At 56.6% G+C, this 115343-nt stretch carries 90 protein-coding genes, 1 tRNA gene and 1 pseudogene (2 of these 92 only partly in view); 55 read left to right on the top strand and 37 right to left on the bottom strand.

Going from position 1 to position 115343, the window contains the following annotated elements:
* From AC0V6N_RS11695 to AC0V6N_RS11665, 7 genes and pseudogenes are all read right to left on the bottom strand, one after another.
* Nucleotides 1–397, bottom strand: a pseudogene (locus AC0V6N_RS11695) (SulP family inorganic anion transporter); its annotated part reaches 722 nt to the left of the window's first position; the annotation flags it as partial.
* Between the two features lie 93 nt (nucleotides 398–490).
* Entirely contained in the window at nucleotides 491–928 is a 438-nt protein-coding gene (locus tag AC0V6N_RS11690; RefSeq protein WP_486171722.1) for a DUF6691 family protein, read from the bottom strand.
* 2 nt (nucleotides 929–930) lie between these two features.
* A complete protein-coding gene (locus tag AC0V6N_RS11685) occupies nucleotides 931–1371 on the bottom strand; it encodes a YeeE/YedE family protein (protein ID WP_486171721.1) in 441 nt (146 codons plus the stop codon).
* A gap of 12 nt (nucleotides 1372–1383) precedes the next feature.
* Nucleotides 1384–2277, bottom strand: coding sequence for an MBL fold metallo-hydrolase (locus AC0V6N_RS11680; protein ID WP_486172481.1), 894 nt, complete (start codon nucleotides 2275–2277; stop codon nucleotides 1384–1386).
* Nucleotides 2278–2324: 47 nt separating this feature from the next.
* Nucleotides 2325–3548, bottom strand: a complete 1224-nt coding sequence (locus AC0V6N_RS11675) for a L,D-transpeptidase family protein (protein ID WP_486171720.1) — start codon at nucleotides 3546–3548, stop codon at nucleotides 2325–2327.
* Nucleotides 3545–4555, bottom strand: a complete 1011-nt coding sequence (locus AC0V6N_RS11670) for a zinc-dependent alcohol dehydrogenase family protein (protein WP_486172480.1) — start codon at nucleotides 4553–4555, stop codon at nucleotides 3545–3547. The genes AC0V6N_RS11675 and AC0V6N_RS11670 overlap by 4 nt, the downstream gene beginning before the upstream one ends.
* A 2-nt stretch (nucleotides 4556–4557) precedes the next feature.
* On the bottom strand, nucleotides 4558–5133 hold the full coding sequence (locus AC0V6N_RS11665) for an NAD(P)H-dependent oxidoreductase (protein ID WP_486171719.1): 576 nt from the start codon (nucleotides 5131–5133) through the stop codon (nucleotides 4558–4560).
* Between the two features lie 101 nt (nucleotides 5134–5234).
* Between AC0V6N_RS11665 and AC0V6N_RS11660 the strand changes: the two genes are divergently transcribed.
* Nucleotides 5235–6398, top strand: a complete 1164-nt coding sequence (locus tag AC0V6N_RS11660) for a PAS domain-containing sensor histidine kinase (RefSeq protein WP_486171718.1) — start codon at nucleotides 5235–5237, stop codon at nucleotides 6396–6398.
* Nucleotides 6388–7053 (top strand): response regulator transcription factor, encoded by a 666-nt coding sequence (locus AC0V6N_RS11655; protein ID WP_486171717.1) that lies wholly within the window; start codon nucleotides 6388–6390, stop codon nucleotides 7051–7053. Before AC0V6N_RS11660 ends, AC0V6N_RS11655 begins: the two co-directional genes overlap by 11 nt.
* Here the strand turns inward: AC0V6N_RS11655 and AC0V6N_RS11650 are convergent, their stop codons facing one another.
* Nucleotides 7054–7416, bottom strand: coding sequence for a hypothetical protein (locus AC0V6N_RS11650; RefSeq protein ID WP_486171716.1), 363 nt, complete (start codon nucleotides 7414–7416; stop codon nucleotides 7054–7056). It lies immediately after the preceding gene.
* A gap of 218 nt (nucleotides 7417–7634) precedes the next feature.
* On the opposite strand from AC0V6N_RS11650, the gene AC0V6N_RS11645 reads away from it, so the two are divergent.
* Together AC0V6N_RS11645 and AC0V6N_RS11640 are read left to right on the top strand one after the other, a co-directional pair.
* Complete coding sequence (locus tag AC0V6N_RS11645) at nucleotides 7635–7895, top strand: hypothetical protein (RefSeq protein WP_486171715.1); 261 nt, start codon at nucleotides 7635–7637, stop codon at nucleotides 7893–7895.
* Between the two features lie 24 nt (nucleotides 7896–7919).
* Nucleotides 7920–9281 carry an MBL fold metallo-hydrolase RNA specificity domain-containing protein gene (locus AC0V6N_RS11640; protein ID WP_486171714.1) on the top strand — a complete coding sequence of 454 codons (1362 nt, stop codon included), beginning with the start codon at nucleotides 7920–7922 and terminating at the stop codon, nucleotides 9279–9281.
* A 3-nt stretch (nucleotides 9282–9284) separates the two neighbouring features.
* On the opposite strand, the gene AC0V6N_RS11635 is transcribed toward AC0V6N_RS11640, so the two are convergent.
* Nucleotides 9285–9452, bottom strand: a complete 168-nt coding sequence (locus tag AC0V6N_RS11635; RefSeq protein WP_486171713.1) for a hypothetical protein — start codon at nucleotides 9450–9452, stop codon at nucleotides 9285–9287.
* A gap of 33 nt (nucleotides 9453–9485) precedes the next feature.
* Nucleotides 9486–9929 (bottom strand): baeRF12 domain-containing protein, encoded by a 444-nt coding sequence (locus AC0V6N_RS11630; RefSeq protein WP_486171712.1) that lies wholly within the window; start codon nucleotides 9927–9929, stop codon nucleotides 9486–9488.
* Nucleotides 9930–10127: 198 nt separating this feature from the next.
* Between AC0V6N_RS11630 and AC0V6N_RS11625 the strand changes: the two genes are divergently transcribed.
* The 3 genes from AC0V6N_RS11625 (at nucleotide 10128) to AC0V6N_RS11615 (ending at nucleotide 12594) form a co-directional block, all read left to right on the top strand.
* A complete protein-coding gene (locus AC0V6N_RS11625; RefSeq protein ID WP_486171711.1) occupies nucleotides 10128–10925 on the top strand; it encodes a SpoIIAA family protein in 798 nt (265 codons plus the stop codon).
* Between the two features lie 13 nt (nucleotides 10926–10938).
* Entirely contained in the window at nucleotides 10939–11217 is a 279-nt protein-coding gene (locus AC0V6N_RS11620) for a DDE-type integrase/transposase/recombinase (RefSeq protein WP_486171710.1), read from the top strand.
* Nucleotides 11218–11694: 477 nt separating this feature from the next.
* Nucleotides 11695–12594, top strand: coding sequence for an MBL fold metallo-hydrolase (locus AC0V6N_RS11615; protein WP_486171709.1), 900 nt, complete (start codon nucleotides 11695–11697; stop codon nucleotides 12592–12594).
* Between the two features lie 433 nt (nucleotides 12595–13027).
* Here AC0V6N_RS11615 and AC0V6N_RS11610 read toward each other — a convergent pair whose 3' ends face one another.
* A complete protein-coding gene (locus tag AC0V6N_RS11610; RefSeq protein WP_486172479.1) occupies nucleotides 13028–13672 on the bottom strand; it encodes a queuosine precursor transporter in 645 nt (214 codons plus the stop codon).
* A 171-nt stretch (nucleotides 13673–13843) separates the two neighbouring features.
* On the opposite strand from AC0V6N_RS11610, the gene AC0V6N_RS11605 reads away from it, so the two are divergent.
* The 3 genes from AC0V6N_RS11605 to AC0V6N_RS11595 all read left to right on the top strand — a co-directional run bounded on the left by AC0V6N_RS11605 (nucleotide 13844) and on the right by AC0V6N_RS11595 (nucleotide 19883).
* The gene (locus AC0V6N_RS11605; RefSeq protein ID WP_486171708.1) at nucleotides 13844–15154 is read left to right on the top strand and encodes a NupC/NupG family nucleoside CNT transporter; all 1311 of its coding nucleotides are present in this window, start codon (nucleotides 13844–13846) and stop codon (nucleotides 15152–15154) included.
* Between the two features lie 55 nt (nucleotides 15155–15209).
* Nucleotides 15210–16142, top strand: a complete 933-nt coding sequence (locus tag AC0V6N_RS11600; protein ID WP_486171707.1) for an isopenicillin N synthase family dioxygenase — start codon at nucleotides 15210–15212, stop codon at nucleotides 16140–16142.
* A gap of 315 nt (nucleotides 16143–16457) precedes the next feature.
* On the top strand, nucleotides 16458–19883 hold the full coding sequence (locus AC0V6N_RS11595) for a TonB-dependent receptor (RefSeq protein ID WP_486171706.1): 3426 nt from the start codon (nucleotides 16458–16460) through the stop codon (nucleotides 19881–19883).
* Nucleotides 19884–19989: 106 nt separating this feature from the next.
* Here the strand turns inward: AC0V6N_RS11595 and AC0V6N_RS11590 are convergent, their stop codons facing one another.
* A complete protein-coding gene (locus AC0V6N_RS11590) occupies nucleotides 19990–23064 on the bottom strand; it encodes an ATP-binding protein (protein WP_486171705.1) in 3075 nt (1024 codons plus the stop codon).
* A gap of 95 nt (nucleotides 23065–23159) precedes the next feature.
* On the opposite strand from AC0V6N_RS11590, the gene AC0V6N_RS11585 reads away from it, so the two are divergent.
* The 3 genes from AC0V6N_RS11585 (at nucleotide 23160) to AC0V6N_RS11575 (ending at nucleotide 25807) form a co-directional block, all read left to right on the top strand.
* Nucleotides 23160–23888: a hypothetical protein gene (locus AC0V6N_RS11585; protein WP_486171704.1), complete on the top strand. Its 729-nt coding sequence runs from the start codon at nucleotides 23160–23162 to the stop codon at nucleotides 23886–23888.
* A 66-nt stretch (nucleotides 23889–23954) separates the two neighbouring features.
* Complete coding sequence (locus tag AC0V6N_RS11580) at nucleotides 23955–25001, top strand: mannose-1-phosphate guanylyltransferase (RefSeq protein ID WP_486171703.1); 1047 nt, start codon at nucleotides 23955–23957, stop codon at nucleotides 24999–25001.
* Nucleotides 24998–25807, top strand: a complete 810-nt coding sequence (locus tag AC0V6N_RS11575) for a class I mannose-6-phosphate isomerase (RefSeq protein ID WP_486171702.1) — start codon at nucleotides 24998–25000, stop codon at nucleotides 25805–25807. Before AC0V6N_RS11580 ends, AC0V6N_RS11575 begins: the two co-directional genes overlap by 4 nt.
* On the opposite strand, the gene AC0V6N_RS11570 is transcribed toward AC0V6N_RS11575, so the two are convergent.
* The 4 genes from AC0V6N_RS11570 to AC0V6N_RS11555 form a co-directional block, all read right to left on the bottom strand.
* Nucleotides 25791–28406: an HWE histidine kinase domain-containing protein gene (locus AC0V6N_RS11570; RefSeq protein WP_486171701.1), complete on the bottom strand. Its 2616-nt coding sequence runs from the start codon at nucleotides 28404–28406 to the stop codon at nucleotides 25791–25793. The two genes, AC0V6N_RS11575 and AC0V6N_RS11570, sit on opposite strands and share 17 nt — an antisense overlap.
* A gap of 307 nt (nucleotides 28407–28713) precedes the next feature.
* Entirely contained in the window at nucleotides 28714–29004 is a 291-nt protein-coding gene (locus tag AC0V6N_RS11565) for a polyhydroxyalkanoic acid system family protein (protein WP_486171700.1), read from the bottom strand.
* A gap of 18 nt (nucleotides 29005–29022) precedes the next feature.
* Nucleotides 29023–29847, bottom strand: a complete 825-nt coding sequence (locus AC0V6N_RS11560) for a hypothetical protein (protein ID WP_486171699.1) — start codon at nucleotides 29845–29847, stop codon at nucleotides 29023–29025.
* A 13-nt stretch (nucleotides 29848–29860) separates the two neighbouring features.
* A complete protein-coding gene (locus tag AC0V6N_RS11555) occupies nucleotides 29861–31081 on the bottom strand; it encodes a toxic anion resistance protein (RefSeq protein ID WP_486171698.1) in 1221 nt (406 codons plus the stop codon).
* Nucleotides 31082–31264: 183 nt separating this feature from the next.
* Here AC0V6N_RS11555 and AC0V6N_RS11550 point away from each other — a divergent pair, with 183 nt between their 5' ends.
* Nucleotides 31265–32875, top strand: coding sequence for a DUF389 domain-containing protein (locus AC0V6N_RS11550; protein ID WP_486171697.1), 1611 nt, complete (start codon nucleotides 31265–31267; stop codon nucleotides 32873–32875).
* On the opposite strand, the gene AC0V6N_RS11545 is transcribed toward AC0V6N_RS11550, so the two are convergent.
* On the bottom strand, nucleotides 32872–34629 hold the full coding sequence (locus AC0V6N_RS11545; RefSeq protein ID WP_486171696.1) for a fatty acyl-AMP ligase: 1758 nt from the start codon (nucleotides 34627–34629) through the stop codon (nucleotides 32872–32874). The two genes, AC0V6N_RS11550 and AC0V6N_RS11545, sit on opposite strands and share 4 nt — an antisense overlap.
* Before the next feature lie 252 nt (nucleotides 34630–34881).
* Here AC0V6N_RS11545 and AC0V6N_RS11540 point away from each other — a divergent pair, with 252 nt between their 5' ends.
* From AC0V6N_RS11540 to AC0V6N_RS11525, 4 genes are all read left to right on the top strand, one after another.
* Nucleotides 34882–35469: a regulatory protein RecX gene (locus tag AC0V6N_RS11540; protein WP_486171695.1), complete on the top strand. Its 588-nt coding sequence runs from the start codon at nucleotides 34882–34884 to the stop codon at nucleotides 35467–35469.
* Nucleotides 35460–35981 (top strand): DUF192 domain-containing protein, encoded by a 522-nt coding sequence (locus AC0V6N_RS11535; protein WP_486171694.1) that lies wholly within the window; start codon nucleotides 35460–35462, stop codon nucleotides 35979–35981. Before AC0V6N_RS11540 ends, AC0V6N_RS11535 begins: the two co-directional genes overlap by 10 nt.
* A gap of 63 nt (nucleotides 35982–36044) precedes the next feature.
* The gene (locus tag AC0V6N_RS11530; protein WP_486171693.1) at nucleotides 36045–36464 is read left to right on the top strand and encodes an NADH:ubiquinone oxidoreductase subunit NDUFA12; all 420 of its coding nucleotides are present in this window, start codon (nucleotides 36045–36047) and stop codon (nucleotides 36462–36464) included.
* A gap of 15 nt (nucleotides 36465–36479) precedes the next feature.
* Nucleotides 36480–36992, top strand: coding sequence for a DUF2155 domain-containing protein (locus AC0V6N_RS11525; protein WP_486171692.1), 513 nt, complete (start codon nucleotides 36480–36482; stop codon nucleotides 36990–36992).
* Here AC0V6N_RS11525 and aat read toward each other — a convergent pair.
* Nucleotides 36944–37654 (bottom strand): leucyl/phenylalanyl-tRNA--protein transferase, encoded by a 711-nt coding sequence (gene aat, locus AC0V6N_RS11520; RefSeq protein WP_486171691.1) that lies wholly within the window; start codon nucleotides 37652–37654, stop codon nucleotides 36944–36946. The genes AC0V6N_RS11525 and aat overlap by 49 nt on opposite strands.
* A gap of 168 nt (nucleotides 37655–37822) precedes the next feature.
* Here aat and AC0V6N_RS11515 point away from each other — a divergent pair.
* Nucleotides 37823–37898, top strand: a tRNA-Trp gene (locus AC0V6N_RS11515).
* A gap of 28 nt (nucleotides 37899–37926) precedes the next feature.
* Here the strand turns inward: AC0V6N_RS11515 and AC0V6N_RS11510 are convergent.
* Nucleotides 37927–38544 carry a TetR/AcrR family transcriptional regulator gene (locus AC0V6N_RS11510; RefSeq protein WP_486171690.1) on the bottom strand — a complete coding sequence of 206 codons (618 nt, stop codon included), beginning with the start codon at nucleotides 38542–38544 and terminating at the stop codon, nucleotides 37927–37929.
* Nucleotides 38545–38648: 104 nt separating this feature from the next.
* Between AC0V6N_RS11510 and AC0V6N_RS11505 the strand changes: the two genes are divergently transcribed.
* The 7 genes from AC0V6N_RS11505 to AC0V6N_RS11475 all read left to right on the top strand — a co-directional run bounded on the left by AC0V6N_RS11505 (nucleotide 38649) and on the right by AC0V6N_RS11475 (nucleotide 45246).
* Nucleotides 38649–39635 (top strand): 3-oxoacyl-[acyl-carrier-protein] synthase III C-terminal domain-containing protein, encoded by a 987-nt coding sequence (locus AC0V6N_RS11505; RefSeq protein ID WP_486171689.1) that lies wholly within the window; start codon nucleotides 38649–38651, stop codon nucleotides 39633–39635.
* Entirely contained in the window at nucleotides 39632–40645 is a 1014-nt protein-coding gene (locus AC0V6N_RS11500) for an NAD-dependent epimerase/dehydratase family protein (RefSeq protein ID WP_486171688.1), read from the top strand. Before AC0V6N_RS11505 ends, AC0V6N_RS11500 begins: the two co-directional genes overlap by 4 nt.
* Entirely contained in the window at nucleotides 40642–41490 is an 849-nt protein-coding gene (locus tag AC0V6N_RS11495) for an MBL fold metallo-hydrolase (RefSeq protein ID WP_486171687.1), read from the top strand. The genes AC0V6N_RS11500 and AC0V6N_RS11495 overlap by 4 nt, the downstream gene beginning before the upstream one ends.
* Nucleotides 41477–42712 (top strand): hypothetical protein, encoded by a 1236-nt coding sequence (locus AC0V6N_RS11490; protein ID WP_486171686.1) that lies wholly within the window; start codon nucleotides 41477–41479, stop codon nucleotides 42710–42712. Before AC0V6N_RS11495 ends, AC0V6N_RS11490 begins: the two co-directional genes overlap by 14 nt.
* Nucleotides 42705–43856 (top strand): ATP-grasp domain-containing protein, encoded by a 1152-nt coding sequence (locus tag AC0V6N_RS11485; protein WP_486171685.1) that lies wholly within the window; start codon nucleotides 42705–42707, stop codon nucleotides 43854–43856. Before AC0V6N_RS11490 ends, AC0V6N_RS11485 begins: the two co-directional genes overlap by 8 nt.
* On the top strand, nucleotides 43856–44869 hold the full coding sequence (locus AC0V6N_RS11480) for a Rieske 2Fe-2S domain-containing protein (RefSeq protein ID WP_486171684.1): 1014 nt from the start codon (nucleotides 43856–43858) through the stop codon (nucleotides 44867–44869). The genes AC0V6N_RS11485 and AC0V6N_RS11480 overlap by 1 nt, the downstream gene beginning before the upstream one ends.
* 233 nt (nucleotides 44870–45102) lie before the next feature.
* Complete coding sequence (locus AC0V6N_RS11475; protein WP_486171683.1) at nucleotides 45103–45246, top strand: hypothetical protein; 144 nt, start codon at nucleotides 45103–45105, stop codon at nucleotides 45244–45246.
* Nucleotides 45247–45572: 326 nt separating this feature from the next.
* Here AC0V6N_RS11475 and AC0V6N_RS11470 read toward each other — a convergent pair whose 3' ends face one another.
* On the bottom strand, nucleotides 45573–47111 hold the full coding sequence (locus AC0V6N_RS11470) for an alanine/glycine:cation symporter family protein (protein ID WP_486171682.1): 1539 nt from the start codon (nucleotides 47109–47111) through the stop codon (nucleotides 45573–45575).
* Nucleotides 47112–47429: 318 nt separating this feature from the next.
* Here AC0V6N_RS11470 and secE point away from each other — a divergent pair, with 318 nt between their 5' ends.
* The 5 genes from secE (at nucleotide 47430) to AC0V6N_RS11445 (ending at nucleotide 50634) form a co-directional block, all read left to right on the top strand.
* Nucleotides 47430–47654 (top strand): preprotein translocase subunit SecE, encoded by a 225-nt coding sequence (gene secE, locus AC0V6N_RS11465; protein WP_486171681.1) that lies wholly within the window; start codon nucleotides 47430–47432, stop codon nucleotides 47652–47654.
* 23 nt (nucleotides 47655–47677) lie between these two features.
* The gene (nusG, locus tag AC0V6N_RS11460) at nucleotides 47678–48214 is read left to right on the top strand and encodes a transcription termination/antitermination protein NusG (protein WP_486171680.1); all 537 of its coding nucleotides are present in this window, start codon (nucleotides 47678–47680) and stop codon (nucleotides 48212–48214) included.
* Between the two features lie 994 nt (nucleotides 48215–49208).
* Nucleotides 49209–49466 (top strand): hypothetical protein, encoded by a 258-nt coding sequence (locus AC0V6N_RS11455; protein ID WP_486171679.1) that lies wholly within the window; start codon nucleotides 49209–49211, stop codon nucleotides 49464–49466.
* A gap of 48 nt (nucleotides 49467–49514) precedes the next feature.
* Nucleotides 49515–49700: a hypothetical protein gene (locus AC0V6N_RS11450; RefSeq protein WP_486171678.1), complete on the top strand. Its 186-nt coding sequence runs from the start codon at nucleotides 49515–49517 to the stop codon at nucleotides 49698–49700.
* 46 nt (nucleotides 49701–49746) lie between these two features.
* On the top strand, nucleotides 49747–50634 hold the full coding sequence (locus AC0V6N_RS11445) for a phytanoyl-CoA dioxygenase family protein (protein WP_486171677.1): 888 nt from the start codon (nucleotides 49747–49749) through the stop codon (nucleotides 50632–50634).
* A 3-nt stretch (nucleotides 50635–50637) separates the two neighbouring features.
* Here AC0V6N_RS11445 and AC0V6N_RS11440 read toward each other — a convergent pair whose 3' ends face one another.
* From AC0V6N_RS11440 to AC0V6N_RS11430, 3 genes are all read right to left on the bottom strand, one after another.
* A complete protein-coding gene (locus AC0V6N_RS11440) occupies nucleotides 50638–52653 on the bottom strand; it encodes a hypothetical protein (RefSeq protein WP_486171676.1) in 2016 nt (671 codons plus the stop codon).
* 218 nt (nucleotides 52654–52871) lie between these two features.
* Complete coding sequence (locus AC0V6N_RS11435; protein WP_486171675.1) at nucleotides 52872–53723, bottom strand: hypothetical protein; 852 nt, start codon at nucleotides 53721–53723, stop codon at nucleotides 52872–52874.
* On the bottom strand, nucleotides 53720–54196 hold the full coding sequence (locus AC0V6N_RS11430; RefSeq protein ID WP_486171674.1) for an ABA4-like family protein: 477 nt from the start codon (nucleotides 54194–54196) through the stop codon (nucleotides 53720–53722). The genes AC0V6N_RS11435 and AC0V6N_RS11430 overlap by 4 nt, the downstream gene beginning before the upstream one ends.
* A 435-nt stretch (nucleotides 54197–54631) precedes the next feature.
* On the opposite strand from AC0V6N_RS11430, the gene rplK reads away from it, so the two are divergent.
* The 3 genes from rplK to AC0V6N_RS11415 all read left to right on the top strand — a co-directional run bounded on the left by rplK (nucleotide 54632) and on the right by AC0V6N_RS11415 (nucleotide 56242).
* On the top strand, nucleotides 54632–55063 hold the full coding sequence (gene rplK, locus AC0V6N_RS11425) for a 50S ribosomal protein L11 (RefSeq protein WP_486171673.1): 432 nt from the start codon (nucleotides 54632–54634) through the stop codon (nucleotides 55061–55063).
* 4 nt (nucleotides 55064–55067) lie between these two features.
* Complete coding sequence (gene rplA, locus AC0V6N_RS11420; RefSeq protein ID WP_486171672.1) at nucleotides 55068–55760, top strand: 50S ribosomal protein L1; 693 nt, start codon at nucleotides 55068–55070, stop codon at nucleotides 55758–55760.
* A gap of 137 nt (nucleotides 55761–55897) precedes the next feature.
* Entirely contained in the window at nucleotides 55898–56242 is a 345-nt protein-coding gene (locus AC0V6N_RS11415) for a hypothetical protein (RefSeq protein WP_486171671.1), read from the top strand.
* A gap of 2 nt (nucleotides 56243–56244) precedes the next feature.
* On the opposite strand, the gene AC0V6N_RS11410 is transcribed toward AC0V6N_RS11415, so the two are convergent.
* Both AC0V6N_RS11410 and AC0V6N_RS11405 read right to left on the bottom strand, forming a co-directional pair.
* Nucleotides 56245–57006: a competence/damage-inducible protein A gene (locus tag AC0V6N_RS11410; protein WP_486171670.1), complete on the bottom strand. Its 762-nt coding sequence runs from the start codon at nucleotides 57004–57006 to the stop codon at nucleotides 56245–56247.
* A gap of 39 nt (nucleotides 57007–57045) precedes the next feature.
* The gene (locus AC0V6N_RS11405; protein ID WP_486171669.1) at nucleotides 57046–58569 is read right to left on the bottom strand and encodes a flavin-containing monooxygenase; all 1524 of its coding nucleotides are present in this window, start codon (nucleotides 58567–58569) and stop codon (nucleotides 57046–57048) included.
* Between the two features lie 115 nt (nucleotides 58570–58684).
* Here AC0V6N_RS11405 and AC0V6N_RS11400 point away from each other — a divergent pair, with 115 nt between their 5' ends.
* Nucleotides 58685–60724, top strand: coding sequence for a TonB-dependent receptor plug domain-containing protein (locus tag AC0V6N_RS11400; protein WP_486171668.1), 2040 nt, complete (start codon nucleotides 58685–58687; stop codon nucleotides 60722–60724).
* A 214-nt stretch (nucleotides 60725–60938) separates the two neighbouring features.
* Nucleotides 60939–63497 (top strand): TonB-dependent receptor, encoded by a 2559-nt coding sequence (locus AC0V6N_RS11395; RefSeq protein ID WP_486171667.1) that lies wholly within the window; start codon nucleotides 60939–60941, stop codon nucleotides 63495–63497.
* Nucleotides 63498–63570: 73 nt separating this feature from the next.
* On the opposite strand, the gene AC0V6N_RS11390 is transcribed toward AC0V6N_RS11395, so the two are convergent.
* Nucleotides 63571–64734, bottom strand: coding sequence for an acyl-CoA dehydrogenase family protein (locus tag AC0V6N_RS11390; protein ID WP_486171666.1), 1164 nt, complete (start codon nucleotides 64732–64734; stop codon nucleotides 63571–63573).
* Nucleotides 64735–64803: 69 nt separating this feature from the next.
* Nucleotides 64804–65610, bottom strand: coding sequence for a crotonase/enoyl-CoA hydratase family protein (locus tag AC0V6N_RS11385; RefSeq protein ID WP_486171665.1), 807 nt, complete (start codon nucleotides 65608–65610; stop codon nucleotides 64804–64806).
* Between the two features lie 71 nt (nucleotides 65611–65681).
* Here AC0V6N_RS11385 and AC0V6N_RS11380 point away from each other — a divergent pair, with 71 nt between their 5' ends.
* The 4 genes from AC0V6N_RS11380 (at nucleotide 65682) to AC0V6N_RS11365 (ending at nucleotide 70253) form a co-directional block, all read left to right on the top strand.
* The gene (locus AC0V6N_RS11380) at nucleotides 65682–66950 is read left to right on the top strand and encodes an acetyl-CoA C-acetyltransferase (RefSeq protein ID WP_486171664.1); all 1269 of its coding nucleotides are present in this window, start codon (nucleotides 65682–65684) and stop codon (nucleotides 66948–66950) included.
* A gap of 1 nt (nucleotide 66951) precedes the next feature.
* A complete protein-coding gene (locus AC0V6N_RS11375) occupies nucleotides 66952–68475 on the top strand; it encodes an acetyl-CoA acetyltransferase (protein ID WP_486171663.1) in 1524 nt (507 codons plus the stop codon).
* A 96-nt stretch (nucleotides 68476–68571) separates the two neighbouring features.
* Entirely contained in the window at nucleotides 68572–69687 is a 1116-nt protein-coding gene (gene hppD, locus AC0V6N_RS11370) for a 4-hydroxyphenylpyruvate dioxygenase (RefSeq protein WP_486171662.1), read from the top strand.
* Nucleotides 69684–70253: a VOC family protein gene (locus AC0V6N_RS11365; protein WP_486171661.1), complete on the top strand. Its 570-nt coding sequence runs from the start codon at nucleotides 69684–69686 to the stop codon at nucleotides 70251–70253. Before hppD ends, AC0V6N_RS11365 begins: the two co-directional genes overlap by 4 nt.
* 80 nt (nucleotides 70254–70333) lie before the next feature.
* On the opposite strand, the gene AC0V6N_RS11360 is transcribed toward AC0V6N_RS11365, so the two are convergent.
* The gene (locus AC0V6N_RS11360; RefSeq protein ID WP_486171660.1) at nucleotides 70334–73627 is read right to left on the bottom strand and encodes a TonB-dependent receptor domain-containing protein; all 3294 of its coding nucleotides are present in this window, start codon (nucleotides 73625–73627) and stop codon (nucleotides 70334–70336) included.
* A gap of 249 nt (nucleotides 73628–73876) precedes the next feature.
* Here AC0V6N_RS11360 and AC0V6N_RS11355 point away from each other — a divergent pair, with 249 nt between their 5' ends.
* The 3 genes from AC0V6N_RS11355 to AC0V6N_RS11345 all read left to right on the top strand — a co-directional run bounded on the left by AC0V6N_RS11355 (nucleotide 73877) and on the right by AC0V6N_RS11345 (nucleotide 80941).
* Nucleotides 73877–76519 (top strand): M14 family metallopeptidase, encoded by a 2643-nt coding sequence (locus AC0V6N_RS11355; protein WP_486171659.1) that lies wholly within the window; start codon nucleotides 73877–73879, stop codon nucleotides 76517–76519.
* A 223-nt stretch (nucleotides 76520–76742) separates the two neighbouring features.
* The gene (locus tag AC0V6N_RS11350) at nucleotides 76743–80558 is read left to right on the top strand and encodes a CheR family methyltransferase (protein ID WP_486171658.1); all 3816 of its coding nucleotides are present in this window, start codon (nucleotides 76743–76745) and stop codon (nucleotides 80556–80558) included.
* Nucleotides 80555–80941 (top strand): response regulator, encoded by a 387-nt coding sequence (locus AC0V6N_RS11345; RefSeq protein ID WP_486171657.1) that lies wholly within the window; start codon nucleotides 80555–80557, stop codon nucleotides 80939–80941. The genes AC0V6N_RS11350 and AC0V6N_RS11345 overlap by 4 nt, the downstream gene beginning before the upstream one ends.
* Here the strand turns inward: AC0V6N_RS11345 and AC0V6N_RS11340 are convergent.
* Nucleotides 80938–83028 carry an alpha-glucosidase gene (locus tag AC0V6N_RS11340; RefSeq protein ID WP_486171656.1) on the bottom strand — a complete coding sequence of 697 codons (2091 nt, stop codon included), beginning with the start codon at nucleotides 83026–83028 and terminating at the stop codon, nucleotides 80938–80940. The genes AC0V6N_RS11345 and AC0V6N_RS11340 overlap by 4 nt on opposite strands.
* A 44-nt stretch (nucleotides 83029–83072) precedes the next feature.
* On the bottom strand, nucleotides 83073–85157 hold the full coding sequence (locus AC0V6N_RS11335) for a glycoside hydrolase family 97 protein (RefSeq protein WP_486171655.1): 2085 nt from the start codon (nucleotides 85155–85157) through the stop codon (nucleotides 83073–83075).
* 162 nt (nucleotides 85158–85319) lie between these two features.
* Between AC0V6N_RS11335 and AC0V6N_RS11330 the strand changes: the two genes are divergently transcribed.
* Complete coding sequence (locus AC0V6N_RS11330; RefSeq protein WP_486171654.1) at nucleotides 85320–86999, top strand: CRTAC1 family protein; 1680 nt, start codon at nucleotides 85320–85322, stop codon at nucleotides 86997–86999.
* 9 nt (nucleotides 87000–87008) lie between these two features.
* Here the strand turns inward: AC0V6N_RS11330 and AC0V6N_RS11325 are convergent, their stop codons facing one another.
* The gene (locus tag AC0V6N_RS11325; RefSeq protein WP_486171653.1) at nucleotides 87009–88388 is read right to left on the bottom strand and encodes an alpha-amylase family glycosyl hydrolase; all 1380 of its coding nucleotides are present in this window, start codon (nucleotides 88386–88388) and stop codon (nucleotides 87009–87011) included.
* Complete coding sequence (locus AC0V6N_RS11320) at nucleotides 88385–89992, bottom strand: MFS transporter (RefSeq protein ID WP_486171652.1); 1608 nt, start codon at nucleotides 89990–89992, stop codon at nucleotides 88385–88387. Before AC0V6N_RS11320 ends, AC0V6N_RS11325 begins: the two co-directional genes overlap by 4 nt.
* Nucleotides 89993–90356: 364 nt before the next feature.
* Between AC0V6N_RS11320 and AC0V6N_RS11315 the strand changes: the two genes are divergently transcribed.
* From AC0V6N_RS11315 to AC0V6N_RS11300, 4 genes are read left to right on the top strand one after another with little or no spacing between them, the layout of a single operon-like run.
* A complete protein-coding gene (locus AC0V6N_RS11315; protein ID WP_486172478.1) occupies nucleotides 90357–92153 on the top strand; it encodes an alpha-amylase family glycosyl hydrolase in 1797 nt (598 codons plus the stop codon).
* Nucleotides 92150–93829: an alpha-glucosidase gene (locus tag AC0V6N_RS11310; RefSeq protein WP_486171651.1), complete on the top strand. Its 1680-nt coding sequence runs from the start codon at nucleotides 92150–92152 to the stop codon at nucleotides 93827–93829. Before AC0V6N_RS11315 ends, AC0V6N_RS11310 begins: the two co-directional genes overlap by 4 nt.
* A 7-nt stretch (nucleotides 93830–93836) precedes the next feature.
* On the top strand, nucleotides 93837–94865 hold the full coding sequence (locus AC0V6N_RS11305) for a substrate-binding domain-containing protein (RefSeq protein ID WP_486171650.1): 1029 nt from the start codon (nucleotides 93837–93839) through the stop codon (nucleotides 94863–94865).
* 1 nt (nucleotide 94866) lies between these two features.
* Nucleotides 94867–96387 (top strand): tryptophan halogenase family protein, encoded by a 1521-nt coding sequence (locus AC0V6N_RS11300; RefSeq protein ID WP_486172477.1) that lies wholly within the window; start codon nucleotides 94867–94869, stop codon nucleotides 96385–96387.
* Between the two features lie 97 nt (nucleotides 96388–96484).
* Here the strand turns inward: AC0V6N_RS11300 and AC0V6N_RS11295 are convergent, their stop codons facing one another.
* Nucleotides 96485–99262 (bottom strand): TonB-dependent receptor, encoded by a 2778-nt coding sequence (locus AC0V6N_RS11295; protein ID WP_486171649.1) that lies wholly within the window; start codon nucleotides 99260–99262, stop codon nucleotides 96485–96487.
* A gap of 394 nt (nucleotides 99263–99656) precedes the next feature.
* Between AC0V6N_RS11295 and AC0V6N_RS11290 the strand changes: the two genes are divergently transcribed.
* From AC0V6N_RS11290 to AC0V6N_RS11280, 3 genes are read left to right on the top strand one after another with little or no spacing between them, the layout of a single operon-like run.
* A complete protein-coding gene (locus tag AC0V6N_RS11290) occupies nucleotides 99657–100361 on the top strand; it encodes a DUF6445 family protein (protein WP_486171648.1) in 705 nt (234 codons plus the stop codon).
* 7 nt (nucleotides 100362–100368) lie between these two features.
* Nucleotides 100369–101877: a tryptophan halogenase family protein gene (locus AC0V6N_RS11285; protein ID WP_486171647.1), complete on the top strand. Its 1509-nt coding sequence runs from the start codon at nucleotides 100369–100371 to the stop codon at nucleotides 101875–101877.
* A 24-nt stretch (nucleotides 101878–101901) separates the two neighbouring features.
* Entirely contained in the window at nucleotides 101902–103194 is a 1293-nt protein-coding gene (locus tag AC0V6N_RS11280) for a serine hydrolase domain-containing protein (protein WP_486171646.1), read from the top strand.
* Between the two features lie 12 nt (nucleotides 103195–103206).
* On the opposite strand, the gene AC0V6N_RS11275 is transcribed toward AC0V6N_RS11280, so the two are convergent.
* From AC0V6N_RS11275 to AC0V6N_RS11265, 3 genes are read right to left on the bottom strand one after another with little or no spacing between them, the layout of a single operon-like run.
* Nucleotides 103207–104481: an ABC transporter permease gene (locus AC0V6N_RS11275; RefSeq protein WP_486171645.1), complete on the bottom strand. Its 1275-nt coding sequence runs from the start codon at nucleotides 104479–104481 to the stop codon at nucleotides 103207–103209.
* Nucleotides 104478–105263, bottom strand: coding sequence for an ABC transporter ATP-binding protein (locus tag AC0V6N_RS11270; RefSeq protein WP_486171644.1), 786 nt, complete (start codon nucleotides 105261–105263; stop codon nucleotides 104478–104480). The genes AC0V6N_RS11275 and AC0V6N_RS11270 overlap by 4 nt, the downstream gene beginning before the upstream one ends.
* On the bottom strand, nucleotides 105263–106492 hold the full coding sequence (locus tag AC0V6N_RS11265) for an efflux RND transporter periplasmic adaptor subunit (protein WP_486171643.1): 1230 nt from the start codon (nucleotides 106490–106492) through the stop codon (nucleotides 105263–105265). The genes AC0V6N_RS11270 and AC0V6N_RS11265 overlap by 1 nt, the downstream gene beginning before the upstream one ends.
* Before the next feature lie 441 nt (nucleotides 106493–106933).
* Here AC0V6N_RS11265 and AC0V6N_RS11260 point away from each other — a divergent pair, with 441 nt between their 5' ends.
* From AC0V6N_RS11260 to AC0V6N_RS11250, 3 genes are all read left to right on the top strand, one after another.
* Nucleotides 106934–108130, top strand: a complete 1197-nt coding sequence (locus AC0V6N_RS11260) for an FAD-dependent monooxygenase (RefSeq protein ID WP_486171642.1) — start codon at nucleotides 106934–106936, stop codon at nucleotides 108128–108130.
* Entirely contained in the window at nucleotides 108127–108813 is a 687-nt protein-coding gene (locus AC0V6N_RS11255; protein WP_486171641.1) for a hypothetical protein, read from the top strand. Before AC0V6N_RS11260 ends, AC0V6N_RS11255 begins: the two co-directional genes overlap by 4 nt.
* Nucleotides 108814–109172: 359 nt before the next feature.
* Nucleotides 109173–109895, top strand: coding sequence for a hypothetical protein (locus AC0V6N_RS11250; protein WP_486171640.1), 723 nt, complete (start codon nucleotides 109173–109175; stop codon nucleotides 109893–109895).
* Nucleotides 109896–109923: 28 nt separating this feature from the next.
* On the opposite strand, the gene AC0V6N_RS11245 is transcribed toward AC0V6N_RS11250, so the two are convergent.
* On the bottom strand, nucleotides 109924–110646 hold the full coding sequence (locus AC0V6N_RS11245) for an IS6 family transposase (RefSeq protein ID WP_486171639.1): 723 nt from the start codon (nucleotides 110644–110646) through the stop codon (nucleotides 109924–109926).
* A gap of 501 nt (nucleotides 110647–111147) precedes the next feature.
* Between AC0V6N_RS11245 and AC0V6N_RS11240 the strand changes: the two genes are divergently transcribed.
* Nucleotides 111148–115343: the 5' end (the start) of an Ig-like domain-containing protein gene (locus tag AC0V6N_RS11240; RefSeq protein WP_486171638.1), read on the top strand. It continues 9664 nt past the right edge of the window; 4196 of the gene's 13860 nt are visible here — the first part of the coding sequence; its start codon is at nucleotides 111148–111150; its stop codon lies off the right edge, out of view.

Below are 115343 nucleotides of genomic sequence, written 5' to 3'. Positions count from 1 at the left end.
TTCCAAGGATGTGACGAAGCTAACTCATCGCGATCAGAATACCGCTTGCCGTAATGAATCCGGAGATCACCGGATGAGAAAGAAGGTTCGCAAGGAAGCCAGCTCGAACAAAGCCGAAAATCGCGAGCATGATCCCTGACAACATGGCAAGCACTATGGCCGCTTCGAGATATTCTGCTGACCCCGGTGCAGCAACGCTACCTGCCGCAGAAGCGGTCATGAGCGAGATCACGGCCACCGGGCCAACCGCTAGTGTCCGGCTAGTCCCTAGCAACGCATACACAACCAACGGCAAGATCGAGGCATACAGGCCAACAACCGGAGGAAGGCCCGCGAGAAGAGCATAGGCTAAGCTTTGTGGGATAAGCATGATCGTGACGATCACCGCCGCCATCATATCGTCACTTAGCGCGCTGCGATCGTATCGCCGCCCCCAATCGAGTATCGGGAGATACCGGGCCAGTCGAGAAGGTTGAGTCATCCCTAGCAGTCAGGCAGCGGCCCGCCGGGTATCGAGAAGCTCGTTCGACACCCGGTGCAGCCACATTCCCGCTAGCATGGCCAGAACGAAAAGAACGGGCTGCCATTGGCCGAGCACTAGTCCTGCAATCGCCGGACCAGGGCAATACCCCACGAGCCCCCAGCCTGCGCCAAATAGTGTCGCACCATAGATCAGTTGCCGATCTATAATGCGGTTCTCAGGGATGAAAAAACGCCTGTCCAGCAACGGTTGGTGCATCCGGTTCGATATAATATAGGCAATGCTCGCTGGGATAATCGCGCCGCCCATAACAAACGCCAAAGTTGGATCCCATGCACCGAATATGTCGAGGAACGCGATTACGCGTGCCGGGTTCACCATGTCCGACAATGCCAGCCCGGCGCCGAAAAGAACCCCTGTGAAAAGCGCAATTGCAGTCTGTCTCATCGTTAGCCTCCCACAATCATTGAACTGGTGACTGCAACAACAAGAAAAGCGGTAAGCATGAATGCAATAGTCGCGGCAAGGGAGCGAGGGGAAAGGCGCGAGACACCGCAAACGCCGTGTCCACTCGTGCAGCCATTGCCCATGCGCGTACCGAACCCGACAAGCAGCCCAGCAACGATGATCAACGGGATCGAGTTTGTCACCGCGACGTCCGGGGTTCGGATCCACATTGCAACGACAATCGCTCCGATTGGCAGGCCAAGGACGAATGCAAGAGCCTGACCGCGCGATATACCGGTATCGGCTATGCCTGTGGCGCGGGCAACCATTCCGCTGATTCCAGCAATGCGCCCTGAGAAAACGAGCAACAGGGCTGCAGCGAGGCCAATGAGCAATCCTCCGGCCAGAGCGATCAAGGGATTGATTGGGTCAGGAGCAAGCATCTTTGATTTCCCTTAAAGAGTATTGAGCGGCAGCTTCAGATAGCGCGTGCCGTTCTTCTCGGGTTCAGGCCAGTTGCCCGCGCGCATATTGATCTGGATCGAAGGAAGGATCAGCTTCGGCATGCCTAGAGTTGCATCACGCGCGGTCCGCATCGCAACGAAGTCTTCTTGTGTGACCCCGTGATGCGCGTGAATGTTCTCTGCGATCTGCGCGCCTATGGTCGTCTCCCAAACGAAGTCCTCACGACCCGGCGCTTTGTAATCGTGGCACAGAAATACGCGCGATTGCTCAGGCAAAGACATCAATCGTCGGATTGATTGGAAAAGCATTCGTGCATCACCGCCTGGGAAATCAGCCCGTGCGGTGCCGTAGTCAGGCATGAACATTGTATCACCAACGAAGACTGCATCGCCGATGACATAAGCCATGTCCGCCGGCGTGTGTCCGGGGACATGCAGTGCGAGGATGCTCAGCTCTCCAAGCGGGAGCTCTTCCCCATCTTTAAGCAACCTATCAAATTGCGAACCATCGCGGGCGAAAGCATGGCCTTCATTGAAGACCTTCCCGAATACTTCCTGCACAGTGACGATTTCTTGTCCGATCACTATCTCGCCTGATAGCTTTTGCTTAAGATAAGGCGCCGCGGATAAGTGATCAGCATGGGCATGCGTCTCGAGAATGAAATCCACCTCAAGTTCAGCATATGTGGCGTAGGCGATCATTTCATCCGCAAATTCAGTAGAAGTTCGCCCTGACGCCTGATCGAAATCGAGCACAGGATCGATAACCGCCGCTCGCTTTGTCACCGGATCATGGACAAAGTAAGACGCGGTGAAAGTCGGTTCGTGAAAGAAACCGCGCACGATGGGAGTAGTGCTTTCGCCGTCCAGCGTCTGTTCAATCATTCCAATGGCGATCTGTGTCGCGACGTCAGATTTGGTCATCTCCATTCTCAACTCTTCGCGATGTCCTCTGATTGATACCGGCAAGCGGGGTCGACAGGATTTTCATATGCTGCGCTCAAGAACGCAAGTCCATTGGCGATTTCTGCCTGTGAAACAGTCACCTGCACCGGATCGCGACGATACACGTCTTCTAGGAAGCCTACACCTCCACCCAACGATGGCTCAACCGTGAAATAAGTTACATAGAGGGGAATTCTCTTTGACAGCGAGACTGTCTGTGTGTGTCCTGTAGCAACCTCTGCCTCGACGCGGCCCAAACTCCAATCATCTTTCGAAAGGAGCGTGGCTAAAAAGGAAAGGGCTCTGTCCACTCGTACACAGCCATGGCTGAAGAAACGGCGGTCTTCGGCGAACAATTCCCGCCTTGCGGTATCGTGCAAGAAGACACTGTAAGGGTTGGGCATCACCAATTTCATCCGACCCAATGCGTTGGTGTCGCCCGGCATCTGGCGATAGCGCCCATTCTGATAGACATAGCCGCGAGCGCGCGCGGCTGACGGGTTGCGTCTTACAAAGCTGGCGATCCCCTCCGCCGCTATACTTGATGGGATTTCCCACCATGGGTTCAGAACGGCTCCGCTTACTTGTGTCGTAAAGACTGGCGTCTTCGTCACTGGCTTTCCTACTATTACTCGCCAGCGGCCCATTACACGGCCCTCATCCCACAGCGTGAGTCGCTGAGAAGCGATGTTGACGAGAAGATAGCGTTCACCGAGGGACTGCGGCATCCAACGCCATCGCGCGAGATTGGCTTGAATTATTTTCCGACGATCAGGATCGGTTTCATGAGAGAGTGCCTCAACCAGGCTGGCATAATGTGGGTGCTGGGGACGCACGGACCGCAGGTAGAGATCAAGCTGATTGGCCTCCAGCGCATCAGCCAGCCCTGCGCGCAAATCTGCATCACTAGTCTGATCGGATATGTGCCACCAAGAAGGCCGTGCCGGTCCACAACATCTCCCGCGCCATGCTCGTATGAGAGTTAGGGCAGACTTATCGGCAATCGGCGCTAGCGCGTCGAGATCACCGGCATCGATGGCAAGTCGTAATTCGCGCGCCTCCGCTGCAGGCAAGTCTAAGCCTTCTGCAGGTGCACGCTCAATCCAATGCAGCAGATTGCCAGCTTTCGCAGTTGACCACGAACTCTCCGCTCTCGCAGGGCTAGAAAACGCCAATAGCACCGCAAAACAAATGAGCGCAGCACGGATCATGGAATGAGCACCGCTGCGCCCTTTACTGAGCCTTCACGTAGTCGTCCGAGCGCTTTGTTCGCATCCTTTAGCGCAAATGTTTCGATCTGAGTTTGAACAGGATAAGCTGCAATTGCGGTAAAGAAGCTTTCGCCATCTGCGCGAGTCAAATTTGCCACGGAACGAATCTGCCGCTCTCCCCACAACAGCTCGTAGGGAAAAGCGGGAATGTCGCTCATGTGGATACCTGCGCATACCACTACTCCTCCCTTGCGTATGCCAGCCAAGGCTTGTGGAATGAGCTCGCCAGCAGGCGCAAAGATTATCGCAGCGTCCAGTTCAAACGGTGGCAGCATATCGGAGCTACCTGCCCAAACACAGCCCATTTGACGTGCAAACTGCTGGCACTCCTCATCACCTGGCCGGGTGAACGCTGCAATTTTGCAACCAAGTCCTGAGGCAAGTTGGGCAAGAATGTGAGCTGATGCTCCAAAGCCATAAAAGCCGATCCGCGTAGCATCGCCGCACATCGCGAACGCGCGGTATCCAATGAGGCCAGCGCAGAGCAAAGGCGCCGCATGAGCATCATCAATGTTTGGCGGAATTGCAAAGCAGAAGTCTGCCCTTGCTAAGGCATGCGAGGCGTACCCGCCGTCAATTGTGAAGCCAGTGAAGACTGGATTGTCGCACAAATTCTCCGAGCGCCCAACGCAATAGGGGCACTGGCCGCATGTGCTACCAAGCCACGGAGCACCGACCCGATCTCCCAACTTGAAACGCGTTACCGTTTCACCCTTCGCGACAACACGCCCAACCACCTCGTGGCCTGGGACTATCGGTAATTTGGCATGTATATCGCCATCGACGATGTGGAGATCGGTCCGACAAACTCCGCAAGCGTCGACTTCGATCAGGATCTCATCGCCTGACGGCTTAGGCAAAGGCCCATCCACCATCTCAAGAGGCTGGCCCACCTCTGAAAGCTGCATCGCCTGCATGAACTGTGCGGTAACACTTCGGGAAAGCATGTTCACTGTCCCCGCCACCCCATCGTCTCCACACGCTTCAGCCATTTCTTGCGATAGCCGGGCCAGCTATCCACCCGTCCGATGATGTTGGTATGAACAGGCTTAATGCCGACAAAATGGAGGATGTGGCGCTTCAGGCTTTTCACGCTGTGTGAGAAGAAGAAATAGCGATAGATCGGAGCCGGTGTGCTCATAGTGACGATTACCCGAGCTGATTTGCCGGTTAGCAGCTTTCGCCACTTGGCTTGCGCAGTGATCTCGACTGCGAAGCCTGGACGAAAAACCTGCTCAAAGAATGCCTTCAGTAGCGCTGGAACATCGCCCATCCAGAGTGGGTAAAAGATGACCAAGTGATCGGCCCACGCGATGTCTTGCTGAGCCTTTGCAATATCCTCTTCAGGCTCAAGCTCATTCCACACGCGCGGCTCGCGGAGCATTGCGATGTCCAACTCAGCTATGTTTATCCGCCTGACCTCATGGAGCTCTTCAGCGCCTTGCTGATAGGCATCCGCAAGAGCGTGTATGTAGTGCTGAGGCTCACCACTAGGGTGGCCATCGATGATGGTGATCCGTTTCATGAGGCTCAAATGCCCTAAAGCCAGACTCGCCTAATATAGGTAAATATCCTAAGATCAGCAGATTGGACGAGTTCGGTAGCGCGTCCATGCAAGGGAATATTGTGATAGAATCCGAACTAGCCCGAGCAACTCCAAAGTCGTTTTTGTCACGGCTCAGCCCTGAGGAGTTGCACGCGCTGATCGACACTGCACCCGATGCGATCGTGATCTCGGACAATCATGGGTCAATCCTGTCTTTCAGCAAGGGTGCCCAAGACATTTTCGGTTATTCTGAGGCTGAGGTGCTTGGCGAGAACGTCAGCATTTTGATGCCTTCACCTGATCGTGATGGGCATAGTCGCTACATGCACAACTATGCCGAGACTGGTAAAGCAAAAATCATCGGGATTGGCCGCGTGACAACTGCTCGGCATCGCGATGGAAGCACCTTTCCAATTAAGCTGGCAATCGGTGACCTGGCGACTGACGGCAAGAGAGGGTTTGTTGCTTTCATCCGAGATTTGACCGAGACGAAGGCGTCAGAGCGAGAATTGCATACGCTGCAAAGCGAGCTTGCTCATGTCTCTCGAATTTCATCGATGGGTTCGCTTGCGACGTCACTAGCGCATGAACTCAATCAACCACTGACCGTGGTGGCCAACTATGCACATTCTGCCCGTGATCTGCTTTCAGACCCATCGGACGAAAACATTGAACTAGTCCGCGAAGCATTGAATGAGTGTGCGTCCGCGGCGCTACATGCGGGTCAGATTGTTCATCGATTGCGGGATTTCATAAAGCACGGCGAAACGGAGCGCCAATTGGCGAGCCTCGGTCGGATCATTCAGGAGGCATCGGCCCTCGCGCTTATGAATGGCGATGGCAAAGGCGTTGACTTTGAGACGGAACTGGACCCGACAGCGGATCAGGTGATCGTTGATCCGGTCCAAGTCCAGCAGGTTGTGCTCAACCTGATCCGCAACGCGCTCGAAGCAATGCTGGAGTCTCGTCACAAACAGTTGAAGGTCATCACCAAACGCAACGATAATGGGTTTGTACAGATTTCGGTGCTCGACAGCGGACCAGGCCTCGACCAGAAAATTGCGGAACGTTTGTTTCACCCGTTCAACAGCTCAAAAACAGGCGGAATGGGCCTTGGCTTGTCGATTTGTCATTCGATTGTTCAATCGCATGACGGCAAGATTTGGGCCGAGCCATCGGATCTAGGCGGCACAGCATTCCATTTCTCAATTCCGCTAGCGGAGGCAGAAGACAATGGCGAGTAAATACCCGGTCTATCTCGTAGACGACGATGACAGCGTGCGTCGTTCGGTCGGTTTCATGCTCAAGACGTCGGACTTCACTGTGCAATCCTACGAGACTGGGACCCACTTCCTCAAAGAAGCTGGAATTCTCGATCCCGGTTGCGCGCTGCTTGATATCCAAATGCCTGAAATCGACGGCTTGGAAGTTCAGGCTGAGCTACGAGAACGCGGCATCGCATTTCCTGTTGTGGTGATGACGGGCCATGGTGATGTCGATATTGCGGTCCGAGCTATGAAGGGAGGAGCGGTTGACTTTATTGAGAAACCGTTCGCGAAAGAAACTCTACTCGAGGCGATTGGTGAAGCGTTCGATCAGCTTGATCGATCAGGCCAAAAGAGCAAACGGCGCGAGGAAGCCGAATTGCTCGTCAATGGTCTGACGCCGCGAGAGCACGACGTTTTGGTCGGACTCACCAAAGGCCACCCAAACAAAACGATTGGATACGACCTCGACATCAGCCCACGCACAGTGGAGATACACCGCGCAAATGCGATGAAGAAGCTCGATGTCTACAGTCTTTCTGACCTGCTGCGCATCGCTTTTGCAGCCGGTGTCGGTGACGAACCCGAAGCACTAGATCCTGCCATTGACACCACACGGGGTCGAGCAACTTGATCAATCGGATCTTATGTCGGCGATTGCAAACGGGATCCTACCGTGCGCGCTATCGGTGATCGGGATCACAGCACCAGTTAGAAAAGCGCAATGCTCAAAAGTAGCAATCGCTTTGCTCTGATCGCTCCCTAAGGATGGCACCAACATCCATGCCAAGCCACTTCTGGCCACAAAGCCAGACAGATCATGTTCACTGGCCCAATGTCTGCGCATGGTTGAGCGCCGCCCATCACGAGCATGCACATCGGGATCGATAAAGCCATCCGGCTTCAACGGTAGGCGCAATAAATAGCTGCGCACCGCTGAGCCCATTGGAAAACTAGCGGTAGGTCCGTGTTCGAGCCTGATGAGTTTCCAAGGCATGCAATTCCTCCGCTCGCCCCCTTTTGATACTCAGAGCAGCATCCAAACGACGCGAAAGTTTTCAGGCTTTGAGGCGATTGTCCCTCCGTAATCATCCTTAGACCGCAATCTTGTTAGTCCAACACTCCGCTTCGCTTCTTGACTACGGACATTTCCGGATAAGATGCTGATCGCTTGTGCGCGATAGTCACTGCATTCGTGAAACTTGGGAAACGAACATGGCGCTCAATCAAAAAAGCAAATCTGCCTCATTCTGGGCGACAACTCTCATACTGCTGATCATAGTCGGTGCATTCGTGCTCTTTAGAGACGTGATTTTCGATACCGAGCAAGCAACACAACCACCCCAGCCATCTACTGCCGAATGGACCCCCGCGCCTGACGGTGGAGTGCCGGTAGATTTGCCCGAAACTCCTGTTCGGGCTGTTCCAGTTGAAGAAGCACCATCTGGCGAAGCAGCCGAGCCTGATCCGGAGTAGCCAACAAAAATTTGCAGACTCTTTATGGTCAAACTCACTTTCTTGGGTGCAGCTGATACCGTCACCGGATCAAAGTTCCTTATTGAGACTAGGCATTGCAAGGTGCTCGTCGATTGCGGTTTGTTTCAGGGCTACAAGGTCTTGCGCTCCCGCAATCGCAATCCTCTGCCCGTAGATCCTGCGACGATTGATGCGGTTGTTCTGACGCACGCTCATCTAGACCATTCCGGCTATCTTCCGCTGCTTGTGAAGAACGGCTTTCGAGGAAAGGTGATCTGCACCGCCGGAACACGAGCTTTGTGTGGTTTGCTGCTACCAGACAGCGGTTATCTGCTCGAAGCTGATGCGCGTTATGCCAACCGCCGCGGGTACAGTAAGCACAATCCTGCTTTGCCACTCTACACCAGGGCTGATGCAGTCGCATCCTTGAAGCAGTTTTCGACTGCGCCTTTTGGTGAACGGATCGACACTGCGAGCGATTGTTCAATCAAATTCCGATATGCTGGACATATTCTAGGTGCCGCAATCGTCGATATGATCGTAGACAGGAGGCGGATCGTGATCTCAGGCGATTTGGGCCGATATGATGATCCGCTTATGTTCGATCCCGAACCAATTTCAGAGGCGGACTACCTATTAGTGGAATCGACTTACGGAGATCGATTGCACCCTGAACTCGACCCTCAAGATGAGCTTGAAAGCATCTTGGCACGGACTTTGAGGCGTGGTGGCAGCGTGATCATCCCCTCATTTGCCGTAGGACGCGCGCAAGCTCTCTTGTTCCACATCAATGCAGTTCGCGAGCGCGGCAACCTACCTGATACGCCGGTCTATCTCGATAGCCCGATGGCGTGCAGCGCGACTGATCTGTTTTGCAACCACGCCTCCGATCACAGACTAAGCGCAGCGCAGTGCCGCGATGCTTGGGATGACGTGTTCTACACTCGCGATGTCGAACATTCGAAGCGGCTTGACACAGAGCCCGGCTCCAAAATCATCATTTCAGCAAGCGGCATGGTCACCGGTGGACGCATTCTTCATCGGTTGAAACGCTACGCACCCGATCCCAAGAGCAGCATTGTGATTGCCGGTTATCAGGCTGGTGGCACGAGAGGTGCCGCTCTTCTGAACGGCGAGGAAACTCTCAAGATTCACGGAGACCATGTGCCTGTGAGAGCCGAAGTGGTCTCATTGAATATGCTCTCCGCCCATGCTGACAGAGACGACCTGCTGCGCTGGCTCAAAGGATTCAAAAAACCGCCAAAGCAATGCTTCGTCGTGCACGGGGAAGCTGAAGCGGCTGACCGTTTCCGTTTCAGGATCGCTGAACAGCTGGGATGGAAGGTGCGCGTGCCTGAGCACAATGAAACTGTGAACTTGGAATAGAATTCATTCCGGCATGGGAAACTCATCTGGCGATACATCCGGCTCGTAAATATCCGGCGCAAGCGGTTCGGTTTCTGGTGGGTATGGTGGCTTCGGCTCGGGCTCACGCATGGGCCGTTCGGGCGGCGAATTGGGCTCAATACGGTCCGGCTTTGGTGACTGTGTGGCCATCTTTGTCTCCAATGATCTTGAAGGAAGTCGGCGTTAGGGATCAACTGAACTGATGATTGAAACGATCTTCTCGGCGGAATGATTGACCACGTCTTTATCAATCTCAGCGCGAATCGAAGGCTTCAGCTTCGCAGGGCAGCATTTCCGAAACTCGCCCAACACTGCTGGCGCGGCCAGAAGGATCACGTCGTGATCATGCTCCCGCTGCATTTTGTCCAAAAGCTGCGAAGCCTCACGTACAAAATCCCTTTCAGCTTGGTCGTGCAGATCAGTCTCAGCCATCGCACTGCGGCGTGGCGAGCCGCTTGAAAACGAGCGACCAGGCCGGTCAGTGCCTTGGTCGCTAGATCGCGGATTGGTCGCTTCGCGTGAGATGATGGGCTGAAGAATAGGTCTTTGCGTATCCCCAGCGTTTCTAAAAAGATGCGCTTTTCGACCATCCATGGCCATAACCAGCGTGCCGGTCGCGATTTTCATTCCTTGTTTCCTCTATTTTGGTTTGCTGGACCGGAATAGCTCTGTGCTGAGGGCATCTCACTAAGGAAACCCCCTAGGGTCATAAGACAAAGGGGCACGGCGTTCTCGCGCTCTGCTTACCTACGGACCTTTCCGTAAATTGCGGCGCTGCGCACCCGGATAACATGCCGATCAGTACGTGACATTTAGGAGGTCCAGATGATCGAGTTTCTCTCAAAAACACCCGGCGTCGTAGCTTGCCGTTTGAGTCGGACGATTGAGCCCAAGGACACAGACCAGCTTACGCATGAGCTGGAGTTGGCGTTCGAGAATGATGGAAAAATCAACCTCTATTATGAACTCGATGAAGACATCGAAATGTCAGCTCAAGCTATCATTCACGGCTTGCGTAATGCGCTCGACATCTTTGCCAGACGTGATCAATTGGGACGCATCGCTATCGTAACCGACGACGCACTAATGCGCGCGCTCTCTAGAGCTGAAAGCGCCCTTCTCCCCAACATAAGTTACGAGCTCTTCGATCAGGATAAACGCTACCTTGCTAGAGAATGGATCGAAGGCACTTCGCCGCTCCCAAAAGGGCAGACGGTCGAGATACTTGAGACAGACTGCGACGACATCGTGGGCTTTACTGTGGATGGCAAGATCGCGGCTGAGGAGCTCCACGCGATTTCTGCCGAACTAAACAAGAGGCACAAAGCAAACCCACCAAAGGGCATGATCCTTATCCTTCGTAACTATGCCGGATTTGAACCATCGGGCGCCTTCAATATGGACTACATCCGCATGAAGTTGGCGATGCTCGGCGACCTCCAAAAGTACGCTGTGGTTGGAGCACCTCAGTGGATGGAAAAGTGGATCATCACGCTTCAGCCTTTGATCAAAATGGAGATCCGGACCTTCGATCTGGGCAATGAGAATGCTGCTTGGACTTGGCTTGGCGCTGAACCTATGGAGAAGCACCCGATCATGAAGTCATGCTCTGTAAGCTCTTGATGGCATCAAGAGCATGCAAGGCTACAGTCGGAGGCGTTACCATCTCGATGCGATATTTGTGAAAGTCGACGAGGAGATGCAAAGCCTGTGGAACGCTGTTTATTTCAAAGGCAAAGTTCTTGAAAGCTACGTTGCTAAAGAACGAGATAATGCAGCCACTTTGAAATTCTTCAAGCAGAAGTTTGAAGGGTATAACAGTCCGACTTACGTGATCGCAGGAGGACTGTGCGCATTGACCGCTGCTCCAGAAATTTGCTCATTGGGAGCCACCGAGAGACAAGCCGGCGGCTAAAGATCGAGCATAAACCCGCGCTTGTCGTTACGAAGGTGAAAGCGGATGATGCGGCGCTTTCTCTGGATAGAGTGGCTTCAAACAGTCGCCTCAGTTCGCACCAGACTGCCTCCACCGCCACTTCACACTGATATTATTGGTATTTTCTAGTGCTGCACTCCGGTTCCCATAACTGCTCCCCGATAGCCTTGCCGCTTAAGGGGCCAACGGCAGCTGTTGAGGGCAAGAGTGATAATCTCAATGTCCGCAACTGGGTCGGAAGCGGAATGACCACCTTTTGGTTTGAGGCGGTTGCAAGCTGACATTCCGCAATCGGCCCAGTTCAAGCCACTGCCTTATGACCGATTGTGGGGATGATAGCGGACACATAGATCGATTGCGCGAGAGGGAAATCAAGCGATCCAGTGACCAGCATAGAGGGATAGAAAACGGCCCCGCACGTTTCTAAGGCACACTCCCAACCAAGGAGACTCGGAAATGTCAAAGATCGCTCTACTGCTGACGCTGTTCGCCGCCGCTATCACGCCTTCGCACGCTCTGGCTCAATCTTTCAGCATAGAGCGCTTTGCTCAGGACGGCGCTGGCTCGGTCAACACCTGGATACTAGAGAGCGAAAATGAGGTCGTCGTAATCGATACGCAAAGATCCCTCTCGGCCGGAGTCGCGGCCGTCGAGCAGGTAAAGGCGATTGGAAAGCCAGTTGCTGCGATACTTCTCACCCACCCACACCCAGATCATTTCGGCGGGCTGGCCTCGTTCATTGCTGCTTTTCCTGAAGTGCCTGTCTACGCATCCTCCAAAACCGCTGAAATAATGAGGACCGACGGGAACGGCTTTATTGCGATGACGAAACAAGTGCTGGGCGGCGATGCCCCAGATCAGCAACTGCTACCAACCCGCCTCTTTAATGACGGAGACATTCTAACCTTTGGCACTATCAAGCTGAAGGCCGAAAACATCGGGCAAGGCGAAGCGGATTCCATGACTGTATTCTATTCGCTTCAGGAAAACGCGTTGTTCGCTGGAGATATCGTAGACAACGAGATGACGCCATTCCTGCTTGAGGGACACACTGCCAAATGGCTCGAGCAATTGGAGAAGGTCAAAGGCGCGTATGACGTTACAAATCCGCTCGTTTATCCCGGCCACGGCGAGCAAGCGACAATGGCTTTGTTCGACAAACAGATCGGGATGCTGCGGTGGCTGAGGTCGCGGATCGGCTCTTTGGCGCAAAATGGGTTTTCTGAGGAAGAATCTACCCAGATCGCAGCAGAGTATGAACGAAGGTATCCCAATCATCCGCCGGTCGCAGCGATCCCAGGCCTAGCCACATTGAACGTGCAAGCCGTCGCTGAAGAGCTTGCCAGCGCCCAGTGAGCCCCGCCTGTTTCAACATCGCGAGTTCGGCGCTGTTATTGGACCGCAAACTGAACGGCAACCTTGAGTGTGCCAAGCACTTGATCCGGACAGTCGGCAGGCGGCCCACTTTGAGCCACCAACTAACGTCCGACTTTGGGGGTGGAAGCGGACCTAACCCTATGGCGCTAAAGCCCTATGCAAGTTAGAGCATTTGCCAATCGCTACTTCTTTGCCGCAATGCGCAGATTGTAGTGTTGCAGAAACTCGGTTTTCCCAAATGGCACAGCTTTCTGCGTTAACCTCTTAACACACTTCGCTTTCGCGTTAGACTGCAAGAACACCTCAGCGGGCGCGGAATTCCCTGTAAATTCCTTGCATAACAGGGAATCCAATAGCTGAGACTGGTTAGAGATGGACTGCGCCATTCACCACCTTTTTCGTTTTGCTAGTTTCAACCAGCCGCTTTGCGGTTGTCGAGGGCTTGTGCGGCTTTCACACCTAGTGTGATCAGGAATGGTACGAGCACGATGCTGAGGAACACTTTGGCGAGGACTTGGCCGATTAGCAGGTTGGTGATGTCAAACTCACCGTAAAAGGCGAGCGTGATGAAAATCACCGAATCCACCGCTTGGCTGAGCGCTGAGGCAATCGCACCGCGCACCATTAGACCCCATGTGGTTGCCTCTCCGCTGCCGCGCAGTTTGGAAAAGATCCAGACGTTTAGCAGCAGCGAGGTGATGTAAGCTGCCGGGCCTGCCATCAATATGCGCGGGGTCTGGCCAAGCACGGTCTCAAACGCAGCCAAATCGGCGCTGCGGAACTCCAGCATTTCCGGCGATGCGGGCAAGGATAGAACTAGGTAAATCAGCGCTGCGGATAGGGCTAGCGGCAGAAAACCCACCCAGATCAGCCGATTGGCGAGCTTTTGCCCGTAGAGCTGAGCAATTGTGCTGGTGATCACGACGAGCAGCAGGAACGGAAAAATTCCCGCCTCAACAGCGAGCGGTGTTGGCCATAGCTGAACCTGCTTAAACGCGACGAAGCCAGCCAGAACTGTCATCCCGCCATATAGGATGATGTACACAAACAGGCCCATTGGCGCGTTATAGGCGGCCTCTGCATGTGGGCCCGTGATCTCGGATGCTGTCTCAGCTTTGGCTTGTGTGTCGCTCATGATTTGGGGGGGTAAGCGAGGCGTTTGCAAAAGGGAAGGTGGATGGCCTGCGCTGTCTACGGTTGCCTTCGCCCGCGCAAAATGCCACGCCCTATGCCCACGGGATCACACAGAATCAGGGGCGCTGCTTTCATCGCGGCGAGGACGACCATCACAGCCATTCTATACAGCCTTCTAGGGATCATCTGCATCCTAGGCATCGCCTTCCTGCTCTCTTCGGGTAAGCGGAACATCAATTTCAGAGTGGTCGGAGCCGCCTTTGCATTGCAGGCGTTGATGGCGTTGTTGGTTCTTCGCACACCCTTTGGCGCGACCGTGATCCAATATCTTTCCAACGGCGTGATCGCGCTGCTCGACTATTCGGTGGCAGGGATTGAAACGCTGTTTGGCCCAATGGACGGCAATCCGTTCGCAAACACATTCCTGATTGCGGCTCTGCCTGTGATTGTGTTCTTCGCTGCGCTTGTCGCGATCCTATATCACCTTGGTATTATGCAGCGGCTGGTGCGCTGGGTGGGCGGCGCGATTGGCTGGATTACAGGGATCAGCAAGGTTGAGGCGCTGGGAAGCGCTGCCAATATCTTTGTCGGCCAATCCGAAAGCCCGCTGGTAGTGCGCCCCTATCTGGCGGCGCTTCCACCGTCGCGACTGTTCACCTTGATGTGCGTTGGCATGGCAGGGGTCGCGGGGACCATCCTTGCAGCCTATGCCTCTTTCCTCGGCAGTGATGCTGTGCCTTATCTGCTTGCCGCAGCATTCATGTCCGCACCCGGCGGCATCCTGATGGCAAAGATCATCATGCCGGACGATCCCGAAGAAGCGGCGGCGCATGACAAGCTGCTTGAAGAAGTTACCGTTTCGGAAACGTTCGAAGAAGGCGAAAAGCCCGCCAACATTATCGAAGCTGCAGCCCAAGGCACGCAGACGGGTGTGAAGCTGGCAGTGGCCGTTGGCGCGATGGTGATGGTGTTTGTCGCGCTGGTAGCGCTGGCCAATGGAATATTGGGCGGGATCGGCGGATGGTTCGGTTATCCCGAAATCTCTTTCCAGCAGATGCTCGGCTATCTGTTTGCGCCCGTCATGTTCCTGATCGGCATCTCTGATTGGGACCAAGCGCAAATTGCTGGCGGATTGTTTGGGACCAAGATTGTCCTCAATGAATTTGTCGCCTTTATCGAACTGGGTGCGGTCGAAGGACTGACTGAGCGCAGCCGGGCGATTGTGACCTTTGCGCTGTGCGGTTTTGCCAATTTCTCTTCCATCGCGATCCAGATGGCGGTGACAGGTGGCCTCGCTCCTAATCAGCGTCCGGTTATTGCGCGGCTTGGGCTGAAGGCGCTGGCAGCAGGCAGTCTTGCGAACCTGATGAGTGCTGCTTTGGCGAGCCTTTTCCTGCCACTGTAATTCTTGCTGCAATACCTGCTGGAATAGCGCGCCTTGGCGTATTAGATGGTGGCATATGACACAGATTGACATTGCCTCCGTTTCGCTTGCCAGACCGCTTGAAGAGATCGCCGATGAGCTGGGCCGCAGCTTTGCCGAATATGGCTTTGCTGTGGTGCGTGATCACGGCATTCCGCAAGAATTGATCGATCAGGCAGAGGCCGCTTCAAAAGAATTCTTTGCCCTGCCTGACGAGGCCAAGCGCGCTTATAAGATCGAAGGCGGCGGCGGTGCGCGCGGATATACGCCGTTCGGGACAGAGAAGGCCAAGGACGCCGATATCTTTGACCTCAAAGAGTTTTGGCATGTCGGGCGCGGCCTCGATCCTAGCCACGAGCTAGCAGAGTTTATGGGGCCCAATATCTGGCCTGATGAGGTCGAACAGTTTGAGCCTGTCTTTACGCAGCTCTACTCCGCCTTTGAGACAGCCGGTGCGCGCGTTTTGGAAGCGATTGCGCTGCATCTGGGACTGGAGCGGACATTCTTTGCGCCAACGGTCGAAGATGGCAACTCGGTGATGCGGCTACTGCATTACCCGCCGCTTGGGTCTGATGCACCCGACGGGGCAATTCGCGCTGCCGCCCATGGCGACATCAACACGATCACGCTGTTGCTCGGCGCAGAGGAAGCGGGGCTGGAGCTGCTCACCAAATCGGGCGAGTGGCACGCGGTGGAAGCGCAGGAAGGCGCGCTGGTTATCAATGTTGGCGATATGTTGGAGCGGCTGACAGCTGGGCAGCTTGTTTCGACCACGCACCGGGTGGTGAACCCGTCCGGCCCAGCAAAACTGCGCTCTCGCTATTCGATGCCGTTCTTCCTGCATTTCCGCCCGGACTATCTGATTGAGCCGCTGGAGAATTGTGTCGCCAATACGGGCAGTGACCCGCAGCCCGCGATCACCGCGCATGACTTCCTGATGCAGCGTTTGCGTGAGATCAATTTAGCTTAGCTCGCATTATTCCCGAGTCGATTCTCTGACCCGGAAAAACGCCAAATTCGGTTCGTCTCTGCAAAATACCGCTTTATCACAGCGCGTATTTCAGACAGTCAGAATTCGCGTGGTCGTTGCGCTTGAGCAACACACCCTATGAGAGGCCCGGATTCCCTAGCGTTTGCTTGTGGATAAAGGCGCCAGATTTGGCCCGCGATCAATCGCCATCGCTTCGTGTCACACAACCGTCACAAAACAGTCGCTTTTGTGCAGCGCAGCGCTTTTAGGGGAGCGCGCATCGCTAACCCTCCAATGTGATCAGGGGCACCTCTCATGAAGATCAAATACCTTTTAGCAGCGAGCGTCGTCAGTCTCTCTGCTGCAGCAACTATTGCGACCCCAGCGGCCGCACAGCAGATTACGTCTGGCGTTGAAGGCCAGGTAACCGACGCTGATGGCAATGCGCTGTCAGGCGCGATGGTCTCCATCGTCGACACGCGGACCAACCAGACGAACGAAGCCACCACCGATGCCAGCGGTAACTTCCGTGTTCAGTCGCTCCCACCAGGCGGCCCATACACTGTTACTGTGACCGCAGACGGTTTCGAAGGTCAGACGGTTGAAGACGTCTTTACCAACATCTCAGGCAACACCGGTTTCACCTTTGCTCTGGCATCCAGCAGCACAGGGAACACCATTGTTGTCACCGGCGCCCGCGCCCGCGTAACGCAGGTTGCTGTTGGCCCAGGTGCTGCATTCGGCACCGAAACACTCGAAGCGTTCCCATCGATCACTCGCGACATTCGCGACATCATCCGCATCGACCCACGCGTAAGCCTTGAGCAGAACAACGACGTTGATCGTATCTCTTGCTTGGGCGGTAACGACCGTACGAACACCTTCACGGTTGACGGTATCGTTCAGTCAGACGTGTTCGGCTTGAACGGGACGCCTTTTGCCGCGCGTAACTCGCTCCCGCTTCCATTCGACGTGGTCGATCAGATCTCTGTCGAGTTTGCACCGTTCGACGTTGAGTACTCGGAATTCACCGGCTGTCTCGTCAACGTTGTTACCGAAGCTGGTACCAACAAGTTCAGCGGTTCTGCTTTCATCACATACTTTGATGATGGCCTGTTCGCTAACGAGATTGATGGTGCACCGCTCAATGCCAGCGAAGAAAAGCGCTGGGGCGTAACACTGTCTGGCCCGATCATCCCTGATCGCCTGTTCTTCTCCTTCGGATACGAAGAAGCTGACCTGAGCCAGGGCAATAACTTTGGCCCAGCTGGCGGCGGTTTCACTAACGAAGCAAACTTTGCGACAGTGGACCAACTGAACGAATTCGCTGAAATCGCTAACCGCGTTTACGGTCAGGATATTGGCGGCTACCCGACGACGCTTGCCGAAGGTAACGTGCGTTACTTCGGTCGTCTTGACGCGATCATCAACGATGACCACCGTCTCGAAGCGACTTATCAGCGTCTCGAAGAAACCAATATCGAGCCTGACTTTGGTGGTGGTGAAATCGGCGGCTTCAACTCGTTTGAAGACGAGGGCACCATCTCTGACTACTACTCAGTGCGACTGTATTCTGACTGGAGCGACACGATCTCTACTGAGCTTCGTGTGAGCCGCGCCGAAGTGGGCGACGTTCAGGGCCCAGTTGGCTTTGGCGAAGCGCAATCGGCTAACCCAACCCCGCGTCTTGTTGTTGGTGTGACGCCGGTTGACGGTCAGACCACGGAAAATGGTCGTCTTGCAACAGGCCCCGGCATCTTCCGCTCAGCCAACCAGCTCGACACTCGCATCGACCAAGCTCGTTTCCAAATGAACGTGGATGCTGGCAACGGTCACTTCCTCAAATTTGGTGCGGAAGTGAACGATCTGGAAGTGTTCAACCTGTTCGCCATCAACGCGACTGGTACATTGTTCTTCCAAAACCTCGCTGATTTCGAAGAAGGCCTGCTTGCGCAGGGCGGCTTCTCGAGCGTCTTTACCGATGCTGACGATCTTGTCGGCGGTGCGGTTGGCGGAGCAACCATTGCTTCTGCTGCTGGTGGCGACATCAACAATGCAGCGGCACGTTTTGGCCGTCAGATCTACTCATTCTACGCTCAGGACGAGTGGGATGCGACTGACCAGCTTTCAGTAAATGCCGGTGTTCGCGTTCAGCTTTATGACGGTGATGCACCACGTGCGAACCCGAACTTCGTTGCTCGCTATGGCTTCAACAACGCCAATTCGTTCGCTCGGATTGACCCAGTTGTGCTGCCGCGTTTCTCAGCCACGTACAACTTTGACAATGAAGGGTTCTTCTCAGACACCCAAGTCACTGGTGGTGTGGGTATCTTCTCGGGCGGTGACCCGGTTGTGTACTTCTCCAACGCGTTTTCGAACAACGGTTTCTCCAGCGCGAATGGCGACACCTTCGATTGCGCTGCTGCGGACCTGACGACCGACGCGGCCACTGGCCAGATTGACGTTGTAACGGGCGGTCAGTTCACTGGCATTCCGCAATGTGCGGTTGCCGCTGGTGTATCCTCCGCTGAGCAAGGTCTGGCTGACGTTCAGTCAACCGATCCTGACCTCAACGTTCCAACCGTGACCCGTGCAAACCTTGGTCTGCGCACCACATTTGGTCCAGAAACAGGCTTCTTCAGCAACTGGAACTTGCAGCTCGATTACATCTATTCGCGCTTCAACAACCCGCTGAACTTCGTTGACCTGTCACAGGCACCAAACATCGATGCAGGCCTCACAGGCTTCACCGTCGATGGTCGTCCGATCTACGCTGCAGTTGATGCAACGCAGACCGGTTGTGACGCGACGCTCACCAATCAGGGTGGCACGCCGCCGGCTTACACCGGTCTGACGTCTGACTGCTTTGGTACGCGCCGTGATGACAACATCCAGCTGACCAATGGCCGTTCATCGGACTCGCACTCGATCTCAGCAGTGATTTCGAAGCGTTTCCAAAGCGGTCTGTTCACGCAGGGCGGTTCAACCAACGTAACCTTCGGTTACGCCTTCACCGACTCCAACAACGCACGTAACAACCAGTCTTCGACAGCGACATCTTCGTTCGATGCGACGGCTGCGTTTGATCGTCAGGATCCGGCTGTATCAACGGCTACCACTGAAACCCGCCACAACTTCACCGCGGCGGTCAACTTCCGTGAGCAGTTCATCGATGGCTACGACACAAGCTTCGGCTTCTTCTTCCGTGCTCGTGAAGGTCGTCCTTACAGCTTGACCTTTGATGGTGGCGGCGTCTTCGCTGACAGCGCATCGGGTAACGACAACGCTTTGCTCTATGTTCCGTCAGGCTTGACCGATCCAAACGTTTCACCACTCTCGGATCCAGATGCGGTTCAAAACGTCATCGACTATGTTGGTGCGTCGGGCTGTGGCTTCACCCCTGGTGAATCGATCCGTCGCAACACCTGTCGCAATGACTGGCATGTCGATCTCGACCTGCGTTTCAGCCAAGAGCTTCCATTCCTTGGTAGCCTGACTGGCGTTGCGGATGACCGTATCGAAGTCTTCGCTGACTTTGCGAACTTCCTGAACCTGATCGACTCCGGTGCAAACATCCTGCGTTCACGCGGCGGTTTCAACGGTCTGGTTGATGTGGCTGACGGCGGTGTTGACGATGAAGGTCGTTACATCATCAGCGGCTTCAACCCTGATGATCAGAACTTCATCGCGATCAGCCCATCTGCATGGCGGATCCAGATCGGTGCTCGTTACGAATTCTAATTCGTAGCCTATCCGATAGGATAAAGATTAAGCGGCGGAGCCTTACAGGTTCCGCCGCTTTTCTTTTGCGCGGAATACTTTGCGATGCCGATCCTTGAAGAATGCCTTAGCTCGCCTGCGCCAACGCTTCGGCGGGATCATCGGCAACGCTCAGCAGTTCAAAGGCGAGCGCTTCTCGCACTTTGCCAGGTAGATCGTCTCGCAATGAGCGTTCGAAAGCAGCGGCCTGATCGCCGAGCTCGGGCTCATCAAAAATTGCGGCAGTTCCAGCTAGCTTATGGATGATCCGCGCGAGTTCCTCAAAATCCGCATTGCTCGTATCATCCGCCCCTAATTCCCCGCTTTCGAGCGCTTCGCGAACAGCCTCAATCGCCTCGCTACGCCGTTGATTCCAGCGGCGCAGCAAGGATGGCGAGTGTTTTGGAAAGGCGCTTTGTGCCGAATTTCGCCCGAGCGAGTTTGCCAGAACGTTGCGCTGCGTATGTGCGGCTTCACCTGTGTCTTCGGCTTCGATAATGCGCGTGGGCAGCCAGCGCTGCAGCGCTCTGGCCAGATCGGAGAAGTCGATCGGCTTTGACAAATGGGCCTGCATGCCAGCGGCGCGCGCCGCGTTAATGTCTGATGGAAAGGCGTTCGCGGTGAGCGCGATGATCGGCATCACATCGGGACCAATCCCTTCCTTTCGAATGGCGCGTGCCGCGTCATAGCCATCGCAACCGGGCATCTGGATATCCATCAGAACCAAATCATAGGGATCATCGCGCATGATGCTTTCCATCACCATAGCAATGGCTTCATGCCCATCATGGGCAACGGCGACTGTCTGGCCACATCGCTCCAACATTTCGACCGCCAGGACCCGGTTTACGTCATGATCTTCCGCGAGAAGGATGCGGGCTGAGATGGGCAGATAGTCTGAATGGTCGGGCGCATCGTTGGATTCGGCCGTGTCAGAGATGGGAAGAAGCGGACCACCATGCGCGCCAAAGTCCAATTCCCCTTCGGATTCGCTCGGTTGATCGGATCCGATGACTTCGGCGGGCAGTTTGAGTCTGAAGGTTGAGCCTGTGCCAAGAATGCTCTCTGCATCAATGCTTCCTCCCAGCAAATCGGCCAGTTGGCGGCTGATTGACAGACCCAGCCCCGTTCCACCAAAACGCCGCGCAGTATCGCTTTCCGCTTGAGTGAACGGCGTAAAAACATGCTCCAATGCCCCAGGCGAAATACCGATCCCGGTGTCTTCGACGTGTAGGCTAAAGACGCCATCTTGCAGGTCACAAATGACGTTCACTTCGCCATCTTCGGTAAATTTGACTGCATTCCCGATCAAATTGAGTGCGATCTGACGCAGACGCAGAGCGTCTGTCATCACAATCGGGTGGGCAGCGGTCTGATCGCACATATCGCAATAGGTGGAGCACCCTTGCGACGTGCTGCATGGGATATGAAAGTTGAGTTCCAGCCCCTTCTTTTCTGCCAACGGGCGATGCAGCATCACGCATTCATTGATCGTCGCAAATAGATCAACGGGGCTTTCATCGATTGAGATTTGACCTGCTTCGATCTTGGACAGATCAAGAATATCATTGAGCAACAGCATCATGGAGCGGCCCGACTGCACGATCATGTCGACATGGCGGCGATTTTCATCCGTCAAATCGCCCTGCAGCATCAATTCAGCAAAACCCAAAACACCGTTCATGGGAGTGCGGATTTCGTGGCTCATATTGGCTAGGAATTCTGTTTTTGCTTGGGCTGCATCCTCAGCCTTGCAGCGCGCTCTAGTCAAAAGCAGCTCAAGCTCGACCCGTTCTGTCACATCGCGAGCTGACAGAACCAGTCCGCTGCGCTCGCCTGTCTCTGGGTTGTAGGCGATGGCCGCATCTGCTTCGATGAAAACGGGGGTACCATCTGCCGCATCCAGCATGCGTTGATAGGTCAGGCGTTCCTTTTCGTTCTCTCCGTTCAGCAATCGGTCTAGCATATCGGCCAAGTGGTCTTGCCCTTGCCGGCGCGCCATCCCGACAATCGAAGTGCCCACAATGTCATCTGGCTGATGGCCCAAAATGTCACAAACTGATGGAGAGGCGTAGGTGCACACGCCATGATCATCGACCTTTAGAACGGCATCGGTCACATTCTCTGTGAGTAGCGCAAGCTGTTGGCGCCCGGCGATCAGTTCGTCAGTCATGCGCTCACGCCCGGCCAGAATGGCCGCGATTGGCAGACCTGTGAGGAAATTGGCAGCGATGAAGGCTTGCAGCAAGAATACTTGCGAAGAGCCCAATACACTTGCCGCCGCAATCGGACCCATTTGCGTGAGTGTCATGATGCTGGCCAAAACCGCCATCGCTGGCACGTAAAGCGCGGTCCCAAGCCCTCCGACCCTGAACGCCATGAGCAAAGTGATCGGCGGGATCAGGAATAAGAGCGGATATTGATCTTGGGCAAAGACTGCCGCGACTGTCGACAGGCCAGCAATTGTCAGGATCGTCCATTCCGCTAGTTTGCCGATGGCCGGCTTGTGGCGTTTGCGCAACGCATCCAGTGCCAGCAGGAAGGTGGGAACGACCAGGATCATTCCCATCGAGTGGGCAAAAAACCATGTGATTGCGCGCTCGGACCCATTCTCACCGGCCAGGATTGTCGAGCCAGCGACCACAAATGACGAGCATATCGGCCCGACAAGACCGCCTGCGAAAAGGAACTGCCCCAGATCTTTGACATCGGACATGTCGAGCAAGCCGCTACAACTGCGCCTTACCAGACAAGTGACGATTGCGACTTCGATCAAATTGCCAATCGTTAGAATGCCGAGAAATATACCCGTGTGCCCGGCATGGAAATTCGCAGCGATTAGCGCGGCAGCAAAACCGATATAGAGCGGCACCTCATTGCTGACTCTGACCCGCAGCATAATCAGGGTCGCTGCAGCCGCGGGCAGCCATACGCTGGCGAGAGCGGAGCCAAAGCGCGAAAGCTCGATACACAGCCAGCCCAACGTGAACAGCAGCGCGCTTGCGCAAATCCCGGCCACAATGCTGGATGCATCGATTGGTCCCAATCGGATAGCATCGCTCAGGGTGGTCACACGCCCTAGTGATGCGGCGGACTTGGAAAGCAGGGTTGATGTTGGCGCACTTTCGGGCCTAGCGTGCGGCGTTTCAATTGTACGGCCCATCAGGCATACCTCGGGTGTCGTTGTGATGGCGCTGTCGATTGGTCCGGCATCGCCAATTAATGAAGCTTCGAAGCCGCAAACATGACACGGGAGTAATGAGCATCTCCAAATCGCGTTATCAGGGAAAACCGAAGGGTGTGCGCTGGGGCTTGGTCCTTGGCCTCGTTATCTTTCACGTGGTCGCGCTGTACGGATTGTCGCGGCTGCTCGCGCCTGAATTCACCGCTTCGGTGGAACGCGAAGTTGTGTCGGTGTTTACGGTCATTGTGACTACGCCAGAGGAAGAAGCGCCCGAAACTCCGCCCGAACCTGACGAAGGCGCAGCTGGCGCGCCGGGGGAAGAGGCGGTTCCCCAGCCTGTAACCGCTCCTCCGGCAAGGGTTGAGACAAGACCCACGCCGCTCCCGCGCGCTTCCTCAACAGGAGAAGCCAATCGCTCCGGTGCGCGCGAGGCAGGCGATGGAACCGGCAATGAAGGAGAGGGCGAAGGCACAGGCAGCGGCAATCGCGGCAGCGGGCAGGGCAATGGCGTTGCGGTGCGGCCCAGTGTCCGCTCTGGCAGCTTGGATGCCCGGCGCGATTTTCCGGTGCCAGATGGAGGACGCGCAGCGCGATTTGGCACATCTGTGACCGTTGTTTTCACTGTTACGACGGATGGCAGAGCGCGCAATTGCTCGGTCGCAAACAGCACAGCAGATGCGGCCAGTACGGCTCTCGTTTGCGGGTTGGTAACAGAGAAAATCCGCTTTAATCCAGCGGTCACCCGATCTGGAGAACCGGTAGAGGCGCGCTATGGATATCGCGTCGATTTTCGCGAGCGGTAGAGTGCCTAGAGTGAAAAATCCCCCAGATTCACAGAGTTTACACGCAGTGGATGGTAAGTAGACGCAATGTCGAGCGCTCCCCTCATACATCCGGTGATCCTTTGCGGTGGCAGCGGTACGCGGCTTTGGCCGCTTAGTCGCAAGTCCCTACCCAAACCGTTCTTGCCGCTGATCGGTGAGACGACCCTGTTTGAACAGGCTGTAGGCCGCGTGGCGGGCGATGATGACTTTGCTGACCCCATCATCGTCGCTGGTCCGGTTCACACCGATCTGATTGAGACGCAAATGCATGGCGCATCGCATCGCCTGATTATCGAGCCTGCGGCCAAGAATACTGCGCCTGCTATCGCTCTCGCCGCGGCTCTGATCGCTCCCGAAGATATCATGCTTGTATGTCCGAGCGATCACCACATCGCGGATGGTGATGCATTTCGTGAAAGCGCCAAGGCGGCCGCGCAATTGGCGGCGCAAGAATACCTTGTTTCCTTTGGTATCGCAGCAGAGCGGCCTGATACTGGGTACGGCTATCTCAAACGTGGCGCCGCGCTGCCCGGCGGATTTGAAATCGCGCAGTTCGTCGAAAAGCCCGATCTCGCGACAGCTGAGCGTTACCTTGCCAGCGGTGATTACAGCTGGAACGGCGGCATTTTTGCGTTTCGCGCAGGCAAATTGCTCGACGAACTTGGCGCGCATCGCCCCGCCATGGCTGAGGCTGTACAGAAGGCTGCGTCCCAAGGCCGCGAAGAAGGCATGCGGTTTCACCCAGCAAAGGATATTTTTGCGGCAATCGAGGGAGATTCGATTGACTATGCGGTGATGGAAAACACTGCGCGCGCGGCCATGGTGCCTGCGGATATGGGCTGGTCCGATATCGGCAATTGGCCAGCATTGCGCGATGCCCTGACAAGCGGCGCGGATGAGAATGGCAATGTCACCAAAGGCACGGCAGACCTCAAGGATTGCGCCAATGTGCTGGTGAGTGCTGGCGGGATGCGGGTGTCCGCAGTGGGGCTTGAGAATGTAAGCATCATCGTCACCGATGGCGAAGTTTTAGTGACCAGCGATATCGGCGCGCAAAGGGTTGGCAAGCTTCCCGGTGCGCAAAATCAATGAGCGATAAAGCGCGTCTGTTGCCCACTAAGATGGTGGAGAAGGTCTGGGGGCGTGAAAAACTTCCCGAACCCTTCGCAGCGCCTGCCAATACGCGCATTGGTGAGATTTGGTTCGAGCCGCCGCCCGAATTGCCTGAAATCCTCGTCAAATATCTCTTCACCAGTGAAAAACTGTCGGTTCAAGTGCACCCATCCGATGAGAGCGCATTGCCGGGCGAAGATGGCAAGCAGGAATGCTGGCTGGTGTTGGATGCTGAGCCGGGCGCACGTCTCGCAATCGGTTTTCGCGAAGAGTTGACCAAAGAGCAGGTGAAGGCCGCAGCGCTTGATGGGAGTATCGAGGAGCGGCTTAACTGGCACGAGGTTGCACCGGGCGATGTCTATTTCCTGCCGCCTGGAACAGTGCATGCAATTGGCCCCGGTCTTTCGCTCGTCGAAATCCAGCAGAACAGCGACACGACCTTTCGACTGTACGATTATGGCCGCCCTCGTGAGCTTCATCTGGAGCGTGCTTTGGCGGTATTGGACAGAGGACCTTACGCAGCAGAACATCGAAGCACAGTGACAGAGCGCGGTTCTCACTTGATTGCGACTGAGCATTTCCGGCTGGATCGGATTGAACGTGAACCCGATTCTGACACAATCGCCGCTTTCTATGGGCCGTTGCTCGCGCTTCCTTTATCGGGGTCGATCCGGGGGTTGGATGGATCTTGCGTCGCTCAAGCTGGTGATTGCCTCTTCGCAGAGCAGATCGACGCGCTCGACTTTTCGAAAGCGGGCGTGACGCTGCTCACGCGTCCTCAATAGCGGAATTGCCGATCGAATTGGATTGCGCAGCGCTCGTCAGCAGCGGGCTGATATCATCGCGCCCATATGGTTTGCAGATCAGCGCATCAGCGCCAAGGCTGCTATACTCATCTTCGACATCGGAATATCCGGTCGCGATGATGAACCGCGTTCCAAGCTTGGTGAGAGCGCGCGCCACCGGCACACAATTTTCCTGGCCCAGATTGTAGTCGAGTATCGCAAAATCAGGCCGACGTTCCTCTATCGCTTTGAGCGCCCCGGAAACGCTGCTCGCCACGCGGACTGAGGAGACGCCAAGCCGTTTCAAATTCTGCTCAGTATCAAGCGCGATTAGCATACTGTCTTCCAAGATAAGCACATGATCGGGCACTGGTTTTGATGCAGGATGAGCATAGTTGCCGCGCAGAATGTCGGATGCGCTGCCAGATTCACTGGTTGGCGGGTTCTTGTCTCCATGCCAGTGCCCGACAGAATTGGCGTTTGCATCTGAAGGGACAAGCGGGGCCACCAGGTTGGCGGGAATGACGAAATCCGCCTGTAATCCGCTCTCTTCAAAGCGCATTTGCGCTTTGCCGCCCAGCTCGAATGGAATGGACCTTTCGATGATGGTCGATCCAAAACCACGCTGCGTGGGCGCGTTGACCTTTGGTCCGCCGCTTTCGCGCCACGCAATCGTCAGATCGCCGCTATCGCTGCGCGCGACTTTCACCAATACCTCACCGCTATTGTCACAAAGCGAGCCGTATTTGGCGGCATTGGTGACCAGTTCATGCACCACTAAGGCGAGCGCTGTGTAGCCTTCGGGCTTGATCAGAAATTCGTCCCCATCATAGGTGAAGCAATTGCCCCTGTGGCTGACGTAGGCGGCGATCTCAGTCTCAAACAAAGCGGATAGCGGGGCAGGCGACCAGTTTTCGCGGGTAATATTGTCATGCGCGCTGGCCAACGCAGAAATGCGCCCGCCGATCAGTTTGGCAAAGGTGGAAACGCTCAGCGCATCGTCCTGAGATTGCGAGACAAGGCTACGGATCAGATTGAGGATATTGCGCACGCGGTGATTGAGCTCTGCAATCAACAATTCCTGCTGTTCTTGCGAACGTTTGCGCTGACGGGTGATCTCATCACTCATCCGCAGGGCCGCCTCAAGCAGGGTTGCCCGGAGGGTTTCTGCAACAGCAATATCGTCTTCGGACCATCTAGCGCTTGGGCCATCTTTCCAAAAACCAGCAGCTTTTGGCACTGCGCGTAAAGGCTTATTCTCCCAGATTTCGGAGCTGACCAGCGGACGACGCCACAGCACCAGATAATCGCCGGGATCACGCGAGATTGGTAAGACCAGTGCGCCAGCTGCAATTTCTGCAAAGCGCACGGCATCGAGCGAAATTTCGGTCAGGTCATCGCTTGCCCAAGCGGCTCCATCGGCCTTTTGTGCAAGGTCCGGCAGAACCTCCATGAAGTCTGATGCGTTCGGGGCGGAGCCAACCGCGTTGTATTCTCCGTTCAGCAGGATCGAGAGGCCGCTATGCTCAATCGAACCGCTCAAGATGTCGCGAATGATCGGGAGCGAGTTTGCAAGCGAGCTGCCGCCAGCAAGGCGAACCATCAATTGTTCGTGCAACGCGCGGCTACGCAAATTGAGAGTGTGCGATCGTTGGGTCAGCGTGCGGTCGAGCATGACTGAGAACATCTGGCTAAACAGCTCTGCCGCGCCGCGCTGCGAATAAGGCAGAATGCGCGGTTCGTGGTGATAGCAGGCAATCATACCCCAGGGCCGATTGTCGCGCGTGATGGCGAGGCACAGGCTCGCTCGCAGCCCCATCTGCCGCAAATGCTGGATCTGGCTCAATTGTGGTGATCGCAAGTTTGATAGCGACAGCACCAAGGGCAATTGCGGAGCTTCTTGCGCACACTCCAAGGGCACAGGACGGGCCTTTGCATCAGCGATGAATCGAATCCTATTGCGCTGTAAAAACCCACCGGCGTGTTCTGCGGGTTGCTGGCGCAGACCCAAATGCGGCGCCAGATCGACATGATGGCTTTCTGCTACCACTTCGCTGTTGGCACCTGTGAAGAATTTGTACACCAATGCGCGGTCATAACCGAATTGATCGCGCACGATCCGCGCTGCCTCCTCACAAAGCACGCCTGCATTATCGATCATGGCGAGATGCGCGAGGCCGGCGTTCAGATCGACGGCGGTTGTTGCGGCGATGTCGCTGGACTGCGGTTCGATCTCTAGAATGATCACCTTGTCCGACCGGTGAATTGTGCAATCGAACAGGCCATTGCCTGATACCAATTGCAGCCCACCAATTCGCCCTTTCGCGTCAGCTCCGTTGTGGGCCTTTAGAGCGGCGTACAGAGAACCAATGGCATTCTTATCGAACAAGTTGCTCAGAGGATCGCCGGGCGAAGGAGGGGTGTCCAGTCCCAGAATATGCGCGCAATTTTGCGACAGATGCGTGATCGTCCAGTCTGACGTTACCGCGATGAGCGCGCCAAAGTTCTGTATTTGGCTGGGTGGTAGAGTGCACTCAGACTGAGAATTTGAAGCTTGCTGGGATTGATGGGGCTGCGGTGTGTGCGGTGGAGTGGCCATGGATCAACACCGCGTCTGTGCAGCGCCGCAATGGGCGGGCGGTGCTAGGCTGTACGGGCGGCTCTGACTGGCGTGCGCATTTGTAGGTTGCATGTGCGTGGCGATCCCATTGTGTGCTCCCAAGATAGAGGGCACTCCAGATGCGAGAGGTCATCGCCGACCTTTCGTTGGAGAAGGGGGATCGCCGGCGCTGAGTCTCGCTTCTGCCGCCGATTATGATGGGTTGGTGGGTTAGCGATCAATTACGCAAGAGCGCGTAGAGGTGTGCATCGCGCCGAGGCAAACCGCCGAAGCGGATGCATCTGCGTCAGCTCTTTTCGAGCAATTTCCCGCCATGTTTGCGTACAGCGCGTTCCAATGTGCCGCGCAAGAACCCCAGCATTGGCGGCAGGTCCATTTCGATCATGACAAAGTCTTCGCCGACATCAATGCCGCCATTGATGCGCTGCCCTGCCGCAGTGATGACCAGGTCCATGCGGTCTTCATTGGGCCATGTGTTTTGGACATCGGCCATTCCGGGGGGGAAGTAATTGGCGATCTCGTGCCCGTGCTTGTGCATCCGCGCGCGCACTTCTTCTTTGCCAAGATCGTGGGGCATGGAGACGCGCATATTGGTTTAGCGACCTTGCTTTGCTGGCGTGGCGGACAGATCAGGCAGAGGTACGCCTGTATCAGGCATGCCGGTTAGGTCTTCGATCAAATCATCTCCGCCGTAACGATAGTCGAGATAACGCGATTTGACCGCCAGATCGTCCAGCGCCCCTTCGGCCAAGCGGCGGGTAACACGGTCAATCTCAGCCGATAGCTTGGTGAGGCTGGTGGTTAGCCGCTCATCAGCGGTGCCGCCCGCATGCTCTTCCGTGCGCAGATGAGCTGGCACTTTGAGGTAGTTCTCAATCGTCTCTGGAATGTATTCGCCCACAAGCTCGCGCATTTCGCCCATCGCAGAATGCGCCGGATCAAGTGTTTCGAGCTGCACACCGAGCGCATCCAGCTTCACGCCCATCTGGTCGACAATCGCTGCGGCCTCATCAGGCAGAGCGCCGCGTTTTGCTTCGAGCCACAATTCCAACCGGGCTACCATTTGCTGCGGATTGCCTTGGCCAAGCTCGGTGCGCTTGGGCGGTTTTGGCGAAGGCCATAGACCAAAGGCGGCGACCGCTGCGGCCAATGCCATCGCGGTCATCACGACGCCCCAAAAACCAATGCCGTTGAGGATAAAGCCCGCAATGCTCATCGTCATCAGGATTGCGACAATGGCCACGCCCAGCAACATTCCGCGTTTGAGCAATTGCTTAAGCTTTGCCTCTGCGCTTGCTTTGCCAATGGAGGCATTCTTGCCTGCCAAACGGTGGCGACCGCCTGTCTGATTGTCGGCCACCAGACGCCTGCTTTCGGCAAGCGTGCGATCTGTATCCTGGCTGAGGTTGCTGGGGTTCATCCGCTAAATCCTATTAGCGATCCAGCGCCAGCAACGACGTTTCCGAAGAGACTTTGGCCTCGGCCTGCGCCTGACCTTCAGCCCGCGCAATATAGCCCTTCGATTTCTCGACTTCTTCGGACAGGACACCGACCGTGGTCTTCATGCTTTCCAAGGCGCGTACCTTAAAGTCGTCGACCTCATCCATTGTGTCATAGATGTTCTGGAAGGCGCGTTGCAGCGTTTCGAGCGGGATCGTTGAGGCGGCGGCCTGCTCATGGATTTGCCCCGTTTGCTCGCGCAGCAGAGTGCTGGTGGAATCGATGATGTCGCTGGTGGTCTGGTTAAGCGATGTGATCTGTTGCAGCACGAGGCGCTGATTGGTCATCGCCTGCGCCACAGTTACCGCCGTACGCAGCGCGCCAACGGTTGTGGTGGAAGCACGATCAACGCCTTTGACCAGTTCAACATTGTTCTTCTTGACCAGATCAAGCGCAAGATATCCCTGCACCGACACAGCCATTTGCGTGAGCAGATCCTGCGTGCGCTGGCGGACATAGAACAGAGCGCTTTCGCGCAAAGCCTTGGCCTTTTCAGGATCGCTTGCATCGAGTTCGAGCGCCTTTGCCTCAAGCTTTGCATCCAGCGTTTTGGCGATATGGATCATCTGCTCCAGCTCGCCCATTGCTTCCCACAGCTTTTGCCGCTCGGTGTCGATCGCAGCGTTATCGAGGTGCAGTTCCTTCTTGCCACCTTCCAGCCGCTCAAGGATCGCTTGAATATGCCCCTGCGCAGAGGTGTAGCCGTCAAAGTAGTTTTTGAGCTTATTACCAAACGGGATGATGCCAAACAGCTTGCGCGGCTCCAGCAGCTTGCCCTTGCGGCCCGGGTCCAGGTCTTCGACCGTGCGGCGCAATTCGGCCAAGTCGCTGCCAACGCTGCTGTCAGCATCCATTGCCCGCACGGGGCGATCAAGGAACCGGTTGGAATGCGCAGCAGCGGCGCGAATTTGTTCCTGTCCCATGCGCGTAATCTGATCGACCTTCTCGCCAAAGGCAGGCGAGTTTGCATCGGTCGAGACGAGATCGGTCACAAAGGCATCAACCTTGGTATCAAGGGTGCTCTTCTGCTCGTCAGAAACCGGCACCAGCCCAGCGGCTTTTTCAGCGGCGACCACTGGCACGGGATCGGGCGGGGTCAGCTCAAAATCTGTCGCGGTCTTTGTGGCTGTGGCGTTCTTACTTTCGGTGCTCATGCGGTTGTCATTGCTCCCTGATCCGCGCGTGACTGTCTTGACTACTGTATTAGTGATCTAAAACACGCCTTTCAAGAGTGCCCGTTTCAACGCGCTTCGTCCATGCTTTTGAGGTTCGCGCTGCTCATTGATGCTTTTGTTTGCTGGCGATTGCCCCTAAACTTCTGAGAAAGAGGGGACATTGTGACTAACTCAGGCGAAAATCAGGCTCCGGAGGCGTCGCCTACCAAGGGCAAGGGCGAAGGGTCGTCAGAGCAGCCTGTTGTTTTTGGCAAAGTTGACAGCGCTGGTGAGGCTGTGGCGGCTGCCACCCAAAGCCATTTTGGCTTCAAACGCGTGCTCGCGACCCTGCGCGGTTGGTGGCGTGATGAGGTTGTGGGTACGGTGGAACAGGCCGCCGTGATCGAAAAACGCCGGGCCGAATGCGATTTGTCCGAACGCTATTTGTTCATGACCGCGATGAGCGCAGGTATTGCTGTCCTCGGCCTGCTGCTGTCCTCGCCTGCTGTGGTCATCGGCGCGATGTTGCTCTCGCCACTGATGGACCCGATTATGGGGCTTGGGTTTGCGCTGGCGATTGGCGATTACCAATGGCTCAAGAAATCCGCGCGCAGCCTGTTTTGGGGCACAGTGATGGCCGTGGGGCTAACCGCTGCACTGGTCTATCTCTCACCGATCCAGACCATCACGCCGGAAATTGCTGCACGCACACAGCCCAACCTATTCGACCTGTTTGTAGCGCTCTTCTCCGCGCTCGCTGGCGCCTATGCGATGATCCGTGGGCGTGAGGGGACGATTGTGGGCGTGGCAATTGCGACCGCCTTGATGCCTCCGCTCGCCACTGTGGGCTTTGGCCTTGCGACGTGGAATTGGACGGTCTTTTCAGGGGCGCTGCTGCTCTACATCACCAACCTTATCACCATCGCGCTGACCGCTTTGGCGATGGCGCGCCTTTACGGTTTTGAATCCTCACTAAGTGCTCGCAACAGCCTGTTCCAGAATATTGCGGTGGCGACGGTTTTCGTGGCGCTCGCAGTGCCTCTTGCCCTTTCGCTTCAACAAATCGCCTTTCAGACAAATTCGCAGCGCATCGTTCGCGCCGAGATCGCCGACAAGTTCGATAACGAATCCCGCGTCGATGGGCTGGACATTGTGTTCAACACAAACCCGATGACGGTGAACGCGACCATTTGGACCCCTCGTCCAAAACCCGACGTCGAGGTTGAGATTGAGCGTGCGCTTGAACGCCGGTTGGGGCGGCCTGTGGAGTTATCGCTATTGCAATATCAGGTGGCAACAGGTGCGAGCGCGGCGGAGCAGGCGCAACTGACTGCTGCGCGTGCCAATGAAGAAGCAGTGGCGCAAGAACGGGCCGAGGCGCTAGCGACCCGGCTTGCCTTGGTTGCAGGCGTTTCAGAGGATGACGTAACTGTTGATCGCACGCGCCGCCGTGCGACCGTTCGCGCTGAGCAATTGGATGGCGCTACGCTGGCCGCCTACCGCGCGCTGGAAATGCGGATTAGTGCGACAGAGCCGGATTGGACGATTGAGCTGCTCCCGCCCGTTGGTGAACTGCCGCAGAGCATTCCTTTTGGCGAGGATGGCCCGACTCCTGAAGGCGCGCAGGCGCTTGCAGTGATCGAGTGGGCAGCGGCGCGCGTGGACTTGCCCATCGCGCTGGTCGGCCCCCAAGAGCAAGCGACGCAAGCAGCCGGATTGCTGGCTCAACGTGGGCTTGAGCTAGAGGTGCGCTCAGCCGCCGGGCCATTGCGCGCTGAATGGGGTGGGAATTAGGCCGCCAGTTCCAGCGGAACTATTTCGCCTGACAGATAGAGCTTCTTCGCCTTCGCGCGGCTGAGCTTTCCTGAGCTCGTGCGCGGCAATGTGCGCGGCGGGACCAGTTCAACTACGCAGCTCATCCCAGTGACTGAGCGAACCTTGTCAGCGATCTGCTCGCGCAGTTTGACGCGCTCAACTGGATCGGAAACCCGGCAGTGGACCAAAACGGCAGGTGCTTCCTCGCCATTGTCGGTCTCAACTGAGAAAGCGGCGATATCGCCGTGGTTGAAGCCGGGCAGCTGCTCAACAGCCCATTCGATATCTTGCGGCCAATGGTTCTTACCATTGATGATGATCATGTCTTTCGCGCGGCCGACAATGAACAGATAGCCGTCGGCGGTGTAGCCCATGTCGCCAGTATCGAGCCAATTGCCCTTGGACGGGTCGTCCGTACTTGGGACGAGGCAGTCCTGCGTCGCCTCTTCATTGCGGAAATAGGAATGCATGACAGACGGGCCACGGCACCAAACTTTGCCGATTTGGTGGTCCTCGCGCGCTTCGCCGGTTTCGCCAGCAATTAGCACTTCCATATCAGGCAGCGCTTTGCCGCAATTGACGATTGCGCGGTAGCGGGCCGGACGCGAGATATCGCGCGGCGTGCCAGACAAGCGCTCTTCCTCAACCAGCTCAACCCTGATCCCTTCGCCCGGCGGCATGACGGTGACGGCCAGAACGGCTTCGGCTAAGCCATAGGACGGGGTGAAAGCGCTCGCTTTGAAGCCAGCTTCGGCAAAGGCATTTACAAAGCTTTGCATCACGTCAGGGCGGATCATGTCCGCGCCATTGCCAGCGATGCGCCAGCGTGAGAGGTCAAAGCGTTCCGCAACGTTGGACTGGCTGGAGATGCGGCGCGCGCAAATGTCATAGCCAAAGGTCGGCGAATAAGAGAGCGTGTTGCCCGGATTACGGCTGATCACGTCAAGCCATGCCAGCGGACGGCGCGCAAAGGCGTCAGGCTTCAGATAATCGCCAGACACTTGATTGGCGATCAGCGAGAGGAAGCACCCGACAAGCCCCATATCGTGATACCACGGCAGCCAGCTGACACAGCGATCATTCTCGCCTAGATGCATGCTGGTGGAATGGCCATAAAGGTTGTGCAACAGGGCTTTGTGCGTGACCGCGACCCCGGTGGGGAATCGGGTCGAGCCGCTGGAATATTGCAAATAGCAAATGTCCTCAGGCGATGCCTCTGGCAGATCTCCAATGGGCGCAGGACGCTTGGCAAAATCCTGCCAGCTTTCCGCATCACAACCCTGACGCGCAGCGGCGGCGCTTGCCATGTCAGCGATTTCCTCTGGGAAAATCAGAATGGCCGGGTCTGAGCTTTTCAGCTGAACGGCGAGCTGGTCAATATAATTGTCTTTGCCGCCAAACGTGGTGGGCAATGGCAGCGGCACTGGCCAAGCGCCCGCATAGATGCATCCGCAGAAAAGGGCGGCAAATTCGGCGCAAGTCTCAGCGATCAGAGCGACGCGGTCTTCGCGTTTGATCCCGGCGGCGATCAGGCGATGCGCCATCTCGATCCCGTCTTCGCGCATTTCGGAATAGGGATAGACCCGCTCCAAATTGCCGCGCATGTCGTGAAAGTTCAGCCCCTTCGCACTGCGAGCGGCGTAGTCAATCGCATCGTTGAAAGTCTCGAACTGCGCACGGATGCGCGGTAGGTCGCAATCGTTCGGCGTCGGCTTCAAGTCGGCGTCGGTCATTGTATCAGCGATTACCCGTCAGTTGCTGTGCGCTTATGCGCGATGTATCATGTCCCCCAGCCAGTTTGAACATACATCCATTCCGGCCCATTTTTTCCCATTTGATAAGGACTGTGGCACGAATAAGGCGAAATGGTTTCACGGGAAAGCAAATTGTCATCGCATTGTCGCGAAAATGCCAGCGGTGAACCTGAAGGCGAAAGGGGTGCAAGCTCCGGAAAACGTGTGAAAAAGCCCAAGAAGCGGCGACCTTTGGATGAGACTTCACTGCGCGATCTAGCGCTTTCCTATGTTGCGCGGTTTTCCACCACTGGTGCCAAGTTGGAGCAATATCTCGCGCGCAAAATTCGCGAGCGTGGGGTCGTCGAAGACGCCGATGGAAGGCTGCGCGAGCTGGATGTTCCGGGGTTAGTGAGTGATTTCGTCACGCGCGGCTACGTCGATGATGATGCCTATGCAAAGGCCAAATCGCGCGATTTAACCGCGCGCGGATACGGCGCAAAGCGGGTCGAGCAGGCCTTATGGGCAGCGGGCGTCGAAGAACCAGTGCGCGAGGACAATGCCCCTAGCGAAGCTGCAAGCAGGCGTGCTGCCATCATGTTGGCCAAAAAACGCCGCTTTGGCCCCTTTGCTATTGCCGCGGAAGAGGGTGAGGAAAGCGCCGATATGCTGGTCCAGCGCCGCAAAATTCGCGAAAAACAGGTTGCTGCAATGCTGCGGGCAGGGCACTCATTTGAGCACGTGCGGTTCATCATGGATGCAGACCGAGTGGACGATATCGAACAATGGCTGATTGAGGCCGAAGATGACGAATGTGAGGAGGATGGCAAGTGGCTGTGAATTCGGGATTTAAGGTTCTGACCGGACTGGTTGCCGCTGGACTTGCCGCGTGTTCACCAGCAGGCGCATCGCAAGATGCCCCTTCGTCCACTACGCCAACACAGGCGGAGCAAGCGCAAGTTGATCCCGATTCCGGCCTCACCTTGATCGATGTCACCATTGTGAGCGGACAAACACGCCACTCCTTTGTCACCGAACTTGCAGATAGCGACGAAGCGCAAGCGCGCGGCATGATGTTCCGCACCGAAATGGGCGATTTCGAAGGGATGCTGTTCCCCTCCTACGTGCCCCAGCAGCGCAGTTTCTGGATGAAAAATACCGCTGTGCCGCTCGATATCATCTTTATCGGCCCAGACATGCGCATCACCAATATCGAGGCGGGCGTGCCCTATTCGCTCGACAGTGTGGTGTCTGCTGGACCCTCTATAGCGGTGTTTGAGATTCTGGCCGGTCGATCTGAAGCGCTTGGCATTGCGCCGGGCGATGTGGTTGAATTCACACTACCCGAGTAATCAGTGGGATCGGTGATGATCCTTCTTGGACTCGGCTTAGAATTGAGCTAACCGCGCAGGCCTATGGGAATCTTTGGCAAAATCTTCACTTGGTGGGACGGCGGAACGCTGGGCACGCATTGGTGGGCCATGCGCACGGGCGGCGAACATGTCGGCACCGATGCGCAAGGCAACAAGTATTACCGCAAGAAGGCGAAGGACGGAGTGAACACCGGTTCTTACACGCAAGCGGAAAAGCGCTGGGTTATCTATGACGGTGCCAATGACGCAAGCCGCGTGCCAAGCGAATGGCACGGCTGGTTGCACGGTGCCTTCGCTGATGTGCCCGAAAGCGAATTGCCACCTGCGAAGATTTGGGAAGCTGATTACACCCCCAACGCAACCGGCACAGCCAAGGCCTATCGCCCGCAAGGTGCGTTGGAACGTGGTGGCAAACGCGCCGCTGCCGTTGGTGACTATGAAGCCTGGTCGCCTGAGGGCTGAACCAGCATTAAGCCCATGCGCGTAACTGCCGTCCTCATCCCTGCTTTTTTGATGCTGTTCTTGGCTGCATGCGGCGATGATGTGCCAGAAGCCGAGGACGAGAGCGCACAGGTCGCCTCAGACGAGGCTGCTGAAGCTGCAAGCGATGGTGACGCGGGCGAAGGCGCCGCCGAAACAATCAGAATGGATGAAACTGGCGCTACGCCAATGGCAGAACGGGTTGCCACAATCGGCCTGCTCAACAAGCGCAACAATGTCAGCAAAGATTTCGAGATTGCGCCGGGCGAAAGCGTCGAAGATGGTCCGGTTATTCTAACCTTGGCTGCGTGCGAGCAAACACGCCCATTCGAATTCCCGCAGGAAACCGGCGCTTTTGTGCAGGTCGATGTGCTGGAACGCGGTGACAGCAATCACACCCGCGTTTTTTCAGGCTGGTTGTTTAAGGAAAACCCCAGCCTCAATGTCGTTGAGCATCCGGTCTATGATGTCTGGGTCAAAGACTGCGCGATGAGTTTCCCCGGAGACTGATTGAACGCCTTTGCCGCCATGTAAATCTCGTCAAAAGCATCCGTGAACGATTTATCAGCTTGCCCGCGCGCTCTCGAAACCAGCCTCAAATAGTCTTTCTGCGGCATTTCGACCGCGCCCATACTTGCCAAGTGATCGGTCATAAACTGACAATCGAGCAGTTGGAAACCGGCAGATCGCAACATGGATACCAACCAGCATAAGGCGACTTTGCTGGCATTATCGGCATGGCTGAACATACTTTCACCGCAGAACACTTGGTCGAAAGATACACCGTAGAGCCCGCCGACAAGCAATGACTGCCCTTGCTCCTCCACCCAACACTCCACCGAATGCGCATGGCCTGCGCGGTGCAGGTCGAGGTAGCTTGCAACAATTCGTTCGCTAATCCAGCTTTCAGGATGGCCAGGGCGCGGCGCAGAGCATGCGCGAATGACGCGTTCAAAATTCTGATTGAGTGTGACGCTGAAGCGATCAGAGCGCAGCACTTTGCGTAAGGATTTGGAGACATGCAGGCCATCAAGCGGAATGATTGCCCGGTCACGCGGCTCGACCCAAAAAATATCCGCATCCTCACGCGTATCCGCCATCGGAAAAATACCGCTGCGATACGCCAGCAAGAGCGTGTCGATCGGTATTGGGCTGCGCAAAGGTGAGTGCATAGGAGGCGTCTTATCATTTGCCCCGCGCGAGAATAGGCACAATGCGACAGGCGGACCGCAAAGTGGCGCCAAAGTGGAGGATTCCTCGTTCGGCTTGGCTTGGACGCGAGGCGTTTCAAAGATCAGCTTGCCTAATGCCAACCCTTTCGATAGATCGCGCCATCGCGTAGGGGCGTAGCTCAGTTGGTAGAGCGTCGGTCTCCAAAACCGAAGGTCCAGAGTTCGAGTCTCTGTGCCCCTGCCATTTCCTCGAAATTTCGGTGTTTCGTATCCTAGCGTGCCGCGCCAAGCGCCGCGTGGCTCGTCATGATTTCGAGCACTCGGGAAAGCGCCTGGTCAGCCGGGTCTTCCTCCCGCATCAACGCGTAACTGCCTGTGAGCCACAAGGCGCAGTGACCGTGGACAGTCGCGATCAAAGAACGCACCAACCGGCGCGCCTGATCGCTATCACCAAGGCCAAGCGTTGAACTGACTTCGCGGTCAACAATTCCGGTGAGCGATTCGCGCGCCAATTCGTCTTCGCGCGGGATTTCAATCGATCGATCGATCCGGTGATCGTAAATCGCCATCCAAGCATTGCGATTGGTGTCTGCAAACTCGAAGTATGCGCGCACTAGCGCTTCGATACGGTCAGCGGGCTCAGCCGATGCCTTTGCCAGCGCGCTTTCCAGCCATGCGGCCCATTGGCGGAATGTCAGGCTGTTGATCGCAATCAAATAGCCATCCAGCCCGCCAAACACGTTGTAAATCGTTCCAACCGTGTAGCCCGCGCGCCGCGCAGCTTCTCTTCCGGAAAACTTTGCGAAGCCGCGTTCAGCCATCAATTCGTGCCCGCGCGCAATCAGCAATTCGCGCAGCTCTTTTGCAGAATGGTCTGACCGTCTTCCCATAGACTTGGTCAATAATCCAATAATTGAACATTGTCTATTTATTAATTGAACACCGCTCAATTATGTGTGATTGTGTAAGCGAATCGAATGGAGAGACACTTGTGTTGAGCGGATTCAAAATTGCAGGACATGGCGCGTATCGACCGCGCAGTGTCTTCACATCGCGTGAAATGGATGAACAGCATGGCCATGCGCCAGGCTGGACTGAAAGCGAGTTTGGCATTGCTGCGCGCCACGTGGCAGGTGAGCGCGAGACGACTTCGCATATGGCAGCTGAGGCGGCGAAAGTAGCGCTCGCGCAGGCCGGATGGGCAAGCGACAGTCTTGATGTGATCATTGGTGGATGCGGAGTGATGGAGCAGCCCATTCCGTCCACCAGCGCATTGGTGCAGGACAAGCTAGGTCTGGGCCAATCAGGCATCCCCTGCTTTGACGTAAACCAAACCTGCCTGTCCTTTATCGCAGCGTTGGACGTTGCAGCCATGGGCATCGCAGCGGGCCGTTGGAAGCGAGCGCTGGTATTCGCAAGCGACATTGCCACCGCTGGCCTTAACCCGGAAGTGCCCAAGACCCGCTCAATCTTCGGTGATGGAGCAGCGGCGATCGTGATTGAAGCGGCTAGCGAAAGCGGCATCCTGAGCATGGCAAGCGTCACATTTGGAGTGCATAACAGCCTTGCTCAATTGCGTTCCGGCGGCACGAAACTGCGCGTGAGCGAAGGCTATGATGCGCTGGTTGAAGGGTCATACTTCGAAATGGACGCGTTCGGCATTTTCAAAGCGGCAGCCAAGGCTCTGCCTGACGTGATCGAGCGCGCCTTAGCCGATGCCAGCGTAACCAAAGATGAGCTCGCTTGCATCATCTGTCACCAGGCCAGCGCGCCCGGTGTTGAACATGTGCGGCGCTTGTTCGCGCCTGCGAGTGAGCGTGTGCTCAACATATTCGAAACCCACGGCAACCAGATCGCGGCTTCGATCCCAACCGTGCTCAGCCACGCGCTCCAAACAGGCGCTGCAAAGCCCGGAGATACGGTGATGCTGCTGGGCACCGCTGCGGGTATCAGCGCGAGCGCAATGGTGGTGCGTATATGAGCGGGCGGCGCATCCTTTTGACCGGAGCAACCGGAGGGCTGGGTCTGCACGTCGCGCGCGAGCTGATCCGGCGCGGTCACCGCGTGCGCGCGACGGGGCGTAACGAGGGGGCTGGCGACAAGCTCACCGTGATGGGTGCAGAGTTTGTGCCCTGCGACCTTGAAGCGTCCTCTGTAGATATTGTCGCTCTGGTGAGTGAGTGCGACAGTATCGTTCACGCCGCCGCGCTTTCGGCAAGCTGGGGACCGCGCGCCGCATTTGAAAGCGCCAATGTCGCGGTCACGCAGCGACTGCTCGACGCCGCCGATGTCGCAGGTGTCTCGCGCTTTGTCTTCATCTCCTCCCCGTCGATCTTCGCTAGTTTCGAAGACCAGATCGGTATTGGCGGGCATGCTCTGCCAACAGACCCGCCGCTCAATCACTATGCGCGCACTAAGCTTGCAGCGGAGCGCATGGTGTTGGCCGCAAGCATTGATGGACGTCTAGCCTGCTGCGCAATCCGCCCGCGCGCTTTGGTGGGGGAGGGCGATCAGGTGATCCTGCCAAAGCTCGCAGAACTTGCACGCAGACTCCGCATTCCTCTGCCGCGTGGTGGACAGGCATTGATCGAGCTGACCGATTTGCGCGATGCCGCATGGGCGATTTGCGAGGCGGAAGAGCGGGCTGAAGTGATCAATGGAAGCGCGATCAACATTTCCGGTGGTAATCCTTTGCCTGTCCGCGATGTGGCACAAAGCCTGGCAAAATGCTTGGGTGAGAAGCCGCAATTGGTCTCTCCGCCTATGCCATTGTTGCGCGCGCTGGCTGCGACGCTCGAAAAGGCAGCGCAGGCTATGGGCCGCAAAGAGGAACCGCTATTGACCCGCTATACTCTGGCGACCTTGGCCTATTCGCAAAGTTTTGATCAGGAGCCTTCCAATCGTTTGTTGGACTACCACCCACGCTTTGACGCGCTTGCCACTCTGTTGCACCACGCATCGCAGTTAAAAGCGAAAGGTGAGAGCGCATGACCCGCGTTGGTTTCCGATGGTTAGAGCGCGGCTCCACGCGGCACCCTGAGATAATGACGCTGTCTGGTGGCAGTGTGTGCGCGGTCGACTTCCCTGCTTTAGTGGGTGTGATCGAGCATCCGAGGCGCGGGCTGTTCCTGTTTGATACCGGCTATGACCCCGCCTTCACTGAGGCCACAGACCCGTTTCCAGAGCGGCTCTATCGCTGGACGACTCCGGTTGAGATTGGTGCGCAGCTCGAATGGGAAGCATGGCTCGCCGCGCATGACATTGACGAGAGCGCGATTGCGGGCACGATCATCTCCCACTTTCACGGCGACCACGTCGCAGGGATGCGCCACTTGGCGGACAAGCCGGTCTATTGTGCGCGCGCAGGCTTAGCCGCGCTTAGAAAACCGGGCCGATTTGGGCGCGTGCGGCAAGGTCTGCTTGGGTCGCTCGTGCCGGAAAGCATTGATGCGAAGGCGCATTTCTTTGAAGACGCTACCGAATGCGCATTGCCAACCGGCTTTGCCCCGTTTGATAGCGGACGCGATATTCTGGGTGATGGCAGTCTAATTGCGGTGGAATTGCCGGGGCATTGTCCGGGGCATTGGGGGTTGGCCTTTACGACTGAGGGTGATCAACCGGTCTTGCTGGCCGCCGATGCCGTGTGGTCCGGCCGCGCGATTGCAGAGCGCCGTCCACCGCCGCGCATTACGACCGCGCTTTTAGGCGAAACGCGCAACTATCGCGCCACGCTTGACCGGTTGCACGCAGCGTCCGCCAACAATAGCGAGCTGGCGATCCTGCCTTCGCACTGCGCAAAGAGTGCGTGCGCGTTTAGAGGCGATGATGCGGACTGATCTCGTCCTTGCATCTTGGTGGCGCACGCGCCGCGCTATGCGTCTGTCTGCCGAAAGGTTGGGCCACAAGCGCGCAAAGCTATGGTCGCGGCTGCAACCCTGGATCGCGCGTACGCCTGCGCTTGCGGCCTATTACGGGCAGCGTCTTGGGGACTTCCCGATCATTGAGCAGGCGCAATTGCGCGCTGATTATGGCGCGTGGAATGCCTGCGGGCACAGCGATACGCAATTGCGCCAGCTTGCCGAACGAACTGAGGCTGGGAAGGGCGAAGAGGGTGATCTGACAGCGGGTTGGTCAACCGGCACCAGCCAGGCAAATCGGGGTTTGTTTCTGGCCAATGGGGCGGAGCGTGCAGACTATATCGGGCAAAGCCTCGCGCGGTTCTTGCCAGCGCGCGCATTGCTGAAAAAGCAACGGATTGCGCTACACTTGCGAGCGAGCAATGCGCTTTACAGCGATGTGAGCGCAGGCCGCTTTTGCTTTACCCATATCCCGTTGGAGCAGGCTGAGCGCGACGTAGCACGCCAGCTCACAGAATTTGCGCCCACGATCCTGATCGCGCCACCACACCGGCTATTGTCGTTGGCGAAATCGGGGCTTCGCCTGCCTAGCTTGCGCCACTTGTTCAACGGCAGTGAGCCGATCAGCGCGGCTGAAACCGACTATCTCACATCCGCTTTTGGTCTGCGCCCTCGCTCCATCTATCAGGCGACCGAGGGGTTCCTTGCCGCCGAATGCCATCATGGGCGCTTGCATCTCAATGAGCATGCGATTGAGTTTGAGCTGGAACCGGTGACGGGCACACAAGGCTTTCGCCCAATTATCACTGATCTTCGCCGCAAGAGCCAGCCGATCGTACGGCTGCGCGGTGATGACTTTCTTGAGCTTGATCAAGGTTCATGCCCATGCGGTTATGGCGGACGAGCAATCCTTCCACCCCAAGGTCGGGTGAGCGATATTTGGCGCTTTGGAACACGCTTCATTACCCCGCGCGAGGTCGTGTCTGCGGTCGAAGGCGGGGAAGTGGATCTGGGCGAGTGGCAGGCAATCGCCAATCGGCAAGGTGTCACTTTGCGTATAGCTCCCGATAGCCCTGACGATTTGGCAAATGAGGCAGCTGAAAATCTGCGACAACTGGTCCAGCGTCCTGTGTCCATCACGCGCGATCACCTCGGATGGGACGGGCCCAAACGGCGCAAAGTGGTTTGGGCCGATGGCTAAGTCTGTGCTCATCACCGGGGCTCGTGCGGCGGCCGCGCTTGATCTTGCGCGCGATTTTGTGGCGGCTGGTTGGAATGTCCATCTGGCTGACAGCACCCGCGTGCGCATGGCACGCTGGTCTTCGCTCGGCCTCACGCACCATCTCTACCCATCACCGCGCCATGAAGGCCCCGCGTTCCAGCAAAGTATCGCAAAATTGGTCGAAACACATGCGATTGACCTGATTGTGCCGGTTTGTGAGGAGGTGTTTCACCTCGCTGCACCCGCGCTTCAGCCAGCCATCGGTGCGCTGCTATTTGCGCCGCCTCTCGGCACCCTGGCGCAGTTGCATGACAAGCTGGCCTTTGCCGGGGACGCACGCGATTGGGGGCTGAGCGTGCCTGAAAGCCATGCGATTGAGAGCGCGCAGGACGTGGAACGTTTTGCTGCAAGCAGCGCGGATTGGGTGTTCAAACCACGCCAAGGCCGCTTTGGTGAACAGACGCTTGTGGCACCGGACGAAAGGCGGGCGCGTGCGGTACCTGCGACGGGCTGGATGGCGCAACGCCGTGTTTGTGGCCAAGAGGCGTGTTTTCACGTGATCGCACATCGCGGAAAGCTGGTCGGTTTTGCGAGCTACACATCGCACTGGCGTATGCGAGGCGGTGCGTGTTTTGCCTTTGAGCCGCTTGATAAAACGCACCATGAGCGGTTGCGCGATGTGGCAAAGCAGCTGGTGCAAAGCGCAAATCTCCACGGCCAGTTTGGGTTCGACGTCATCTTTGATGGAGGTGGTGAACCATACCTGCTCGAATGCAATCCACGCGCTACAAGTGGGGTCCATCTGCTGGTGGGCGAGGGGCGCGTCGCAAGCGCGATTGATGCAGGTGTGGCGCTGAGTGATCGTCCAGCACCAAGCGCCTATCTAGGGCCCGCGATGGTCGTGTTTGGCTTGCCACAAGCGCTTGCCACAGGCCGGTTGCGAGAATGGAGGGCGTGCTTTCGCGCAGGCCGCGATGTGATCGGGCGCAAAGGAGATCGATGGCCGATTATGGGCGCTTTACGCGATGCAGGCATGTTTGCCCTCAAAGGGCTACGGCGCAATACTTCGACCAGCGCCGCGACGACTTACGACATTGAATGGAACGGTGAGGAGCTCGCCTGATGGCTTTCCCAAAAGCAGTAACTGACGCCTGGCATATGGTTGCGCTGTCCCGCGACGTGAAGCGCGGCAATGTGCGCAAGGTGACGCTTTGCAACACGCCTATCGCACTCTTCCGCAGTGAAGCTGGACTGGGCGCGCTGGTCGATCGCTGCCCGCATCGCAACTATCCTTTGTCCGAGGGGCGCGTGCATAAGGGAGCGCTTGAATGCCCCTATCACGGCTGGCGTTTCGGAGCAGATGGCGCTTGTGAAGCGGTGCCGGGTTGCCTCACTGAAACACGCGATGATCCCAAGCTGCGCGCTGGTGCGGTTCGCGTGTTCGAAGCGCATGGCGCGATCTTTGTTACTTTGTCGGACAACGCATTGGCTAAGCCCGATCTCCCGCCCGATTTTGGCAATCCTGGTCTTGATCATTTCTGGTGGCAGCAGGGCACGTGGCAGGGCCGCGCCTTTGACGCGATAGAGAATGTGATGGACCCGTTTCACACCAACCATCTGCATCACGGCTTTATCCGCCGCCGCGACAAGCGCCTGCCTGTAGACCTCATAGTGAACACTCACGATGACGGGATTGCGATGACGATTGAGCAGACCCAGCCCGATCTGGGCCTGATGTCGCGCTTTTTGGAGCGGGATCGCACGCGCAGTGTCTCTCGCTATCATGTGCCTGCCACTGTTCAGGCGCGTTGGGAGGGGGAGACGCAGCTCACCTTGTGCGTCACCGCGATCTTTACTCCTGCGACCGATGGCACCTTCACCCCGTTTGCGCGCTTTTCAACGCCTAAAGGATTGGCGCCCGGTTGGTTGAAGCAAGCCGCGATCCGCCTGTTCCTCGCCCCCGTGGTCGCGCAGGATCGCAAAGCTTTGGCAAAGCAGCACGGCGTGATGACCCATTTTGGCCACCCGCAATTCACGTCAGGTCCCGGCGATATCTTGGGGGCTCGCTTGCACCAATTGTGGCAGGGACAGGCTCTGCGCGATCAGGCGCATGAGGTTTTCCAAGCGGAGCTGTAAAGATCGCGCGCGCGATCTACCGGCGGGTTGGCGCTCACAATATTGTCATTTTCCTACAATGAGGGCGCTCGCTAAGCCGCTCGTCCTTGTCATCGCTTGCGTGTCCGGTGTTCACGTTTTTAGACGTTTAGATGAACATTGGCTAACTGTCCCGCTCAGCTTTGTGCCAGTCGAGGCGTGCAAGATAGCGGTCAAGTTGAGCGAGGCATCTCGCACAGACGAAGGAGGCAAATATGAGCATTTACCGATCCTCTCGGCCCGATCCTTGGGTCAGTCCGCGCCAGCCGCTTGATCCTGCGATCCGCGCGCTAGCCCACGGCCCAATCCGCCCGATGCACGAACCCACTTGGCTGGAGCGTCTGTTTGGTCGCGGGTGAGACCATGCGTATTTGCGCGTAGGCCGCGACTAAGCTGAGATCAAAGGCGTTTGAGTGACATTGCCGCGCATGACATTTCGGCACCGCTCTTCGACCCAATTGCCAGCTAGTTCGCGCCCTCTCACGCCCGCCCAAAGGTCGGCGCAGAAGGGAGGGGTTGATGCGACGCTGCGCCGTATCAAACATGGCGCAATCAGGCCTATGGAGGAGCCGGGCCTGATCGAACGGCTACTACGCAGACGCTAGTGAACTTTCCCAAAACCAAAGGGCGCGCCCAGCTGAATGCTAAGCGCGCCCTTTTTGCGATTTGGATCGAGCTGAGTCGATCAGTATTCGTTGGGTTCTTCCGGTGTGTCCGCATGATGGTCAGGCCCTGCGTCTTTCATGCCCTGAGCCAGTTTGAACACCACGCCTGAAAGCAGCAGCAAAGCGACCAAGTTTGGGAGCGCCATTGCCGCGTTGGAGATATCGCCCAAACGCCAGACCAATGTCAGATCAAGGGTCGAACCAAGATAGATCACCACGCACCAAAGGACGCGCCAAATCATGTGCAGGATCTTCTCACCACCGCGCGTTGAGCCAGGGATGCGATCATAGATGAAGGTGATCGCGCGTTCGCCATAATAGCTCCACGTCAGCAGCGTGGTGAATACGAACAGGATCAGCGCGGTCGATGCGATCAGGGTACCGAGTGGGATCGAAGCAATCTCAACCGGGAAAGCGGCTGCAAATGCGCCGCTGGTCATTGCAAACCCTTCAAGGTCGCTTTCCCAAGCATGCGACACTGCAGCGCCATCAGCGGTGAAGTTGCCCTGCACGGTCAGGATTACAAGCGCCGTCATGGTGCAGATGACGATTGTGTCGATGAAGCAGCCCAGCATCGCCATGCGGCCTTGCTGTTCGGGATCGTTGGTTTGAGCCACAGCGTGCGCGATTGGGGTCGAGCCCTGTCCGCTCTCGTTAGAGAACAGCCCGCGCGCAACACCTGCGCGGATCGCCAGCGCGATCATTGCACCGGTGAACCCGCCTGCTGCTGCATCAAATCCAAATGCCCCGCGGAAAATCAGAGCAAAGGTCGCAGGGATGTCCTGAATGTTCAGGATCAAAGCGATGATCGCCATGACGATATAGGCGGCCGCCATGAAGGGGATGACCTTCTCAGCCACGCCGCCGATTGATTTGATACCGCCGATGATCACGACGAAAACGGCGACCGCAACGATCAATCCGCCGAGCCATTCCTCGATGCCAAACAGCTCATTCAGGCCATCTGCCACCGCGTTGGCTTGGATCGAGTTGCCTGTGACCATCGCTGAAAACAGTGTGCCCAAGCAAAAGATGATCGCGAGCCACGTAAATTTCGGCCCCAGCCCCATCATGATGTAGCTCATCGGACCGCCGCGATAGACCCCGTCAGAGGTTTTCTCACGATACCGGATCGCTAACGAACCTTCGGCAAAGGCCAATGCCATGCCAATGAGCGCGGTGATCCACATCCAGAAGATTGCACCCGGCCCGCCCAGCGCAATCGCCGTGGCAACGCCGGCCAGGTTACCCGTTCCCACTTGCCCGGAAAGCGCGGTTGAGAGCGCGGCAAAGGGAGAGATTTCCCCGTCACCTTCGCTTTTGCGGCCTTTGAACAGCCCTGCAAAGGCGCTGCCCAATTGGCGAATGGGGTAAAATCTGAGGCCGAACATGATGTACAGACCTGCGCCAAGCAGGATGATGACCATTGGCGGGATCGGGTTGCCAGCGATTGACAGCCACGACAGCGTTTCGCCGTTCCATGTGCCCCCCCATATGAAATCGGAGACATTGGTCACGTGATCGATCAGGCTCATCGACCCGGTATCTGCTGCTGCCATGTGTGTGAAGTTCCCTCAAAAGCTTTGCGTGAACGGTGCGCCCTTGCTTTTTCCCCGTGCAAGGTTCGCCGCTCTTTGATGGGGCGCTACGCTAAAGCGCTGCGGGGCCGATGGCTAGAGGGTAATGTGCCAAGTCTGTAATGTGATTGAGGCAAGAGACACGCTTGCTTTTACCCTGCGTGCGCTCTATCTGCTCACCCATTCCGAAATTGATAGCAGCGTTTAGCCCCTCTGAGACCTTGTCCCGGACGGCGATGGCTCCTACCTCAAAGACGGTTCGAAACTCAATTATGCGAAAGCAAAGCGAAGGTCTTGATAATGGCTGAAATGAAAAAGGCCGAAGAAAAGAAGCGCAAAACCTCGATTCCCGAATTTGTGAATCAGGTCCGCACCGAAACGAGCAAGGTCGTATGGCCAACGCGCGAAGAAACAGTGCGTACTGCGATTTTCGTGTTCATTTTCATGGTGATCTTGTCACTGTTTTTCTTCGGCATCGACAGCTTGTTTAACGCCGTCGTCAACTTCCTGCTTTCGCTCGCTTAAGCGCACTCACGTAAGGACCAAACATGTCTCGCTGGTACATCATCCACGCTTATTCCGGCTTTGAAAACAAGGTGAAGGAAGCGATCATTTCCGAAGCCGAACGGCTGGGCCTGACCGAAGGCGTTGAGGAAATCGAAGTTCCGACCGAAACCGTGACTGAAATTAAGCGCGGCAAGAAGGTTCAGATCGAGCGTAAGTTTATGCCGGGCTATGTGCTCGCAAAGCTGCGGATGAACGATGATATCTATCACTTGGTGAAGAACACACCGAAAGTGACAGGCTTCCTTGGCAATAACAACAAGCCGCAGCCAATCAGCGAACGCGAAGCGGCGCGCTATTTCGGCGGTGTCGAAGAAGCGAAAGCCGCGCCCAAGCAGGACATTCACGTCGATTACGAAATCGGCGATCAGGTCAAAGTGCTCGACGGGCCGTTTGCCAGCTTCAATGGCGTGGTCGAGGAACTCGACTTCGACAAAGCGAAGGTCAAAGTCAGCGTTTCGATCTTTGGCCGGGCAACGCCGGTTGAGCTCGACTTTGAACAGGTCGAACTGGTCAAATAAGCGCTGCGCTGGATTTCATTAGATTTTCAGGATCCGCTGCTAATGGTGGCGGATGGCACAAGCCGTACCTCCTGCCGAAGATCTTCATTTTGGTGCCTATGACGGGGATCAGAATGAGCTCATCCTGCCTGCGACTGGCCAAAGGCTAAAATTTGAACGAACCGAAGGCGAGTATCTCCACTTCAGATATCTGGATTCTGAGGTGGAAATCCCTTTCCGAGCGGTTGAACGAATTGTCGAGAGTTCTTCTCCTCATCCGCCATCCATAGAAATGGCCGTTGGGATCGGCCCAAACAATGCTTCGGCGTTGACTGCTGAATATGGACTCTGGCGCAGAGTGGCTTGGTTTTTGCTCGAGTCCCTGTTGGTTCGCCTCGCCTTGGAAAAAGACGAGAACGCCTTCTCTTATCGCAGCGTGAGATTGGATGGGGGTTGGCTGTCAGATGGTTGGAGTGACCGGGTTTCTCTTTCAAGTGGAACTCACAAATTGTCAGAGGACAGACGGTTGGTCGGAGTGCAGCCTCGCCAAACTCTGATCCCAAGAGAAATGAGCCCACCCTGCGCAAAGCTTTTGCTTGGTAAGAAGCCAAAGGCGCAGCTGACGCGTGATATGGTAATCAGTGCAGGGCAGTCTCAGATCACAGCGTACTTGGAACAAGTGCCAAGGTATGAACTGGATGATGGCACCACTCTGTTCTTTTCAGAGGTCCTTCCTCATCGTGGCCCTGAGTATGCGCCAGCCCAACAATCCGGGATGCTCAAAGATGGCGTGGTGATTTTTGCAAGCCATCGTCACGGGTCCATTTATGGTGAGCCTCTTTGCCTCTCCGGAAACTCAAGTTCACTGTTAAGGAAGGCTGCTGCGAGAGATATCGGCAGTGACAGGATGAAGCCTAGCAGCGTCGCGGCTACGTGGCTTGTGGAGCACCACTTTTTCTCGCAACTGACGGCGTCTCTAGTCGATAGAACCCTCGATCGGGAAAAGAGGCCGTCGATGATTTATCCCAAATACGACGACCAACGGGTCTATTTTGATTGCCATTCGGCAAGCGCGGGAAGTCTGCCCAATGCCATTGGCTTGTCCGGCGGCCCGAAAGGCATAATCCTAAATGAGGGCGTTCAATCAAACCCTGACACGGTTGGCACACAGCAATCCAAAGCGCGCAAATTTCTAAACGGCGAAGACCGGTCTTACCGCAGGTCACGCACCCCTATTGAGAATGCAATCCTGCGTCTCATTGCTCGTTTGTGATATGCCGTTGATGCCGATCAGCGTCCTAGACCGAATGAAGCAACAGTTTTGAAAACCACCCCTCGCATCTGCAATCGTAAAAAGCGGTTCGCATCGCGTGAAGAAGCGGAGAATGTTGCAGCACGCGCTGATGTGACTTTGCGCGCCTATAAGTGCGAGCTGTGCAAGCAGTTCCACCTTACCAGCCGCACCAAAGGGATGAAGCTTCAGCGCAGTAAGCTGTCACAGGCTTGACCGTCCTGAAAGCGAAGTTCCATACTCCCAAGGGCAATGACGCTTTTTGGGAGAACAGGCCATCGCACAGATTGATCCAGCGACAGAACAGGCACTCGCGCCTTATCTGGGCGAACGCTCGCTAGCGGAGACGTTCGAGGCGTTTGACCGTGATGGCTATGTAATCTTCGAAAGCGTGCTGAGTGAGGCGGAGATTGAGCGGCAGGTCCAAGCTCTCGAAGTGTGGCTTGCCAAGGATCAACGTGGGCGAAACAATTTTGAAGGGGCAGATTCCAACCGCATCTACGCGATGATGGCAAAGGACCCCGTGTTTGCCGATCTGATTGCGCACCCGCTGCAATTGGCATTTGGCGAGCGCGAGCTTGGGCGCAGCTTTCTGCTTTACGCCTGCCTTGCGATCAATCTGCTGCCCGGCGAAACCGCGCAACCCTGGCACTTTGATGATAGCCACTGCAATCTCGCCCGCCCGCGCGCGCCGCTTTCGATGTCGACCTTTTGGTCACTAAGCGAAACGACAGACACAAATGGCGCAACCGAGATCATTCCGGGGAGCCATCTTTGGGGCGAAGAGCGGCCTGAAGGCGCATCTGGCCCGGAGGATTTCCTGACGGGCAAGGTGGATGATGACCTTCCTGATGGTGGCCATAAACAGGCGATCAAAGCGACGATGCCGCCGGGTTCGCTGATGATTGCGAAGGGCACTTTGTGGCACAGGGGCGGGGCGAATTCCTCGGATAACCGTCGCCTTATCGTCACGCCGCAGTTCTGCATGGGGTGGTGCCGTCCGCTTGAGCAGCAATTGTTGGCCGTGCCGCCAGAAAAAGCTGCGAAGCTCCCGCCGCGCGTGCAAGAGCTATTGGGCTATTCGATCCACGAACCGTTTATGGGGTATGTCGATGGGATGCATCCCAAACGCGTGCTTGAAGGCGCGTAATGCTTATCTGATCCGCGCGCGCAGGAAGACTTCGAAGCTGCGCGTGTCGTCGTAGCCTTCGGGCACACCGCCGCTTGGACTGATCCGAACGCGGCGGACATTGGGGTCGTAAGCGCCATTAGGCGTGTAGCTGAAATCAGTGCCCGTATCGAATTCCGAGTATTCTATTTGCGCGAGCGTGCAGCAGGTCAGCCCGGTCGCAGCAGCAGCTGAGCCATCGGCAAAATCAACCGGAACCGAGGTGGACCCGTCAAAGGCACCCGTCCACAGTTCAAGCTCGGCTGGTAGGCTGTCAGTGATCACCACCGAGTTGGCATCAATTGCCGCCCCCGGATTGGAAAAGGCGATGGTGTAGGTCTGGTCTGCGCCCGGAATGCGAAAGCGGTTGTCGCCGCTGGTTTCAGTCGAAGCGCTGGTTTTCGATACGATCGGCGGAGCGTCCGGACGCCTGCAAAACGGAGTGTCGGTGAGGCTGGGTGCGCTTGCGCTGGGCTGACCAAGCGCGCCTTGCGTGGCGCCGTTGGGAGGGAATTCTGTCATTGAGCTGGATGTCGTGGTTCCATTGGCACCGCCGCGCGCAAAGCTCACACTGACCCCGCCGCTTGTGGCGATCACTCCGCCGCCGCCGCCGCCGCCAGGCCCTTCGTTTTCATTGTTGGTGATCAGCTGATTGCCGCCATCGCCGCCATCGGCGATTACCGATGCGCCAATTAGTCCGCCTGATTGGACCAAGATCGTCCCGCCCGCACCGCCGCCGCCGGGGCCGTCATTGTGACCGGGTGTGGTGTTGTCGCCATTCTCGCCATCAGCGCGGATAGTACCGCCACCGGTGATGTTGCTAGCTGAGATAAAGACCAGCCCGCCGCCATTGCCGCCAGCACCCGGAGAATTGTTGTTGCCATCACCGGCGCCGCCGCCACCGCCAAGATACAGCCGTCCGGTGGGATCGTAAGTCATCGGGCGCCCGCCAAGGCCGCCCAGCTCACGCCGAAAGTCATTGCCCCATGACGCATCACCCGGTGGTGTCGTGAGAGCATCACCGGTGCGCGCATAGGTGTATCCGCCGCGCCCTCCGCCTGCTTGGCTGGTGCTGGCGTTCAGCGATGGATCAAGGTTCCAAGCCTGCGCCCATGTCGGATCAGAATTGTCCGGTACACCTTGGCCGCCCCAGCCATTGCCATTGTCGCCATTCGCGCCGCCACCGCCGCCGGCATTGTGGCCATTACCGCCGCCGCCGCCATTGGCTGGCGCGCCGCGACCGTAGAAATCGCCACCCGGAAGTTCACCGCGATAGCCTGCAATGCCTTCGCCCTTTTCCGCGCCATTGTTAGCGACGCTGCTGCGATATCCGAAAAAGCTTGAGCCTGTTGGAGTGGTCAAATTTTCAATCTGTCCGCCGCGAAATCCCAATCCTGACACGTCAATTGAGCCAGATAGTGTGAGCGTTTCCGATACTGTCATCGCGACCACGCCGCCGGTCGTGCCGTTCCAAGCGCTGGCCGTGATGGTGCCGTTGACAGTCAGGTTGCGGTATTGCGGTACGCGGATGACCTGCGCTTTGCCCGTGGCCGAATAGCTGAATTCTAGCCCTGAACATGCGCCGCCAAAATCATGCAGGATGATCGTGTTCCCGCTAATCGATTTAACCGTATGGAATTCATATCGGCCCGCAGAGCCCAGATTGGTGACCGTGCCATAAGCCGCGGTGTTGACGGCTGAGATCGTCGCGCCTTGCGCTTGGTAGAGCATCACCACATCGCCGACTTCAAGCGAAGGCAGATCTATCGCGAGCGAATTGACGGTGATTTGCCCAGCTCCCGCCGCAGCTGTCCCGGAAAGCGAGGCGTATTCATTGACCACTTGCGTGCCGGAAATACTGACGTCGCCATCCTTGCCCGGAGTCTCTGCCAAGAGCGGGCTGGCAGCGAGGATCAGTGCCACAAACACGCACAGCATTGCCACCAGCCGTAAAGGGCTGAACAAAGGCAAAAATGCATCAAGGCGTGCCGATGAAGGCATGGCGGTTTTCAAAGTCCTTTTTTAGTCCTGCGGGCTTATGCGCTAACTATGGTAAAGACTGAGTAACCATTTGGCTGAAAATGCGTTCGAGTATCAGCGTCCTCGATTTTGAATAATATTTCAGCTTATCAGGCTTTTACGCCTGAATTCGATAGCGCCATAGGGCATCTGTCGATGTAAATTCTTGTCAGAAATGCGCGGCGATGAAGGCAAAGCGCCTAAACCGGCCAGAATGGAAGTCCGGCGCGTGCTTGGAAAAACAGCGCGGTTGCGATGGCGATTTGGACCACGCTGACGATGCTGACGACCGCGACCGCGTTCCAGCGATATCGGTCCGCCAGCCACCCCGCGATTGGCACCGTTTGCATCATGTGCAGGCTGACGAAATGGGCAGGGCGAAGGTCGCCATATTCCCGCGACCAGCCGAAAAATGGCACCGTTGCTCCGCCGCCTGATAGCGGCGCGCCGACATATCGGCCTTCGCCAGACATCGTGTAGCCGAAATAGAGTGTTGAGAAGAACGCCGCCGTTAGCCCAACGATAGCGCCTAACCACAGGCCTTTGCGTGCCCGGTCGCCGCCTTGCTCTTTTGCGCGCCAAATCTTCCACGCCAGCGCCAGCGCGATTGTCATTAGGAACAGCGCGCCAAGCCCCATCATTGCGTACATGATCTGCTCAAACACGGTTTCGTTGTTGAAGTGTGAGCGCTTGGCTTGGCCTGCTTGCAGGGTCACCCAGACATACTCAAAAACAAGGCCGGCTGCGGCGAGATAGGAGAAAATGGTGATCAGCCACCCGGTGCGCACGCCGCGCGGGATCATCTGCATGAGCACCGCAATGGTGAAGAAATGCAAGGATAGCGATACATTGAATTTTTGCGGTTTCGTCCAGACATTCGCGCTGTCGAGCATCCGTGTGTCGATCAGCCATGCAGGCACAAAGACAATGAAGCTGGCTGCCATAAAGATGGCGAGCGTCAGGTGCAGCCGCGTGATGTGATCGCCATCAAAGCGCGTGCTGAAAGCGGCCCATTGGCCGGGATTGGTTTGGGTTGACGCGAACAGGTTCATGCGGGCGCTCCCTCCAACCCGGCGGAGGGATCGTCTGCATCGCTCTTACGGAAATACCCTGCGCGCATGGCGAGGAAGGTCGCAAGGCCAACCGGGCCAAACATAAAGGTCGCCACTAGGATGGGGGCTTGGATGACGCGGTTCACACCGACCTTATCCGCCTCCACCGCGATCCAGCCGCCGATAAACAGATCAAAGGCAAGATAATGGACCCAGCCTGCCAGTAGCATGTCGCGATTGCTCAACAGGGCCGCAACCTGGTCCAGCGAGCTGTATCCGCCGCCTTCGACCGTGAAGAAATGGGTCATGGCAAGGCCAGCATAAAGCAGCGAGAGGCCAAACGGGATCACATAGCGCGGGATTGCGGTCAGCAATGGCCATCGGCGCGGTAGAAAGATCAAGATCACCCATCCCAGCATCGCGGCTTGTCCGGCATATCCGAACCACTGGTCGGCACTGAGCATTGGGGGCATAGATAGGTGGTCCCTTTGTTTTGATCGGTGTATTGCTAGTATAATACACAGCATGTGTCCAGCGCGCCGTTCCCGCTTTCCTACAGGCCTTGTGCAAGCGTATCATGCGCTGTGCTCGCAGTGCTCTGGCAGAGCGGGCGTGATACCGGCAATTGGAAGGTGACAGTTAGCTTGCTCTATTATCCTCAAGAACCCCGGAATTCCGGGCCAAAGCGGGCTCACGCGTTTTTTCTAAAGCACCCCCTTTCGCGGTCCAGCCAGCGCGTTGCCCAGCAAATCAAAGCTTGCATATCGCGTCCCTCACGCTATGTGCCGCGCTCTCGTCCGTAACTGGGCGCGAATCCGTGCGGGAGGTTGTGATTGCACAGCCGTTGGACCGCTTAACATGAGCTGCGGATCGAAAGAGCGCAGCAACAGTGCGAAAGGAGGCCCATAGTGGCCAAGAAAATCGAAGGCTATATCAAGCTGCAAGTGCCTGCGGGCACCGCCAACCCATCGCCGCCAATCGGTCCGGCATTGGGTCAGCGCGGCGTTAACATCATGGAATTCTGTAAGGCGTTTAACGCCGCTACTCAGGACCTAGAGAAGAACGCCCCCATCCCAACCACGATCACGGTCTATGCTGACCGCTCGTTCACTTTCACATATAAGAGCCCACCGGCTTCTTACATGATCAAGAAGGCTGCCAAGCTGAAGAAGGGCTCATCAGAGCCTGGCAAAGTGTCTGGCGGCTCTATCAAGCAGAGCGCTGTGAAGGAAATCGCTGAGGCCAAAATGAAAGACCTCAACGCGAACGATATCGATCAGGCCATGAAAATCATCGAAGGCTCCGCGCGTTCGATGGGCATTGATGTAGTGGAGGGCTGAACCAATGGCGAAACTCACGAAAAAGCAAAAGGCTGTAGCTGAGCTCGATAGCTCAAAGCTCTACACCATCGACGAAGCCATCAAGGTTCTGCGCGAGCACAAAGCTAAGTTCGACGAAACCGTTGAGCTGGCGATAAACCTGGGCGTTGACCCACGTCACGCAGACCAAATGGTTCGCGGCATGATCTCTCTCCCTGCTGGCACAGGCAAGGATGTGAAGGTTGCTGTGTTTGCGCGCGGCGACAATGCCGACAAAGCAACCGCTGCTGGCGCTGACAAAGTTGGCGCTGAAGACCTCATGGAAGACATGCAGAACGGCAACCTCGACTATGACCGCGTGATCGCCACGCCGGACATGATGGGCGTTGTTGGCCGTCTTGGTAAAGTGCTGGGTCCAAAGGGCCTGATGCCAAACCCTAAGCTTGGCACAGTCACTCCAAACGTCGAACAAGCCGTTAAGGACGCCAAAGGCGGCCAGGTTGAGTTCCGCGTTGAGAAGATGGGCATCATCCACTCAGGCATCGGCAAATTGTCGTTCAAGGATGAAGACATCAAAGCCAACTTCGAAGCGCTGACGCAGGCTGTTGTGAAGGCCAAGCCATCAGGCGCGAAGGGCAAGTATGTGAACAAGGTATCTGTGACTACGACCATGGGTCCAGGTCTCAAGATCGACCTTGCTGGCATCGAAGGCGCGTAATCACGCCATTCAAAGCTAAGTATAAGAGCGGAAGAGCGATACACACGTAACGTTTTCCTACTCTGACACGAACTGACATAGGGGTCGGCAGCTGACGCTTCCGGCCCCTTGTTGTTTCATGAGTTAGGAAATGCGTGATGCTTACCAATGGTCCAAACGCGATCCTTGCCGAAGAAGAGAGCGGCGTTGATCTGTCTTGGTATGTGATTGCCACTGCGCTTGCGGGGCTGGCGATGATCGCGAATTATAGCTTGATGATTGGCATGGTGCTTGGCGCTGTTTTGATTGTCATTGCAGCAATCCGGACGGGGTTCTGGCTCTGGCTTGCCCCTGAGCAAGGCGCACCCGCTTCGGAACGCGATGCGCTCGTGGAACGGTTTCGGCAGCTCACCAACAATCGCAGGCTGGCAAGGATCAAAGAGCTGGCCAAGCGAGGTTCCAGATTTGGCCTCAATCGTCCCAAGTTCAAATTGGCGCGCTAAGCTCAGATACCGCCCGGCGTGAAGTCATAACCATTGGTTGCGAGCCCATCGCTCAGACTGTCGACGGCGCTTTTCACTGTCTCTGCACTGGTGGACCGGATCACGAAGTTCGCGCCAACTTTGCCTTCGCGGAAGAACGGATAAGACCCGATCTGGCAGCCTTCATGTGCTTCTTCGACTTCGCGCAGCAGGCTCGCAATCTCGCTTTCAGCAACCCAGCAGCCCACTGTCTCTGAAATCAGCGGTGCACCGCCTTCAAGTTCTCCGGTAAGAGCATCAAGCATGCCCGCAGCGATATGCGGGACGCCTGCCATCACAAATACATTGCCGTGGCGGATGCCTGGCGCCCCTGACTTCTTGTTGCGGATCAGCTCGGCGCCATCAGGCACACGTGCCATGCGCAAACGTCCTTCGTTCAACCCACCGCGTCCTTCGTAGTAACCCTCTAACATGGAGCGTGCTTCGGGGTGGATCACCACTTCAACGCCGAGCGCCTTGGCCACGGCATCGACGGTGATGTCGTCATGAGTGGGGCCAATTCCGCCGGTCGTGAACAGGTAGTCGTTGGCGGCGCGCAGGGCATTTACCGCTTCGACAATCCGATCCTCGTCATCGGAAACAACGCGCACTTCGGCCAATCGAATGCCTTGCACCTGAAGCCAACTGGCGACTTGTGCGATATTCTTGTCATGGGTGCGACCGGAAAGGATCTCATCACCAATAATGACAAGGCCAGCGGTCCAGATTTTGTCAGAAGAACTCATGACCCTTCACCTAAGGCAAGGCGCGCATGAATTCCACACTCATTCGGCAGCTTCGAGCTGTTCCTCAGGTTCCTGTGCATTGGCACCGGGCCGGGTAAAGGTGAGCAGGCCATCATCGACCGGATCATTCTTCAGCAGCTTGCGGTCGGCAACATATTCCTGATTGAGCCGCCACGGATAGGCGCTCGCATTTTTTGGATTGATGTCTTTGCCGCGCGCAAGGTAGCCGCTGGAATAGTCGCCGAAGATATCTTCGACCTCCAACTTGGCTTCCATCTCCGGTGTCAGCACGGGCGTTGCTACCGTCGCACCGCTAGAGCGCATCTCGTTCAAAACGCGGCAGACATAGTCGGAGTTGATATCCGCCCGCAGCGTCCAGCTGGCATTTATGTATCCGAACACAACCGCAAGGTTGGGCAGGTTGGAATACATGCAGCCTTTGTAGTAAAAGCGCTCAGCAAAATTGACCGGTTCACCGCCCACGCTGACGTCAATCTTGCCAGCGATAGCGAGCTTCAAACCGGTGGCTGTTACAATGATGTCTGCCTCCAGCAGCTCACCCGATTTCAGGCGAATGCCATTGGCTTCAAACGCTTCGATATGATCGGTGACAATGCTCGCTTTGCCGGCTTTCATCGCTTCGAAAAGGTCATCATCTGGCACCAGACATAGACGCTGCTCCCACGGATTGTAGGGCGGGGTAAACGCGTCCTTGTCGTAGCCAGGGCCAAGCGCCTTCTCGATCCCTTTATACAGCTGATCCTTCACTTTTTGCGGCTTGTTGCGCGCCATTTTGAACGCGAAGTCTTGCATACGGATATTTTTGAACCGCGTGATCGAATAGGCGAGCTTTTCGGGTAGTACCTTGCGCAGGAAATTGGCCAAACCGTCCTTGGCAGGGCGCGCAAACATCCATGTCGGCGTGCGTTGCAGCATAGTGACGTGCGCTGCTTTGTCTGCCATCGATGGGACAATCGTCACCGCAGTCGCGCCGGATCCAATCACCACCACTTTCTTGCCCGAATAGTCGAGGTCTTTGGGCCAGAATTGTGGGTGCAGCACTTGCCCTTCAAACGCGCCCAGCTCAAAGCCTGCGTCATAGGGTTCATCATAATCGTAATAGCCTGAACCAAGATAAAGGAAATTGGCCGTCAGCGCGGTGCGTGAGCCGTCCTCTTTTTCCATCTCAACATACCAACGCGCCTCTGCTTCGCGGAAGTCTGCACTGAGCACCTTATGGCCGAAACGGATTTTCTCGCGAATGCCGCGCTCGTCGACAATGCGGTTCAGATATTCGAGAATTGCGGGAGCGTCGGCGATCGATTTCTCATGCTTCCACGGTTCAAAGTCAAAGCCCAGCGTATGCATATCGCTGTCTGAACGGATGCCGGGATAGCGGAACAGATCCCATGTCCCGCCCAAATTTCCGCGCTGCTCGACAATAGCAAATGAATGGCTCGGTGCCTTCATCTGCATATGCGCGGCCATACCGATACCGGAAATCCCTGCGCCTACGATCAGCACATCTATGTCAGGGGTCACCAAGTCTTTTTGGGCTAGCATTGCGTTTCTCTCTTCCCTTGTTGATGACGATCAAACCACACGAGAGGCGAAAAAGCGAGTCAGGATTGCAAATTGAAACTGACTTTGCCGCGCAATACTATTAGGCGCTTTTCCCATGACCCCTCAATTCCGCTTAGCAGCCTCCCTCATCGCCATCACAATCGCTTCCCCGGCCCTCGCGCAGCAGGATGATCCTGTCGGTGCGGCGGAGAGCGGAGAAGAAGGCGCGGAGATTGTTGTCACAGGCGAAGGGTTGGAGCCTGCGCTTTCAAGCATTGTGTATTCAACCGTTACATTGGAGCGAGAGGAAATCACCTCAACCGGCTCTGGCCGCATCGAAGATGTGCTCGGTAATGTTGCCGGCTTCCAGCAGTTTCGCCGTTCGGACAGCCGTTCCTCAAACCCCAGCGCTCAAGGGGTGACTCTGCGCGCGCTTGGCGGGAATGCAACCAGTCGGGCGCTCGTGCTGCTTGATGGCGTTCCTATCAGCGATCCCTTCTTCGGCTACATACCGCTCTCCTCCATCTCGCCTGACACGCTCAGCAGCGCGCGCGTGACGCGTGGCGGTGGCTCTGGACCGTTTGGCGCAGGCGCGCTTGCCGGAACAATTGAGCTCGAAAGTGCGGGTCCAGAGACGCTTGGTGGCTTTGCCGGCAGCGTGCTGGTGAATGATCGCGGGGAGACCGAGGCAAGCGGGGCTGTCGCACAGAAACTGGGTGGCGGCTTTGCAGTTGTCAGTGGCCGTTGGGACCGCGGGCAGGGTTTCTTCACGACGCCTGAGGACCAACGCGTTCCAGCGAGCGCCCGCGCGGCATTTGACAGTTGGAGCGTGGGCCTGCGCGGAGTTGCGCCAATCTCGCCTGACATTGAGCTTCAGGCGCGGGTGAACCTATTCGAAGATAACCGGACCCTTCGATTTGAAGGCGCAGATTCCAGCCATGAAGGTCAAGATGCGAGCCTTCGCATTGTGGGACGCGGGGATTGGGAGTTTGATGCGCTCGCGTATGTGCAGTCACGCAATTTCTCCAACGTGGTGATCAGCTCGACGCGGTTTGTGCGCGTGCTCGATCAACGCAACACGCCATCAACGGGGCTGGGCGGCAAGTTTGAGCTGCGCCCACCAATTGCCGAGGGACATGACGTGCGGATCGGCGTCGATTTCCGTCAATCCGATGGTGAGCTTCAAGAAGAAGCCTTTAGCGCCTTCACCACTTTGCTGCGTGAGCGGCGGCGTGCGGGCGGCACAAATAGCAATTTGGGCTTTTTTCTGGAGGATGATTGGCAGATCGGACCGCTCGTCCTCACTGGAGGATTGCGCGCAGATCGCACCAGTATTCGCGATGGTTTCTTTCGTGCGGTGAATGCCAATGGGGAGGTCGTAAATGAGACCACTGCGCAAGACCGCTCTGACTGGGCGCTGAGCTGGCGTGCAGGCGCTTCTTTTTATGCGACCCGGCGACTGGACTTGCGCGCGGCGGCCTATGCCGGGCTGCGCTTGCCAACACTGAATGAGCTTTATCGTCCGTTCGTCGTCTTTCCAGTGGTCACACAGGCCAATGCCGAACTTGAGAATGAGCGGCTACGCGGGTTTGAAATCGGATTGAACTGGCAACCGGTCAATGAAGTCGTCTTCTCGCTTACCGCTTTTGACAATGAGGTTGAGAACGCGATTGCCAATGTGACGCTTGAGCCGAACCTTCGCCAACGCCAGAACCTGCCCGCGCTCAACGCGCAAGGGTTTGAAGGGGGATTGGCGGTTAAAGTGGGCGCGGTCAGCTTTGATGCCTCATTGGCCTATACCGATGCGACCATTGCCGGCGAAGGCACTTCGCTGGCGCTCGATGGCAATCGCCCGCCGCAAACGCCAGAATTTGCAGCCTCTGCGACATTGGTTTGGCAACCTAAAGATGGCTGGCGGTTGGCTGGCACTGTGCGTCATGTCAGTTCGCAATTTGAGGATGATCAGGAAACCGACGTGCTGCCTGCTGCGACTACGATCAATCTGTTCGCTCAGGTGCCGATCAGTGGCCAATTCTCGCTGATTGCGCGGGCTGAAAACCTGCTCGACGAGACGATTGTGACCCGCAATTCGAGCGGAGCGATTGATCTCGGCGTCCCTCAGACATTCTGGCTGGGTGTTCGCTTGGGCCTCTAACGCTAGGGAGGCTGCTCGCTTCACTTGCAATAAAATTAGCGTTGTAAGTGGCATTGCGCACCTATGCTGCGCTGCAGCACAATATGTTGCATTTTTGCTACTACCTTCGCACAACCCGCCGCTAACACTTGGCAGCGCCAAAACCACTGATAGTCTCTGAAATCGGAGAGACGCCTTGGTCATATTGACCGGGCGGTAAGTGGAGAGGAAAAACATGACACGTAAGCTTACAGCTTATGCTGCAGGTCTCATGGCCTGTAGTTCGTTTACAATGCCAGCATTTGCGCAGGACAATGATCAGCTCGCCGCCCCTGATGAGGATGATGGCGTAATCATCGTGACCGCGACACGCCGTGCGCAGGATGTTCAGGATATTCCAATCGCCGTTACGGCTGTGACCCCTGACCAGCTCGACAAGCAAGGCGTGGTCAACGTCCAGAACATTACGCAGGTTAGCCCAAGCTTCTCGACTTCAAACGCGCAGATTGCTTCAGGCTCTGTTGTTTTGCGTATTCGCGGTGTTGGTACGACATCGAACAATATTGGCTTTGAAAGTGCGGTCGGTATCTTCGTTGACGGAGCGTATCAGTCGCGTCCCGGCGTCGCTCTGGGTGAATTCGTCGATATTGAGCGCGTTGAGGTTCTTCGCGGGCCACAAGGTACGTTGTTCGGGCGAAACACTTCGGCTGGCGCATTGAACATTACAACCAATCGGCCTGACCTGAACGAGTTCGGCGGCTTTGCCAACGCGACCTATGGCAATTTTGATCTGATCAATGTGCAAGGCGCGATTAACGCACCGATCGTTGAGGATACGTTGGCTGTCCGCTTAACGGGTGCTTATCGTAACCGTGATGGCTATGTTGATGTCATCGATGGCACTGGCACCAAAATTGGCGAGTCCAATACGATCGACCAATTCCTTATTCGTGGCCAGCTTGGCTATGAAAGCGAAGGCGGTATTCGGGGTCGGTTGATATTCGACTACACCGAAAGCGAAAACCAGTGCTGTGCTGCGCTCGAAGTTCTCGCGAACACCGGCTTTGAAGCGGCTGTCGAAGGAGTAGGCGGCCCGTCGCGTGCCGGGATGGCAACACCTCTGCCGGCGACGACACCATTTGATGTGGGCGCCGCGCAGCGTGCCGTCGATGGTCTTACTGCGACTGCTAGCCGACTGCCGCTCTCCAATGCTGAGCAATGGGGCGTAACCGGTGAGCTGGAATTCCCAATTGGCGACAATGCTGATCTGATCTTCATCGGTTCGTATCGCGACTTCTCCTCAAGCGAGAATTACGATTTAAGCTTCTCTGGGCTTGATGTGTTTGATGTGGATCGTCTTGATACTGACATTGAGACCTTTACCGCAGAATTGCGATTGCAAGGTGATGCGGTCGATGGCCGGTTTAACTGGTTGGTTGGCGCATACTATTCTGATGAGCAGATCAATGCGGAAATCGATTTCAGCCTTGGTGATGACTACGACTTGCAGATTGCCGGTCTTTTTGGTGGCGCATTTGGGCCTGCGCCGATTGGTTTGCTCACTGGCGCAATCAGCGGCACGCCCATCAGCCCTGCGGGCACGACTGCTACAAACGTGTACGCGCAAAGCAGCGAGAGCTGGTCAATCTTTACGCACAATTCTTTCGATATCACCGATAGCCTCACGCTCACTCTGGGCCTGCGCTATTCTGATGAATCAAAGACCGGTGGTTTTCAGCAGACCGCCAGCAATAACCCAGCCTGTTTGACCCTGCTCGGCGGTGTTCCGACAATCGCCGGTATTGCGGGCGCAGCGAATGTGGGCAGTGTGCTTGGAACAGGCTGCTTTGCCTTTACCGCGCCAGCCATTGGATCAGATGCGATTGCATTCCCGCTTCCGCGTCCTTTCGAAGTACCGTTTAGCGACAGTGAACTGATCTACACCGGTAAAGTAACCTATCAGTTCGCCGCGCCGATTACGGCCTATGCGAGCTTTACGCATGGCTACAAATCAGGCGGTATCAACCTTGATATTACAGCCAATGCGGGCGGGGCTGATCCAACCTTCTTGTCTGAAGAAGTGGATGCCTACGAAATCGGTGTGAAAGGCAAATTCCTCGATGATGCGGTCACGATTAACATGGCGGCCTTTATCGAAGAGTTCTCCAACTTCCAGGTCCTTGAGTTTACAGGGGCGCAGTTCACGACGTTCAACGTGAACGCTGCAAAGTCATCCGGTTTTGAATTGGAATCGGTGATCCGGCCTGATCAAAATCTGACCTTCAATCTGGGTCTGACTTACACTGATGCGCGTTATCCAGGGAACTGCGACGGCGGTATTCCGAACGCGAACGTGACGTCCTTGTGCGGAAACTCGCTCACCAATGCTCCACAACTCGTGGCTATCGCTGGTGCGAACTATGACAAGGACATTGGGGATAGTCTTCGCGGCTTCCTGTCCGCTCAGATCCGCACTGAGAGTGATCGTCGTACCTCAACTCAAGCCACAGTGGTGCCGAGTGCGGCTGCTATTGAAGCGGCTGGCAGCATCCAAGCCGCTGTGGATGCTGCACCGCTGGTTGCCTTCGACGTCCAGGATGGCAACACCAAGATCAACCTTCGGGCTGGTATCGGTGCGCAGGACGAAAGCTGGACACTCGAAGTATGGGGTGTGAACGTCACTGACGTCGTGACGCGCGGCGTTACGTTCAACACTGTGCTTCGCGGATCATCACGCTCTGCATTTGCGCAGGAGCCAGCGACCTATGGTGTGACACTTCGCACCAAGTTCTGATCTAACGGGTCAGACACAAAAAAGGCGGCTCGGGAAACCGGGCCGCCTTTTTGTTTGGGATTGAATTTGGTGCTTACATGGACCTTGCGATCAGCATCTTCATGACTTCGTTTGAGCCACCAAAGATCCGCGTAATACGTGCGTCGCGATACATTTTCGCGATGGGGTATTCGTTGATGTAGCCAGCACCGCCGTGGAGCTGCAAGCATTTGTCGACCACTTCGCCCTGCAATTCGGTGCACCAATATTTGGCCATCGAAGCGGTCGCGACGTCAAGCTCGCCTTTGAGCAATCGTGCGATGCAATCATTGACGAATACGCGCGCCGCAGTGCCACGCGCTTTCAAGTCAGCAAGCACAAACTGCGTATTTTGGAAGTCCCAGATCGTTTGGCCAAAAGCCTTGCGCGATTTCACATATTCGATCGTCGTATCGAGTGCTTTCTCGATCCCCGTGCAGGCGCCCATAGCAATCACAAGGCGTTCCTGAGGAAGCTCACCCATCAGCTGGTAAAAGCCTTTGCCTTCGACCCCGCCAAGGACATTTTCAGCAGGCACAAAGACATTGTCGAAGAACAGCTCAGATGTATCGGCAGCGTCCATCCCGATCTTGTCGAGCTTCTTGCCGCGCTGAAACCCATCTGCGCCTTCTGTTTCGAGCAGCATCAGGGAAATACCCTTGGCGCGCTCATTGGGATCGGTCTTGGCGACCACGACGATGAAGTCTGCAGTCTGGCCGTTTGAAATATAGGTCTTTGACCCATTGATCCGGTAGCCATTGCCGTCTTTCAGCGCGGTTGTGGTGATTGATTGCAAGTCAGAACCAACCCCTGGCTCGGTCATGGCAATCGCGCTCACCAATTCGCCCGTCACGAGCTTCGGCAGATATTTCTGTTTCTGCTCTTCGGTGCCGTGACGCACAAGATAGGGGAGAATGATGGTGTTGTGCAGGGACGCTGCAAAGCCATCGACTTCGTGCTTTGACTGCTGATCAAGGACAACCATGTCGTGGCGGAAGTCGCCGCCATGTCCGCCATATTCGGTAGGCACGGAGACGCCGAGCAAGCCAGCGGCTCCCGCTTCGTTCCAGAACTCACGCTCTACCTGTCCATTGTCGCGCCAGGATTGGACGCGTTTTTCAGGGGCGTGTTGCTGGTAAAATTTGCCCACGGCATCCGCAAAGATCGCAATCTCTTCCTCTTCCATGAATGCAGGCTGTGGCACGTCAATGACGGGCATGTCTCTCTCCTCTTTGATCCCAAAAGTTACGCGGGCACGCCCCGTCTGGAGGCGCGCCCTCGCATCAAATTACTTGCCCTTCCAATTGGGCGCGCGCTTTTCAGCAAAGGCAGCTGCGCCTTCGCGGGCGTCTTCGGACACGAAGACCGGCGCGATCAGCTTGCCCTGATTGGTGTAGCGATCCTCCATCGCCCATCCGCGCGATTCTTTGATGATCTGCTTGGACACGCGCACGGCGAGCGGGCCGTTTGCGGCGATCTTGGCGGCAAGCGCCTTTGCACCATCAAGCGCCGAACCATCGGTGACGGTGTTGATCAGGCCCAGCTCATAGGCGCGGTTTGAATCGATGAAATCACCAGTGAGTGCGAGTTCCATCGCGATCCGCTCAGGAATTTGGTCTGGCAGCATCATGACGCCGCCCGCTGCTGCGACAAGGCCGCGCTTGGCTTCCGGAATACCGAATTTCGCGCCCGAATGGGCAACGACAAGGTCACACGCGATCATCAGCTCAAGCCCGCCTGCAAGCGCGTATCCCTCGACAGCTGCGATCAATGGTTTGGCAGGGGGAGCCTGAACCACACCGCCAAAGCCACGTCCTTCGACACTTGGGCTCTCACCGCGCAGGAAGCCTTTGAGGTCCATGCCAGAGCAGAATGTGCCGCCTGCTCCAGTAAGGATGCCAACGCGCAGATCGTCTTCAGCATCGAGGCGGTCCATTGCGGCTGCGATTGCTTCGGACGCAGCCTTGGTCATCGCGTTTTTTGCTTCGGGACGGTTGATGGTGACGACCAGAACGCCGTTATCGACTTCGGTCAGGACTTCTTGCGTGTCGGACAATGCTCTCACTCCCAATTGACATTTTAAATTGAAACTCATTCCTTGTGTATGGAGTGCAGGCGGTTTACGGAAACGTCAACTGGATTCTAGAGAGATTTGGAGAGAACATCATGGGCGAAGCTTACATCATCGACGCAGTGCGCACCCCGCGTGGGATTGGCAAGCAGGGCAAGGGCGCTCTGGCAGAGCAGCACCCGCAGCATCTGGCCGCGACTGTTCTTAAAGCGATTGCCGAGCGCAACTCGCTTGATACCTCGACCGTTGATGATGTGATCTGGTCGGTCTCCACTCAGGACGGCATGCAAGCGGGCGACCTTGGCCGGATGGCTGCGCTTGATGCGGGCTATGACATTACCTCTTCCGGCACCACGCTCGACCGTTTCTGCGGCGGTGGGATCACTTCGGTGAACTTGGCGGCAGCACAAGTCATGAGCGGCATGGAAGACTGTGTTGTCGCAGGTGGCACCGAGATGATGAGCCTGACCGCGGCCATGTCGAAAGAGAAGATGCAAGCGGGTCTTAAGCCGCCAATGATGGGCAGCTACAATGACCGCCTGCAAAAAGTGCACCCGCAATCACACCAAGGGATTTGCGGTGACGCCATCGCTACTATTGAAGGCTTCACCCGTGAAGAGCTGGATGAGGTGGGCTACCGCTCGCAACAGCGCGCGGCAGAAGCGATCAGCGAAGGGCGCTTTGACAAATCCGTCGTGCCAGTAACGCTCGACGATGGCACTGTGGTCCTAGACCGCGAGGAATATCCGCGTCCGCAAACGACATTGGAAGGGTTGGGCCAGCTTGATCCGGCCTTCACCAAGATCGCTGACGTTCCACTGGATGCCAATGGCACGACATTCCGGGGCCTCATCAACCAAAAGTACCCCGATGTAGAAATTCAGCACTTCCACCATGCTGGTAACTCTTCGGGCGTGGTCGATGGCGCAGCAGCCGTTCTGGTTTGCTCGAAGGAATATGCCGAGAAGCATGGTCTGAAGCCGCGCGCGCGCATCGTTGCAACCGCCAATATGGGCGACGATCCAACCTTGATGCTGAACGCTCCAGTGCCAGCAGCGAAGAAGGTTCTCGAGAAAGCCAAGATGAGCATCGACGATATCGACCTGTTCGAGATCAACGAGGCTTTCGCGGTTGTAGCGGCGAAGTTCGTGCGTGATCTCGAGCTTGATTGGGACAAGGTCAATGTAAATGGCGGCTCTATTGCGTTGGGCCACCCTATCGGTGCGACGGGCTCAATCTTGATCGGCACCGTCATAGACGAACTTGAACGCCGCGACCTCAAAACCGGTCTTGTGACCATGTGTGCAGCGGGCGGCATGGCGCCCGCTATCATTGTGGAGCGCGTGGACGGCTTCGTTGACTGAAGTGGCTGACAACACTCCGGTAATTATCGGGGTAGGGCAGTATTCGGAACGTGTGGGAGAGCCCGGCTATCAGGCGCTCTCCTACATGGACCTTGGCGGGCGTGCGCTGAGCGCGGCGATTGAAAATACGGGCGCCAACGGATCGGTCTCGGGCGCTATTGATGCTCTCGCTGCTATTCGCGCCTTTGAGATGTCGCGTCCTGACCGCGCGCCTCCCTTCGGCGGGTCAAACAATGTGCCGCGCAGCTTTGCCAAGCGTGTCGGTGCAAACCCCGAGCGCGCAATCCTTTCAACCACCGGCGGTCAGTACAATCAAAAGCTCGTCGGCGAATTTGCTGCCGACATTGCGGCTGGTCGCAGCCAGTGCACGGCGATTGTCGGGTCTGAGGCGATCTCAACCGTTTTGGCGCTGTCAGCCAAAGGTGAAAAGCCTGATTGGTCGGAAGAGGTTGAAGGTGACCTTGAAGATCGCGGTTTTGGACTAGACGGGATGCTTGAACCAGCGCTTTTCGCGCACGGCGCAACAGGCGCAATCCCGCTCTATGCGATTGCCGAGAATGCACGCCGGGCGAAGCTGAGCAAGGGACTGGACGAGTATCGCCGCGATATTGGCGAGCTGTTTGCGCCCTTCACCAAGATTGCCGCGAGCAACCCGCATGCAGCCGCTCCCAAAGAGCGCAGTGCTGAGGAATTGGCGACCATCACCGATCGCAATCGGATCGTGGCAGAACCCTATGCGCGCATGACCGTCGCCCGTGATCAAGTGAACCAAGCCGCAGCGATCATCATTGCAAGCGCTGGCAAGGCCCGCGAACTGGGTGTGCCAGAGGAGAAGTGGGTGCATATCCACGCTGTGACTTCAGCCACCGAACTCGAGTTGTCGGAGCGGCCGGACCTTTCCGCCAATCCCGCCTCGATTGCGTCAGTAGAGAGCGCTCTGGAAATCGCGGGCAAGGGCATGGCCGATATGGCCCACCTCGATTTCTACAGCTGCTTTGCAATCCCCGTTTTCAACCAATGCGACCACTTTGGTCTCGCGATAAACGACCAGCGCGGATTGACGCTCACAGGCGGCTTGCCCTTCTTTGGAGGCGCCGGAAACAATTACTCCGCCCATGCAATTTGTGAGGCAGTGGAGCGTTTAAGAGACGAGCGCGGCTCCTATGCTTTGGTCGGCGCGAACGGCGGCTGGATGAGCAAATATGCGACCGGCATCTATTCCACCGAGCCTGCGCATTGGTCAGGCGCAGATCGCTATGCCGAGGTCCCCAAAGCAACCAACGGCGTGGCGCGCGCCAAAGGTGCCTTCGATAGCGCGACGGTTGAAAGTTACACGATCAACCACACCAAGAAGGGCAAAGATGCGGTCTTTATTGGCCGTAATTCTGACGGTGAGCGGGTGGTTGGCAATGCTGACCTGTCGGATGAAGCCACTCGCGCGGCTTTTGAGGGCGGCGAACCCTTTGGCCTTAGACTGACAGTCACGCAGGATGATCGTGGCCGCAGCATAGGTCGCCTCGCTTAATAGAAGCTAGTTTGGTGCGAATGGCCTTTGACAAATTCGCTCATCTCGCGTATTTAGTTTCAAACGTAACTATATTGAAACATTCCGAGGCACCTCATGACGATGCATCCTGGCGACTTGTTCGAAAATCCAGCTGGCCTTGATGGCTTTGAATTCGTTGAATTCTGCGCGCCTGAAAAAGGCGTATTGGAACCCGTCTTCGAAGCGATGGGTTTCACCCGCGTTGCCAAGCACCGCTCGAAAGACGTGCATCTGTGGCGTCAGGGCGGGATCAACCTGATCGCCAATTACGAGCCGCGCTCTGCTGCTTGGTACTTCGCACGCGAACACGGCCCCAGCGCTTGCGGCATGGCTTTCCGGGTGCGCGATGCGGCCAAAGCCTATGATCACCTACTTGAAGCAGGCGCAGAGCCTGTCGCCAATGAACCCGGCCCAATGGAGCTTAGCATTCCGGCAATCCGCGGCATTGGCGGGGCGATCCTGTATTTGGTTGATCGCTATGCGGGTGCAGAGGACAAGAGCCTTACGATCTACGACATCGATTTTGACTATTTGCCCGATGTCGATCCCTATCCCGAAGGCGCCGGCTTCCACACGATCGATCACCTCACCCACAATGTCTACACAGGCCGGATGAAGTATTGGGCGGACTATTACGAGACGCTCTTCAACTTCCGCGAAATCCGCTTTTTTGACATCAAAGGCGAATATACTGGCCTGACGTCAAAGGCGCTTACCGCGCCTGACGGCAAGATCCGCATTCCGCTCAATGAAGAGGGAGAAGGCGGCAAGGGCCAGATTGAGGAATTCCTGCGCGAGTTCAACGGCGAAGGGATTCAGCACATTGCTCTGATCTGCGAAGATTTGGTGGCGTGCTGGGACCGCCTGAAAGAGTTTGGCGTTCCGTTTATGACCGCGCCGCCTGCGACCTATTACGAGATGCTTTCAGAGCGTCTGCCGGGTCACGGTGAGAACGAAGACGAGCTGAAAATGCGCGGCATTCTGTTAGATGGCACCACCGAAGGCGGTGAACCACGCCTGCTGCTGCAAATCTTTGCCGAAGCGCAAGTTGGTCCTGTATTCTTCGAGTTTATCCAGCGCAAAGGCGATGATGGCTTTGGCGAAGGCAACTTCAAAGCGCTGTTTGAAAGCATTGAGCGCGATCAGATTTCGCGCGGCGTGCTGGACGTTGAGAAAGAGCCTGCCGAATGAGTTCGACCACCACCACACCAGCCCTCGCCGGCGTCCACCACGTGGCCTATCGCTGCAAGGACGCAAAAGAGACGGTCGAGTGGTATGGCCGAGTGCTTGGCATGGAATACACCACAGCCTTTGCTGAAGATCACGTGCCGTCGACGGGCGATTATGACCCTTACATGCACGTCTTCTTGGATGCGGGGAATGGAAATATTCTGGCGTTTTTTGAGCTTCCCAATCAACCCGATATGGGCCGCGATGAAAACACACCTGCATGGGTCCAGCACTTGGCTTTTCGCGTGGCTTCCGAAGAGCAGTTGCTCAGCGCCAAAGCGCATATTGAGGCGCAAGGGATCGATGTGCTTGGCCCGACCCATCACGGCATTTTCAAATCGATCTACTTCTTCGATCCCAATGGCCACCGGGTCGAGCTTGCCGCTGATATCGGCACGGACGATCAATATGCCGAGCTAAAGCGCGTTGCGCCCGCAATGCTGGATGAATGGTCTGAGACAAAGACAGCGCCGCGACATGCTGACTGGCTGCACGCCATTGCGCGCGAGGAGCATGACAAGGCCTGATTTGGTCTCTCAGGCTGCGATACAAAAAGGGCCGCGAAGCATGACGCTTCGCGGCCCTTTTGTTCAGGCTTTCGCCGTTCTTACATCGTCAGCGTCGCGCCGAGGAAGAACAGGGTGCCAACCGGGCTAACCGGGAAGGCCTGTTCTGTCAGGAACGGGTTGCGGTTGAAGATATTGTTCACACCGCCATAGACATTGATCATATCGGTCGCCTCGAAGGTGAACGAGATGTTGTGAATGAATGCATCACTGGTGAGACCGTTCGCGGTTGAGAACGTGTCTGAGCCCGTGTCGCCAACTTCCTCAATCTCAACGGCACGCAGACCTTGCGAGTCCAGGTAGGTGGTCGCCCATGTGAGGCTGAAGTTATTGTATGCTGCTGTCAGAGAGGCATTACCAGCCCATTCAGGACGCTGGAGCTCACCAAGCTCAGGATCGACCAGTGTTGGATCGCTTGGATCGAAGAAGTCATCCAGTTTGTCGACCCAGGTGCCCGCTGCGTTGAAGGTGAAGTCCAAAGGCCCCACATCAAAGCGGTACTGCATCGTTGCTTCGATACCGGCGGTTTCCCGGCGGGCGAAGTTGACCGAGGTCTGACGCAGGAAGCTGAAGCCGCCTGTTGCACCGCTACGATCTACCAGACCGCAGAAATCGTTCACGATACTGGCTGAATCGACGCAATTGTCGACAATATCCTGCGCGCTCACTGCGTTGATCGCAGATTCAAGCTCGATATTGTAATAGTCGACAGTGAGTACAAAGCCCGGAAGGAAACGCGGCGTGATTTGCGCACCCACAGTCCAGGTTGTTGCCTCTTCTTCTTCAAGCAAGCGGTTGCCGCTGATTGAGCCGGAGAACCGAGCGGTCAGCGGATCCACATAAGAGTATGTGCCTGTACCCAATGTCGGATCAAACCCAAGTGAAGCAAAGATAGCTTCACAGTTTGCCTGACGCAGAGCCGGATCGGCAGCAGTCACAAGGTTACCCGCATCACACGGATCAACCGGGCGGAAGAACGCACCTTGAGCTGGGTTGAACAGCTCATTGATGTTTGGTGCGCGGATCGCCTTTGCATACGTGCCACGGAACAAGATGTCCTCTACCGGTGCCCAGAGACCCGATACGTTCCATGTGAAGGTATCGCCAACCGTTGAGTAGCTTGCGAAACGACCAGCAGCCGAAAGTTCAAGCGTTTCAGCAAATGGTACGCCTGCCAGGATCGGCAAACGCGTTTCTGCAAAGATATCATAGACGCTGAATTGGCCTCCTGCATTGGAGGTCGACGTTGCAGGGTCAAATACCAGCGAGTTCTGCACGCCGCCCGTCGCGTCGCCGATAAATTGGCCAGCGGTGGCATCGGGAGTGGTCACTGGCACGATACCAAGCACGAGTGGATCAAAGCGAGAGATCGACTCCTCTTCGCGGTATTCAAAACCGAACGCATAGCCAACAGGGCCACCCGGCAGCTCAAGGAACGCGCCAGTGTTACCAGTGAAGGTCGCGCTGAAGACAAGCTGTTCAAGCTGGAATTCGTTCACGACCGTGGTGGTGATGAAGTCGATCGCTTCCTGACTGATCGCGCCAACCCCGCCAAGGACGTTTGCTGGACGGCATGAGCCGTCGCCTGGGTTGAAGCTGAAGAAGCCAGGGTTACCTGCGGGAATACCAAATGGCGTTGTCGCGGGGGCCGTTGGGTCAATGTCTGAACGGCAGATCGGGTTGCCTGCTGCATCGGTTGTTGCGTCGATTGCGGCGAAGAACCGGTCCGTGATGACGCGGTTTGCGTCATTCGTGGTTTGGTAGAATTTGCCGTAATTGGCGGCGACTTCGTATGAGAAGTAGTCTGAGATATCACCGCGAACGCCGCCGACGAAACGATAGGTTTCAAACTCGTTTCGGTTGCGGTTTGGACCAAGGTCAGCTGGGTCACGCGTGAGATATAGACCTTCGTCAGTGCCATTGCCGAAAAACAGCGGAGCAACGAATTCTTGCAAATCGGGCGTGATAAACGGGTTGTCAGCACGAATGGTCAAAAGGTCATAGAATGTGTTCGGCTGGGCCTGAAACTCAGCAGTGTTCGAGACATATTTGCCTTCGAAGAACAACGTGGCCGACGGTGAAATTTCATAGGTCAAATTGGCATTGACCGACCAGCGCTCTGTTTCCGGGATCAGCGAGTTCACATCAAAGTTGTTTTGGATGCCGTCGCCGCCGAATTGATTGAATAGGCCAGTAACCTGACCGTCCTGATAGACTGACACTGTGCCATCGGGATTGATGACAGCACAACCGCCAGCGAGACCGAAAGCGCCTGCGTTAAACGTGCTGTTAAAGCCAACCGCAGATTCCAAGCAATCAGGAGTGCCATTGCCATTGATGTCCGGGCCATCGCTAAGACCGATGTCACCAGGGGCAACGATGCCTCCAGCTGAAGATAGCGAGAAGCGTGGATCGCCAGCGATGAAGCGGCGAGGGGCGTTGACTGAACGATCAATCAGAGCCTGCTCAGCCGCCGTTGGTGTGAAGCCGGTCGTATCTGTTGGGATCAGACCGCCCAAAACCGCTCCATTGGCGATGAAGTTTGGCGTATCTGTCGCGTTCAATTCACCCGTCTGCAAACGCAGAGCTGGGTTTGCTTGATCGTCGAACAAGCCATTGTTGCGCGAAAAGCCGCGATCACCGAACTGAAGTTCGTCACCGCGTGCATATTCTGCGGATACGACGAAGTTGCCTCGGCCATCCGCGAAATTCGTGCCCCAGGTGAGGTCAGCATTGACGCGGAAGCCATCGCCCTCTGACGAAATGCCTGATTGAACGTTTGCTTGGAGACCTTCGAAATCATCCTTGAGCACAAAGTTCACAACACCTGTCACAGCGTCAGCACCGTAAATCGACGATGCGCCGCCGGTCAGCGTTTCAACGCGCTCAATCAAAGCGGTTGGAATAGAGTTGATGTCCACCGCTTGCGCACCGGCAACGCCCGATACGTGGCGGCGGCCATTGACCAGAACCAGTGTACGGTTTGATCCCAGACCGCGCAGGTTCAGGATTGACTGGCCTACAGCTTGAGAGAAGATGCCGTCGATTGAGCCTTCGGAGGTGGTCGAGGTTGAAAGCGCTGGAACGTCGCGCAGCACGTCCACAACGTCAGGTGTACCTGCTTGGGTCAGCTGCTCTGAATCAAGCGAAAGAACCGGAGCAGGGGCCCCAATGTTAGGGTCGCGGGCAATGCGCGAGCCGACGACTACGATAGCTTCGCCTTCTTGGGCATCAGTCGTATCTGCATCTGGGGCTTCTTGCGCGTGAGCTGCAAAAGGCATTGCACTGGCAGCTGCAAGCAACAGCGCTGTGCGTGAAATTGTGAGAGGTTTCATGGCTTTCCCTTTATTCTTGGGGTGGGCGGCACTTTTGTGCGACGCAACAAGGTCGACAAGGAGCGGAAAAGTGTCAAGCTTGCGCGCCTTGGATTCTAACGAAATGCAGTGATGCGTGGCAATTTTGTTACGCAGCTTTGCACGCTTTTGCGCGCTGATGCTGATTGTTTGTTATTGGCATGCTTGACCAAGCGGCTCGATTGCGGGAATTGTTGCGATATCTCTCCTCTTCAAGGTTTCTTGAAATTTATGACCCTCACACGCCTTCTTCCGGCCCGCGTCGCGATCATCTGTGTTGCATTGCTGGCGAGCATTGCCGCCTTTGCTTCTGCAGCCTCAGCGCAGTCCTTCATCGACGGTGAGTTCGACCCGTCCATCCCCACTTTGACCCAAGTGGTGGGGCACGCTCCAGGCGAACGGATCACGTCCACTGATGAGACGACGCGTTATCTGGAAGTTTTGGTTGAGGCCGCGCCAGACAGAGTGCGCATGGTTGAATATGCGACGAGTTGGGAAGGGCGCCCGCTGCACTATTTGATCTTCACTTCGCCAAGCAACATGGCGGGGCTCGATGCAATTCAGGCCGACCTTGCCAATGTTGCCGCAGGACGGGCGAGCAATGGTTCGGCGCTTCCTGTGACGTGGCTTGCCTATTCGGTGCATGGCAATGAAATCTCGTCGACAGATGCAGCCTTGATGATGGCGTATCACCTGCTCGCAGCGCAGGGCGATGCACGGGTTGATCAGATATTGTCAGAGACAATCGTGGTGCTCGATCCGGTGCAAAACCCCGATGGTCGCGCACGTTTCGTCAATCACTTTCGCGGTGCAGTTGGCATTGATCCTTCGGGTGATCGCCAAGCGGCAGAGCATGACGAAACCTGGCCGAGCGGCCGCGTTAATCACTACATGTTTGACCTCAACCGCGACTGGTTCACACTGAGTCAGCCAGAGACGCGCGGTAAAGTCGCCGCGGTCCGGGAATGGAACCCGGTCGTGGTGGTCGATGTGCATGAAATGGGCGGAGACGAAACCTACTTCTTCTCGCCAGCGGCTGAGCCGATTAACCCGAACATTACCGCCGCACAGCGCCGCGCCTATGCCATTATCGGGCGCAACAACGCCTCTTATTTCGATGCCATGGGTGAGCCGTACTTTACGCGTGAAGTCTACGACCTGTTTTATCCCGGCTATGGCGACACATGGAACGCGCATCAGGGCGCAATTGGCAGCACGTATGAGCAAGGATCGGCACGCGGGCTCGTTTGGGAACGGCGCGATGGAACCACGCTCACTTATGCCGAGACGGTCCGCAATCACTTTGTCGCCAGCCTCTCCACAGCAGAGGCCGTGGCGCAAAATGCTGACCGGTTCTTGAGCGATTTTGCGAGTTACCGTGCAGACAACGCCAATGGAGCAGCCGGGCGCGGGGCCTACTTGATCGACCTTTCCTCGCGTCGTTGGAATGCAGAGAGCCTTGGCCGCAGACTGGCTGCGCAAGGGATCGAAGTGCGCCGCCGCGATGGTGCGGTTAGCGCGTGTGGTCGCAATTACACGCAAGGCTACCTTGCCGTCCCGCAAGCGCAGCCTGCAGCCCGCCTTGTGCGCAGCTTGCTCGATCGTGATACGCAATTGCCGCGTGACTTTATCACTGAGCAGGAGCGCCGGCGTTCAGAAGACTTGCCGCATGAATTGTATGATGTGACCGCCTGGTCGGTTGGACTGATGTCAGGTGTTGATGTGAGCCTTTGTGCGAGCTCAGTCGGTGGGCAAGCTTTGGCAGCAACGACGCCCATCGCACCCAAAGCTTCCGGGTCTGGGGACTTCGCCATCGCCGTGCCGTGGACCGATAGCGGGCAGGCGCGCCTAGTCGCTTTGGCTTTGCGTGAAGGGATCGTAGGCCGCTCCACTGACGAGGCTTTCACTAAGGATGGCCAAACCTATTCGCGCGGCACGGTGATCTTCGCCGCGGGAGACAACGAACCCGATCAGATGGCTCGCCTGTCAGAGCTCGCTCGCGAGATCGGTGCTGAAACGGTCGCTTTTTCTGACAGCTGGGTCGAAGATGGCCCTAATCTGGGTAGTGAAGCCTTTGTGAGGCTCGCTAACCCCAAGATTGCGATTGCATGGGATGAGGGCATTTCTCAATTGAGCGCAGGGGCGATGCGCTACGTGCTTGAGCGGCGCCTAGGCGTTCCCGTGACACCGATCCGTACGCATCGTTTCGCCCGGGCGGACCTGTCCGATTATGATGTTGTGGTCGTCCCATCGGGATCGCCGCGCAGCAATCTGGGATCAAGCGGTGTCGCCAATTTGCGCGGCTTTGTTGAACGCGGCGGCGTGCTGGTCACGGTGGGTGGCAGCCTCGCTACCTTTGCTGGCGGCGACAATCCGCTTTTGACGACCCAGCGCGAAGCCGCCTTGGGCCGTGAACCCTCTGCCGGCGGCGACGGAGGCGAAGGCTTGGCAGAAGCGAGCGAAATCGCGAGCGAGGAGGAATATCGCGAGGCAATCGCCGATCAAGGCGCGTTGCCAGACACGCTCCCCGGAGCATTGCTGAACACCGTTGCGGACCGCGAGCATTTCCTTTCAGCGGGATACGATCAGGGCGCGGTGGTGTTGGCGACAGGTTCGCGGATTTACACTCCGCTGGACCGCGCTGATGGCATCAATGTTCTGCGTTTTGCCGATGCTCAAGACCTGATCGCAAGCGGCTATGTCTGGAATGAGAACCGCCGTCAGCTGGCGTTTAAGCCTTATCTGATGGCGCAGCCGACAGGGCGGGGTATGACGATTGCGTTCGCGCATGATCCTGCGACCCGCGCCTACCTTGATGGCTTGGACTTGCTGCTGGCTAACGCTGTTTTAATCGCGCCTTCGCGGGTGCGGTAGGGAACGAATATCTGAATTTAGCTTAGGCTTTTCTGTCCGTTAACCAGTGCGCAAAAGACGATATTGCTCGATTCATCTCAGTCAAATCCACAGTGAAAATGCCTTTTACTTGTGAAATGCAAGACGTGCTTGTGTATTCGTTCGGAAAAAACTAGGCGTTAACCATAAGTATTCTGCGAAACATCGCTAACTTTTTGTCTGAACACGGGGGCGTGGCTACGCAATGGATGAGGAAGCCTGCGAAGAATCTCTTGGGCCACCTCAGCTCGAATTCCCTGTTATCGGCATTGGCGCATCCGCCGGCGGTCTAGAAGCCGTCACCACAATGTTCGAGAATGCTGAACAACTGACCGGGATGGCATTCGTTCTGGTGATGCATCTTGACCCTGATCACGAAAGCATGATGGCCGAATTGTTATCCAATCGGACCAGGGTGCCCGTTCGTCAGATTGCTGACGGAGACGAGATCGAGGTTGATTGTCTGCACGTCATTCCGCCGGGATCGAGTTTGCGGATCGAAAAGAGCCGGTTTCGTCTGGAGCCATTTGAAGAGCCGCGTGGTCTCAGAAGGCCGATCGACAGCTTCCTTTCATCGCTGGCGCATGCGCAAGGTGATCGCGCGGCTGCAGTAATCCTTTCAGGCACCGGGGGCGATGGGACCGCGGGAATGCGCGTTGTCAAAAACTTTGGCGGTATTTGCGCTGTGCAATCACCAGAAGAGGCGCGCTATGACGGCATGCCTTATTCGGCAATATCGACCAAGATCGTCGATTTCACGCTGCCCGTTGCTCAAATCATTGAACGATTATCAGCCTATTTCGAAGGGGCGTTTGATCCTTCGCTTTTTGCCAATGACAATATCATTGAGCAATCGCTTAGAGAGATTTGCGGCCTGTTGAAGCGCAATTCAGGCGTCGATTTTGCGGGCTACAAAGAAGCGACCTTGCTGCGCCGTTTGAACCGGCGTTTGCATCTGCTCGATATTGAGGATGTCGGGCAATATCTTAAGCTTCTTGAACAGAACGAAGAAGAGCAGCACGCGCTCGTGCGTGAATTCCTGATCAATGTCACAAGCTTTTTTCGCGAGCGCGAAGTGTTTGAGGTGGTGCGCCGGACGATCCTGACCCCGTTGATTGAGAGCAAATCGCCAACTGAAGAATTGCGGATATGGGTCCCTGCCTGTTCCAGCGGGCAGGAAGCTTACACAATAGCAATGCTGGTGGATCAGACTTGTGAGGAGCTGGGCAAACGCCCTTTGATCAGGATATTTGCAACCGACATTGACGAAGGGATGATCGAAACGGCGCGAAGAGGCAGATATCCCGCCAGCGCAGTCAATGATGTTCCAGAATATCTGCAGCAATCTTATCTAACGGCAATGGATGACCGGTTCGAGGTCAATATCCGCATTCGTGAGATGATCCGCTTCTCCGTTCACGACATCATTCAGGACCCACCGTTTTCAAAGCTCGATTTCATCTCGTGCCGCAACCTTTTGATCTATTTTAAGGATGCGCTGCAATCCGAGATATTCTCTCTGTTGCATTTCAGTTTGCGTGAGCAGGGGCACCTGCTTCTGGGCACTTCTGAAAGCACCAAACACGCTGACCGATTGTTCTTTGAGCTGGATAAATCGAGCAGGCTCTACAAGCGCAATGATGAAGCCAAGCGCCGCCAGATAAAGCTGCCCATGATCATTGGGTCACCCGGTCGATCCGTAGTCAGCGATGATCGGCGTATGGCAAAGGAGCTTGATTTTCCGCGCCATGCCTCGTTCGACCCGTCGAACAAGCGCATCTATGAAACATACGGCCCGCCGTTCTTACGCATATCGAAGGATGGACGCGTGGTCGATGCGTCGGGCGATCTGGCGCTGTTTTTGAAAGGCGCGCCGCTTGGCGGGAGCACGCTGGATGAACTTGCGCGCGAAAGAGTGAACGAAATCGGCACGCCATTGGTCACAGATGCGTTCAAAACGGGCGTGCGCTGCGCGGTAAAGGATGTTGAGGTCGTCACGCCCTTTGGCAACCAGAACACTGATTTCATCGCTGACCCGATGGATGACGATACGGTGTGTCTGATTTTCGTCGCCAAGGACCGATTGAAGCCAATGGTCGACGAATACGAAGTCGCCCCCGTCTCTCAGGATCGCCGCATCTCCGACCTCCAATCCGAGGTTCAAAACCTGCGACAAAGGTTGCGCGCAACCGTTGAGGAGATCGAAACTGCGAATGAGGAGCTTAAGACATCAAACGAAGAGATGATGTCGATGAATGAAGAGCTCCAGTCAGCCAATGAAGAGCTCACCACGGCCAATGATGAACTAAAGCACAAGATTGACGAGTTGATCTTTGCCAATGCCGACTTGGATAACCTGTTGCAATCAGCTGATTTGTCGATGGTTGTGCTGGATAAGGAAATGCGCATTCGGCATCTCTCGGATGCGGCGCGCGGGACTTTGCCGTTAAAGCGGTCCGACGAAGGCCGGATGATTTCCGAGTTTGATCTGCGGCTGGGCGATTATGAGTTGGTCGCGCGAATTCGCGATGTAATCGAGACCGGGATGCCGGTCTACGAAACGGTCGAAACCAAAGGGCAGCGCCATAGCCTGCTCTTGCGCATCACACCGTACATCTTTGCAGATGGCACCGCGCGGGGCGTCACCTTGTCATTTGTGGACATTACGAAAGAGGTGGCACTGAGGCATGAGTTGACGGCTGAGACGGAGAAACTGCGCGCTGCGATGCGGATGTCTCGCATGGGCTTTTGGCACACCGATCTTGAACACGGGACGATGGAGGTTGACCAAGTCGCTGCCGAAATGATCGGGCTTGGCGAAGCCGGTGTCTATGGGCGTGACGCGTTTCTGGGTGTCTTGTCGCAAGAGGACGCGGACCAGCACCGAAAGCTGCGCGATGACAAGATTGCGAAGGGCGAAGACTACGACCAGATTGTGCGGGTCAAACTACCGGGCGCACCCGAGCGCTGGCTTCAGATCAACTCAAACCCTTACGAAACTGCCGAAGGACACCAAAAGGTCGCCGGCGTTGGATTGGATGTGACAGAGATCATCCAGCTGCAAAAGCGGGTCGAAGAAGAGGCAGAGAGGCTCCATTTCGCGCTGGAAACAGCTGACATCGGTGTCGCAGAATTGAGCGTGGTCGATGATGCGGTCAAAGTGGATGACGTGCTCGTCAAGCAGTTCGGGCTTAAGCAGTCCGGCGTCATCACACACGCGCAAATGATGCAGAACTTTGTCGAAAGCGATGTGTCCCACGTGAAAGCCGCGCTAACCAAAGCGATTGAGGATGGGGCGGAATATGAGTTTGATTTTCGGGTCGATGTAAGGGGCGAGCCCTTGCGCTGGTTCCGCATGAGAGGGCGCCCGCATATCGCAGTTGATGGGACTCAATCGATCATAGGTCATACGATTGATGTTACCGCCAACCATCAACAGCAAATGCTAGTCGCGGAGATGAGCCACCGCGTCAAAAACCTGTTTGCTGTGATCGCAGGGCTGGTGTCGATGGCGCCAAAAAACCATCCCGAGACCGAAGAAATGGCGCGCACTTTGCTGCACCGTATTGTCGCGCTGGGCACTGTTTATGACCTTGCGCGCAAGAAGTCCTCTTCCACTGCGCTGTCGCTCGAAGCGATGTTGGCCTCAATTGTTGAGGCGCATGTCACACAGCAATCGATCAGACTTAAGGGCCCTGATGTCGAAGTTGCTCCAAACGTACTGAACACGCTGACATTGGTCCTGCACGAATTGACGACCAACGCCGCGAAATACGGCGCCTTGGCTGTCCCGGATGGGAAGTTGAACGTGAAATGGTCAAAAACCGATGAGGGGCAGACCAAGATCGTCTGGAAGGAAAATGTGCCGAATTTCTCAAAGCCCAAGGACCACAAAGGTTTTGGCTCGACGTTAATCCTGGCCGGTGTTGAGCAATTGCGCGGTGAGTTGAAGCGCAAGTTCACGAAATCAGGCGCGAAAGTTCAACTCACAGTGAGCCTTACACAGGAAGACTTTGGATGACCGGCGGGGCCGTGAAGCAGTTGGCAGACCTCAAGATCCTTGTCGTCGAGGATGAGATTTTCATCGCTAAAACGATTGAGCAGATATTCGCCGATCATGGCGCACGCGAGGTTCATGTTGCGACCCTTTTGCGCAAAGCCGAAGCTATGGTCGAAGGGGAGGACTACAACGCAGTCATCCTCGATCTAAGGCTGCCAGATGGCGAGGCGGCAGAGCTTGGCCAGCTTTTGCTTGAGAAGAATGTGCCGCTGGTGATCCATTCAGGCCATGCTAGCAATGACAATGAAGAACGGTTTCCCGGCGCAATCTATTGCCCAAAGCCGTCCACGCCAGAGCGGCTGATTAACTCAGTCTTGAAAGCCCGCGCCAGGTTTCAAGCTTAGCCAGCATCTGCCCATTGCTTGAACCATGCGAGGTGCGATTGCGCGGCGCTTTGGAAGGTTGGCGCAAACTCGCTGCTTTGGCGGTAGAAGGCAGGAGGTAGTCCCTGCGGTGCGCTGGTTTGTTGCCAGCCATCGCCAGCCACGCTCCCGGTCCATAAATCGATCCACCGCGCATTGTCTGGGACGAACACGCGCCTGCTGCTTGCTCCTTCCTCTAAAACCGGCGCAATCAGCAAATCCGGCCCGTAGAAATACTGGTCCTGTATGGCGCGCGCCTCTGGCGCATCACAATGCAAGAACATCGCGCGTTGCATCGGCAGGCCTTGCTCGCCAACGGCGCGGCTCACCGCCTTGGAATAAGAGAGCAATGTGGCATGCAACCGGGTCATTGCGGCGAAATGGTCAAGCACGCGCGCATCGCCATCCACCTGTAAATTGTCATCAGGACGATTGCCTTCATGGCTGCGCATATAGGGCGTGAAGGCGGCCATCTCTGCCCAGCGCATGATCAGTTCGGCGCTGCGCACATTGCCGTGCAGGCTGGTGTAGCCGCCAATGTCGCTATGCGAATGCCCATTGCCCACCAGCCCTGCAGAAAGCGCAGCGGTGAGGGCGGTGCCGATGCCATCGTGACGCGAGAAATCCACACTTTGATCGCCTGCCCAGATCAGCGGGGCGTGCTGAGGAAGCCCGCTGCAGCCTGAGCGCATGAAAAACACCGTATCGTCTTCTCGCCCTGCAAGCCGGATCGCCTCGGCATTCACCTGCGCCCACAAAACCGGCCATTCATTGTGCATGATCGCAGCATCACTGCCGTCGAACAGTTTTGCGTCGGTAGGGAGGTACTCGCCAAAATCCGCCATCCACCCTGACATGCCCAGCGCCAGCATCTCTTCAATAATGATACGGCGGGCAAACCAGCGGCGCGCATCTGGATTGGTGAGGTCAATCAGAGCGCATTCAAACTCGCCAAAATCGACGATGTAAACGTCGCCATTGTCAGTGCGCCTGACGAAGAAATCGCGTGTCGCAGCCTCGCTATAAAGCGTCCCGTCAACGCACAAATAGGGGTTCACATAGCCAAGGAAGCGAATGCCGCGTGCTCTCAATTGGGCGATCTTGTCTTTGAGGGCGGGGTAGCGATCATTGTCCACTCGCCAATCCCAAAACAAGCGTCTGCCAAAACTCGTTTCGCGCAGACCCACCCAATCTTCGCACCAGATGCCTGTCACCTGCGCTCCGGCAGCGATGATTTTATCGAGCCGCGCAAAACCCGCCTCACCCTGCTTCAGCCCAATCGTTGCGCCTTCGAGCGCCCAATCCGGCAAGGCGGATTGTGGTCCGAACCGCGCGGAAAGCTGGCTGACCAGATCGGCTGAGCTCTCCCCCCAGAACAGCTCAATCCGCTCTGGAATGTCCCAGAATGTGAGCGCGTGTGTTTGCAGGTCGCCAAAGTCGAACTCAGCATAGGCGCAGCTATCGACATGGACGGCATAGTGCTTGGAGGAAAGGAAGGTGGGCTGCGGATAGCCGGTGGTCCAATAATCGCCGCCAGCGCCGCCTTCTTCGTCCATCTTTTGCGTGAGCCATGATGATTTGTCGCGGCCGACGCCGGGCTCGGAGGCCCAAATGGGAAAGCTGCGTCCGCGCAAATTGAGATAGGAATATTGCATCCCGCATCCCCAAACCGCTTCGTCCGGATCGGCGAGAAATTTGATCTGGAACTGGGTTGCCTTCGCGTGGTGGGCTTCGAATGTGAGGGCGTTGGGGCTGACACGCATGGTGAGCGCTGGCTGGTTGGTGGACGCTTCGTGAAACTTGATCTGTGCCTCACCGCTGGGCGTCTGCGCGATACGATTCAAGCCGAGCGGAATCGCAGTCGTTTCCCCCTTTGAGATGGCGAAATTGCCGCGCCGCATCGCGAAACCGACCTCGCCTATAGCAAGCGCGATGCACGGATCCGCCTGGGTATGGCGCAGCAGGCACGCTCCATCTGGCGCAATGACTTCAAACCCGTCCGTGGTTTCGAGAACGCGCATTTGGCTCCGGCAAAGTGGCTGGCGATTGGCTACGATGCCGCCAGCCATATGGCACGCCTATCAAATGCGCCATGCCCGTATTTGCCGAGGCTTTATTTCTCCACGAACCGAACCGCGAGGCCACCTGATGACGCGAGCATTGCATCCAATGCGTCGGCGCTGGTCACGGTGACTTCCTCAATCACCATCTCATAAGGGGCGGTGTCCCAATGCGCGTCAGCACCATCGCGGTAGATCTGTGCGGTGTAGGTCTTGCCGTCGTCTAGGAAGGTAAGCGGGATCGAAAGCTCGCGCGGCTCTGCATCGGTCACAGCGCCCAGGAACCACTCACCGCTTGCGCGACCCTTTCGAGCGATGGCGACATATTCGCCAACTTCACCCAGCAATGCGACGCTTTCTTCCCAGTCCGCCTCGACATCTTTGATGAATTGAAAAGCGGAGAGGTTGGCCTCGTAATTCTCCGGCAGGTCAGCGGCCATCTGCAGCGGCGAATAGAGCACCACATACAGCGCCAACTGCTTGGCGAGCGTTGTTTGCGGACGGTTTGACGGATCGCCGCGCTGCATGTCTTCGCGAACCGGTGGTCGCTCATTGGGGCGCAGGTCAAAGATACCGGGCGTGAAATCCATCGGCCCTGACAGCATGCGGGTATAGGCGAGGATGGAAATGTGCTCGGGCGGATTGGGCGGTGTGCCCCATGCGTTAAACTCCATGCCGCGCGCGCCCTCACGCGTCATCCAATTCGGGTACGTCCGGCGCAGGCCCGTATCTTTGACCGGCTCATGCGCGTTGATGGAAATCTGGTGCTGGGCAGCAGCCTCGACCACGCGCAGGTGATGATCGACCATGAACTGGCTGTCATGCCATTCATATTGCCGCACGCCGTTGTCATCATAACGGACAATATCGCCCGCATCGGCAACGTAGCCAGTCTTCACCTCGCGCACGCCGTTTTCGGCATAGAGCGCGAAGGCGTCCTCCATTTGCGCTTCGTAATTGGCGACATTGCCTGATGTTTCGTGGTGGCCGATGATCCGTACGCCCCGTTCGTCTGCATAGGTGCTCAACATTGCTAGGTCGAAATCGGGATAGGCCTGCGTAAAGTTAAACAATTCGCCATTGTTGAACCAGTCGCCATCCCAGCCAATGTTCCAGCCCTCGACCAGAACGCCTGCAAAGCCATGTTCGGCGGCGAAGTCGATATAGCGTTTCACATCTTCATTGTTGGCGCCGTGAATGCCATCATTGCCCCAGGTGCGCTCGCGAATATGCATCGCCCACCAGATGCCGATATACTTACCCGGTTCGACCCAGCTCACATCGCCCATCGCGTTGGGCTCATTAAGGTTGAGGATGATGTCTGAATTGATCAGGCCCACTGCGTCAGGCGCGATCTGAACGGTGCGCCACGGGCTTTTGAAAGGAGCGGACGTGTGCACCTTGATCCCGTCAGAGCCCGCACGCAGCTGCGCTTCAAAGCTACCCGGACGCAAGGCCAACAGCGACATGCCGGAATAGTCTACCAAAGCCGCCTCGTGGATGCTGATATGCAGGCCATTCTCATCGCCATTCTTTTGCCGGAAAGTGACAGGCGTGTGCGCGTCATCAACTTCGCCCGCTTGGCCGGTGCGATAGATGTATTCGTAGCGGTTAAATTGGCGGCTGGGCGTCCACCATGCATCGGCATCGCCGCCAATGTTGAACTGGGTCAGCTCATCGGTGATACGGATATCGCCTGACAGCGCGTCTTGTTCTGGCAGCTCATAGCGAAAGCCAAAGCCTGTATCGAACACGCGGAACCGCACGATCATGCGCCGCTCTGGTCCAGTGGTGGAGACGAACGTCACGGCCATCTCTTGATGATGGTCGCGCACTTCGCGGCGTTCACCCCATGGCTGCTCCCAAGTCGAATTGACCCGGTTGCGGGTGTAGCCCTCGATTTTGAGCTCAGCTTCAAAGCCGTGGTGATCGGCAAACAACAGGCCAAGGCGCGCGGGTTCCATCACCACTTCGCCATCAAAATGCACGGTGTAGGTTGCTTGTCCGCCTTCGTCAGAGACGTTCACCCAAATCCTGCCATCAGGTGAAATTTCCTGCGCAGTTTCTGCGCGAAGCGGCATCGCAGCGGCAAAAGCCAAAGCCACAAACGAAAGCACCATCATCCCAAAGCGCGGCATTTCTCTCTCTCCCAGACACCTAAGCGGATCATTTATGCAAATTTTTGCAACAAAACTCTCTCTTGCCCACACGATACCACCAAATCAAAGCATTTCTAGTGTGCATTTCTCTGCAAAAAATGCAAAAAGGGTGCTATCGGGGGTTCAGGGAGAGGGATCAGCATGAACCGAAATGGTCTGACAGCAAGGGCGAGCGTTCTTGGCCTATGCGCAGTGTTGTGCGCCTGTGGTGGCGGCGAAAGCGCCAGCTCGCCTCCTGCCGCGATCGGTGGGGGAGGCACGCCGACCCCCAGCCCGGTTCAAGGCAGTGCGACATTGCCCACAGGTGCAAACACGAGCTTTGCCAATGCCACTGCGGCGATGGGGTTGGGACACAGTTTCGGCTTCTCCTCTGGGCTAAACCCAATGGTCGCGCAGTTCGCGGGCGGCGCGGCGGCGGGCGATATCGACAATGATGGCGATATCGACGTCTTCGTTGCGCGGGGCGATACGGGGCCAAACCTGCTCTACATTAATGAGGGCGGGACTTTCCGCGAAGCTGCCGGCGCATCGGGCGTGGCCTTCACTCTGGGCGTGGGCGCAAATGGCCGTCATTCCGGACCGACCTTTGGCGATCTGGATGGCGATGGCGATCTCGATCTGTTGCTCGGCGGTTTAGAAGGCGGCCCGATCAAGCTGATGGCCAATGATGGCTCGGGCAATTTCACCGATGCCAGCGTCGGTTCGGGTTTTGACTTGGCTAGCGCCGAGCACACCATTTCGATGGCGCTGGGAGACTATGACAGCGACGGCGATCTTGATGTCCTGATGGCGCATTGGGGCACGCCGCGCGATCCCACGGTTCCGGGAGAGACGGAGACATTGTGGCGCAATGATTCCACGCCGGGCGCCATGTCCTTTTCCCCGGTAAGCGTGACCAGCGGCATCGCTGGCCTGCTCGCCTTTGACCTGCCGCAAGGAGTGCTGGGACCCAACTTCGATTACACATTTGCTCCCGGTTTTGCCGATATTGATGGTGACCGCGATCTCGACATTTTGATGGTATCGGACTTTCGCGGGTCAAAGGTGTTGATCAATAACGGCAATGGTACCTTCACCGGCGCAAACTTCGTGCCCGATGATGAGAACGGAATGGGCGCGGCGATTGGTGATTTTGACAATGATGGCGACTTTGACTGGTTCGTCTCCTCCATCAATGGCAACCGCCTGTTCGAAAATCTTGGCGGCGCAAGTTTTAGCCGCAATGCGGCCTCTGGCGTGGAGCCGGGAGGCTGGGGCTGGGGATCGTGTTTTGCCGATTTCAACGCAGATGGCTGGCTCGATATTTATCAGACCAATGGCTGGGAGGCAGGCAAAGACCCCTCGGCATCGAACTATGTGAACGATGTGACCCGGCTCTGGATGAATGCAGGCGACGGCACTTTTGCAGATGCAGCGCAAGCCTCCACCATTGCCGAAACTGATCAAGGGCGCGGGGTTGTCTGCGATGACTTTGATAATGACGGCGATGTCGATGCGCTGCTGTTGACCGCAGAGCCATCAGGCGCGGTGTATTATTGGGAGAACCAGCTGAGCGGCGCGAATGCGGTTAAGGTCCGCCTGCGCGGGCGTGCGCCCAACACGTTTGCTGTGGGTGCGATTATTGAGCTGACCATTGCGGATACCAAGCAGACGCGGATGGTCGGGGTGAACAGCAACTTCACCTCGCACAATTCGACCGATCAGATCTTTGGCTTGGGGCCAAACACACAGGGCGGAGTGCGCGTCATTTGGCCCGACGGAAGCGAGACGATTGAACCCAGCGTGAGCGCCGGGCAAACGCTTGAAATCATGCAGCCGTAGTTCGTACGCCTATTCAGCGGTGAATATTCGGTAGTCCCACGCGCCAAGCGTTAGCGAAGTGCCTGCATCAAATTCGGCAGCCTCACCCGTCAACGCATTGGTGAATGCCCCATGGTGCCGGGCCAGTTCGAATGTGACCTCTTGATCGCGCGGGGAGAGGTTGAAGACTCCGAATACCCGTTGCTCGCCTTCTCCGCGGACAAAGCTGAATACATCATCGCTTGCGCTGCTGGGGATCTCAACCAAAGGCGCGCCATGCTTGCCATTCCAAAGCGAGCGCTCTTCGGTTTTGAGGGTGATCAGGCGGCGTAAGAGCGGATCGTATTCACCCTCTTTCCACTCAATCTCATCCTTTTCAAAAAAAGCGAGTTGGCGATCCAGATCGGCTTCCTGACCGTTGTAAATCAGCGGAATGCCGGGGCCGGTGAAGCTTAGCGCGATGGCCGTTTCGTAGGCCGGACCATAAATCTCAAAGGCGACGCCGTCCCATGAGTTTTGGTCATGATTGTCGGTATAGACCATGCGATAGGCCTCGCTGGGCCAAGTCACCGATTGCCCGGAGTAATAGCCGCGCATCTTGCCCGCGCCGCTGCCATCCGCGACCAATTCCTGCATCGCCTCTTTCCAGCCCCATGCGTAAGTCGCGTCAAACGCTTTGCGATGAAGGTCGCGCGTTTCCCATTCGGCGAGCATGAAGACGGGCTTGATTGCGTCCAGTTCTGCGCGCGCTGTCTCCCAAAAGTCTGTGGGCACGTATCCGGCGACATCGGCGCGGTATCCGTCCACGTCAAATTCGCGCACCCAATAGGTGAGGCTGCCGGTCATGTACTCGCGCAATTCGGCGTTCGAATAGTCAAAGTCGACGACGTCGGACCAATCGGTCCCCTCGGGCGGCATCATCTCGCCTTCGGGTGTGCGGGTGTACCAATCAGGATGCTGCGTGGTCAGCGGACTGTCCCATGCCGAGTGGTTCGCCACCCAGTCCAAAATGACTTTGAGGCCCAGTTCATGCGCTGCATCTACAAAGGCGCGAAAGTCTTCTTCGGTGCCAAGATCGGGATTGACCGCGCGATAATCGAGCACGGAATAGGGGCTGCCCATGGAGCCCTTGCGATTAACCTCTCCAATCGGATGGATCGGCATCAGCCAGACAATGTCGACGCCCATTTCAGCAAGGCGCGGCAATTGTTCTTGAGCAGCAGCAAAGGTACCTTCAGATGTGAATTGCCGTGTGTTCAGCTGATAGATCACTGCATCGCGGGTCCATTGTGCGTTCTCAAACTCGGCATAGGCTTGCGGCTCGTAATTGGCCGCTGGCGTCGTGCTCAGCCCCTCGCATCCCGCAAGGCTTAGAGCGAGGGTGAACGATAGGCTGACGCGCGCGATCACGATGCGGCTCCTGCGGTTTGCGGGTCAGCTGGAAGGCTCGCCTGGTGATCGGTCACGAATAAGGTGGCGATTGCTGCAAGGGTAAATGACACACCGCCAATTGCCATCGCGTAGATCGCCGCGCCTTCAAAAATCGCCATCAGCAAAAAGCCGAGCAAGGTCGCCGCTATCAGCTGAGGCACCACGATGAAGACGTTAAAGATGCCCATATAGATGCCCATCTTCTTGGCAGGCACAGACCCTGCGAGGATCGCATAGGGCAGCGATACGATCGATGCCCATGCGATGCCGAGACCGATTTGCGAGACCCATAGGAAAGCCGGGTCAGTGATCAGGATCATGGCTGCAAAGCCCATCGCGCCGATGGCAAGGTTGAGGCTGTGCAGGCGACGTCGGTCAATCTTTGCAGCGATCACGATAAACGCCAGCGCTGCCGCAGCCGCCACGCCATTTCGGACAGAGCCCATCAAGCTCCACAAATCAGCACCATCTTGATAGGCGCTGGTGGTCGGATCGGTCGCGCCGAAATGATATTCGGTCACGCCCGGCGTTCCATAAATCCAAAGCGCAAACATCGCGAACCAGCTGAAGAATTGCACCACGGCCAATTGGCGCATGGTCTGCGGCATGGCGAACAGATCGTTGACGACTTCCATGAAGCCGTTGTCGTCTTTTCCACCGCTGCGCATCATCCCTGCGATGATCTGGATCACACCAAAGGCGGCGATCAATCCGGCAAGGATGAACAATTCTTGGCCAACCTCCAACTCGCCAAAGAATGCTGGCCGTGCGTCTTGGCGTGCAAACCACACGGCTGCTGCAAAGATCAGACCGATGCCGATCCAGACTAAGCCGCCTGATTGGAATTGACCGGCGGACCGCCGCACGCTCGCCACATCGGCAGTATCAAGGCCAAGCGCTTTTTGCCGCGCGGCTTCGAAACCGGCGAGCTGTTCGGGGCTGTATTCCTTGGTGCTGAACACGGTCCAACAGACCGCGAGGAATAGCGCCGCGCCGCCAAGATAGAATGCCCATTGAACCGTTTCAGGAATTTGCCCTTCTGCCGCAGTGTTGCTGAGCCCAATCCAATTGGTCATCACCCACGGGAGCGCGCCAGCAATCACTGCGCCAACTCCGATAAAGAAACTTTGCATCGCATATCCGCGCGTGCGTTGCCGGTCGGGCAGATTGTCACCGACAAAGGCGCGAAACGGCTCCATCGTCACATTCAGCGATGCATCCATGATCCACAACATGCCTGCCGCCACCCACAGGGTCGGCGAGTTGGGCATGATGAAAAGCGCCAGCGTCGCAAGGATCGCACCGATCAGGAAATAGGGCCGCCGCCGGCCGAAATTGCCCCAGGTGTTGTCTGACAAATGGCCAATAATGGGTTGGACAATCAGGCCCGTCATCGGCGCCGCAATCCAGAGGATCGCGAGCTCATTCACTTCTGCACCGAGTGTCTGGAAAATGCGGCTTACATTGCCGTTTTGCAGGTCAAAGCCGATCTGGATACCCAAAAAGCCAAAGCTCATGTTCCAAATCTGCGCCGCATTCATTGCGGGTTTGCGCGCTGCGCCTGCTGTGGCGGCCTGTGTCATTTGTGGTATCCCTCTCCCACCCAGCGCCAGCTTTTTAGCTGTGACTGGAGCCAGCTGCGTACATTGCGTGGCAATGCGCATCAGCTTAGTCTTTGTTCTCTACCTCTACATCAGTCTGCCGCTTATGCAAAAATTTGCAAGAAACTTTGCGTTTTATATCGATAATTTCGTCAATGGCGTTCGCTAAAGTCTGCTAAAATACTGATTATGTGCAGTTAAAGCTCCCATCTGGTCTTCAAAACAAATTTTCACAAAGAATTGCAAAATTCTCTCCAAAGTGGCATTTCGGATGTGGGAGGATATCATAATGACGCGATTCTGGCTGCTTGGCCTGCTGATGCTATTGGGCGTTGCGGGATTTGTAATGACTGACAGCGCTGAGGCGTTGTCAGATCGGGCTGAGGGTGATGGCGCGTATCGTGATCGGCTGCCCGAAGATGAAGTCGTGTATTTCGTCCTCCCTGATCGCTTTGCCAATGGTGATCCGGCCAATGATCGCGGTGGTATCGAGGGCGCGGCGCTCGACCATGGATATGACCCCACGCATAAAGGTTTCTATCACGGCGGTGACCTTGCTGGTCTGACTGCCCAGCTCGATTACATCGAAGGGATGGGCGTAACCGCGATCTGGTTTGCGCCGATTTTTGAAAACAAGCCGGTTCAAGGGCCAGAAGGGCAGGAAAGCGCAGGCTATCACGGATATTGGGTCACCGACTTCACCAGCATTGATCCGCATTTCGGCACTAATGAGGAATTTAAGGCTTTCGTCGATGCTGCCCATGCGCGCGGCATGAAGGTCTATATGGATATCATCACCAATCACACAGCGGACGTCATTCGCTACGCTGAGGGTGGGGATTTCAACTACGCCTATCGCAGCCTCTCTGAGTTCCCCTATTCGCGTCGCGGAGGAGTGGGTGGAGAGCCGATCAATGACGGTTTTCTGGGTGACAGCGTCCAGACGCAAGAGAACTTTGACCGGCTAACCGCGTCAGATTTCGCCTATACGCCGGTTGTTCCAGAGGCCGAGCGCGATGTGAAGGTTCCCGCATGGCTTAACAATCCCCTCTATTACCACAATCGCGGCAGCACGACCTTCTCAGGTGAGAGCAGCCGTTATGGCGATTTTGCAGGTCTCGATGATCTCTACACCGAACACCCGCGCGTGCTCGAAGGGATGATCGATATCTATGCCAGCTGGATCACACGGTTTGGCATTGACGGCTTTCGGGTCGACACGGCCAAACATGTGAACCCCGAATTCTGGCAGGCCTTTGTACCTGCGATGCAGCAAACGGCTGAGGCAGAGGGCATTTCCAATTTCCTGATCTTTGGGGAGGTCTATTCAGACAGCAGAAATAGCGGCTTCCTCGCCCGGTTCACTCGCCGTGACGGATTTCCTGCCGTGCTAGACTTCGCATTTCAGGCCGCGGTCCGTGATGCACTTGGCCGCAACCTACCTGCAGGCGTGATGGTCGAAATGTTCGATGGTGATGTGAACTATGAAGGCGGCGAAGAAGCTGCGCGCGCTATGCCGACATTCCTTGGCAATCACGATATGGGCCGGTTCTCTACGTTGATCAAAGCGGACAATCCCGGGATCTCTCAGGAGGAATTGCTGGATAGGGTTGAGCTGGGCCATGCGATGTTGATGACATTGCGCGGCAATCCGGTGATCTATTATGGCGATGAGCAAGGCTTTGTTGGCGATGGCAATGATCAGGCCGCGCGGGAAGACATGTTCCCCAGCTTGACCGAGAATTACAACGACAACGACCTGATCGGCACCGATGCGACTACGGCGGAGGAGAACTTCGACACCGCTCACCCGCTTTATGCATTGATCCGTGATCTCTCCGCCATTCGCACGCGCCATGCGGCCTTGCGTCGGGGTGAGCAGATCGTGCGAAGCTATAATGACGAAGCGCCCGGACTGGTGAGCTTCTCACGCTTCGATCCGGAAACGGGCACGGAGTATCTGCTGGCATTCAACACGGCAGCGCAGGCTCAGTCAGTAAATTCTTCCATTGGGTACACAGCGAGGGGGCTGGAGACGCTTCATGGCACCTGCCCCAATGCTGTTGCAGCGCCGGGCAGCGTCGCGCTTGAGCTCCCCGCATTCGGATGGTGCATCGCCCGCGTTAATGAGGCTGCGCAATGAGCAAGGTTTTCGACGAACTTCGCAGCAATAACGCTGCCAGCGCCAATGTACCTGCGGGCGTTAGCGCGAACGAATGGTGGCGCGGCGCGGTCATCTATCAGATCTATCCGCGCAGCTTTCGCGATACGAATGCGGACGGGATCGGTGATCTCAAAGGGATCACGCAGGGTCTGGATTACATCGCCTCGCTTGGCGTGGACGGGATTTGGGTGTCGCCCTTCTTCACTTCGCCCATGGAAGACTTCGGCTATGACGTGTCCGATTATTGCGGCATTGACCCGACCTTTGGCGACTTTGCCGATTTCGATGCACTGGTCGCTCGCGCGCACGAATTGGGGCTAAAGGTCATTATCGATCAGGTCTATTCGCACACATCCGACCAACACGCATGGTTTCAGGAAAGCCGCCGCGATCACACCAATGACAAAGCGGAATGGTATGTTTGGGCAGATGCCAAGCCCGATGGCTCGCCGCCATCCAATTGGCAGTCTGTCTTTGGTGGCTCTGCATGGCAGTGGGATGGACCGCGCCGTCAATATTACCTGCACAATTTCCTGACCAGTCAGCCGGACCTCAACGTCCATAATCCTGACGTTCAAGCAGCCTTGCTGGATGTCGCGCGGTTCTGGCTGGATCGCGGCGTCGATGGCTTCCGTCTCGATGCGCTCAACTTCTCAATGCATGATCCTGAGCTGCGCGATAATCCGCCCTCAGGTGTGCCGATGGAACAGGTCACGCGGCCATTTGACATGCAGATCAAGCGGTTCAATCAGTCGCATGATGACATCCCAGCCTTCCTTGAGCGGATACGCGCGACGATCGACGAGTATCCCGATCGCTTCACTGTGGCTGAGGTGGGTGGACCAGACCCGCTGGCTGAGATGAAAGCGTTTACGGCGGATGAGAAACGGCTCGATTCTGCTTACAACTTCGACTTCCTCTATGCGCCGGATTTGACAGCCGCGCGGGTCAAACAATCGCTGGCCAATTGGGAAGGGACACCGGGTGAGGGGTGGCCGTCTTGGGCTTTCTCCAATCACGATGCCCCGCGAGCGACAACGCGCTGGTCAGGCGATGATGATTTTGAGCAAGTAGCGCGGCTCAACATGCTGCTGCTGCTGTCACTGCGCGGCAATCCGATCATCTATCAGGGTGAAGAACTGGGCCTGCCGCAGGGCCATGTTGCTTTTGCAGACCTGCAAGATCCCGAAGCGATCACAAACTGGCCGCACACTTTGGGCAGAGACGGCGCGCGCACGCCGATGCCGTGGTCAGCGAATGAACCGCAAGCAGGCTTCTCTAACGCAAACCGTACTTGGCTGAAGGTTGATCCTGCTCATACTGAGCGTGCGATTGATACTCAGATTGATGAGCCCGGCTCGGTTGCGAGCTATACGCGCAAGCTTCTCGCCCTGCGTTCATCGCTGCCATCCATGCTGCACGGCACCAGCGAATTGATCGACACGCCTGATGAAATTGTGGCCTTCACCCGGCAATCGGGCGAGGATAAGGTCCTGTGCGTGTTCAATTTGAGTGGAAATGTTGTCCAGTGGTCCCCTCCTGTGGAGTTTCAATCCGCCACAATTGCCGCTAGCGAAGCAGAAGTGGCTGAACGGGAATGTGTGCCCGAAACGCTGGCCGCGCGCTCAGGATATTGGGCGCTGAAGGGGAAATAGGAATTCAATGAGCGACGCCGGTCTAAAGGCAAAGAAGAATGCGCGGTTAGAAGATATTGCGCGTCAGGCTGGCGTGTCCATTTCGACCGTTTCCAGAGCGTTGAATGACAGTCCTGCGGTAAAGCGGCGGACCAAGCAGGAAATCTGGCGGATTGCGCGCGCGCGTGACTATGATTTCCGTAGCCATATGCCCAACGGCCCAGTTGGCGCTGAGGCGACTATTGCCGTCATCGTTCCAGCCCCCCAAGCGCGTGAAACCCGCGTGGCGGACCCGTTTTTCCTCGAGCTGCTGGCCGGAATTGCGGAAGCGGCGCGCGAGCGCAAAGTTGACCTGGTGATCAGCCATGTGTTCCCGCGCTCGGCCGAAGACCTTGAATTTGCCATGACGACAAGCCGGGCTACGGGCATGATCTTTATCGGCCAAAGCTCCCTGCACGATGCGTTCAACTCACTTGCTGATGGATCGGACCGGTTTGTGGTCTGGGGTGCGGATTTTGCCGACGCGGCCTATTGCACGATCGGGTCTGACAATGTCGCAGGCGGCAGGCGCGCCACATCGCATCTGTTGCGATTGGGGCGCAAGCGCGTGCTGTTTCTTGGAGACACCGAGGCGCCTGAGGCTGAGCAGCGTTATCGCGGCTACAAATTGGCGCTGGAAGAAGCCGGAATTGCGCTCGATACAGACCTGGTTCTGCCCGCGCATTTCGATGTGCAATCGGGCGAATCCACGGCTCGCTCTGCGATTGAGCGTGGCATTGAATTCGACGCGATCTTTGCCGCCAGCGACCTAATCGCGATTGGCGCAATCCGCGCATTGAGCAAGTCGGGCCGGTCTGTGCCTGATGATGTTTCGGTCGTTGGCTATGACAATATCCCTGCGGCGCGCCTTGTAACGCCGCGGCTCACCACGATTGACCAAGACGCCAATTTGGCAGGTCGCATGCTGGTTTCCAAACTGATCGACACGCATGGCGGGCAAGCCATTTCTGAGCGGCTTGAGACCAGCCTGCTCATCCGTGAAAGCTGTGGTGGGTAAGATGACCAGCGGCTTTGCCCCTTTGCGCAACATCGTGATTGTGGGCGGGGGCAGTGCAGGCTGGATGACGGCTGCAGCGCTGTCAGATGCAGTGGGTAAGTCCTGCCAGATCACCCTAATTGAAAGCGAGGCCATCCGCACTGTCGGCGTGGGTGAGGCAACCATTCCCCCGATCCGCACCTTCAATCAACGCATTGGCATTGATGAGGCGACCTTCCTCAAGGAAACCGCAGGCTCATACAAACTCGGCATTGAATTCGTCGATTGGTCGCGAAAAGGGCATTCCTATTTCCACCCCTTCGGCCAATACGGGGCGGAGTTCGATAAAGTCCCGTTCTACCATTATTGGATGCGCGAGAAGCTGGCCGGCAATATCGACGGCGCGATTGACGATTTCTCGATGTGCTGGGCGATGGCAAAGGCTGGGCGCTTTACCCATCCAGAGGCAGACCGGCGCAAGATCCAGTCGACCTTCGATTACGCCTATCACTTTGACGCAGGACTTTACGCAGCATTCCTGCGGCGCATGGCAGAGGCGCGCGGGGTTAAACGCGTTGAAGGCCGGGTGGTCGATGTCACGCAGCGCAGCGAAGATGGCTTTATCCAAAGCGTCACGCTCGACAGCGGTGCCGAAGTTGCAGGCGAGTTCTTCGTTGATTGCAGCGGCTTTCGCGGATTGCTGATCGAAGGCGCGTTAGAGGCGGGCTATGAGAATTGGCAGCAATGGCTGCCTTGCGATCGCGCGGTTGCTGTGCCTTGCGCCAAACAAGCTGAAATCACCCCGTACACCCGCTCCACCGCCAAAGAGGCGGGCTGGCAATGGCGCATCCCGCTGCAGCATCGCACCGGCAATGGCTATGTCCATTGCAGCGAATTTATCAGTGAGGATCAGGCGACCGAAACCTTGATGAGCTCGCTTGATGGAGAGCCTCAAGCTGATCCGCGCACTTTGCGATTTGTGACCGGCAAACGCCGCAAGTTTTGGGACAAGAACTGCGTGGCGATCGGGCTTTCAGCGGGCTTTATGGAGCCACTGGAATCGACCAGCCTGCACCTGATCCAATACGGTATTTTGCGCCTGATTGCGCTGCTGCCTGATAGCGAAATGTCACCGCTGCTCGCACGCGAGTACAACGCGCAGACGACGGTTGAATATGAGCGCATTCGCGACTTCCTGATCCTGCATTACAAGGCAACCGCGCGCGATGATGCGGAGCTGTGGCGCTATTGCAGCGCGATGGAGATACCCGAGACGCTGCAATATAAGATCGACCATTTCCGCAATTACGGACTGCTCGTTTCCGATGAACGCGAGCTGTTTGCAAACCCCAGCTGGATCGCGGTCTATCTAGGGCAGGACATCGAGCCGCTAAGAGCACCCGCCATCACCGCAATGCGCGACGGTGTGCCCGTATCAGAGCGGATGCGGATGGTGGCAGAGGCGATGAGCCAAGCGGTCGAGCAAATGCCGAGCCACGCGGACTTTCTGGCCAAACACTGCGCCTCCCCGCTCGCCGTTTGAGCGCACCGCACAACCACAACCGACAAACACCATGCCCCAAACAAGAAGGGCCCGCTGTTTCCAGCGAGCCCCTCGGGAGAGTTGCGACCCAACTCTTTTAGAAGTTTTTGCGGATCGTAAAGTTGAACGTCCGGCCATAAACCTCGTGGCGGCTTGGGAACGTGCCCACTTCATTGCCGCCTGCATCAAACAGATCGTTCTGTGTGACGAAAGGCTCATTGGTGAGGTTGAACACTTCGAACAGAAGGCCAAGCCCTTCGAGCGGACCGCTTTCGTTCTGGAACGTGTAGCCGATCTGCGCATCGAGGATCGTTTCGCTGCGCGCATCCGCACCGCTCAATGAACCATCGAAGTTCTGGACTTCAGACAAGAACCCACTGCGGTAACGCGCTGCGAGCTTGGCGCGAAGGCCGTTGCGCTCGTAGAAAATGTCACCAGACCAGGTGTTCTCAGAATAGCCAGGGATGGGCAGTGAGGCCATATTCTGGTCTTCAACTTCGGCATCGGCATAGGTGTAGCTGAAGAAGCCACCGAAGCCTTCGAGCGCAGGGCTCAAATCGCTAAAGTCGACGCGGATTGTGCCTTCGATGCCGGTGATAGAACCGTCAGCGAAGTTCACTGGCCCACTGAATGTACCCGTCGCCAGTTCTGGCGCAGTCGCCAGCACGCCGCCGAAGCCAGCATTGTTGATCGGCTGCTCAAGATCGATCAACTCGTTAAAGTCGATGATCCAGTCAGACAGATCCTTATGGAAGGCTGCGACAATGATTGCAGAGCCGGGTGAGAAATACTTCTCTACCGACACGTCAAATGCCAGCGAATCGTATGGCTGCAAGAACGGGTTGCCGCCGCTCAGGTTGAAGCAGACCAATGATGGCGGATTGAACCCGATGACAGTGTCTGGGAACTGGTCGCCATCTGTGTCTGTGCAGCTGAGCGGGTTGAAGGTGATGTTCTGGTTCGCCGCCATCTGGTCAAGCCGTGCACGTGTCACGGTCTTTGCAGCAGCCAGCCTGATGAACGTATCAGTGCCCACTTCAAAGCTCAGGTTCAGGCTAGGCAGCCAGTCATCATAGCTTTCATTGACGGTGTTGGTGAAACCGCCGCCGATTGTGCCGGTCGATGATTGCTGTGTATCCGCATAACGCAGTCCAATATTGCCGCGCACAGGGATTGAGCCCAGGTCACCATCGATATTGGCCTGAATGTAGAAGTTGTGAACTTCCTCACCCACGACCCATTCGGTGTCGAAAGTGGCTTTTTCAACGGTGTAAGTGCCATCTGTCAGGAAGCGTGACGGATCATAGGCCAGAATGTTCTGCCCCAGATTGCCTGTATCCGTAGAACCGATGATGGAGCCCGATGGAACCGCCAGCGAACCGCCCGTGAACGCCGCGGAGGCGCGCAGGAAGGATTCGTTGGAATCGAAGTTCTTCTCACGGTCGGTGTAGAGCCAACCGAATGAGATGTTGTCGAGCAGTCCGCCGCCAAATTCATAAGTGGCTTCAGCGCGCAGCTGGCTCAGCTCATCATCGATGATCGGCTGCTTAAGGAAGCCGACCTGGCCCCAGCCACCTGGATCGGTGAGCAGGACATTGGATGGATCGGTGTAGTCGAGCAGACCGTCGATTGAATATTCACCGTTCTCACGGAAGGTGAAGTTCAGCGTGTCTTGAGCGCCTGAACGAGCAGGGCCTGTGCCGGCGTAGGATTCGTAATCGATATCCCGGCGATCCAGCGTCGAGAAGCCATAATCGACCATGAAGCTGAGGCTGTCCGTGATGCCAAACTCAAGATTGGCACCAATCGCGAAGATTTGCGCTTCGTTGCCTTCGGTGTCGGTCCGAAGGATCGGAACGACGGCTGAATATTCAGCGGTATCAGCGAATGGACCTGCGCCCGTTGCGCCTTCGAACTGAGCGCCGCTCCATGAAGCGATTGGCGTTTCGGTGCCGCGGAAAATGCCCGAATCCTGCGTGTCAGTATAGAACGCATCGACCATGAACGAGAAATCGTCAGTCGGTTCAAACTGGAGCGAGCCAGCAACAGACGTCCGCTCAAATTCGCGGCTGACCGCGCCCTGACGTGGGTTGTCTGATGGATAGATCAGCCCGTTCGCATCGCGCGATACCTGGAACTGGTTGGTCTTCAGCTCGCGAGAGATGAAGTGCGTTGGGTTTGACTGAACCGTCAGGCCCAGCGACCAACCCACAGTGCCCGCTTCGTTTTGGTCGATATATGAACCGAAGAAACGATAGCCATCATCGGCGAAGTCTGGGTTGCGCGAACCGCTGTCGTTCAACACATAAGTTGCCGAAGCGGTGAGCTGTGTGTCGGTGTAATCCAGCGGGCGAACTGTGCGCAGGTCAACCGCGCCAGCAATACCGATGGCAGCCAGGCTTGCGTCGCCTGTCTTATAAACAATGCCCTGACCGATCAGCTCGGATGGGAACTGATCAAATTCAATCCCCCGATTGTTGCCAGCTGAAACCACTTCGCGGCCGTTGAGCAGCGCGAGTGAGAAGTCCGGGCCAAGACCGCGGATCGAAATCTGTTGCGAGCGGCCACGCACACGCTGTGCGGTAACGCCCGGCAGACGAGCCAGCGAATCGGCGATGGAGAGATCAGGGAGCTGGCCCAGATCCTCTGCCGAGATCACTTCGACGATTGATGTCGCATCGCGCTTTGCCTCAAGCGAGGTTTCGATAGCGCTGCGAATGCCGGTGACGACAATCTGATTGCCGTCGCCCTCTGCAACTTCGGTATCGTCTTGATTATCTTGTGCCAATGCAGGCGCAGCGCCTGCCACCATGGCGAGGCCCGTAGCTGCACCACACAGCAGACGAGCATGATTAGAGTAACGCTTAAATCCCATTCTTAGTACCTCCCCGACGCATCACGATCTGTGCGTGTTTGCAATTTTTTTCATACAGCAGAAAATTCGATCCGTAAATCAACTATTCACGATTCCACGACTCCCGCAGGATAAGTCAATTAAAGGTAGTAAAAACAGATATTTAGCGATTTCGTATATTTGCGTTTTTTGCAATCCCTGCGCGCCTACTCGATAGTGTGGCGAGCATGTCACACAATTGACTTACTCAAATGCGCGATTTTGCAATGATCTGGTCCTTTCTCTGTCTGGCAGAATGCGGTGTTGCTTTTTTAATGCTATAAATCAGATGATTACACCTAATCATTTGGCATGCTTGATCGCTTTTGGTAGCCTGATTTGTGTATTTGGGCCGCTTGGGACGACTGATCTGACAATGAAAAACTGGTCAATTTCAGTTTCGGATGCGGAGTTTGGAACTTTTTCACCGCAAAATCATGATGTTGTCAGCATTCCTGCCCTCATGAGCGACCCCGATGCCGCGATTCAGGCCGCATCTTTGCAAAAATTTGCAAAAATCACTCCGCAGTATCCGGGCGTCCGTTCGCCACTGCCTGATGAGGTGTGCGTGGACTGGTTGGATGCATTGTCGCCGATGTTGGATGCGGGCTTTGGCGCAGCGGATCATGGCTGGGAGATGCAGGCGTGGTTCTCAATTGTGACGACGCCGCCTGCGCAATTGATACCGATGCAGTGCTTCCCGCATGTCGATGGCACTGATCCGCGTCAGCTTGCCATGATGCTCTATCTGCATCGCAGCGATCACGGCGGAACAGGGTTTTTCCGGCACAAATCCTCTGAGCTGGAGGCGCTTACCAACGAGACTTTTCCCGCCTATCGTGCCGCGCTAGAAGGTGATGTGCGCCAACATGGAATGCCAAAGCCTGCCTATGTCACAGACGGCGAACCGCATTTTGAGCGTATATATGAGGCCGAAGGTGCGTTTAATCAGGCGGTATTCTATCGCGGCAATGTGCTGCATTCTGGGCTGATCAACAATGCGGGCGAGTTTTCAGCTGACCCGCAAAAGGGGCGCTTGACCATCAATGCGTTCTTCCGGCCAAAGGACAAAGAAGGATGAGAGGCAAGTGAGCCACAAGGCGCCAAAGACACTCGTTATTGTAGGGGGCGGAACGGCTGGCTGGATCGCAGCGGCTGCGTTTTCGCGGCTGCACGGCAAGACGCTGGATATCACTCTGGTCGAGTCCGATGCGATTGGTACGGTTGGCGTGGGCGAGGCGACGATCCCCCAAATCATCCGCCTCAACACGATCCTTGGTCTGGATGAGCACGACTTTGTGAAGAAGACCAATGGCACGTTCAAACTGGGCATTGAATTTGTCGATTGGGGCGCGGTGGGCACGCGCTATCTGCATACATTTGGCGATGCGGGCATGAATTTGGCGAGCGTGCCGTTTCACCAATATTGGACCCGCGCCAAGGCCGCAGGCCACGATAAGGATTTGTGGCACTACTCTTTGCACCAGCACGCCGCCACGCACGCCAAGTTTGGCAAGCTCGATAGGGTCGGCAACACGTCGATGACAGGGCTTGCCTATGCCTATCACTTTGATGCGAGCCTTTACGCAGCCTATTTGCGTGCCTTTTCCGAGCAGCACGGTGTCACCCGCCGCGAAGGGATCGTGCAAAGCGTCGCGCGCGATGGCGAAAGCGGCGACATCACCTCAATCACGCTGGATAGCGGCGCGCAAATAGCGGGCGATTTCTTTATCGACTGCACTGGCTTTCGCGCCTTGCTGCTGGGCCAGGAACTGGGCGTTGAGTATCAGGACTGGTCTCGCTGGCTCCCTTGTAACAGCGCGCAAGCTGTCCCGAGTGAGCGGCTGGAGACCATCGTTCCCTATACCAGAGCGACCGCCAAGAGCGCAGGCTGGCAATGGCGCATTCCCTTGCAGCACCGCACAGGCAATGGGCATGTCTATTGCAGCGACTTTATCTCGGATGATGAAGCGGGCGAAACGTTGCTCGCCGGCCTTGATACAAAGCCACTGGCAGACCCGCGCCCAATCCGTTTTACCACCGGTCGCCGAGAGCAATTCTGGTCGCACAATTGCGCAGCGATTGGCTTGTCGAGCGGGTTTTTGGAACCGCTTGAATCGACCAGCATCCATCTGATCCAATCGCATGTCAGCCGGTTGCTACAATTGTTTCCCTCGGGCGAAAATTCCGATGCTGAGCGCGCGGAATATAATCGCCGCTGCGCCGCAGAATTTGAACAGATCCGCGATTTTCTGATCCTGCACTACCACCAGACGGAGCGCGAGGATTCAGAGTTCTGGCGCTATTGCAAGAATATGGAAGTGCCAGACAGCCTGACGCATAAACAGGCTCTATTCGCATCATCGGGCCGGATTGGCCGCGATGCCGATGATCTGTTCAGAGAGGCAAGCTGGGCTCAGGTGATGTTGGGGCAAGGGGTGCAGCCTTCCGGCCATGACCCAATGGCAAATGGTTTAAGCGATGCGCAATTGAATGAGTTTCTGGGCAATGTGCGCACATTGGTTGAGCGCGCGGTCGATACCCTGCCAACGCATGAGCAGTACTTGCAAAAGCATTGCGCTGCGGAGCTGAACTAAACTCAAATTATTGGGGAGCATCTTATGATCCGCGCACTTTCGTCTATTGCATTGCTGTGCGCAGCAGCCCCGGTCGCCGCTCAACCGCAGATTGATGATACTGAGGCGCTCGACGCGATGGTTGAGGGTTATGTGACACGCGGCGTGTTCCCGCTGCTCTGTGTCAGGGTCGAAGACCGCGATGGCAATGTCGTGTACGAACACGGCGCCAACAATCCTGAGCTTGTGCCGGGTGAGGTGGTGAACGGAGAAAGCTGGCTGCGCATCTGGTCGATGAGCAAGATCGTCACGATCACTGCAGCGCTTGATATGATCGAAGACGGCATGCTCGCCTTTGATGATCCGGTGGCGAAGTATATCCCGGAATTTGATGGGCTGGAGGTTGCAGTCACGCCTGATGGGGAAAGCCTTTTCGGAAATCTCACCGGACCCCCACAACCGGGGGATGAGGGGGAGGAGCCAAACGCTCAATGCCCGCCTGCTACCGCTCCTGCCAACAGCGTCATGACCGTGAGGGATCTGCTCAATCACAAGGCTGGTTTCTATTATGGTGTGACCGGTTCGCCCTGCCTCAATTCATTGATTGGCGCGCAGGAATTGGCGCAGGCGACCTCCAGCGAAGACTTGATCGCGCGTATGGCCAAACTCCCGCTCGTTCAGCATCCGGGCGAGGGGTATTATTATGGCACCAACACGACTGTGCTCGGGCTGGTGATGGAGCGTGCTTCAGGACAAAGCCTACCCGATATAGTCGAGGAGCGGGTGATAGGGCCGCTGGGTATTACCGATCTTCGCTATGGTTTGCCCGAAGGCGAGACGCATTATCCGCGCTTTGTAGGCGAAGATGGGGTTTTGCGGCTGGGCGAACCGCGTGAGCTCGATATCTTCGCAAGCCCCCCGCCGGGCTATAACCCTGATAGCGAGCTTTATTTGGGCGGTGAGGGGATGACGGCCACCACCGCAGCCTATGCCGATTTCCTGCATATGTTGCTGGGCCGGGGTGAGGCCAATGGCGTGCGCATTCTTGATGAGATGACGGTCGAGGCGCTCACCAGCCCGCACACGCAATTGGACAGCGAGTGGGGCCACAATGGCTGGAACCTGTGGGTGAATAGCGGGCTGCTCTCAACCGGCGAACAAGGCGCTGGCGGTCTATGGATTGGCGGCGGCTATGAAGGGACGGCCTTTTGGGTCGATACCGATGCGGGGCTAATCGGGCTGATCAACACGCAGGTTCACAATGCTCCACCCGAGGGAGATTTTGCGGTCGAGGCGATCCGCGAGGCAATCTATGCAAGGCTGAGTAGCCGAGAGTGAGAATCCGCCCTGCTATTCTGTCCGAAGCGCCTCAATCGGCGATAGTTTGGATGCGCGCACGGCGGGATAACCGCCAAAGACCAAGCCGATAAATGCCGAAAAGATGATCGCGCCCATCGCAACGCCAATTCCCACCGGCACGGGGAAATCGGCATAGGCGGTCAACGCTGCTCCCGCGAGCCACGCAAGCACCAGGCCGACGGCGCCGCCAAGCACGCACAGAACGGCAGCCTCGACCAGGAATTGATTGCGAATATCGCTGCGCCGCGCGCCCAATGCCATGCGCAGGCCAATCTCTCGCGTGCGCTCTGTCACGCTTACCAGCATGATGTTCATGATCCCAATCCCGCCCACCAGCAGAGAGATGGAGGCGATCGAGACCAACACCGCTTGCAATATGCCGGTCACAAAATTGCTCTGCTCCACAAATTCCTCGGTGGTGCGCACGGTGAAGGGGGATACCTCTCCCGGTTTCACCCGGTATCGGTCTTTGAGCACGTTCACGATGTCCTCTTTGCCCTGAGTGAGCGAGGCGTCTTCGCGAAAGGCAACAAAGGCGAGTTGCAGGTCATCGGGGCCGGGCAAAGTGTCACCAACAAAGCGTTGGCGCATCGTACTGATTGGCATGACCATCGTGTCATCCTGATCATCGCCCAGCGTCGACCCTTTCTCTTCCAGCACGCCAATGACGGTGAAGGGTACATTGTCGACGCGCACGGTTTCTCCGACTGGATCAAACTCGCCGAACAAGTCCTCTGCCACTGTCCGGCCAAGCACAATCACACGCGCAGATGAGCGCACATCAGCCATGGTGATATAGCGCCCACGATCCGCGAGCTGGCTGGTCACTTGCCCATATCCCGGCGTTGTGCCGACGGCATCGGTCGACGTCGCGCCGCCTGCCACCACCAGATCGAGCTGGCGGCGCAATTGCGGAGCGACCGCACGGATATTGGGCACCTCGTTCTCAATCGCGTCCAGATCGCGCGTGGTCAGCCGCCCGCGAATATTGCTGCGCCGGGGCGGGCCGCCTTCTTCATCATCAGGAGCAGGCACAAGGATCGCCATATTGGAGCCGAAGCGGTTGATCGTCTCCGTCACCGCCTCGCTCGCGCCATTGCCGACCGCGACCGCCATCGTCACCGCGAACACCCCGATCAACACGCCCAGCATGGTGAGGATGGAGCGCATCAAATTGGTGCGCAAAGCGGTGAGCGCGATGGCGATATTGACGCCCCAGCTTGCAAAGAAACGCCCGCGCGAAGTGCTTTGTTCGACCTCGCTCACTCCGCGCCCTCCGTAAGGGGTTCGGCAGCAGCTATGTCTGCATTAGCGACAATGCGATTTTCGACCAAGCGATCCTCGATCACTTTGCCATCGCGAAATTCGATCCGGCGTTTGGCATGGTCAGCGATTTCATCTTCGTGGGTGACGACAATGACAGTGATCCCGGCAGCGTTTAACCGCTCGAAAATCGCCATAATCTCACCGCTGGTGCGCGTATCCAACGCGCCCGTCGGTTCGTCAGCGAGCAACATCAGCGGCTCTGTCACCAGCGCGCGGGCAATGGCGACGCGCTGTTGCTGGCCGCCCGAAAGCTTGGCTGGGGTGTTCAGCAGCCGATCTCCCAACCCCATGTCGATCAGCTTTTGCGTGGCGCGCGCGCGGCGCTCCACCGTGTTCACTCCGGCATAGATCAGCGGCACCGCGACATTGTCGACCGAGGAAGTGCGGGCGAGCAGATTGAACTGCTGAAACACAAAGCCGATTTTTGCGTTGCGCATGCTGGCCAGCTGATCGCTCGACATGCTGGCTGTGGGTGTGCCGTCGATCAACACTTGCCCATCGCTTGGCACATCAAGACAGCCTATCATGTTCATGAAGGTCGATTTACCCGACCCACTCGCCCCCATGATCGCGACATATTCCCCGCGCGCGATGCTGAGCGAGACGCCGTTGACGGCATGGATCGTCTCCCCGCCAAGATTATAGGTCTTTAGCAGGCCCCGTGTTTCGACCAGCGGTATTCCGGTGTCGTCGGGTGCGCGCCGTTTGGCTGCCTGTGCCATTACGACCCGCCTTCGCCCTCTGCCTCATCCAGACTGCGCGAACGGATGAGCACTTCATCGCCCAGCTCAAGCCCTTCGGTGATTTCGATGAACTCTTCGCCTTGCAGCCCCGTTTTGACCGAGCGGCGCACAGGCACATAGGCATCCTCGCCCGGCACCCACACAATCACTTGCTTCACTTCATCGGCGAAGGTTTCGCTTTCCTCTTCTGGCGTGCGGTCTTCCTCGCGCGGGATGAAGCGTGTGGCGGCAATCGGCACGCGCAGCACGTCCTGGCGGCTGCCGGTGATGATATCGACATTGGCAGTCATGCCGGTGAGCAAGCGGCCATCGGCGTTGTCGACATCCAGAATGACGAGGTAGCTGACTGCATTGCCCGCTTGTGTGGCTGATTGCCGTATTTGCTGGACGACCGCGACGAAGGTGTCTTCGGGATAAGAATCGACCGTGAAGCGGACCGACTGGCCCTGTTGGACCTGACCGATATCTGCCTCATCCACCGAAGCCTCCACCTGCATCCGGCTGGTGTCAGCGGCGATGGTGAAGAGGTTCGGGGTCTGGAAATTTGCCGCAACCGTGGTGCCGGGTTCGACCAGCTTATCAATCACCACACCGCTTGTCGGAGCGATAATGCGCGTGCGCGACAGGTCGAGCTGGGCCGATTCCAGTTCTGCTGCACTCTGCGCGATTTGTGCGCGCGCACTTTGCGCTTGGGCTTCGGCTGTGCTGAGCGATGCTTTGGCGGTGGCCAGCAGATTTTCTGCCTGATCCAATCCCGCTGCCGATACGAAGCCTTTTTCGGATAGTTCCTTGCGGCGTTCAAACTCGCGGGTCTGCACTTCAACATCGGTGCGTGATCGTACAATGGCGGCTTGCGCTTGGGCTAGGCTCGCTCTTGCCAAATTCACCTGCGCACGGGCTTGCGTGACGCGGGCACGCGGGCGGGTGTCATCAATGGTGGCCAGCAACTGGCCTGCCTGAACGGGCGAGTTGAAATCGACATAGACGGCGGTGATTTGGCCTGAAACCTCTGCGCCGACATTGATGGTGTTGAGCGCGCGCAAAGTGCCGCTTGCGGAAACGACGCGGGTCACTTCGCCTTCTGAGGCTTCCTCCGCGACATATTCGTAATCGCGGGTGGAGGGGGTAAGCAGGCCCCAGAGGATAAGGATCAGAACAAGGGCGATGATCCCCGTGATGATCGGATGCGCTTTGATCCAAGTTTTCATTGAGCTGACAGCCCCACCTGATTTACCCCTAAATGCGTGGAAGGGCATACACCGGATGCGATTGATTGCCATCCCTGCTGTGTGTCGCTCGTCGAATTCTCGAATAGCCTCAGGGATTAAGCGAGAAAGCCGGTGTTTTCCTACCTGGGGTTGGCCCGCTATGGCGTGGGCATGTTTGTGACGCAATTCTCCCTCTCAAACGCGGGTCATCAGGCGTCATTGGACCGGGCGAGTTTTTTTGCTCTAGGACCGTGTAACATGCGGTCCATGTGCCCTTCACGAGCGACGAACCGAGTGCTTGGGCGGGGCAGTATGCGGCCTTCCAAAGTCGCGAGCGCTGGTGCTAAGGCGCTCGTCTCAAACGGGAGCGCGCGACATGGCGGGTAAGATCAAGCCCAATGGGCTTTGGCACGATGCAACTGCGCTTGCGAGCATGCCGCTATGAAAGCCGTCATCGCCGGGGGCGGGATCGGTGGCCTCAATGCCGCGCTCTGCCTTCACCACTTCGGCTGGGATGTGGAGGTGCTCGAGCAGGCTCCTTCGATTGAGGAGGTTGGGGCAGGCATTCAGATCAGCCCCAATGGCGTGAAAGTGTTGAGGGAAATTGGTGTTGCCGATGCGGTTGAGGCTGCGTCGTTCACGCCTGTTGCCGGGCAGTTCCGCAGCGGGAAGTCAGGCCGTGTCGTAGCCTCGTTCAAGATGGGTGAGCACATGGAGGCACGCTATGGCGCGCCCTATTGGCACATCCACCGCGCTGACCTGATCGCTGTACTGGAACAGGCGGTGAAGGAGCGTATGCCTCGCGCTCTGCGAACGGGATGCGCAGTGACCGGCTATGAGCAGGATGAGACGCAGGTGAGCGCGGTGCTGGACAATGGAGAGCGCGTTTCAGGCGATGTGCTGATCGGGGCTGACGGGATCAAGTCGGCCATTCGCGAACAGATGCTAGGCCCTGCTCGCCCCCGCTTCACCGGCAATGTCGCATGGCGCGCCGTGGTTCCGATGGACCGTTTGGGCAAACACGCGCCTCCGCCTAGTGCCGCCGTGTGGTTTGGCGAGGGGAAGCACGCGGTCACCTATCGCCTGCGCGGTGGGAAGCTCGCCAATCTGGTCGGCGTGGTTGAACGCGATGACTGGCAAGAGGAGAGCTGGACGCAGCAGGGCAGCAAGCAAGCGGCTTTGGCGGACTTCGCAGGTTGGCATCCCACGATCACCACCATGCTCAACGAGGCTGATACGCACTATCGCTGGGCCCTGTTCGACCGCGATCCGCTGGATCAGTGGTGCGATGGACGCGTCGCCTTGCTGGGAGATGCGTGCCACCCAATGCTGCCCTTCATGGCGCAAGGGGCTGTGATGGCGATCGAAGATGGCTTCGTGCTCGCGCGCGAGCTTGCGGGGCAATCAACGGTGGACGAGGCGATGCAACGCTACTTCAAGCTTCGCTGCAATCGGACAGCACGAGTGCAAGCAGCGGCAAGGGCGAATATGGGCGTGTTCCACCAGAGCTCGCCCTTCATGAAGGCGGCAACCTATGGCCCGCTATGGCTGGTCAGCCGAGCGCTTCCCCAAGCGCTCGATTGGCGCAATGACTGGCTTTACGGACATGATGTGACGGTTGAAGAGGCTACCCTATGAGGCCCATGCCCCAAGCCTTGCCACCGACCAACCCCTTGCTGGCGTGGTGCTCTGCCGTGTTTGCAGCAATCGTAGCGCCTGTTGCCATGATGCTCGCAATCGCGAATGCCTCTGACCCTGCGACCACGACAGCGATTGGCGGTCCAGTGTTGGCGGTTGGCATGATGGGCGCTGGCATGATTGGAGCAGCGTGCGCGGCTGGGCGTCTGTGGATCGGTGTCTTGCTTGCGCTCGTGACCGGCGTTGGCCTCATCGTGTTTGCTCAAATGCTAGCCATTCCAGTCGTGACGAACGCCCTGCTAACGGGCTTGGCCATCGTCATCGCAAGTATCAGCTTCGCTGCAAGGGGAGCCCTGTTCGCGCGTTCTGTGCCGGGTAGAGGATGGTTGGTAGCTGTGTTCGTCGTGGCAGGTGAGGCTGCGATCCTAGCAACAGCTTGGGCTCAGCCGGGAGCGTTGCCAGATTGGCTGTTAGTGCTGCTGCCCGCACAATGGGCGAGTATCGCAATCCATGCTGCGTTTGCAGACTCACTCACCAGCCTAGCGATCGCTGCCTTGATGGCTCTGGGCGGCACAGCAGCAGCGACCATGGTGGTGGCTTGGCTCTGGCCGAGCCGCTGGCCTTATCTGTTGATGGGTTCAGCCTGGCTCGGCCTCTCAGCACTGGTTTGGCACCATTCATGAAGCGCCGATGCCGCGCGCTGACTATTCCATCGTCGCCGCCAAAGCAGAGGTGTTGCTCCAAGTTCTGTAAACCCATTCTTGACCCTGGGATAAAGTCTACATGTTAATCAGGTTAACTAAAACAACTCACACTCACATATTCATTCGAACTAATATTGCGTTTTAGCTCCATCATACGAGTAATATATCTACCACAGACCTGAAAAATAATCGAAAATTAACCAGTTTCATCAAATTTTAGTAATTTGATAACCTTAAATTCCTAGCTCTACCTCTCGATGAATTTGCGAGGGAGACGTAGGGTGGTCCGTTCTAACAACTCAGTAAAATCAACGAAGTCGGCAATTTCGAGCGCAAAAATGCTGCTTGCGGCGACGGCGCTTGGATCTACCTCCGCTGTTATTGCGGCCCCACCTCTAGTTATTAACGATGTAGGCGCTCCCTCGACACAAGGCTCTGGTCAGGGCGAGCGCGCAATCTGGACCAATGCGGGTACCGTCGGCACTCAAGCAGTAGACATTGTCGGCGTTGTCGTAACCGCGACAACTGATCACAGATGGTCAACCACCGCAAACCGCCCTTCGATTGTTTCAGGCGGCCAGGATGAGATTTTCATTCGCTGGTTCATCTATGAAGCCGGAACCTACAACATAGCGACGGATACTGGCGGCGTGCCAGTGGTTGCCGACATCCATGTGCAAATCAACGATGTTGATGGTCCAAACAATGAAGAAGTTTATCTTCCCGTTTGTCAGGGCGACATTGAATTTGTTCGGTTAGACCGCAATGCGACAACGGGCCGAGCATTCGGCACAGTAGCTGGTCGACCGGATATCTTTTCCCTCATCGGTGACCGAAACTACAACAACCAGCCTGTATCCGGCGTCGAGATCATTCTGCCTGATCTACCATCGTTTGAGATGGGGCGGACCGCCAATCCGGGCTTCCTCATCCGTCTCGACAATCCAAGTTACTCAGAATTTGACACGCTCGATTTTGCGTGTGCTGACTTCACACCGCCGATTGCCGTCGATGATAGCCAAGAGGGTGCTGTCAGTCTAACGCGAACTCGTCTCCGCTAGTCGTGGAGCGCCCCACCCTATCCCACGATCAGGTCATGAGACCTTGCCACTCAGCCAGGGCGGCTGAGCGGTTGGTCTTGTAAGTCTGTCTGTCGATGAGATGGCGGTCAATATTGAAGTGGTTGTGGACGTTGGCGTGAACAGAAGCGAATTTCTGAAGGCTCTTCATCCTCCGAAATCGCTGCATAACGCGCTCTCGTCGTCGAAACGGTAGATGAGAGTTCTCTACCCTGTTGTTGGCCCAGCGGCCGATCTCCTGTCTTTCGCGAATACCTAGTTCATCCATCGCAGCCTTATATGAGGGCAAGCCGTCGGTTGTGATAACCTCGACACGTCCGTGGCTCTTCAGTACTTTCTTCATAAATCGAAAAGCCGCCTTCTTGTCGCGCTTCTTGGTTACGTAGCTCTCAAGCACTTCGCCTTCTTCGTCCACCGCACGCCACAGGTAGTGGGTCTCACCATTGATCTTCACGAACACCTCATCGAGGTGCCAATGCCAATGTCTGAAACCACGCATCCGACTGATCCGCTGCCGTTTGATGTCCGCAGCGAACAGCGGACCAAACCGGTTCCACCAGAAACGCACTGTTTCGTGGCAGAGGTCGATCCCGCGCTCGAACAGCAGATCCTCGACATTTCGCAGGCTCAAAGGAAATCGCACATACATCATCACCACAAGCCGAATGACCTCAGGCGAAGAGTTGAAACGCTTAAACGGGCTATCTGGTTTGGCTCTCGACTTGCGGCTCATAGTCGTCCGGTAGCACGACAGATCAAAAATGCCTCGTTAGTCTGACAAGACCCGTGACACGGTTAGACCCCAGATTTGCCGGGCGTGGAAGCATTTCATCGAGCGGCCTAAAATGTCATTGTGACAATCGTGCACAAACTACAAGTCGCGTGGGTCAAGGGTAAGCCGCTTTTGTATAACACGCGCATGTATCATATTGTAAAATAAATAATTAACCCGACGAGGGGGTTTGCAGTATAATCCAATTCAGCGTTACAAAAGCACTATTCAACTGATTGCAGGTACTTGGTTAAGCTCACTTGTTGACGGACTGTTTGATCGCGTCATAGTCAGTTATTCATGCGTTCGTGACTGACGGGGTTGTAGATGTCATCGAGTACTGAGCGGAAAAAAACGCACCTTCTAGCCCTTGAGCCAAGGATGATGTTTGATGGTGCAGGAGTGGTTACCGTTGCCGCGATAGATGTTGCGCACGAGCCGGAGTCTCCGCCTCAGGTGTCCATGACTGATACCGTCATTGGTCCCTCAAACGATCGCCCGGTTGCCGCCCAGCCGCCTGTTGCAGTCGACCCAGCTCGCCCGTCGCAAATGAGCGCTGATCGAGGCAGCGGATTTCTGGAGCAAATCACTTTGAGTGATTTGGAGCGCGCGGTCGTTTCAGATGAATTGGAACCGTTTGATCTAGAATCTGGCCGGTTAGAAGTTCTGTCTCTCGACCCGTCGAGTCAGCCGACCAGGGACCCTTTGTCGAACGCATCCAACGACTTCATTTTTATCGATACGAACGTTGAAAATTATCAACAATTGGTGGCCGCTTGGGAAGGGCGTGGTACGATTGTCTTGATCGACAGTCAGCAAGATGGCGCTGAGCAACTGCTCGCCGCACTGGCAGGTCAAAGTGATATTGGCGCTATCCATATCGTGAGCCATGGTGAGGATGGTCTTTTCTGGCTGGGTGACACCCGAATTGATGCAGGCGCACTAAGCGGTGAACTTGGCGAAGTTTTTGCATCGATTGGCTCTAGACTCTCTGTAGATGGCGACATCTTACTGTATGGATGTGATGTGGGCGCAGACGAAGCGGGTCAGGCCTTGCTTGACAGCCTCGCCGCGATCACAGGCGCGGATATTGCTGCGTCAATTGATGACACAGGCAGTATCCAGCGCGGCGGCGATTGGACGCTCGAAAACCGTGTTGGCGTGGTTGAGACAGCGTCGCTGGTGGCGCGTCAGTGGGATGGGCTACTTGCTCCTACCGCTCTCGTTGCTACCGGACATGACACGTTTAACGAAAACGGTGTGCAGGTGCCGGATAACACGCGTGTTACCACAGTTGGGTCGTCAGCGGTATGGGCCGACGTCGCCACGGTTAATGGCCAGTCGATCAGCGTGCGTGCAACGATCATTGCGATTTCTCCCGGAGAGAACGTCGAATTTAGGACCTCAGGTGATGATTTTGGCGTATTTCTTCGGAAGAATAGCTCTGCTGGCACGGGTACGGTTGAAATCCGCTGGGACATTTTCTTTACCGCAACGGGCGCTCCAGCCAATATTGATATTAACTTCACCGTTGCGGACATCGATGGGAATGGCGGGCCGGAGACCCGCGAGTATCTAGTTATTGATACTGACACGCTGTCATCATTTCAGGCTGCAAATGGATCGCGCGTTTTATTCGACACCTCGGTGCCGGGAGAGGTTACAGCGTCAGGCTCGGCCAACGAAAACAGTGGGGTGCCGTCGGCCGCGCGCTTCAATTGGCTCGATACTAACAGTTTTACCATCCAGTATAATCTCGCACCCGGGTTTACAGGTGCGTTCTTTGGGCACGATGGTGATGCCGATTTCAACCTGGGTACAGGCGGTACCACGGTCTCGATTCCGCGGCTTGACCTCGACCGCAATAACAGCACAGCAAGCGGTTCTGGGTATGCGGGAACCTTCGTCGAAAATGGTTCCGCTGTTTCTATTGTCGACAATGATGTGCGTATTACCAATCCAAATGGCTCGGTTGAAGGCCTCACGGTTACTCTGACCAATGCGCAGACCGGTGATGAGCTGTTGGTCAATGGTTCAAGCGCTGCGACCGGCACCTTGAATGGTGGGATCAGCTACACCCGGACGGCAACTGAGATCATATTGACCGGTGCTGCTAACTCGGCCCAGTACCAGAACGCGCTGCGGGCAATTACATTCCAGACTGCTGGCGAGCGTCCAGACGAGACGCCGCGCACCATCGATATCAGTTTTGAAAACGCTGCGCTCAATTCCAACGTCGCAACTTCGACGATCAATGTCGTAGAGATCAATGACCCGCCAACAGCGGTTAATGACGCGCAGATAACGACCGACGAAGATACACCGGTCAACAACATCGACGTGCTGAGCAATGACTTTGATGGTGATGGCGATCCGCTGACCGTGATCAGCGCCAATGCCAGCAATGGCAGTGTAACGATCAATGCCGATGGTACGCTCAATTACACGCCCAATTCAGAGTTTAGCGGCACTGATACAATCACATATACGATCAGCGACGGACGGGGCGGAACATCCACCGCAACCGTTCCGATTGTAATCGATTCGGTTAACGACGATCCGACCACCAATGGCAATCTGCCGCCACAAAACAATGCCGATGCGCAGCAAGGCATTTTCGTTAATGCTGCAAGTGGGTTCAGCGACGTTGAAGATCCGAACGGCCTAACGTTCAGCGCGAACGGTCTGCCTGCTGGGCTTTCAATTGATCCAAACACCGGGTTTATCACGGGCAATATCGATAATTCTGCAAGCCAAGGCGGCTCTGGCGGTGTTTACAATGTTGTTGTGACCGCAACCGATTCCGGTGGCCTTACTGCGGAGCAAAACTTCAGCTGGACTGTGACCAACCCAGCACCTCAGGCCAACAATGATGGCGGCTCTACGCTCGAGGATACGCCAGTGACGTTTGACGTGCTGGCGAATGACCAAGATCCTGATGGTGACGATATTAGCGTCGTCTCGGCCAGTGCGCCGAATGGCAGTGTTGTTATTAATGCAGACGGCACGATCACATACACACCGAATGCCAATTTTAGCGGCCCCGAGACGATCACCTACACCATCAGCGATGGTGAAGGCGGAACAAGCACGGCTACTGTCAGTCTGTTTGTGACAGCGCAGAACGATGATCCAGTGACTGTTGGCTCACTACCACCGCAAGTGAATGATGATGCTGACGCCGGGATTAGTGTGCAGACCGCAAGCGGTTTTGCCGATGTGGATAATGCAAACCTTGTTTATTCGGCAACGGGATTGCCTCCGGGTCTCAGCATTGATGCGAACACGGGTGAAATCACTGGAACGATTGACAACTCGGCCAGCCAAGGCGGCGTGGCACGAGTTTACAATGTCACCATCACGGCGAACGATAACGTGGGCGGGGCCCCGGCCACGCAGACATTCAGTTGGACGGTCAGCAACCCTGCGCCGACGGCTGCCAATGACACCGCGACAACTGACGAAGACACGCCCGTCGATATTCCGGTTCTGGCCAACGACAATGATCCCGATGGCGATGATCTGAGCATTGTTTCGGCAACCGCTCCCAACGGCACGGTTGTGGTCAACGCTGACGGCACCATCACCTACACGCCAAATGCCGATTTCAACGGTACAGACACCATCACATATACTGTTAGTGATGGCGAAGGCGGCACTTCGCAGGCAACTGTTGCGGTAACGGTGGGTGCGGTCAACGATCCGCCTGTTCCGGTTGGCGCTTTGCCAGCGCAGACCAATCTGGACGCAGATAGCGGGATTTCTCTGGCAACGGCCGGCGGTTTTGCGGACGGCGACGATACGAACCTCGTCTACAGCGCGGCTGGTCTGCCGCCGGGCCTATCGATTGATAGCGCCACGGGTGAGATTACTGGCACGATTGACAATTCTGCGAGCACTGGTGGAACGGGCGGCGTTTACAATGTCACCGTGACCGCGACCGACCCATCAGGCGAAAGCGCGGATCAGGACTTTACCTGGACGGTTACCAACCCCGCGCCAATCGCAGTGGATGACACCGCCAGCACCACTGAAGATACGCCTGTTCTGATCGACGTCTTGCCGAATGACAGCGATCCTGACGGCGACGTTCTGACGGTTATTTCCGCGTTCTCTTCCGTTGGTCAGGCCACGCTGGTCGGCAATCAGATCAACTTTGTCCCGCCTGCCAATTTCAACGGCACGGCAACCATCACGTACACCATCAGTGATGGCGAAGGCGGCACGTCTGAGGCGACCGTTACGGTCACGGTTGCGCCAGAAAACGACGATCCAGATTCGACTCCGATCCCGCCTGTTGATGCGCTCGACGGTGAAGCAGTTTCTGTGCCGGTTGCGGATGCATTCAGCGACGTTGACGGTGACACGCTGACCTTTAGTGCGGCTGATCTGCCGCCGGGTCTGACGATTGACCCTGATACAGGCGTTATCTCCGGCACGATCACGCCGGATGCCAGCCAGACCAATGGCGGCGTATACACCGCGACCATTACTGTTGATGATGGCGATGGCGGCACGACGACCGAGGCAATCACCTTCAATGTCGCGAACCCGCCGCCAGAGGCGGTGAACGATAACGCCTCGACCGATGAAGATGTGGCGGTCACCATCGATGTACTGTCCAATGACAGTGATCCGGACGGCGACCCGCTGACTGT

This window comes from Erythrobacter sp. S57(2025) (assembly GCF_057365055.1).
The sequence above is the reverse complement of the archived record's forward strand: the minus strand, read 5'-3'. Positions and strand labels throughout refer to the sequence as shown.

What these genes read in the sequence shown, in the direction of transcription:
- AC0V6N_RS11385 (WP_486171665.1), bottom strand. Translation starts at nt 65,610, where the DNA reads ATGAGTTTCAATTTAAAATGTCAATTGGGAGTGAGAGCATTGTCCGAC.
- AC0V6N_RS11380 (WP_486171664.1), top strand. Translation starts at nt 65,682, where the DNA reads ATGGGCGAAGCTTACATCATCGACGCAGTGCGCACCCCGCGTGGGATT.
- AC0V6N_RS11690 (WP_486171722.1), bottom strand. Translation starts at nt 928, where the DNA reads ATGAGACAGACTGCAATTGCGCTTTTCACAGGGGTTCTTTTCGGCGCC.
- AC0V6N_RS11570 (WP_486171701.1), bottom strand. Translation starts at nt 28,406, where the DNA reads ATGGCCACTCCACCGCACACACCGCAGCCCCATCAATCCCAGCAAGCT.
- AC0V6N_RS11300 (WP_486172477.1), top strand. Translation starts at nt 94,867, where the DNA reads ATGACCAGCGGCTTTGCCCCTTTGCGCAACATCGTGATTGTGGGCGGG.
- AC0V6N_RS11615 (WP_486171709.1), top strand. Translation starts at nt 11,695, where the DNA reads ATGTCAAAGATCGCTCTACTGCTGACGCTGTTCGCCGCCGCTATCACG.
- AC0V6N_RS11310 (WP_486171651.1), top strand. Translation starts at nt 92,150, where the DNA reads ATGAGCAAGGTTTTCGACGAACTTCGCAGCAATAACGCTGCCAGCGCC.
- AC0V6N_RS11490 (WP_486171686.1), top strand. Translation starts at nt 41,477, where the DNA reads ATGATGCGGACTGATCTCGTCCTTGCATCTTGGTGGCGCACGCGCCGC.
- AC0V6N_RS11315 (WP_486172478.1), top strand. Translation starts at nt 90,357, where the DNA reads ATGACTGACAGCGCTGAGGCGTTGTCAGATCGGGCTGAGGGTGATGGC.
- AC0V6N_RS11320 (WP_486171652.1), bottom strand. Translation starts at nt 89,992, where the DNA reads ATGACACAGGCCGCCACAGCAGGCGCAGCGCGCAAACCCGCAATGAAT.
- AC0V6N_RS11675 (WP_486171720.1), bottom strand. Translation starts at nt 3,548, where the DNA reads ATGATCCGTGCTGCGCTCATTTGTTTTGCGGTGCTATTGGCGTTTTCT.
- AC0V6N_RS11255 (WP_486171641.1), top strand. Translation starts at nt 108,127, where the DNA reads ATGAGGCCCATGCCCCAAGCCTTGCCACCGACCAACCCCTTGCTGGCG.
- AC0V6N_RS11415 (WP_486171671.1), top strand. Translation starts at nt 55,898, where the DNA reads ATGCTTACCAATGGTCCAAACGCGATCCTTGCCGAAGAAGAGAGCGGC.
- AC0V6N_RS11545 (WP_486171696.1), bottom strand. Translation starts at nt 34,629, where the DNA reads ATGACCGACGCCGACTTGAAGCCGACGCCGAACGATTGCGACCTACCG.
- AC0V6N_RS11580 (WP_486171703.1), top strand. Translation starts at nt 23,955, where the DNA reads ATGTCGAGCGCTCCCCTCATACATCCGGTGATCCTTTGCGGTGGCAGC.
- AC0V6N_RS11525 (WP_486171692.1), top strand. Translation starts at nt 36,480, where the DNA reads ATGCGCGTAACTGCCGTCCTCATCCCTGCTTTTTTGATGCTGTTCTTG.
- rplA (WP_486171672.1), top strand. Translation starts at nt 55,068, where the DNA reads ATGGCGAAACTCACGAAAAAGCAAAAGGCTGTAGCTGAGCTCGATAGC.
- AC0V6N_RS11295 (WP_486171649.1), bottom strand. Translation starts at nt 99,262, where the DNA reads ATGGGATTTAAGCGTTACTCTAATCATGCTCGTCTGCTGTGTGGTGCA.
- AC0V6N_RS11400 (WP_486171668.1), top strand. Translation starts at nt 58,685, where the DNA reads ATGACCCCTCAATTCCGCTTAGCAGCCTCCCTCATCGCCATCACAATC.
- secE (WP_486171681.1), top strand. Translation starts at nt 47,430, where the DNA reads ATGGCTGAAATGAAAAAGGCCGAAGAAAAGAAGCGCAAAACCTCGATT.
- AC0V6N_RS11265 (WP_486171643.1), bottom strand. Translation starts at nt 106,492, where the DNA reads ATGAAAACTTGGATCAAAGCGCATCCGATCATCACGGGGATCATCGCC.
- AC0V6N_RS11430 (WP_486171674.1), bottom strand. Translation starts at nt 54,196, where the DNA reads ATGCCCCCAATGCTCAGTGCCGACCAGTGGTTCGGATATGCCGGACAA.
- AC0V6N_RS11635 (WP_486171713.1), bottom strand. Translation starts at nt 9,452, where the DNA reads ATGGCCACACAGTCACCAAAGCCGGACCGTATTGAGCCCAATTCGCCG.
- AC0V6N_RS11585 (WP_486171704.1), top strand. Translation starts at nt 23,160, where the DNA reads ATGAGCATCTCCAAATCGCGTTATCAGGGAAAACCGAAGGGTGTGCGC.
- AC0V6N_RS11595 (WP_486171706.1), top strand. Translation starts at nt 16,458, where the DNA reads ATGAAGATCAAATACCTTTTAGCAGCGAGCGTCGTCAGTCTCTCTGCT.
- AC0V6N_RS11590 (WP_486171705.1), bottom strand. Translation starts at nt 23,064, where the DNA reads ATGGGCCGTACAATTGAAACGCCGCACGCTAGGCCCGAAAGTGCGCCA.
- AC0V6N_RS11410 (WP_486171670.1), bottom strand. Translation starts at nt 57,006, where the DNA reads ATGAGTTCTTCTGACAAAATCTGGACCGCTGGCCTTGTCATTATTGGT.
- AC0V6N_RS11665 (WP_486171719.1), bottom strand. Translation starts at nt 5,133, where the DNA reads ATGAAACGGATCACCATCATCGATGGCCACCCTAGTGGTGAGCCTCAG.
- AC0V6N_RS11670 (WP_486172480.1), bottom strand. Translation starts at nt 4,555, where the DNA reads ATGCTTTCCCGAAGTGTTACCGCACAGTTCATGCAGGCGATGCAGCTT.
- AC0V6N_RS11405 (WP_486171669.1), bottom strand. Translation starts at nt 58,569, where the DNA reads ATGCTAGCCCAAAAAGACTTGGTGACCCCTGACATAGATGTGCTGATC.
- AC0V6N_RS11500 (WP_486171688.1), top strand. Translation starts at nt 39,632, where the DNA reads ATGAGCGGGCGGCGCATCCTTTTGACCGGAGCAACCGGAGGGCTGGGT.
- AC0V6N_RS11685 (WP_486171721.1), bottom strand. Translation starts at nt 1,371, where the DNA reads ATGCTTGCTCCTGACCCAATCAATCCCTTGATCGCTCTGGCCGGAGGA.
- AC0V6N_RS11495 (WP_486171687.1), top strand. Translation starts at nt 40,642, where the DNA reads ATGACCCGCGTTGGTTTCCGATGGTTAGAGCGCGGCTCCACGCGGCAC.
- AC0V6N_RS11575 (WP_486171702.1), top strand. Translation starts at nt 24,998, where the DNA reads ATGAGCGATAAAGCGCGTCTGTTGCCCACTAAGATGGTGGAGAAGGTC.
- AC0V6N_RS11530 (WP_486171693.1), top strand. Translation starts at nt 36,045, where the DNA reads ATGGGAATCTTTGGCAAAATCTTCACTTGGTGGGACGGCGGAACGCTG.
- AC0V6N_RS11355 (WP_486171659.1), top strand. Translation starts at nt 73,877, where the DNA reads ATGACCCTCACACGCCTTCTTCCGGCCCGCGTCGCGATCATCTGTGTT.
- AC0V6N_RS11390 (WP_486171666.1), bottom strand. Translation starts at nt 64,734, where the DNA reads ATGCCCGTCATTGACGTGCCACAGCCTGCATTCATGGAAGAGGAAGAG.
- AC0V6N_RS11655 (WP_486171717.1), top strand. Translation starts at nt 6,388, where the DNA reads ATGGCGAGTAAATACCCGGTCTATCTCGTAGACGACGATGACAGCGTG.
- AC0V6N_RS11440 (WP_486171676.1), bottom strand. Translation starts at nt 52,653, where the DNA reads ATGCCTTCATCGGCACGCCTTGATGCATTTTTGCCTTTGTTCAGCCCT.
- AC0V6N_RS11280 (WP_486171646.1), top strand. Translation starts at nt 101,902, where the DNA reads ATGATCCGCGCACTTTCGTCTATTGCATTGCTGTGCGCAGCAGCCCCG.
- AC0V6N_RS11555 (WP_486171698.1), bottom strand. Translation starts at nt 31,081, where the DNA reads ATGAGCACCGAAAGTAAGAACGCCACAGCCACAAAGACCGCGACAGAT.
- AC0V6N_RS11510 (WP_486171690.1), bottom strand. Translation starts at nt 38,544, where the DNA reads ATGGGAAGACGGTCAGACCATTCTGCAAAAGAGCTGCGCGAATTGCTG.
- AC0V6N_RS11680 (WP_486172481.1), bottom strand. Translation starts at nt 2,277, where the DNA reads ATGATTGAACAGACGCTGGACGGCGAAAGCACTACTCCCATCGTGCGC.
- AC0V6N_RS11455 (WP_486171679.1), top strand. Translation starts at nt 49,209, where the DNA reads ATGATTTATCCCAAATACGACGACCAACGGGTCTATTTTGATTGCCAT.
- AC0V6N_RS11600 (WP_486171707.1), top strand. Translation starts at nt 15,210, where the DNA reads ATGACACAGATTGACATTGCCTCCGTTTCGCTTGCCAGACCGCTTGAA.
- AC0V6N_RS11645 (WP_486171715.1), top strand. Translation starts at nt 7,635, where the DNA reads ATGGCGCTCAATCAAAAAAGCAAATCTGCCTCATTCTGGGCGACAACT.
- AC0V6N_RS11290 (WP_486171648.1), top strand. Translation starts at nt 99,657, where the DNA reads ATGAAAAACTGGTCAATTTCAGTTTCGGATGCGGAGTTTGGAACTTTT.
- AC0V6N_RS11395 (WP_486171667.1), top strand. Translation starts at nt 60,939, where the DNA reads ATGACACGTAAGCTTACAGCTTATGCTGCAGGTCTCATGGCCTGTAGT.
- AC0V6N_RS11565 (WP_486171700.1), bottom strand. Translation starts at nt 29,004, where the DNA reads ATGCCCCACGATCTTGGCAAAGAAGAAGTGCGCGCGCGGATGCACAAG.
- AC0V6N_RS11605 (WP_486171708.1), top strand. Translation starts at nt 13,844, where the DNA reads ATGCCCACGGGATCACACAGAATCAGGGGCGCTGCTTTCATCGCGGCG.
- hppD (WP_486171662.1), top strand. Translation starts at nt 68,572, where the DNA reads ATGACGATGCATCCTGGCGACTTGTTCGAAAATCCAGCTGGCCTTGAT.
- AC0V6N_RS11330 (WP_486171654.1), top strand. Translation starts at nt 85,320, where the DNA reads ATGAACCGAAATGGTCTGACAGCAAGGGCGAGCGTTCTTGGCCTATGC.
- AC0V6N_RS11610 (WP_486172479.1), bottom strand. Translation starts at nt 13,672, where the DNA reads ATGGGCCTGTTTGTGTACATCATCCTATATGGCGGGATGACAGTTCTG.
- AC0V6N_RS11650 (WP_486171716.1), bottom strand. Translation starts at nt 7,416, where the DNA reads ATGCCTTGGAAACTCATCAGGCTCGAACACGGACCTACCGCTAGTTTT.
- AC0V6N_RS11630 (WP_486171712.1), bottom strand. Translation starts at nt 9,929, where the DNA reads ATGAAAATCGCGACCGGCACGCTGGTTATGGCCATGGATGGTCGAAAA.
- aat (WP_486171691.1), bottom strand. Translation starts at nt 37,654, where the DNA reads ATGCACTCACCTTTGCGCAGCCCAATACCGATCGACACGCTCTTGCTG.
- AC0V6N_RS11260 (WP_486171642.1), top strand. Translation starts at nt 106,934, where the DNA reads ATGAAAGCCGTCATCGCCGGGGGCGGGATCGGTGGCCTCAATGCCGCG.
- AC0V6N_RS11560 (WP_486171699.1), bottom strand. Translation starts at nt 29,847, where the DNA reads ATGAACCCCAGCAACCTCAGCCAGGATACAGATCGCACGCTTGCCGAA.
- AC0V6N_RS11340 (WP_486171656.1), bottom strand. Translation starts at nt 83,028, where the DNA reads ATGGCTGGCGGCATCGTAGCCAATCGCCAGCCACTTTGCCGGAGCCAA.
- AC0V6N_RS11245 (WP_486171639.1), bottom strand. Translation starts at nt 110,646, where the DNA reads ATGAGCCGCAAGTCGAGAGCCAAACCAGATAGCCCGTTTAAGCGTTTC.
- nusG (WP_486171680.1), top strand. Translation starts at nt 47,678, where the DNA reads ATGTCTCGCTGGTACATCATCCACGCTTATTCCGGCTTTGAAAACAAG.
- AC0V6N_RS11625 (WP_486171711.1), top strand. Translation starts at nt 10,128, where the DNA reads ATGATCGAGTTTCTCTCAAAAACACCCGGCGTCGTAGCTTGCCGTTTG.
- AC0V6N_RS11435 (WP_486171675.1), bottom strand. Translation starts at nt 53,723, where the DNA reads ATGAACCTGTTCGCGTCAACCCAAACCAATCCCGGCCAATGGGCCGCT.
- AC0V6N_RS11640 (WP_486171714.1), top strand. Translation starts at nt 7,920, where the DNA reads ATGGTCAAACTCACTTTCTTGGGTGCAGCTGATACCGTCACCGGATCA.
- AC0V6N_RS11270 (WP_486171644.1), bottom strand. Translation starts at nt 105,263, where the DNA reads ATGGCACAGGCAGCCAAACGGCGCGCACCCGACGACACCGGAATACCG.
- AC0V6N_RS11250 (WP_486171640.1), top strand. Translation starts at nt 109,173, where the DNA reads ATGCTGCTTGCGGCGACGGCGCTTGGATCTACCTCCGCTGTTATTGCG.
- AC0V6N_RS11475 (WP_486171683.1), top strand. Translation starts at nt 45,103, where the DNA reads ATGAGCATTTACCGATCCTCTCGGCCCGATCCTTGGGTCAGTCCGCGC.
- AC0V6N_RS11365 (WP_486171661.1), top strand. Translation starts at nt 69,684, where the DNA reads ATGAGTTCGACCACCACCACACCAGCCCTCGCCGGCGTCCACCACGTG.
- AC0V6N_RS11485 (WP_486171685.1), top strand. Translation starts at nt 42,705, where the DNA reads ATGGCTAAGTCTGTGCTCATCACCGGGGCTCGTGCGGCGGCCGCGCTT.
- AC0V6N_RS11480 (WP_486171684.1), top strand. Translation starts at nt 43,856, where the DNA reads ATGGCTTTCCCAAAAGCAGTAACTGACGCCTGGCATATGGTTGCGCTG.
- AC0V6N_RS11620 (WP_486171710.1), top strand. Translation starts at nt 10,939, where the DNA reads ATGCAAGGCTACAGTCGGAGGCGTTACCATCTCGATGCGATATTTGTG.
- AC0V6N_RS11345 (WP_486171657.1), top strand. Translation starts at nt 80,555, where the DNA reads ATGACCGGCGGGGCCGTGAAGCAGTTGGCAGACCTCAAGATCCTTGTC.
- AC0V6N_RS11335 (WP_486171655.1), bottom strand. Translation starts at nt 85,157, where the DNA reads ATGCCGCGCTTTGGGATGATGGTGCTTTCGTTTGTGGCTTTGGCTTTT.
- AC0V6N_RS11350 (WP_486171658.1), top strand. Translation starts at nt 76,743, where the DNA reads ATGGATGAGGAAGCCTGCGAAGAATCTCTTGGGCCACCTCAGCTCGAA.
- AC0V6N_RS11305 (WP_486171650.1), top strand. Translation starts at nt 93,837, where the DNA reads ATGAGCGACGCCGGTCTAAAGGCAAAGAAGAATGCGCGGTTAGAAGAT.
- AC0V6N_RS11360 (WP_486171660.1), bottom strand. Translation starts at nt 73,627, where the DNA reads ATGAAACCTCTCACAATTTCACGCACAGCGCTGTTGCTTGCAGCTGCC.
- AC0V6N_RS11470 (WP_486171682.1), bottom strand. Translation starts at nt 47,111, where the DNA reads ATGGCAGCAGCAGATACCGGGTCGATGAGCCTGATCGATCACGTGACC.